This window comes from Bdellovibrio bacteriovorus (assembly GCF_048286975.1).
GTDB lineage: Bacteria > Bdellovibrionota > Bdellovibrionia > Bdellovibrionales > Bdellovibrionaceae > Bdellovibrio > Bdellovibrio bacteriovorus_H.
The window spans coordinates 1-115343 of the sequence record NZ_JBLVRT010000006.1 but is presented as its reverse complement, the minus strand read 5'-3'; the positions used below and the strand labels follow the sequence as shown (position 1 = coordinate 115343).

The 115343-nt window shown below is 50.5% G+C and carries 110 protein-coding genes, 1 tRNA gene and 1 rRNA gene (1 of these 112 running past the window's edge); 55 read left to right on the top strand and 57 right to left on the bottom strand.

Features of this window, described 5'->3' with window-relative positions:
• From ACNQKP_RS15910 to ACNQKP_RS15900, 3 genes are all read right to left on the bottom strand, one after another.
• Positions 1-164, bottom strand: partial view of an ABC transporter ATP-binding protein gene (locus ACNQKP_RS15910; RefSeq protein WP_417865942.1) — the 5' portion only. The gene continues 580 nt to the left of window position 1, outside the view; only the first 164 of its 744 coding nucleotides appear in the window; the start codon lies at positions 162-164; its stop codon lies off the left edge, out of view.
• Positions 164-898 (bottom strand): efflux RND transporter periplasmic adaptor subunit, encoded by a 735-nt coding sequence (locus ACNQKP_RS15905; protein WP_417865940.1) that lies wholly within the window; start codon positions 896-898, stop codon positions 164-166. Before ACNQKP_RS15905 ends, ACNQKP_RS15910 begins: the two co-directional genes overlap by 1 nt.
• A gap of 65 nt (positions 899-963) precedes the next feature.
• The gene (locus ACNQKP_RS15900; protein ID WP_417865938.1) at positions 964-1860 is read right to left on the bottom strand and encodes a hypothetical protein; all 897 of its coding nucleotides are present in this window, start codon (positions 1858-1860) and stop codon (positions 964-966) included.
• Positions 1861-2050: 190 nt separating this feature from the next.
• On the opposite strand from ACNQKP_RS15900, the gene ACNQKP_RS15895 reads away from it, so the two are divergent.
• From ACNQKP_RS15895 to ACNQKP_RS15875, 5 genes are read left to right on the top strand one after another with little or no spacing between them, the layout of a single operon-like run.
• Positions 2051-3703: a methyl-accepting chemotaxis protein gene (locus ACNQKP_RS15895; RefSeq protein ID WP_417865936.1), complete on the top strand. Its 1653-nt coding sequence runs from the start codon at positions 2051-2053 to the stop codon at positions 3701-3703.
• A gap of 41 nt (positions 3704-3744) precedes the next feature.
• Entirely contained in the window at positions 3745-4881 is a 1137-nt protein-coding gene (gene rffA, locus ACNQKP_RS15890) for a dTDP-4-amino-4,6-dideoxygalactose transaminase (protein WP_417865934.1), read from the top strand.
• Entirely contained in the window at positions 4882-5769 is an 888-nt protein-coding gene (rfbA, locus tag ACNQKP_RS15885) for a glucose-1-phosphate thymidylyltransferase RfbA (protein ID WP_417865932.1), read from the top strand.
• Between the two features lie 3 nt (positions 5770-5772).
• Positions 5773-6759, top strand: coding sequence for a dTDP-glucose 4,6-dehydratase (rfbB, locus tag ACNQKP_RS15880; protein ID WP_417865930.1), 987 nt, complete (start codon positions 5773-5775; stop codon positions 6757-6759).
• Positions 6747-7913, top strand: a complete 1167-nt coding sequence (locus ACNQKP_RS15875) for a glycosyltransferase family 4 protein (RefSeq protein WP_417865928.1) — start codon at positions 6747-6749, stop codon at positions 7911-7913. The genes rfbB and ACNQKP_RS15875 overlap by 13 nt, the downstream gene beginning before the upstream one ends.
• On the opposite strand, the gene feoB is transcribed toward ACNQKP_RS15875, so the two are convergent.
• Together feoB and ACNQKP_RS15865 are read right to left on the bottom strand one after the other, a co-directional pair.
• On the bottom strand, positions 7910-9826 hold the full coding sequence (gene feoB, locus ACNQKP_RS15870) for a ferrous iron transporter B (RefSeq protein ID WP_417865926.1): 1917 nt from the start codon (positions 9824-9826) through the stop codon (positions 7910-7912). The genes ACNQKP_RS15875 and feoB overlap by 4 nt on opposite strands.
• Positions 9802-10032 (bottom strand): FeoA family protein, encoded by a 231-nt coding sequence (locus ACNQKP_RS15865; RefSeq protein WP_417865923.1) that lies wholly within the window; start codon positions 10030-10032, stop codon positions 9802-9804. The genes feoB and ACNQKP_RS15865 overlap by 25 nt, the downstream gene beginning before the upstream one ends.
• Before the next feature lie 185 nt (positions 10033-10217).
• Between ACNQKP_RS15865 and ACNQKP_RS15860 the strand changes: the two genes are divergently transcribed.
• Positions 10218-11276 carry a hypothetical protein gene (locus ACNQKP_RS15860; RefSeq protein ID WP_417865921.1) on the top strand — a complete coding sequence of 353 codons (1059 nt, stop codon included), beginning with the start codon at positions 10218-10220 and terminating at the stop codon, positions 11274-11276.
• Here ACNQKP_RS15860 and ACNQKP_RS15855 read toward each other — a convergent pair.
• Positions 11266-11760 (bottom strand): 6-pyruvoyl trahydropterin synthase family protein, encoded by a 495-nt coding sequence (locus ACNQKP_RS15855; protein ID WP_417865919.1) that lies wholly within the window; start codon positions 11758-11760, stop codon positions 11266-11268. The two genes, ACNQKP_RS15860 and ACNQKP_RS15855, sit on opposite strands and share 11 nt — an antisense overlap.
• A 29-nt stretch (positions 11761-11789) precedes the next feature.
• On the opposite strand from ACNQKP_RS15855, the gene queD reads away from it, so the two are divergent.
• Positions 11790-12152 (top strand): 6-carboxytetrahydropterin synthase QueD, encoded by a 363-nt coding sequence (queD, locus tag ACNQKP_RS15850; protein WP_417865917.1) that lies wholly within the window; start codon positions 11790-11792, stop codon positions 12150-12152.
• Positions 12153-12327: 175 nt separating this feature from the next.
• Positions 12328-13146: a hypothetical protein gene (locus ACNQKP_RS15845; RefSeq protein ID WP_417865915.1), complete on the top strand. Its 819-nt coding sequence runs from the start codon at positions 12328-12330 to the stop codon at positions 13144-13146.
• Here the strand turns inward: ACNQKP_RS15845 and ACNQKP_RS15840 are convergent, their stop codons facing one another.
• A complete protein-coding gene (locus tag ACNQKP_RS15840) occupies positions 13147-13929 on the bottom strand; it encodes an alpha/beta fold hydrolase (RefSeq protein WP_417865913.1) in 783 nt (260 codons plus the stop codon).
• A 27-nt stretch (positions 13930-13956) separates the two neighbouring features.
• On the bottom strand, positions 13957-14790 hold the full coding sequence (gene asd, locus ACNQKP_RS15835; protein WP_417865911.1) for an archaetidylserine decarboxylase: 834 nt from the start codon (positions 14788-14790) through the stop codon (positions 13957-13959).
• 108 nt (positions 14791-14898) lie between these two features.
• On the opposite strand from asd, the gene ACNQKP_RS15830 reads away from it, so the two are divergent.
• The 4 genes from ACNQKP_RS15830 (at position 14899) to ACNQKP_RS15815 (ending at position 20322) form a co-directional block, all read left to right on the top strand.
• Positions 14899-16443 carry an NAD(P)/FAD-dependent oxidoreductase gene (locus tag ACNQKP_RS15830; protein WP_011164315.1) on the top strand — a complete coding sequence of 515 codons (1545 nt, stop codon included), beginning with the start codon at positions 14899-14901 and terminating at the stop codon, positions 16441-16443.
• Positions 16444-16616: 173 nt separating this feature from the next.
• A complete protein-coding gene (locus ACNQKP_RS15825; protein WP_417865909.1) occupies positions 16617-18230 on the top strand; it encodes a hypothetical protein in 1614 nt (537 codons plus the stop codon).
• Positions 18231-18376: 146 nt separating this feature from the next.
• Entirely contained in the window at positions 18377-18622 is a 246-nt protein-coding gene (locus ACNQKP_RS15820; protein WP_417865907.1) for a GlsB/YeaQ/YmgE family stress response membrane protein, read from the top strand.
• 155 nt (positions 18623-18777) lie between these two features.
• The gene (locus tag ACNQKP_RS15815) at positions 18778-20322 is read left to right on the top strand and encodes an ATP-binding protein (protein WP_417865905.1); all 1545 of its coding nucleotides are present in this window, start codon (positions 18778-18780) and stop codon (positions 20320-20322) included.
• Between the two features lie 146 nt (positions 20323-20468).
• Here ACNQKP_RS15815 and icmF read toward each other — a convergent pair whose 3' ends face one another.
• The 3 genes from icmF to ACNQKP_RS15800 are packed head-to-tail and all read right to left on the bottom strand — an operon-like array spanning position 20469 to position 25385.
• Complete coding sequence (gene icmF, locus ACNQKP_RS15810) at positions 20469-23708, bottom strand: fused isobutyryl-CoA mutase/GTPase IcmF (RefSeq protein WP_417865903.1); 3240 nt, start codon at positions 23706-23708, stop codon at positions 20469-20471.
• A gap of 5 nt (positions 23709-23713) precedes the next feature.
• Positions 23714-24511, bottom strand: a complete 798-nt coding sequence (locus ACNQKP_RS15805) for an enoyl-CoA hydratase/isomerase family protein (protein ID WP_417865901.1) — start codon at positions 24509-24511, stop codon at positions 23714-23716.
• A 13-nt stretch (positions 24512-24524) separates the two neighbouring features.
• Positions 24525-25385, bottom strand: a complete 861-nt coding sequence (locus ACNQKP_RS15800) for a 3-hydroxybutyryl-CoA dehydrogenase (RefSeq protein ID WP_011164308.1) — start codon at positions 25383-25385, stop codon at positions 24525-24527.
• 248 nt (positions 25386-25633) lie between these two features.
• Between ACNQKP_RS15800 and ACNQKP_RS15795 the strand changes: the two genes are divergently transcribed.
• Positions 25634-26878 carry an SH3 domain-containing protein gene (locus ACNQKP_RS15795; protein ID WP_417865899.1) on the top strand — a complete coding sequence of 415 codons (1245 nt, stop codon included), beginning with the start codon at positions 25634-25636 and terminating at the stop codon, positions 26876-26878.
• A 9-nt stretch (positions 26879-26887) separates the two neighbouring features.
• Here ACNQKP_RS15795 and ACNQKP_RS15790 read toward each other — a convergent pair whose 3' ends face one another.
• The 6 genes from ACNQKP_RS15790 to ACNQKP_RS15765 form a co-directional block, all read right to left on the bottom strand.
• Complete coding sequence (locus tag ACNQKP_RS15790; protein WP_417865897.1) at positions 26888-27271, bottom strand: hypothetical protein; 384 nt, start codon at positions 27269-27271, stop codon at positions 26888-26890.
• On the bottom strand, positions 27268-27561 hold the full coding sequence (locus ACNQKP_RS15785; protein ID WP_417865895.1) for an Mpo1-like protein: 294 nt from the start codon (positions 27559-27561) through the stop codon (positions 27268-27270). The genes ACNQKP_RS15790 and ACNQKP_RS15785 overlap by 4 nt, the downstream gene beginning before the upstream one ends.
• 40 nt (positions 27562-27601) lie before the next feature.
• On the bottom strand, positions 27602-28339 hold the full coding sequence (locus ACNQKP_RS15780) for a lysophospholipid acyltransferase family protein (protein ID WP_417865893.1): 738 nt from the start codon (positions 28337-28339) through the stop codon (positions 27602-27604).
• A gap of 2 nt (positions 28340-28341) precedes the next feature.
• A complete protein-coding gene (locus ACNQKP_RS15775) occupies positions 28342-29439 on the bottom strand; it encodes a TIGR04552 family protein (protein WP_417865892.1) in 1098 nt (365 codons plus the stop codon).
• Positions 29440-29484: 45 nt separating this feature from the next.
• A complete protein-coding gene (locus ACNQKP_RS15770) occupies positions 29485-30159 on the bottom strand; it encodes a hypothetical protein (RefSeq protein WP_417865890.1) in 675 nt (224 codons plus the stop codon).
• 231 nt (positions 30160-30390) lie between these two features.
• Positions 30391-33081, bottom strand: a complete 2691-nt coding sequence (locus ACNQKP_RS15765) for a zinc-dependent metalloprotease (RefSeq protein WP_417865888.1) — start codon at positions 33079-33081, stop codon at positions 30391-30393.
• 124 nt (positions 33082-33205) lie between these two features.
• Here ACNQKP_RS15765 and ACNQKP_RS15760 point away from each other — a divergent pair, with 124 nt between their 5' ends.
• The 4 genes from ACNQKP_RS15760 to ACNQKP_RS15745 all read left to right on the top strand — a co-directional run bounded on the left by ACNQKP_RS15760 (position 33206) and on the right by ACNQKP_RS15745 (position 36621).
• The gene (locus tag ACNQKP_RS15760; RefSeq protein WP_417865886.1) at positions 33206-34564 is read left to right on the top strand and encodes a peptide MFS transporter; all 1359 of its coding nucleotides are present in this window, start codon (positions 33206-33208) and stop codon (positions 34562-34564) included.
• Between the two features lie 72 nt (positions 34565-34636).
• On the top strand, positions 34637-34840 hold the full coding sequence (locus ACNQKP_RS15755) for a CPXCG motif-containing cysteine-rich protein (protein ID WP_011164299.1): 204 nt from the start codon (positions 34637-34639) through the stop codon (positions 34838-34840).
• Positions 34841-34876: 36 nt separating this feature from the next.
• Complete coding sequence (locus ACNQKP_RS15750) at positions 34877-35428, top strand: GNAT family N-acetyltransferase (RefSeq protein ID WP_417865884.1); 552 nt, start codon at positions 34877-34879, stop codon at positions 35426-35428.
• 8 nt (positions 35429-35436) lie between these two features.
• Entirely contained in the window at positions 35437-36621 is a 1185-nt protein-coding gene (locus ACNQKP_RS15745; protein ID WP_417865883.1) for an NAD(P)/FAD-dependent oxidoreductase, read from the top strand.
• A 33-nt stretch (positions 36622-36654) separates the two neighbouring features.
• Here ACNQKP_RS15745 and ACNQKP_RS15740 read toward each other — a convergent pair whose 3' ends face one another.
• Positions 36655-38808, bottom strand: a complete 2154-nt coding sequence (locus ACNQKP_RS15740) for a 3-hydroxyacyl-CoA dehydrogenase NAD-binding domain-containing protein (RefSeq protein WP_011164296.1) — start codon at positions 38806-38808, stop codon at positions 36655-36657.
• A gap of 237 nt (positions 38809-39045) precedes the next feature.
• Complete coding sequence (locus ACNQKP_RS15735) at positions 39046-40389, bottom strand: thiolase family protein (protein WP_417865880.1); 1344 nt, start codon at positions 40387-40389, stop codon at positions 39046-39048.
• Between the two features lie 376 nt (positions 40390-40765).
• Between ACNQKP_RS15735 and ACNQKP_RS15730 the strand changes: the two genes are divergently transcribed.
• From ACNQKP_RS15730 to ACNQKP_RS15710, 5 genes are all read left to right on the top strand, one after another.
• The gene (locus ACNQKP_RS15730) at positions 40766-43108 is read left to right on the top strand and encodes an NADP-dependent malic enzyme (RefSeq protein ID WP_417865878.1); all 2343 of its coding nucleotides are present in this window, start codon (positions 40766-40768) and stop codon (positions 43106-43108) included.
• Positions 43095-44219 carry a chromate efflux transporter gene (gene chrA, locus ACNQKP_RS15725; RefSeq protein ID WP_417865876.1) on the top strand — a complete coding sequence of 375 codons (1125 nt, stop codon included), beginning with the start codon at positions 43095-43097 and terminating at the stop codon, positions 44217-44219. The genes ACNQKP_RS15730 and chrA overlap by 14 nt, the downstream gene beginning before the upstream one ends.
• Before the next feature lie 55 nt (positions 44220-44274).
• Positions 44275-45540 (top strand): GTPase HflX, encoded by a 1266-nt coding sequence (gene hflX / locus ACNQKP_RS15720; protein WP_011164291.1) that lies wholly within the window; start codon positions 44275-44277, stop codon positions 45538-45540.
• A gap of 105 nt (positions 45541-45645) precedes the next feature.
• On the top strand, positions 45646-46797 hold the full coding sequence (locus ACNQKP_RS15715; RefSeq protein WP_417865874.1) for a hypothetical protein: 1152 nt from the start codon (positions 45646-45648) through the stop codon (positions 46795-46797).
• Positions 46785-47195: a hypothetical protein gene (locus ACNQKP_RS15710; protein ID WP_417865872.1), complete on the top strand. Its 411-nt coding sequence runs from the start codon at positions 46785-46787 to the stop codon at positions 47193-47195. The genes ACNQKP_RS15715 and ACNQKP_RS15710 overlap by 13 nt, the downstream gene beginning before the upstream one ends.
• A 10-nt stretch (positions 47196-47205) precedes the next feature.
• On the opposite strand, the gene ACNQKP_RS15705 is transcribed toward ACNQKP_RS15710, so the two are convergent.
• The 3 genes from ACNQKP_RS15705 to ACNQKP_RS15695 form a co-directional block, all read right to left on the bottom strand.
• Complete coding sequence (locus ACNQKP_RS15705) at positions 47206-49119, bottom strand: response regulator (protein WP_417865870.1); 1914 nt, start codon at positions 49117-49119, stop codon at positions 47206-47208.
• 264 nt (positions 49120-49383) lie between these two features.
• Positions 49384-49815 carry an acyl-CoA thioesterase gene (locus tag ACNQKP_RS15700; RefSeq protein ID WP_417865868.1) on the bottom strand — a complete coding sequence of 144 codons (432 nt, stop codon included), beginning with the start codon at positions 49813-49815 and terminating at the stop codon, positions 49384-49386.
• Positions 49816-49936: 121 nt separating this feature from the next.
• Positions 49937-50326 carry a helix-turn-helix domain-containing protein gene (locus ACNQKP_RS15695; protein ID WP_011164286.1) on the bottom strand — a complete coding sequence of 130 codons (390 nt, stop codon included), beginning with the start codon at positions 50324-50326 and terminating at the stop codon, positions 49937-49939.
• A 209-nt stretch (positions 50327-50535) separates the two neighbouring features.
• Between ACNQKP_RS15695 and ACNQKP_RS15690 the strand changes: the two genes are divergently transcribed.
• The 3 genes from ACNQKP_RS15690 to ACNQKP_RS15680 are packed head-to-tail and all read left to right on the top strand — an operon-like array spanning position 50536 to position 52871.
• Positions 50536-50961, top strand: a complete 426-nt coding sequence (locus ACNQKP_RS15690) for a response regulator (protein ID WP_038449096.1) — start codon at positions 50536-50538, stop codon at positions 50959-50961.
• A gap of 21 nt (positions 50962-50982) precedes the next feature.
• Positions 50983-51483 carry a chemotaxis protein CheX gene (locus ACNQKP_RS15685; RefSeq protein ID WP_417865865.1) on the top strand — a complete coding sequence of 167 codons (501 nt, stop codon included), beginning with the start codon at positions 50983-50985 and terminating at the stop codon, positions 51481-51483.
• A complete protein-coding gene (locus ACNQKP_RS15680; RefSeq protein WP_417865863.1) occupies positions 51480-52871 on the top strand; it encodes an HD domain-containing phosphohydrolase in 1392 nt (463 codons plus the stop codon). The genes ACNQKP_RS15685 and ACNQKP_RS15680 overlap by 4 nt, the downstream gene beginning before the upstream one ends.
• Here ACNQKP_RS15680 and ACNQKP_RS15675 read toward each other — a convergent pair.
• Together ACNQKP_RS15675 and ACNQKP_RS15670 are read right to left on the bottom strand one after the other, a co-directional pair.
• Entirely contained in the window at positions 52868-53473 is a 606-nt protein-coding gene (locus ACNQKP_RS15675; RefSeq protein ID WP_417865861.1) for an RDD family protein, read from the bottom strand. The two genes, ACNQKP_RS15680 and ACNQKP_RS15675, sit on opposite strands and share 4 nt — an antisense overlap.
• A complete protein-coding gene (locus ACNQKP_RS15670) occupies positions 53474-54628 on the bottom strand; it encodes a CCA tRNA nucleotidyltransferase (RefSeq protein WP_417865859.1) in 1155 nt (384 codons plus the stop codon). It lies immediately after the preceding gene.
• A 111-nt stretch (positions 54629-54739) separates the two neighbouring features.
• Here ACNQKP_RS15670 and queG point away from each other — a divergent pair, with 111 nt between their 5' ends.
• On the top strand, positions 54740-55774 hold the full coding sequence (gene queG / locus ACNQKP_RS15665; RefSeq protein WP_417865857.1) for a tRNA epoxyqueuosine(34) reductase QueG: 1035 nt from the start codon (positions 54740-54742) through the stop codon (positions 55772-55774).
• Here queG and ACNQKP_RS15660 read toward each other — a convergent pair.
• The gene (locus ACNQKP_RS15660; RefSeq protein WP_417865855.1) at positions 55771-56253 is read right to left on the bottom strand and encodes a hypothetical protein; all 483 of its coding nucleotides are present in this window, start codon (positions 56251-56253) and stop codon (positions 55771-55773) included. The two genes, queG and ACNQKP_RS15660, sit on opposite strands and share 4 nt — an antisense overlap.
• Positions 56254-56321: 68 nt before the next feature.
• Between ACNQKP_RS15660 and ACNQKP_RS15655 the strand changes: the two genes are divergently transcribed.
• Together ACNQKP_RS15655 and ACNQKP_RS15650 are read left to right on the top strand one after the other, a co-directional pair.
• Positions 56322-57248 (top strand): HD-GYP domain-containing protein, encoded by a 927-nt coding sequence (locus tag ACNQKP_RS15655; protein WP_417865853.1) that lies wholly within the window; start codon positions 56322-56324, stop codon positions 57246-57248.
• Positions 57249-57301: 53 nt separating this feature from the next.
• A complete protein-coding gene (locus ACNQKP_RS15650) occupies positions 57302-58648 on the top strand; it encodes a chloride channel protein (RefSeq protein ID WP_417865851.1) in 1347 nt (448 codons plus the stop codon).
• Between the two features lie 52 nt (positions 58649-58700).
• Here ACNQKP_RS15650 and ACNQKP_RS15645 read toward each other — a convergent pair whose 3' ends face one another.
• Together ACNQKP_RS15645 and ACNQKP_RS15640 are read right to left on the bottom strand one after the other, a co-directional pair.
• The gene (locus tag ACNQKP_RS15645; RefSeq protein ID WP_417865849.1) at positions 58701-59240 is read right to left on the bottom strand and encodes a hypothetical protein; all 540 of its coding nucleotides are present in this window, start codon (positions 59238-59240) and stop codon (positions 58701-58703) included.
• 21 nt (positions 59241-59261) lie between these two features.
• Positions 59262-60113, bottom strand: a complete 852-nt coding sequence (locus tag ACNQKP_RS15640) for a hypothetical protein (protein ID WP_417865847.1) — start codon at positions 60111-60113, stop codon at positions 59262-59264.
• Positions 60114-60289: 176 nt separating this feature from the next.
• Here ACNQKP_RS15640 and ACNQKP_RS15635 point away from each other — a divergent pair, with 176 nt between their 5' ends.
• From ACNQKP_RS15635 to ACNQKP_RS15620, 4 genes are read left to right on the top strand one after another with little or no spacing between them, the layout of a single operon-like run.
• Positions 60290-60874: a hypothetical protein gene (locus tag ACNQKP_RS15635; RefSeq protein WP_417865845.1), complete on the top strand. Its 585-nt coding sequence runs from the start codon at positions 60290-60292 to the stop codon at positions 60872-60874.
• Entirely contained in the window at positions 60874-61833 is a 960-nt protein-coding gene (locus ACNQKP_RS15630; protein ID WP_417865843.1) for a formimidoylglutamase, read from the top strand. Before ACNQKP_RS15635 ends, ACNQKP_RS15630 begins: the two co-directional genes overlap by 1 nt.
• Positions 61834-61836: 3 nt before the next feature.
• Positions 61837-62862: a threonine aldolase family protein gene (locus ACNQKP_RS15625; protein ID WP_417865841.1), complete on the top strand. Its 1026-nt coding sequence runs from the start codon at positions 61837-61839 to the stop codon at positions 62860-62862.
• Positions 62859-63938 (top strand): tryptophan 2,3-dioxygenase family protein, encoded by a 1080-nt coding sequence (locus ACNQKP_RS15620; RefSeq protein WP_417865839.1) that lies wholly within the window; start codon positions 62859-62861, stop codon positions 63936-63938. The genes ACNQKP_RS15625 and ACNQKP_RS15620 overlap by 4 nt, the downstream gene beginning before the upstream one ends.
• On the opposite strand, the gene ACNQKP_RS15615 is transcribed toward ACNQKP_RS15620, so the two are convergent.
• Both ACNQKP_RS15615 and thrS read right to left on the bottom strand, forming a co-directional pair.
• The gene (locus ACNQKP_RS15615) at positions 63935-65023 is read right to left on the bottom strand and encodes a DUF748 domain-containing protein (RefSeq protein ID WP_417865838.1); all 1089 of its coding nucleotides are present in this window, start codon (positions 65021-65023) and stop codon (positions 63935-63937) included. The two genes, ACNQKP_RS15620 and ACNQKP_RS15615, sit on opposite strands and share 4 nt — an antisense overlap.
• A gap of 95 nt (positions 65024-65118) precedes the next feature.
• Positions 65119-66369 (bottom strand): threonine--tRNA ligase, encoded by a 1251-nt coding sequence (thrS, locus tag ACNQKP_RS15610; RefSeq protein WP_417865836.1) that lies wholly within the window; start codon positions 66367-66369, stop codon positions 65119-65121.
• 293 nt (positions 66370-66662) lie between these two features.
• Here thrS and htpG point away from each other — a divergent pair, with 293 nt between their 5' ends.
• Entirely contained in the window at positions 66663-68540 is a 1878-nt protein-coding gene (htpG, locus tag ACNQKP_RS15605) for a molecular chaperone HtpG (protein WP_417865834.1), read from the top strand.
• Between the two features lie 35 nt (positions 68541-68575).
• Here htpG and ACNQKP_RS15600 read toward each other — a convergent pair whose 3' ends face one another.
• Both ACNQKP_RS15600 and ACNQKP_RS15595 read right to left on the bottom strand, forming a co-directional pair.
• The gene (locus ACNQKP_RS15600) at positions 68576-69046 is read right to left on the bottom strand and encodes a peroxiredoxin (RefSeq protein WP_015090920.1); all 471 of its coding nucleotides are present in this window, start codon (positions 69044-69046) and stop codon (positions 68576-68578) included.
• On the bottom strand, positions 69036-70208 hold the full coding sequence (locus ACNQKP_RS15595; RefSeq protein WP_417865832.1) for a hypothetical protein: 1173 nt from the start codon (positions 70206-70208) through the stop codon (positions 69036-69038). Before ACNQKP_RS15595 ends, ACNQKP_RS15600 begins: the two co-directional genes overlap by 11 nt.
• Positions 70209-70321: 113 nt before the next feature.
• On the opposite strand from ACNQKP_RS15595, the gene ACNQKP_RS15590 reads away from it, so the two are divergent.
• Complete coding sequence (locus ACNQKP_RS15590; RefSeq protein WP_417865830.1) at positions 70322-71986, top strand: AMP-binding protein; 1665 nt, start codon at positions 70322-70324, stop codon at positions 71984-71986.
• A 126-nt stretch (positions 71987-72112) separates the two neighbouring features.
• On the opposite strand, the gene ACNQKP_RS15585 is transcribed toward ACNQKP_RS15590, so the two are convergent.
• Both ACNQKP_RS15585 and ACNQKP_RS15580 read right to left on the bottom strand, forming a co-directional pair.
• Positions 72113-72496: a high-potential iron-sulfur protein gene (locus ACNQKP_RS15585; RefSeq protein ID WP_417865828.1), complete on the bottom strand. Its 384-nt coding sequence runs from the start codon at positions 72494-72496 to the stop codon at positions 72113-72115.
• Between the two features lie 193 nt (positions 72497-72689).
• Positions 72690-73166, bottom strand: coding sequence for a MerC domain-containing protein (locus ACNQKP_RS15580; protein ID WP_417865826.1), 477 nt, complete (start codon positions 73164-73166; stop codon positions 72690-72692).
• Between the two features lie 98 nt (positions 73167-73264).
• On the opposite strand from ACNQKP_RS15580, the gene ACNQKP_RS15575 reads away from it, so the two are divergent.
• Positions 73265-74677 (top strand): protein adenylyltransferase SelO, encoded by a 1413-nt coding sequence (locus tag ACNQKP_RS15575; RefSeq protein WP_417865824.1) that lies wholly within the window; start codon positions 73265-73267, stop codon positions 74675-74677.
• Here ACNQKP_RS15575 and ACNQKP_RS15570 read toward each other — a convergent pair.
• Together ACNQKP_RS15570 and ACNQKP_RS15565 are read right to left on the bottom strand one after the other, a co-directional pair.
• On the bottom strand, positions 74668-77769 hold the full coding sequence (locus ACNQKP_RS15570) for an efflux RND transporter permease subunit (RefSeq protein WP_417865821.1): 3102 nt from the start codon (positions 77767-77769) through the stop codon (positions 74668-74670). The genes ACNQKP_RS15575 and ACNQKP_RS15570 overlap by 10 nt on opposite strands.
• Position 77770: 1 nt before the next feature.
• Positions 77771-79216, bottom strand: coding sequence for a TolC family protein (locus ACNQKP_RS15565; RefSeq protein WP_417865819.1), 1446 nt, complete (start codon positions 79214-79216; stop codon positions 77771-77773).
• A 683-nt stretch (positions 79217-79899) separates the two neighbouring features.
• Here ACNQKP_RS15565 and ACNQKP_RS15560 point away from each other — a divergent pair.
• From ACNQKP_RS15560 to ACNQKP_RS15550, 3 genes are all read left to right on the top strand, one after another.
• Entirely contained in the window at positions 79900-80781 is an 882-nt protein-coding gene (locus ACNQKP_RS15560) for an HNH endonuclease family protein (RefSeq protein ID WP_417865817.1), read from the top strand.
• Complete coding sequence (locus ACNQKP_RS15555) at positions 80778-81473, top strand: RluA family pseudouridine synthase (RefSeq protein WP_417865815.1); 696 nt, start codon at positions 80778-80780, stop codon at positions 81471-81473. The genes ACNQKP_RS15560 and ACNQKP_RS15555 overlap by 4 nt, the downstream gene beginning before the upstream one ends.
• 12 nt (positions 81474-81485) lie before the next feature.
• A tRNA-Leu gene (locus ACNQKP_RS15550) sits at positions 81486-81577 on the top strand.
• A gap of 181 nt (positions 81578-81758) precedes the next feature.
• On the opposite strand, the gene ACNQKP_RS15545 is transcribed toward ACNQKP_RS15550, so the two are convergent.
• A complete protein-coding gene (locus ACNQKP_RS15545) occupies positions 81759-82067 on the bottom strand; it encodes a DUF2834 domain-containing protein (RefSeq protein ID WP_417865813.1) in 309 nt (102 codons plus the stop codon).
• A gap of 124 nt (positions 82068-82191) precedes the next feature.
• Here ACNQKP_RS15545 and ACNQKP_RS15540 point away from each other — a divergent pair, with 124 nt between their 5' ends.
• Positions 82192-82602, top strand: a complete 411-nt coding sequence (locus ACNQKP_RS15540) for a hypothetical protein (RefSeq protein WP_417865811.1) — start codon at positions 82192-82194, stop codon at positions 82600-82602.
• Here the strand turns inward: ACNQKP_RS15540 and ACNQKP_RS15535 are convergent.
• Both ACNQKP_RS15535 and ACNQKP_RS15530 read right to left on the bottom strand, forming a co-directional pair.
• Positions 82589-83059, bottom strand: coding sequence for a hypothetical protein (locus tag ACNQKP_RS15535; protein WP_417865809.1), 471 nt, complete (start codon positions 83057-83059; stop codon positions 82589-82591). The two genes, ACNQKP_RS15540 and ACNQKP_RS15535, sit on opposite strands and share 14 nt — an antisense overlap.
• Positions 83060-83069: 10 nt before the next feature.
• Positions 83070-83477 (bottom strand): GFA family protein, encoded by a 408-nt coding sequence (locus ACNQKP_RS15530; RefSeq protein ID WP_417865807.1) that lies wholly within the window; start codon positions 83475-83477, stop codon positions 83070-83072.
• 172 nt (positions 83478-83649) lie between these two features.
• Here ACNQKP_RS15530 and ACNQKP_RS15525 point away from each other — a divergent pair, with 172 nt between their 5' ends.
• The 8 genes from ACNQKP_RS15525 (at position 83650) to ACNQKP_RS15490 (ending at position 89429) form a co-directional block, all read left to right on the top strand.
• Positions 83650-84405 (top strand): hypothetical protein, encoded by a 756-nt coding sequence (locus ACNQKP_RS15525; protein WP_417865805.1) that lies wholly within the window; start codon positions 83650-83652, stop codon positions 84403-84405.
• Positions 84406-84655: 250 nt separating this feature from the next.
• Positions 84656-85456, top strand: coding sequence for a hypothetical protein (locus tag ACNQKP_RS15520; protein WP_417865803.1), 801 nt, complete (start codon positions 84656-84658; stop codon positions 85454-85456).
• A gap of 33 nt (positions 85457-85489) precedes the next feature.
• The gene (locus ACNQKP_RS15515; RefSeq protein WP_417865801.1) at positions 85490-86434 is read left to right on the top strand and encodes a hypothetical protein; all 945 of its coding nucleotides are present in this window, start codon (positions 85490-85492) and stop codon (positions 86432-86434) included.
• On the top strand, positions 86435-86773 hold the full coding sequence (locus ACNQKP_RS15510) for an ankyrin repeat domain-containing protein (protein WP_417865799.1): 339 nt from the start codon (positions 86435-86437) through the stop codon (positions 86771-86773).
• Positions 86774-86861: 88 nt separating this feature from the next.
• Positions 86862-87605 (top strand): substrate-binding periplasmic protein, encoded by a 744-nt coding sequence (locus ACNQKP_RS15505; protein WP_417865798.1) that lies wholly within the window; start codon positions 86862-86864, stop codon positions 87603-87605.
• Positions 87606-87661: 56 nt separating this feature from the next.
• On the top strand, positions 87662-88618 hold the full coding sequence (locus ACNQKP_RS15500; protein WP_417865796.1) for a hypothetical protein: 957 nt from the start codon (positions 87662-87664) through the stop codon (positions 88616-88618).
• A 9-nt stretch (positions 88619-88627) separates the two neighbouring features.
• Positions 88628-89056 (top strand): SRPBCC family protein, encoded by a 429-nt coding sequence (locus tag ACNQKP_RS15495; protein WP_417865794.1) that lies wholly within the window; start codon positions 88628-88630, stop codon positions 89054-89056.
• Positions 89057-89168: 112 nt separating this feature from the next.
• Complete coding sequence (locus tag ACNQKP_RS15490) at positions 89169-89429, top strand: hypothetical protein (RefSeq protein ID WP_015090897.1); 261 nt, start codon at positions 89169-89171, stop codon at positions 89427-89429.
• On the opposite strand, the gene ACNQKP_RS15485 is transcribed toward ACNQKP_RS15490, so the two are convergent.
• Positions 89421-90299 carry an SDR family oxidoreductase gene (locus tag ACNQKP_RS15485; RefSeq protein WP_417865792.1) on the bottom strand — a complete coding sequence of 293 codons (879 nt, stop codon included), beginning with the start codon at positions 90297-90299 and terminating at the stop codon, positions 89421-89423. The two genes, ACNQKP_RS15490 and ACNQKP_RS15485, sit on opposite strands and share 9 nt — an antisense overlap.
• A 213-nt stretch (positions 90300-90512) precedes the next feature.
• On the opposite strand from ACNQKP_RS15485, the gene ACNQKP_RS15480 reads away from it, so the two are divergent.
• From ACNQKP_RS15480 to murI, 3 genes are read left to right on the top strand one after another with little or no spacing between them, the layout of a single operon-like run.
• Entirely contained in the window at positions 90513-91088 is a 576-nt protein-coding gene (locus tag ACNQKP_RS15480; RefSeq protein WP_417865790.1) for a hypothetical protein, read from the top strand.
• Positions 91072-92121, top strand: a complete 1050-nt coding sequence (locus ACNQKP_RS15475) for a guanosine monophosphate reductase (RefSeq protein ID WP_226988114.1) — start codon at positions 91072-91074, stop codon at positions 92119-92121. Before ACNQKP_RS15480 ends, ACNQKP_RS15475 begins: the two co-directional genes overlap by 17 nt.
• A gap of 2 nt (positions 92122-92123) precedes the next feature.
• Positions 92124-92930 carry a glutamate racemase gene (murI, locus tag ACNQKP_RS15470; protein ID WP_015090893.1) on the top strand — a complete coding sequence of 269 codons (807 nt, stop codon included), beginning with the start codon at positions 92124-92126 and terminating at the stop codon, positions 92928-92930.
• Here murI and lysA read toward each other — a convergent pair.
• A complete protein-coding gene (lysA, locus tag ACNQKP_RS15465; RefSeq protein ID WP_417865786.1) occupies positions 92927-94102 on the bottom strand; it encodes a diaminopimelate decarboxylase in 1176 nt (391 codons plus the stop codon). The two genes, murI and lysA, sit on opposite strands and share 4 nt — an antisense overlap.
• A gap of 44 nt (positions 94103-94146) precedes the next feature.
• On the opposite strand from lysA, the gene ACNQKP_RS15460 reads away from it, so the two are divergent.
• Positions 94147-94794 (top strand): M14 family zinc carboxypeptidase, encoded by a 648-nt coding sequence (locus ACNQKP_RS15460; protein ID WP_011164240.1) that lies wholly within the window; start codon positions 94147-94149, stop codon positions 94792-94794.
• A gap of 12 nt (positions 94795-94806) precedes the next feature.
• Positions 94807-95628, top strand: a complete 822-nt coding sequence (locus ACNQKP_RS15455) for a 2,3,4,5-tetrahydropyridine-2,6-dicarboxylate N-succinyltransferase (RefSeq protein ID WP_417865784.1) — start codon at positions 94807-94809, stop codon at positions 95626-95628.
• A gap of 10 nt (positions 95629-95638) precedes the next feature.
• Here ACNQKP_RS15455 and ACNQKP_RS15450 read toward each other — a convergent pair whose 3' ends face one another.
• From ACNQKP_RS15450 to ACNQKP_RS15410, 9 genes are all read right to left on the bottom strand, one after another.
• Positions 95639-96889: an FtsX-like permease family protein gene (locus tag ACNQKP_RS15450; RefSeq protein WP_417865782.1), complete on the bottom strand. Its 1251-nt coding sequence runs from the start codon at positions 96887-96889 to the stop codon at positions 95639-95641.
• Between the two features lie 37 nt (positions 96890-96926).
• Positions 96927-97724 (bottom strand): substrate-binding periplasmic protein, encoded by a 798-nt coding sequence (locus ACNQKP_RS15445; protein WP_088565410.1) that lies wholly within the window; start codon positions 97722-97724, stop codon positions 96927-96929.
• A complete protein-coding gene (locus ACNQKP_RS15440; protein WP_417865780.1) occupies positions 97721-98506 on the bottom strand; it encodes a substrate-binding periplasmic protein in 786 nt (261 codons plus the stop codon). Before ACNQKP_RS15440 ends, ACNQKP_RS15445 begins: the two co-directional genes overlap by 4 nt.
• A gap of 134 nt (positions 98507-98640) precedes the next feature.
• The gene (locus tag ACNQKP_RS15435; protein ID WP_417865778.1) at positions 98641-99594 is read right to left on the bottom strand and encodes an MlaD family protein; all 954 of its coding nucleotides are present in this window, start codon (positions 99592-99594) and stop codon (positions 98641-98643) included.
• Entirely contained in the window at positions 99591-100301 is a 711-nt protein-coding gene (locus tag ACNQKP_RS15430) for a cell division ATP-binding protein FtsE (RefSeq protein ID WP_417865776.1), read from the bottom strand. Before ACNQKP_RS15430 ends, ACNQKP_RS15435 begins: the two co-directional genes overlap by 4 nt.
• A complete protein-coding gene (locus ACNQKP_RS15425) occupies positions 100301-101125 on the bottom strand; it encodes an MlaE family ABC transporter permease (RefSeq protein ID WP_041577479.1) in 825 nt (274 codons plus the stop codon). The genes ACNQKP_RS15430 and ACNQKP_RS15425 overlap by 1 nt, the downstream gene beginning before the upstream one ends.
• Before the next feature lie 71 nt (positions 101126-101196).
• A complete protein-coding gene (locus ACNQKP_RS15420) occupies positions 101197-101772 on the bottom strand; it encodes a YdcF family protein (protein WP_417865774.1) in 576 nt (191 codons plus the stop codon).
• Entirely contained in the window at positions 101759-102136 is a 378-nt protein-coding gene (locus ACNQKP_RS15415) for a RidA family protein (RefSeq protein WP_038449043.1), read from the bottom strand. The genes ACNQKP_RS15420 and ACNQKP_RS15415 overlap by 14 nt, the downstream gene beginning before the upstream one ends.
• Before the next feature lie 37 nt (positions 102137-102173).
• Entirely contained in the window at positions 102174-102662 is a 489-nt protein-coding gene (locus ACNQKP_RS15410; RefSeq protein ID WP_374028294.1) for an organic solvent tolerance protein, read from the bottom strand.
• A gap of 146 nt (positions 102663-102808) precedes the next feature.
• Between ACNQKP_RS15410 and ACNQKP_RS15405 the strand changes: the two genes are divergently transcribed.
• The gene (locus ACNQKP_RS15405; RefSeq protein ID WP_374035648.1) at positions 102809-103438 is read left to right on the top strand and encodes a L,D-transpeptidase family protein; all 630 of its coding nucleotides are present in this window, start codon (positions 102809-102811) and stop codon (positions 103436-103438) included.
• On the opposite strand, the gene ACNQKP_RS15400 is transcribed toward ACNQKP_RS15405, so the two are convergent.
• The gene (locus tag ACNQKP_RS15400; RefSeq protein ID WP_417865771.1) at positions 103435-104769 is read right to left on the bottom strand and encodes an HD domain-containing phosphohydrolase; all 1335 of its coding nucleotides are present in this window, start codon (positions 104767-104769) and stop codon (positions 103435-103437) included. The two genes, ACNQKP_RS15405 and ACNQKP_RS15400, sit on opposite strands and share 4 nt — an antisense overlap.
• A gap of 150 nt (positions 104770-104919) precedes the next feature.
• Here ACNQKP_RS15400 and ACNQKP_RS15395 point away from each other — a divergent pair, with 150 nt between their 5' ends.
• Positions 104920-105561: a chalcone isomerase family protein gene (locus tag ACNQKP_RS15395; protein ID WP_417865769.1), complete on the top strand. Its 642-nt coding sequence runs from the start codon at positions 104920-104922 to the stop codon at positions 105559-105561.
• Position 105562: 1 nt separating this feature from the next.
• Here ACNQKP_RS15395 and ACNQKP_RS15390 read toward each other — a convergent pair whose 3' ends face one another.
• The 5 genes from ACNQKP_RS15390 to kdpA are packed head-to-tail and all read right to left on the bottom strand — an operon-like array spanning position 105563 to position 113251.
• The gene (locus ACNQKP_RS15390; protein WP_417865767.1) at positions 105563-106255 is read right to left on the bottom strand and encodes a response regulator; all 693 of its coding nucleotides are present in this window, start codon (positions 106253-106255) and stop codon (positions 105563-105565) included.
• A complete protein-coding gene (locus ACNQKP_RS15385; RefSeq protein WP_417865765.1) occupies positions 106252-108933 on the bottom strand; it encodes an ATP-binding protein in 2682 nt (893 codons plus the stop codon). The genes ACNQKP_RS15390 and ACNQKP_RS15385 overlap by 4 nt, the downstream gene beginning before the upstream one ends.
• Positions 108930-109469 carry a K(+)-transporting ATPase subunit C gene (gene kdpC / locus ACNQKP_RS15380; protein WP_417865763.1) on the bottom strand — a complete coding sequence of 180 codons (540 nt, stop codon included), beginning with the start codon at positions 109467-109469 and terminating at the stop codon, positions 108930-108932. The genes ACNQKP_RS15385 and kdpC overlap by 4 nt, the downstream gene beginning before the upstream one ends.
• Positions 109466-111550 carry a potassium-transporting ATPase subunit KdpB gene (gene kdpB, locus ACNQKP_RS15375; RefSeq protein WP_417865760.1) on the bottom strand — a complete coding sequence of 695 codons (2085 nt, stop codon included), beginning with the start codon at positions 111548-111550 and terminating at the stop codon, positions 109466-109468. Before kdpB ends, kdpC begins: the two co-directional genes overlap by 4 nt.
• A gap of 9 nt (positions 111551-111559) precedes the next feature.
• Positions 111560-113251, bottom strand: coding sequence for a potassium-transporting ATPase subunit KdpA (kdpA, locus tag ACNQKP_RS15370; RefSeq protein ID WP_417865758.1), 1692 nt, complete (start codon positions 113249-113251; stop codon positions 111560-111562).
• Between the two features lie 173 nt (positions 113252-113424).
• On the opposite strand from kdpA, the gene ACNQKP_RS15365 reads away from it, so the two are divergent.
• Positions 113425-114036 (top strand): NADPH-dependent FMN reductase, encoded by a 612-nt coding sequence (locus ACNQKP_RS15365; RefSeq protein WP_417865756.1) that lies wholly within the window; start codon positions 113425-113427, stop codon positions 114034-114036.
• Positions 114037-114164: 128 nt separating this feature from the next.
• Here ACNQKP_RS15365 and ACNQKP_RS15360 read toward each other — a convergent pair whose 3' ends face one another.
• Positions 114165-114602: a DMT family transporter gene (locus tag ACNQKP_RS15360; RefSeq protein ID WP_417865753.1), complete on the bottom strand. Its 438-nt coding sequence runs from the start codon at positions 114600-114602 to the stop codon at positions 114165-114167.
• Between the two features lie 539 nt (positions 114603-115141).
• Positions 115142-115258: ribosomal RNA gene (rrf, locus tag ACNQKP_RS15355) — 5S ribosomal RNA — on the bottom strand.
• Positions 115259-115343 lie beyond the last annotated feature (85 nt).

The following is a 115343-nucleotide window of genomic DNA, read 5'->3' as shown; positions in this document are numbered from 1 at the left end:
AGCCCCATCAAATGGCGCAGGAAGGTGGTTTTTCCCGCGCCCTCAGGACCAATCACCCCGTGAATGATCCCGGGGGAAAAGCTCATCGTCAGGCCTTTGAGAGCCTCCGTCGTACGCATTTTCTTAGTTAAGCTTTCGACGGCGATGGCGACAGCTCCAGACATTATTCCTCCGCCATCCACTCCAGAGTCATTCCGGGTTTCAGAATGCCCTCAGAGTTTTCAAAGCGGATCTTCACGGCATAAACCAGTCTTGTTCGCTCATCCCGGGTCTGTACGTTCTTAGGTGTGAACTCGGCTTCCGGATTGATATAGGCAATCACACCGGAAAACTTTTTATCGTCCATTTCCGGCAGGCGTGCTGAAACCCTCTGGTCCATCTTCAAGGGCGATATCTGATCATGGGGCAGATAGAAATAGGCATAGACCTCGGAAAGATCCCCCAGGGTTAAAAGCTTCGCCCCGGGCAAAACCATTTCTCCAGGTTCGAAGTAAGTGGTCAAAACGGTGCCCTTGATAGGAGCTAAAACCTCGCACCACTTAAAGCGGGTTTCGATTTCATCTTTGCGATTTTTAATCTGGTCGTAGCTTTCCTGAGCGATACTGCCACCGCGGTAAAGCTTCACTGCCCGGTCAAAATTTTTATTGGCAAGCTCGTACCCCAGACGGATTTCTTCGCAATCCAGTTTGACCAACGATTGACCCTTTTCAACAATCTGCCCTTCCTTGACCGGAAACTCAGAAATGACGGAGGACAGCCTTGCAGGAATGTCCACCTTGGTCACTTCGACAGTGCCGGCATAGGAAAAATCAGATCGGAACAAGTAAGTTTTGGCGATATATGCCAGAAGCAAAATAAGAAGAACTGCTACAAGAGGAATCAGCTTTTTCTTAGACATACGAAAAAGCCTAAAATAAAAAAAGCCGGGGGTCACCCGGCTTTCATGACGAAATGTCGTAAGTCCTAGTTGGTTGGTGCGAACCAGCAACGAGGGCGAACACCCGCTGTATCACGAGGCGCATAGCAAGAACCGGATTTGTAATCGGAGTTGCTCAGCTTTTCGCTTTCTTTAGCCACACACAACATACCCGCGAAGTAAGTGTCCAAACGGCACTGAGTCGCCGGGTGTCTGTCGTCAGTACGGGAAACCACGTTCTTATCCGGAGTACCGAATGTTGGAGCCGAAGTTTCTTTACGCAAAGCCTGGAACAGGTTCGCTACAGATTGTCCAGCCAAAGAAGTTCTTAGGCAGATCAGACGATCTTGTTCATCCGGGAACTGAGCAGTACAAGCTGCCTCAGCAGTAGGATCCAATTGAAGATCCTTCAGGATGGCTGCATTGTCGTCTTCAGCAAAGAAACGACGCAAGCACTTCAAAGAAGCGTAGTAGTCAGAGCCACCTTCGTTGGTCGCCCAAGCGCCACCGAACCAGCTTTGCATTTTTGGAGCACCACCGTTGTGGTGACCGAACTCGTGGCACGCTACCAAAGCGAAACCTTCGATGTTCGTCGCCGGGTGACGAGCCAAACCACCATACATGTTCAACACTTGAGTGTTGCCGGATCTTTGTGCGGAAGCATTTACAGTACCATCATTCCAAAGACGGTTGATTTTCAAGCGATCCCCCATCGCTTCAACGTCCTTCGCAAACAATCTTTCAAGACGGTCCAAAACCATGTTGAATTGTTGTTCGGTGATACCACCCACGGTGAAAACACCAGCTGGGATGTACAAATTGTTCTCTGGAACGAATCCGGAGCACAGTGTCACAGATTCAGATGTCGCTGTTTGGTGTGTGAAGCCTACAGTTGCAACCAATGCAACAACGGCCAACGCACGACGTAGTGTCGTTTTTGTCATGACTTTCCCCTCCTTGAGTCTAGACGTTCAAAAAGCGTATCAACATGATGCGGACAAACTCAAACATTTAAATAAGTTATGAAGCGCTGCACCTTGGTCCAGCATTACAGCAAGTTCTTTTGATTAAAGAACTGCAATAAAATTGACGATCAGAATCCTGCAAAGTTTTTCCATATTTAAGGAGCCCCTCATGAATTCATCCTCTTCTTGGTTCCGCGGTTTGCGCGGGCGTTTGTTGTTCTCTGCAATCTTGCCAGTGATCGCATTCGCTGTCCTCACTACTATCTCTTGGCGTTCAATGAATAGCCTTGGAACCATGCTGACCGGAGCTTACACCGAAGTCGTTCCGAACATGGACGCCCTGGGTCAGTTGGGCATGCAGCGTGCACGTATTGGCTATTTCATCTGGGCTGCCTTGGCCAACGATGAAGACCAAAAATCCCGTGAAGGCTTTATCAAACGTGCCCGCAGCGCCTTTGACGAATTCAAGAAATTCGAAGAGGTTTACGCCAGCACCAAGTTCACTGAAGACGAAGCCAAGAACTGGGCAAAACCTCAGGCCATCAAAGACTCCTTCTATAAACTAACAGAACAGATGATCTATCTGCTTGATCAAAATAATGCTGTCGCCAACAAACAAGTTCACACCGCGATGAACGGTGGTGAATGGCACGTGATGGCCATCGCTTATCAGGATGCCATCGCCGCCAACATGAAGCTTTACCGCGAAATTTCTGCTGCCAATGACAAGTTACAACAAGACGAGCGCAAGTTTCAGGCGCAACTGCTGATTCTGATCTCTGCTCTTTGCGCGACTCTGGTGTTCGGTATTTTAATGTGGATCGCTTATCGCGTTTCCAACACTGTGAGCTCCATTGCCACCGGCCTTTCCGAGGCCGGCACTCAGGTTTCCGGCGCGATCACTCAGTTGACAGCCGCAGGTCAGACGCTTTCTCAGTCCTCTACTGAAGCGGCCGCTTCCCTGGAAGAAACTGTCGCGTCTTTGGAAGAAATGTCTTCCATGGTTAAAATGAATTCAGACAACGCGAAACAAGCCGCATCCCTGTCTCAATCCTCTAAAGATTCGGCTGAACAAGGCCAGAATGAAATCACCCTGCTGATTTCTTCCATGAACGATATTTCCCATTCCTCTAAAAAGATTGAGGAAATCATCAGCGTGATTGATGATATCGCCTTCCAGACCAACCTTCTGGCTCTGAATGCAGCGGTTGAGGCCGCTCGTGCTGGCGAACAAGGTAAAGGCTTTGCCGTTGTGGCAGAGGCCGTTCGCGCACTGGCGCAACGCTCCGCAGTTGCAGCAAAAGATATCAATGTTTTGATCAAAGACAGCGTTGAAAAAGTGGACCGTGGCTCACAAATCGCCGATCGCTCTGGCGAAGTTCTGCAGGCCATCGTGACTTCTGTAAAAAAGGTTGCAGACCTGAACAACGAAATTGCAGCGGCGAGCTCTGAACAAACCACCGGCATCCAGCAGATCAGCAAAGCCATGAACCAACTGGATCAGGGCTCTCAGGCAAATGCGGCGTCCTCTGAAGAAATTGCCGCCTCTTCTGAAGAAATCAGCGCCCAGGCCCAGCAGATGCAAAGCATGGTTGTCAGCCTGAATGAAGTCATCCAGGGTGCCGGCAAACACGAGCCGGTACCAGTCGCGGCAGCCCCTGTTCGCCCGTCTGCTGACAAAAAAGTCATCCCATTTGCAAAGAAAACAACCCGCTCCCCAAGCCCGACTCCACGCGTGGAGAAAAAGTCACAGAGCAGCTCCGTCATCCCGTTTGATGATGACGAGCCTCGCGGCAAAGTAGGCACCACCGACGGCTTTTAATTCTTTGCTCCCCTTTGGTGCTTGCGCTACTATGGGGGAGCATGAAAATTCCATTCAATTTACCTCCTAAAAGCTCGAACGAAGAGAAGTACATTTCTCAGGCCATCTCCAACAAAAAACTCAGCGGAGAAGGTCAGTTCAACAAAAAATGCACGGAATGGTTCAATAAGAATCTTCCGACCCTGATGACCGTCATCACCCCGTCTTGCACCTCCGCCCTTGAAATGGCCATGGTTTTGGCCGACATTGGCCCGGGCGATGAAGTCATCCTGCCCTCTTTCACCTTCACTTCCACTGCCAACGTTGTCGCCCTGTATGGCGCTATCCCGGTTTTTGTGGACGTGGACCCCAAGACCATGAACATCGATGTCGATGCCATTGCCAAAGCCATCACCGCCCGCACGCGCGTGATCATGCCGGTTCACTATGCTGGTGTGGGCTGCGAGATGGACAAAATCATGGACCTTGCGAACAAGAACAACATCTGGGTGGTCGAAGACGCGGCTCAAGGCATCTTTGCTTCCTACAAAGGCAAAGCCCTGGGAGCCTGGGGGCACATGGCTGCCTTCAGCTTCCACGAAACCAAGAACATCGTTTGCGGTGAAGGCGGCGCACTGACCATCAACGATCCCCGTCTGGTGGCTCGCGCAGAAATCGTGCGCGACAAAGGAACCAACCGTCAGCAGTTCCTGAACGGCCAAGTGGACAAATACACCTGGCAGGACAAGGGATCTTCCTATTTGCTTTCTGAACTTTCCGCAGCCTTCTTGTTGTCTCAACTGGAAGAAGGCGAAAAAATCACCGCGCGCCGTATGGCGATCTGGAAGCAGTATTACGACGGCATGGCGGATCTGGAAGCTGCTGGCAAAGTCCAGCGCATGACCGTGCCTGCGGAGGCCAAAGCCAACGCGCATATCTTCTATTTCCTGCTGCCGACTATGCAGACGCGCATTGAATTGTGGACCCACCTGAAAGAAGCCGGAATCCAGTCCACATTCCATTATGTGCCTTTGCATTCTGCTCCGGCGGGTTTGAAATACGGCAAAGTCAGCGGCAGCATGGCTGTCACTGATGATCACTCTGCCCGCTTGCTGAGACTGCCTTTGTGGGCGGACATGACTGCGGCGGATGCCCAATTCGTCCTGGACGAAGTTAATAAATTTTTTAAGGGGAAATAAATGAAGGGTATTATTCTTGCCGGCGGAGCCGGTTCTCGCCTTTACCCAATGACCCGGGTCATGACCAAACAGCTTCAGTCCATCTATGACAAGCCGATGATCTATTATCCGCTGAGCATTCTGATGCTGGGCGGAATCAAAGACATTCTGCTTATCACATCCCCGGACGATCAGCCTTTGTTTAAAAAACTTTTGGGTGATGGCTCCCAGTTCGGCATCAAACTTTCTTATGTGGTTCAGGAAAAACCCAACGGTCTGCCTGAAGCCTTCGTGCTGGGTGAAGACTTTATCGGGAACGACGATGTCTGCCTGATGCTGGGGGACAATCTGTTCTATGGCGACCTGACCTTCTTCCGTGAAGCAATCAAAGCTCAGAAAGAAAAAGCCGGTGGCCTGAATGGACGCGTGTTTGCCTACTATGTGGCGGATCCTTCTGCTTATGGCGTGGTTGAGTTCGACAAGAACACCAAGAAAGTTAAATCCATCGAAGAAAAGCCCAAAGCTCCAAAATCCCAGTACGCCATCCCGGGCCTGTACCTGTTTGACAAAACTGTGGCTGAACGTGCGAAAGCCCTGAAACCCTCCCCGCGTGGTGAAACCGAGATCGTGGACCTGATCCTGAGCTATCACAATGAAGACACCCTGGGTGTAGAAATGATGTATCGTGGCCTGGCATGGCTGGACACGGGCACTCCACGGTCACTTCTGGATGCGGCTTCATTCATTGGCGCCATCGAAGAACGTCAGGGCATGAAAGTGGCCTGTCTGGAAGAGGTCGCTTACCGCATGAAATTCATCACTCTGGATCAACTGCAAAAGATCACGGCTGATTTGCCGAAATGCTCTTACCGCAGCTATCTTGAAAAAATCATCTCTGAGGAAATCTAGTTCATGAAACAGACTGTTCTGCTGACCGGTTGCGCCGGCTTTATCGGATCCAACTTTATCAAGACCATCACCTGCCGCGACAGCATCAAGGCCCAGTATGACTTTGTCATTCTGGATGCTTTGACTTATGCCGGCCGCCTGGAAAACATTCAAGCCCACTTGGATGCGCACAAGCACCTGACTTTTGTTAAAGGCGACATCCGTGACACCAAGCTGGTTCACGAACTGTTCCAGAAATACAACTTCAGTGGTGTTCTGAATTTTGCAGCCGAATCCCATGTGGACCGCTCGATTGAAAACCCGAACATCTTCGTTGAAACGAATGTTCTGGGCACTTTGAATCTTCTTAAGGAAAGCTTGAATCTTTTTGAAAAGAATCCGGCCTTCAAATACCTGCAAGTTTCCACCGACGAAGTCTATGGCACTTTGCAAATGGAAGACCCGGCCTTCACGGAAGAAACTCCAATTTCCCCGAACAGCCCGTACAGCGCTTCCAAAGCCAGTGCGGATCTGATGTGCCGTGCGTTCTTTGAAACTTATAAAATGCCGGTGGTGATCACCCGTTGTTCCAACAACTATGGTCCTTATCAGGTTGAAGAAAAATTCATCCCGCTGATGATCAAACGTGCTTTGGCCAACGAAAAGTTGCCGATTTACGGTACAGGCATGAACATCCGTGACTGGATCTATGTGGACGACCACAATGAAGGCGTATGGCTGGCCTTCACCAAAGGCAAAGCCGGTGAAGTCTATAATCTGGGTGGAAACTCGGAACGCCAGAACCTGGATGTTGCCAAGATGATTCTAAAACACTTGGGCAAGCCAGAGTCTTTGTTGAGTTTTGTGACCGATCGCAAAGGGCATGATTTCCGCTATGCGATCAATTATTCCAAAGCACAAAAAGAATTGAACTGGCAGCCAACGGTTCGCTTTGAAGAAGAAGGCCTTGGCAAGACCATTGAGCACTTTAAATCCCTATGGGCGAAATAAAGGTCCTTCATTGCATCCAGTCCCTAAGCTGGGGCGGACTTGAAATTTACACCACCGAACTGATTCAGAAGCTGGCTGAAACCGGCCTGAATCAGCGCGTGCTGTGTTCGGCCCACTCGCGTGTGGCCGAAGAGCTAAAAAAAACCTCGGTGGAAGTCATCACCTTCCCCGAGAAAAAAATCTCCAAACTGCAGGAAGCCCGCTTAATTCGCAAGATTGTCCGTGAAAACGGAATCACGCACCTGCAGTCACACACCCGTCTGGATATGTGGGCTTGCGTACTGGCGCGCTGGAATTCATCCACACCCAAGCACGTATATAATCTGTATATGAATGCTCCGGCGAAGAATGACTTGTTCCACCGCTGGATGTTTTCCAAAGTGGATGCTTTGTGCTCATCGTCTGAGTTTGTATTGAGCGAAGCCCGCAAGAACTTCCCGATTGCCCCTTCCAAGCTGACCCTGATGCGCTATGGGCGAAAAACAGAAGAGTTTAATTCCAACCCGGAATCCCGCCTGGCTTTACGTGAAAAGCTGGGTCTAAAACCTGCCGAGCTGGCCTTTGGAACTTTGTGCCGCCTGGATGCCGGCAAAGGCGTGCGTGAACTGGTCGAAGCCTTGGATCACCTGACGGACGACGAAGTTCAAAAGATTCATATGGTGATCGTGGGTGACCCCACGATTGAAAGCCGCGACAGCAACGGTCAGGTGACCTATGAAGCGCAATCTTTGGAATTAAAAACTTGGATTGAACAAAAGCAGCAAGAGCCGCGCCTGAAGGGACATTTGCATCGCATTCCTTTCCAGCGCGACTACATCCCGTACATTGATGCTTTGGACGTGTTTATCCTGGCTTCCTACAACGAAACTTATTCGCTGAGTGTGCTGGACGCCATGCTGATGGAAAAGCCTGTGATTGGCACTGATGCCGGCGGAACGACTGAACAGGTCTGTAAAAACGAACGCGGCTATCTGGTTCAACCCAAAGATCCCAAGAGCCTTGCTCAGGCTTTGAAGTTTTATATCCAGAATCCAGAAATGGCCCGCGACCAGGGCAAAAAAGCCCGCGCTTGGACCCTGCACCAGCACCGCTGGCAAAGCACCCAAGAGCAGACACTTAAATTGTACAAAGATTTGATGAAGGGCGTCCGTTAAGGAACGCCCAGGAATCTCAGAGACTGTACGACCACCACAACCAAAACGTAGGCTGCGACGTTAAAGACCACCAATTGCATCATCGCAAACTTCCAGGAGCCGGATTCACGAATCTGCACACCCACCGTGGACATACACTGCAGGGCAATCAGGAAGAAGATCATAAGACCAATAACCGAACTGACCGTGAATATCTTTTCACCGGCGGCATTTGTGGCGGTACTCATCTGAGTCAACAACGCCTGCTGCTGGGAATCTTCATCAGTATCCGTAATATTGAAAGTCACCGCCATGGAAGAAACAAACACCTCACGCGCGGCAAAGGCTGAAATCAAACCCACACCCACACGCCAGTCCACACCCATGGGCTGCACAACCGGCTCGATGAACTTACCCGCGCGGCCCACATAGCTTTCTTCCAGCTTCTGGTGCGCATCTTCCGTTTGATAATTCGGGAAGGTTGTCCCCACCCAGATGATCACCGCGAAAGTGAAGATGATCGGACCGGCACGCTTCACGTAAGACAAAGTACGGGTCCATGCCTGGCGCAGAATCACGCGCAACTTGGGACGGCGATAAATCGGAAGCTCCATCATAAAGAAGGACGGCTCGGTGCGCGGGATGAACTTACTGATAATGCCCGCAGCAAAAGCGCCCACCACGATGGACCCCAGATAAAGTCCCGCCATCGCAAGACCGGCATACAACGCCGACTCACCATGGAACAAGAACGCAATAAACAAAGCATACACCGGCAAACGCGCCGAGCAGCTCATCAAAGGCACCACAAAGGCCGTGATCAGACGATCTTTAGTGGATGGGATATTACGAGTGGCGATGATCGCCGGCACCGCACAGGCAAATCCTGACAGCAACGGAACAAACGAGCGACCACTCATCCCCAGTGCCGAAAACGGACGATCAATCAAAGTTGCCGCACGCGCCAGATACCCCGTGCTTTCAAGCAGGCCGATGGCCACAAACAAAATAAAGATCTGCGGCACAAAGACCATGAATGCGGCAAAGCTGGTCACCACGCCGTTAGCCAGGAAATCCGCCCACAAAGTACCCGGGCCCCAACCCGCCACTGTTTCAGCAAAGCCCGTGAACCAGCCGTCGATCAAATCCATGAAAGGTGTTGCCAGCCAGAACACGCTGGCAAACAAGCCGCCCATGATCAGAATAAAGAATAAAATACCGAACCAAGGATGCAACAAGACGCGATCAAGCTTTTCTGTCGTGGCAACGATGCGATTCAGACGCTCTTGCGCATGATCGGTTTTATGCTGAAGAGCTTCCTGCGCAATGCGCTCGCACTCTTTCAGTTTTTCTTCCTGCTGAGCAAAGCCCCATGGCACCGGACGGGATGGTTTTTGGGAGGACCCCAGCTTCTTGGCTTCCGCCACGATCTCAAGCAGTCCACCTGCCAGCAAACCATCAAAGGTCAATACCGGACAACCGAAGGTACTTTCAAGATATGCCAAATCCAGCTCAACACCTTCACGGCGCAAAAGATCCGACATGGTCACAACCACCATCATCGGGAAGCCGGTTTCTTTCATCTGCATCACAAGCTGCAAGTGACGCGACAACTGAGTGCCGTCGACCACGACGATGATGCCGTCGATTTTATCGACCTTCGGATTTTCATAGATAGAACGAAGAGTCACCCACTCGTCCGCACTTTTCGGATGCAGACTGTAAGTGCCCGGTGTGTCCATGGCCTGCAGACCTTCACCCAAGTGAGACGCCAAATGCCCCAAAGAAAACTCAACCGTGGCGCCCGGATAGTTCACGGTTTTAAAACGAGAACCCGTCAGCCAGTTATAAAGAGTTGTTTTACCAGAATTGGGAGCCCCAACCAGCGCCACACATTTATTAGCCAAAGTTACTTCAGCGTCACCAGAGCGCATGCCGCCTCCTCTTTTCTTAAAGCCAGGAAACTGGTGTTAAAACGAATCAGCAAGGGACCTCCAAACGGAGCTTTACCCAAAATAGTGATGATAGAGCCGACTCTTAAACCCATTTCGTGCAGACGTTCACGCAGTATGTCCTCACCAGCAAAACCGGTGATTTCGACGGACTGGCCAGACTTATTTGTCATGTCGTGTAAATTCATGTTTTCCCCTGACGATATGCTTAGTTAAGGGGTCCCGAGCCTAAAGGGAAGTCCTTTGACCACCCCCTCAACCATTGAAAGCCAATTGAAAATAGCTCTTAAGAAGACTCACATTTATGAGGCTTAGGTCTGGTTTTTAGGACCTTTGGTTAAGTTCAAAACCAGCCTACCGATCCGAAGTCTATATGGATTTTGGTATTAAGACTTCAATCGGTATTGGCAGCTTGATCCTAATGACTTCCTTCGCGGCGGAAGCCTCGCAGGTTTTTTACAGCCCCTCGCGGTGTGCTCCGGAACACCTGACCTTGTTCGTCACCAACAAAACAAATGAACCACAGCGTGTGTGGACCCAAGTGCGCTATGGCGCCGAAATCGACGAGCGTCACCACGATCTGGAAGCCAAAGCTCAGATCAAAATTCGCGGCACCAGCTTCCTGCCGGAAGAACAGGCATTTTCCGTGAAAGCCTGGGACAAAAATGTCGTTCACGTCACCAGCTCTTGCGATGATTCTTTCAGTACTCCTTTAACTGATACGACATCACCGCAGGTCACGCACTGGCTGCCATCTTCGGTGCAAAGTGTGAAGCTTCACTTGTTGAACCTTTACTTGAAACCCAACACCGTTCACCTGAAAGCCTTCAACCGTATGGGCGCTGTGATTGGCGAAAAAGAACTCAAACTGGAAAAGTATTATGATACATCAACACTTAAGTGGAACTTGAACCAAACCGTGGCCCGTATTGAGGTTCAGGGTGCAGAACGTCTGCATTCGGTGCTTAGTTATGACAATGGCTCGGGCGAACAAGCAAGCCCCGCGGTGGCGCTGAAACCTGTGACGTTACCGGTGGATACCACCAAAACTTACTTCCTGGTTTCAACCAAAGACCCCCAGGCGGATGAAGCCTTTGTGATTGCTTTGGATAAGCCTGAAACCATCGCCACAGCTCGTGAGCAGATTCGCAACCCGAATTTGGAAAAAATCGTGGTGGCTGGAATTGAACTGGGAAATGGCGGATTCAACCGTGCGTTTCTTTCCCGCGACAAGGCCCCTTATTCATGGTCGGTGAACCGTGTGGATGCCTTTGCGGACTTTGCTCATATTGATTGCGATGGCAGTCCCGAACTGACTGAAGAGCGTCTGGAGCAAAAGCTGAATGAAGGCGGACGGATTTGTTTCTGGCGCTACCGTGTGGTGCGCGAACTGAGCGCCAGCGAAGTTTCCAGCGGCAAACTTAAGCCCTAGACGGCACCACCGTAGAGGCACCCTGCCCCGCGGTTTCAGCGACATAGACGCGCACGCTTTTCACACCATACTGCTTGAACTCCGCAAAGAATTCTTCAGCCAGCAGGCGGGACAGTTGTTCCACGCTGGTGTTGGTCACCGGCAGCAAAGAAACCTCTTTGACCGGGAACACATAAAAACGATCACGGAAAGTCACTTCCAGTGAGTTTCCATTTTTTTTGAATTTCATGTCTTTTTGCTTTTCTGGCAACAGCACCATTTCGTCCCATTGATCCAGGCGGGCCTTGATGTCTTTTTTAAACACATTGAAATCAAGGAAGTAACCGTCAGAATGCAGTTCTTCTTCGGAAGGCGTTTTGATGTCGACTTTCACCTGGTAGTTATGACCATGCAGGCGCTCTGCGTGTGTTTCATCAAAGATCAAAAAATGCGCGGCAGAGAACTTGAAATTTTGTTTTGCCAAATGCAATGTGGTCGTGGACATACTCACCTCGGAATGACTATAGTATTAGCATGAAATTCGAACTGAAACAGCATTTTCAAATTGAATCGGCGCGATTCCTGCCTCACCTTCCGGCAAGCCATCCGTGCTCTCGCATGCATGGGCACAGCTTTAAATTGATTCTGACTCTGGTGGGTGATCTTGATCCCAAAATTGGCTGGGTGATTGACTACAACGACATCCAGGCCCTGATGAAGCCTTTCTTGGACCAGATTGATCATCGCGTTTTGAACGAGGTTCCGGGCCTTGAAAACCCGACTTCCGAACTTTTGGCAAAATGGCTGTATGACAAGGCCCGCACAGTTCTGCCGACGCTGGTGAAAGTCACAGTGGCAGAAACCCCAGCCACTGAGTGCTCTTACCCTGTAATTTAAGCACCCCTCTGTCCCGGTGAAATCGCCCCATGAAATACTGGGGCCTATGCCGGGATTTCTGATTTTTATTTTATTCCTCTTCCCATTTCAAAGCTACGCGGATCATCTGGATCTGCTGATCTACCGCGCGCCCGAACCTTTAAACTGGCAGAGCCCAGGACGCCTGGTGCGCAGTATGACCAAAAATCTAACCGCCAAAGTCGACGGCAAAGATTATCCCCACCCGATTTCCCACGTGAATATCCGCCTGCAATGTGGCCGGGAAAAGCCTGTCTATCGAGGCATGACTTCGATCAAATCCAATGGCGCTTATCTGTGGGATTTTCTGGTGAAAGGCGTTTCGCTGGACACCATGCTGATTAATCAATCAGGGCGCAGTTATTCAGAACAAGAGATCCTGGCCTGGCTAAATCCTCTGGCTGAAAAAGGATATGTCCGCCAGTTGCGACTGCTTCTGAATTCAGACCAATGCGCGCGCCTGCGCCGTTATGTGGATCTTTATCAATCCACGGGTTTAATTAACATTTACGGCGGACTAAGATCCGATCCCTTGCTGGGGCAAGGCGCCGGATGTTCGGCCTTTGCCGTGAGCTTCCTGCGTGTTCTGGGACTGGAGTCAGCAGACCTGCGCAAAGCCTGGCAGCGAACCTTGCGCATGCCTTTAGAACTGTTAAGCGTAGAACACGACCGGGCCCGCATAAGCTTCCTGGGATACTTGCGCGGAAAAGACCGCCCCTGGGCCTCACCTCAGGAAGAACATATTGTCTTGAAGTTCTGGGATCCGGAAAAGATGTTTCACTGGGTGGGTGGCGCTTATCGTGAATGGGATGTTCGGGGCCACTCCTCCCCGACCAAACCCCTTTTGCCCTGGTCACGCGAGGTGTTTGAAAACACCGTGCAGTATCACTTCGACAATCGTCGAAGGCTTCTAACAAAAGAGGAGGTGCAAAACACCTCCTCTAAAACTTGTCGCAATTTCCAAAAGTGCCCGTGATTACTGGAACGACTGCAGGATGGCCTGCGCCACTTCCGTCGGCTTGGAAAGAGCCGGCAGATGGCCGCTGGCGATTTCGCCGGTCTTTGCCATATCCGTGCGTTTTACGTATTTTTTCTGAGAAACCAGACTGATGATTTTATCCTGAGTCGTCAGAATATAAAACTTTGGAATCTTCGCAAAAATCACTTCATCATAAGTCACAGGATTCGCACCCGCAGCGAAGGATTCAGAGTACAATTTCACCTGCGGCAAATTTTTCTGATCCAAAATGGCGTCCATGGCCTTAAAGAACTGCTTCGGACTTTTGGGAGTGATGCGGTCTTTACCGAAGGTCACCGCTTTCGCATAGACTTTTTCATCGACTTTTCCAAGGGCATCGAAAGGCTTTTCACCCTTCAACGGAACCAAAGCCGTCAGATAGATAATGCGCATGATTTTCTCGGGGCACACTCCCACCATCTGATTGATCACGGCTCCACCGAAGCTGTGTCCGACCACCACAGATTTTTCCGGGATCTTTGCACAGACATCCTGAGCCATTTCCATCAATGTCGCGGATTGGTTCGGGTCACGACCCAGCAGATCAGGGGTCAGAACCTTGTACTTATCCCCCAACTGCGCCTTGACCTGATCCCAACTGCTGCCATCAACGTGCGAGCCATGAATCAGTACAATCGTTGGAGTCACTTCAACCACTTCCGATTTTTTCGGAGTGTGAGAGCAGCCCGCAGAAACCGCCAGGGCCGCCAAAGAAATCAGAACGCTCAACTTTTTCATCATTACCATCCTTGATAATTTTGAGAGTTATTATGGGTTTTTGATCAGATCGGCATTCACGCGCACGGATGGCCCCAGATTCATGTGACCTTCAAACTTCTGACGGAAGCTCGGGGGATACAACATCACCACGGTGGAACCCATGCGGAACATACCCAGCTCAGATCCTTTGTGTACCGGGATCTCAGGGCTGTAGTGTTTGTGCTCAAAGATATGAGGGCCTTTTTGATTTCCGCGGATTTTTTCATCAAAGCTCAGCACAATGTGACCCACGTTGGTGGCGCCAACAAAGACCACACCCACAGGCCCCAGATCCGTTTCAATCTCCACCAGAACGCGTTCGTTCACGGAGAACAGGTCTTTTACGTTGGTGGTGCTCCACTCATTCACCGGCCACAATTCACCTGGCATATAACGAACATCGGTGATGTTTCCATCCACCGGAGAATGCACACGGTGATAGTCCGTCGGGCAAAGATAGTAGGTCATAAAGAAGCCGCCGGCCCATTTCTTATCGCTGTCCGGATCTTGGGTGAAGTCCTTCAGCTTGTAAGTCAGACCCTTGGCCTGAATTAAAGTGCCGTTATCAATGGCAGCGGCCTGCGTGATTTTACTGTCAGCCGGATGAACCGCCCAACCGGTGCCCACAGGGCGAATGCCGGGTTTTAAGCGGCGAACGAAGAATTCACCAATGGAGGGATATTGGTCATAGGACTTTTCCGCCTCGGCCAGATCGATGTTATAAAGCCACGCAAAGCCCCGGATAGACAGGCGTGCCCACAAAGAAGGGCCCTTCCAGTGCATAAAGTGACCGACCCAGCGGCTAAGACGACGTTTTGGTAGAATTCTGGTAATTGCTGACATAGAAATCTTTATATCTGCAATAGACCCCTTTGTCACCTAAAGGACTTTCTAGTACAGTGTATTGAAATCAGACCCTAATTTGGACCCTAAAAAGGTCCCGGAGGCAGAATGTCCAAGATTATTCAAAATCTTGAAATCCCTATTGATAACGACCTAGAAGAAAAATTGCAGTGGCTTGTCCCTGAACATGGTCCTTATCGCATTCTGCGCCAATCCGTGGATGCCCGCCGTTCCCACTCCCCGCATTTCGTTTATACCGTCGAGGTCGCCGAAAAAGGCGAAACTTTGGAACTGCCAGAGTTCAAGCTGGAAAAAATCGAAAACCCCAAAGAAAAACCCCTGATTGTCGGCACCGGCCCGGCGGGTCTGTTTGCGGCGTTGCGCTTTGTGGAAAGAGGCGTGCCTTGCGTGTTGTTTGAGCGCGGCTCTGACAGCGGCGAGCGGATCAAAGGGATCAATCAGTACTGGCGTTATGGCAAACTCGACCCGCGCAATAACGTTTGCTTTGGCGAAGGTGGTGCGGGTCTATATTCCGACGGCAAGCTGATCACCCGTATCAAGTCCCCGCACATTCCCTATGTGATGAATCGCCTGGTGCAGTTCGGTGCCCCTGAAGAAATCCAGTGGTTGTCAAATCCGCACGTGGGCTCAGACCGTATTCGCCGAGTCATTCCGAAACTGCGTGAATTCCTGCGCGCCAATGGTTGCGAAATTCATTTCAACACCCAGGTCACAGAGGTTCTGACCGAAGGCACACAAGTTGTCGGTGTTCGCACCGAACACGGCACTGAATTCAGATCCCCGCACGTTGTGATGGCCACCGGTCACTCGGCCGAAGACATGATCAATCACTTGCGTGACCTTGGCGTGAAATTGGATGGGAAGTCCTTCGCCATGGGGCTTCGCGTGGAGCACTCACAAGCTTCCATCAATAAAATTCAATATCGCCAGTTCTCTGAACACCCGAAACTGGGTGCGGCGAACTACAAACTGGCTCATCACGACAACAAAACCGGCATCGGGGTTTATTCCTTCTGTATGTGCCCGGGTGGTTACGTTCTTTCTTCTGGCACTGAAGCCGACGGCATCGTCTGCAACGGGATGAGCAACTACAACCGCAACTCTCCGTATGCGAATGCGGCGATCGTGATCAGCATTGATCACGACAAAAACTTTGGGGATGACGTTTTTGGTGGCATGAAGATGCGCCGTGAACTAGAAACCCGCGCTTTTAATTCCGTTGTGGCTGCCGGTGGTACACGCGAACTTCCTGCGCAGAACCTGATGGACTTCCTGCAAGGAACAAACTCCAAGACGGGTCCACGCGCCTTGCGCCCGGGGTCTTCCCCATCGGGAGCATTGAACATTCGTCTGGATGAACTGCTGCCAAAGCACATGGTGACTCGCCTGCGCGAAGGTTTTGAAAAATTCCAAGGCAGCATGAAGGGCTTCTTAACTGAAGAGGCTCAAGTGTACGGCATCGAGTCCCGCACCAGCTGCCCGGTTCGTGTGACCCGTGACGATGAAACCTTGGAGAGCGTATCTCACAAAGGTCTGTACCCTGCAGGTGAAGGCGCCGGTTACGCCGGAGGAATCACCTCAGCTGCCTGCGACGGCATCCGCATCGCCGAAAAGATCATCGCCCAACTATAAGAAATCCCCTCAAAAGCCTTCCTCCAAAAGGTGCCTGGTGACTTTTTCTTAAAGGTGCCTGGTGACTTTTTCTTATGCGCTGCTTCAGCAAAAGTAAGCAGGTACCTTTTGGGCCTTTTGGGTTGGCTTGATGATTGCAAACTCCTTCGATTGTCCAAATTGGAGGAGGAAACATGCACTTTAAACCACTAATCGGAGTCATTGTGACTCTGATGATCGGAGCTTCAGCCATCGCTGCTCCGACCGAGAAGACCCAAGACCTGCTGACCCGCACATCTGACACCGCACTGACTGTTCGCGGTGAACTTTCCAAAAACGTTTATCGACAGGAACCTTATCAGGATAATTACACCGAGAAAGTTCCCTATCAGGCTGAAGAAACCTATTATGTAGATGTTCCTTATCAGACCACTGAGACCTACTACGAACAGGTTCCTTACACCGAGCGCGTTTCCTACACCGACTATGAGGAATACTGGGACTCTGAATACCAGTGCCGTAACGTCACGAAATATCGCCAGGAATGCTCCAACGAAAGACTGTGTGAGCCCGGCGGCCGCACCTGCCAACCGATCACGGAGTGTGGCACCAACGCCCACGGCGAGCGCATCTGTAAAACTCGCAACGAGTGCACCGAAGGTCCTCGCGTTTGCCGTGATGTTCCCTCCTGCCGTCAGGTTCCCTACACCGACCGTGAATGCGGCTACGAGCGCGTTCGCAAAACCCGCACCGTAACCAAATGGCGTGATGAAGTTCGCTACCGTCAGGAACAGCGCACTCGCACTGTGACCAAGTACCGCTCTGAAGCCCGCACCCGCACTGTCACTAAATACCGTGACGAAGTTCGTTGCTGCGTGACTCGTTACCGTGATGTGTTTGATCATCAGTACACTCAACCAGTGGCTGTGATCTTCCCTCAGGAAGCAGCTTTGCTGGCTGGCGAAAAAGAAACCGTTCAGGTTGTTCTGCGTGGCACTGAAGCGGCTCCGGAAGTTCAGATTAAAGTGCACTCTTCGATCTTTGCCTACGAGATTGCTGAAGTTCGTCAGGATGGTCGTGAAAAAGTCTTCGTCCTGAAAACATCCCCGAAATGGAATGAAACCAACGCCGGAACAAAATCCGTAGTTGGCCTGAAATTGCAGTTCAATAAAGGTCAGGGTCAGATTCTGTTCACAGAAACCGTGGCCGCTCCTCGTGTGACTTCCGTGTATACTTTGGAAGTTCGTGATCAACAAAGCCAGGCCGTATTGTTCGAACAACGCCTGCAATCCACTGAAGCAAAAGCATTTGCAGTGGCAGCTCCGGGTCTGGCTCGTGAGGGCAAATACACGGTGCAATTGCATGTAGAACGCCACGGCGCCAATGTCGCTTCAGGTGCTTTGAGCTTTGACCAGACTGCCAGCTACGAGAAAAAAGAGCTGGATCAGGACGAGGTTCAGTCTTTGAAGAACTCTGCGATGGTTCAACTGGTTCGTATTGATGGTGCCGGCGCTGAACGCGTGGTGATCATCCGCGATCAGACCGCTGCTTTGGAAGAGGTTCAGTCCCAGTACAAACTGGTTGTCTGGAAAAAACTTTCCAATGGTAAAATCGAATGGCTGGCGGAAAAGAACTTCACTCGTGAGGCCATCACTTTGGCCAATGGCGAGCTGGGTATTGCCCTGAAAGCCATCCCGGTAAATCCGGCGACAGGCACGAAGCTTTACATGGACCTTGTGGTTCGTCGTGACAGCGCTCAGTACCTGGGTTCTCAAAAAGTTCAATTTATCGTGAATAAAACCTTCTAACGGTCCTGAAGGTTACGGCCCCGTTCCCCCACCTATGGGAACGGGGCCGTTTTTATTTAAGCCTTGTTCTTCCACAAAAGCGCAGAAGACTTTCTGACTTCCTCGAAGCCCACTTCTAAAATCAAACCTCCACCAAGGAGGACGCCATGGGCATCATCTGGACCATCATCATCGGTTTTATCGTGGGCTTAATTGCGAAATTCCTGATGCCGGGCAAAGATAGCGGCGGATTCATTATGACCACTCTTCTGGGAATCATCGGCTCGGTGGTGGGAACCTATGTTGGAAGTGCTCTGGGCTGGTACGAAGTGGGTGAAGGGGCTGGTTTTATCGCGTCGGTTCTGGGAGCGATGATTGTGCTGTTCCTGGCCCGCATGCTGACCAAACGCTAGACCTTTTTCATCCCAAAACAAGACAAAGACTCTGGTTCAGACCCGTCTTCGGCTGAAGTTGGGGGCTTTCCACAAACACTCAACAATTGTGGCTTTAAATTTATGATGAGTGGAATGAATTTTCATCCGATACTCTTCATGAAGGTGTCTCAGCCATGAACAAAAATGCTCTCATCAAAGTTTCGCTTTTCAGCATCACCATCGCGGTGGTTTTAAGTCTGATTTCTTTGTTGTTCATGAATCGTATCATGTCCATTCAAGGTGCCAGATTCCGTGATGAATTCCTGCGCTTTTATGCTTCATCTATCGAACAGAAACTTCAGAAGGTTCCCGCTGACCAGGTTTCGCAGCACAAAGACCTGCTGCGCATGGACCGTGATTTCCGCCCGCCGATGATGGGGCCCCCGCCGCCGCCTTTGGCTGGGATGATGCCACCACCACCTCCTCCACGCGAAGGCCGGCCTCCTCACCCGCCCTTTAAAGGACCCGGCGGCCCCGGATCGGATCATCGGGGGCCTCGACCTCCGCACATGGATATGGATTCCTGGGTCGTAAATGGTCAGGGTCAGGTGTTGATCTATAAGCATTCACCTGCTCTGGCGCAGGCTTGGGAAGACCTGCCGCACCCGACCTCCAGCAAAGAATTTGTCACCACGGAAAACTTCTTCCGCATTGGCAACCCTACAATTGTAATCCGCCTGAACACCGAGACCGAGCTTTACCTGATCATCAAAGAACCCCCGCGCCCGATGCTGGGGAATTTGATCATCACCCAAGCCATACTGACTTCCGCGATGATCGTGATTGCGCTGATTCTGGCGATCGCCTCGCTGTTTTTCTATATGCGCAGGAAGTCCCTGGAAGCCCGTTCGGTTCTTCATCGCCTGGAAGAAGGCGATCTTAAAGCGCGTTTTGAAATTCACCGCCTGGACGAATTCGGAGGTCTGATGCTGGACTTCAACCGGATGGCGGAAGAAATCGAAAAACTGGTGGGTCGTATCCACGCCACCGAAAGAACCCGCAAACAATTGTTGCAGGAAATGGGACATGATCTGCGCACCCCACTGACCAGCTTAAAAACTTCGTTTGAGACCCTGCAGATCCACCATGACAAACTGTCCGCGGAAAAACGCGGAGAACTGTTTGACGTCCTGATTCGCGAAATTGATTACTTCAAGGATCTAATCGAACAACTGATGACCATTGCCTCTTTGGACGAGCCTCACTTTAAGGCCAGCACCGAGCGCATTGATGTGATGAACCTTCTGACCCAGGAGGTGCGCCATCGCCAGCACAGCGACTCAAAAATCAAATGGAGCCTTGAAGGTGGCACCGTGCCACCGGTTTTGGGTGACAGCCACTTGATCCAGCGCCTGATCCGCAATGGACTTGAAAATGCCGAACGCTATGCCGAGTCCACCGTGGACGTGCGCATTCATGAAAGCTCTGATTCTTTGACCATCGAGATTTCCGACAACGGCCAGGGTCTGGATGCAGAAGCCTTGAAAACCTTCGGTCAGCGTCGGGAATTCCGCGGCAGAAAGATCACCAAGAACGGACATTTCTCGCTGGGCCTGGGTTCCGTGATCATGAAGGCCATCACCGACCTTCACAACGGCACACTGACCATCGAAAACCGTCTTAGCGGCAACGAAATCAAAGGCGCCACCCTGAAGATCACCCTGCCCACTTCCAAATAAAAAAATAAAGCCACCCGTTCAAGGTGGCTCAAAAAGGTCCAGATGCGAGGCGGAGGTGAGCCCTCGCAGCGCAGGCGTGCTTCAAGCACGTCGTAGCGAGAAGGCCCACCGACAACGAAGTCAGATGGGCCTTTTTCAGCCGCCGACTAGAGGTTACGGCGGTATTGGCCACCGACTTCGTACAGGGCTTGAGTCATCTGGTACAAGCTGCAATATCTTGCGGCGGTCATCAGGGCTGCGAAGATGTTGCCGCCGCTGAGGACGGTGTCTTTCAGATTCTGCAACGACTTGGCACCTTCGGAGGCATGATCTTCCTGGTACTTGTGGACGTTATCCAGCTGAGCGTTTTTCTCTTCGTAAGACGCGCGCGCCAGTTCAATCTTTGGTGGAACGTAGTCAGCCGCCATCGTTTTTGGATCGATGAAGGTGTTCACACCAATGATCGGCAAGGTGCCATCATGCTTCAGGCGCTCATAGTACAGGGACTCTTCCTGGATTTTGGAACGCTGGTACTGCGTTTCCATTGCACCCAGAACGCCACCGCGTTCGTTGATTTTCTTGAATTCATTCAAGACCGCTTCTTCAACCAGGTCCGTCAGCTCGTCGATGAAGAATGAACCCTGCATTGGGTTTTCATTCATGGTCATACCGAATTCACGGTTGATGATCAGCTGAATCGCCATTGCACGACGAACAGATTCTTCCGTCGGTGTGGTGATGGCTTCATCGTACGCGTTCGTGTGCAAGCTGTTGCAGTTGTCATAAAGAGCAATCAACGCCTGCAAAGTCGTGCGGATGTCATTGAAGTCAATTTCCTGCGCATGCAGGGAACGACCCGACGTCTGAATGTGGTACTTCAACTTCTGAGAACGATCGTTGCCCTTATAAAGGTCACGCATCGCCACAGCCCAGATACGACGAGCCACACGACCCAATACGGAATATTCCGGATCCAAACCGTTGGAGAAGAAGAAGGACAGGTTCGGAGCAAAGTCGTCCACCTTCAGACCGCGCGCCAGATAGTATTCAACAAACGTGAAACCATTGGACAACGTAAAGGCCAGCTGAGAAATCGGATTCGCACCCGCTTCCGCAATGTGGTAGCCGGAGATACTGACAGAGTAGAAGTTACGGATTTTACTGCGAACGAAGTACTCTTGAATGTCGCCCATCATCTTCAAGGCGAAATTGATAGAGAAGATGCAGGTGTTCTGCCCCTGATCTTCTTTCAGGATGTCAGCTTGAACCGTCCCACGAACCTGTTGCAGGGTCCAGATCGCCAGATCATTCCACTCGCTTTCAGTCAGCTTACGACCCAGTTCTTTTTCTTTCTTTTCAACCTGCTGATCAATCGCAGTATTGAAATAGAAGGCCAGAATCATTGGTGCAGGACCATTGATAGTCATGGACACGGACGTATTCGGGTTGATCAGATCAAAGCCCGCATACAGCTTTTTCATGTCGTTCAAAGTACAGATGCTAACACCAGACTCCCCGACTTTACCGAAGATATCCGGACGCTGATCTGGATCCTGACCGTACAAAGTCACGGAATCAAATGCCGTGGAAAGACGATGTGCCGTCTCGCCTTTTGTAAGGTAATGGAAACGACGATTCGTGCGCTCCGGAGTTCCTTCACCCGCAAACATACGCTTAGGGTCTTCATCGGCGCGTTTTAGCTGGAACACACCGGCCGTGAACGGGAATTCCCCCGGCACGTTTTCAAGTTTCAAATAACGGAAGCGATCGCCCCAGTCTTTGAACTTAGGAACCACCACACGACGGATTTTAGTGCCTGACAGGGATTCACGCACCATTGGCTGGCGCAGTTCTTTATCACGGACTTTGAACACCAGTTCATCACCGGAATAAGTCTTGATCAGACCCTCGAAGTTTTTCAGTTGATCCAGTTCTTCCGCAGTGAAGTCAGAGCTTAAGTCTGCTTCCACTTTTTTCACGGTCGCAGGATCTGCATTCAGCAAAGGCGCGACCTTTTGCAAACCACCCAACTGGGACGCTTTTTCCGCCAGAGTTTCAGTGCGCTTTTTGTATTTATGAATTGTCGAAGTGATTTCCGCCAAATAGTTCTGACGATCTGCCGGGATGATCACATGCTCTTCCGCAGACAGGATGTTGTTCTTGTACTGGGCATTGACAACCCATTTGCCTGGCTGCTTGCTTTCAAGGATATCAGCCAAACGGAAGAACAATTTATTCACGCCACCGTCATTGAACTGGGAGGCTTGAGTCAGGAAGACCGGAACCTCGACCTTTTCATCAAAAATCTTGCGAGAACGTTTGTATTGTTTGGTCACATCACGAAGAGCATCCAGCGCCCCACGACGGTCGGCTTTGTTCACCGCCACCAGGTCGGCGAAATCGATCATGTCAATCTTCTCTAACTGTGATTGCGCACCGAAATCAGAAGTCATCACATACATGGACATATCACTGACTTCCGTGATCGCCATATTCCCCTGACCGATACCAGAGGTTTCGGCGATAACGAAATCAAAGTCCAGTTGACGGATGAATTTCAGAATGTCCGGCAAAGAAGAAGCGATCTCGCGACCTGAACCACGGGACGCCACCGAGCGCATGAACACACGGTTGCGGGACAAGGAGTTCATACGAATACGGTCCCCCAGCAAGGAACCACCGGTTTTGCGCTTGGACGGATCCACGCACACCACGGCGATTTTCTTGTCTGGATATGCATTCAGGTATCTTTGCACCATTTCATCGATCAAAGAGGACTTACCCGCACCACCGGTCCCGGTGATACCCAGAACCAGAGGTTCTTTGTTGGCTTTGAAGGATTCCAGACCAAAGGCGTTCAAAGAGAAATCCTTGTGACCGTTTTCAATCGCGGTCAAAGCCACACCCAGTTCCACAGAAGGAACGGTGTCGCCGTTAAACACGTTCTTTTTGGTTTTGAATTCTTTTTGCTTTTCCAGCAGGTCGAAATCACAACCCTTGATGATCATTTCGATCATGCCCTCAAGACCCATGCGACGACCGTCTTCCGGGTGGAATATCTGGGCGATGCCATAGGCCTCAAGTTCTTTTTTCTCATCAAAGACAATCACACCGCCGCCGCCGCCGTAGATTTTCACGTAACCGGCACCGGATTCATCCAGAAGATCCTTCATGTACTTGAAGTACTCCATGTGGCCCCCTTGATAGGAGCTGATGCAGACGCCCTGGGCGCCTTCCTGCAACACGGCCTTCACCACATCACTCACCGAGCGGTTGTGCCCCAGGTGAATGACTTCCGCACCCATATCCTGAAGGATACGGCGCATGATATTGATGCTGGCGTCATGGCCGTCAAACAGAGCGGCTGCAGTGACAATTCGGATCGGATTCTTCGGTGTGTATGCCATATGTCTTATCGACCTTTAAATTCAGCTTTGCGTTTCTCGATGAAGGCACCCGTGCCTTCTTTAACATCTTCAGAATTGAAAAGTTCCGCAAAGATTCTTGCTTCATTTTTCTGAGCTTCTTCAACGTCCATGTCCCAAGCCTGATTGATGGAGAACTTCGCAGAACCCACGGCAATCGGCGCTTTGGCCAAAATAGCTTCAACAGTTTTCATCACAGTGTTCATCAGTTCCGCCTGGGGAACAACTTTGTTCACCAGACCTGCAGACAAAGCTTCTGCCGCGGTGATCATGCCACCGGTATAAGTCAACTCACGGGCACGACGTGAACCCACGGCGCGCGCCATACGAACCGTCCCACCGAAGCCCGGGATCAATCCCAAAGAAACTTCCGGCAAACCGAATTTCGCATTTTCAGCGGCATAGATGAAATCACAACCCAACGCCAGTTCACAGCCGCCACCCAGAGCAAAGCCGTTCACCGCTGCGATCACCGGGATTTTCAAAAGTGTCAGTTCATGGAAGATGCTCTGACCACGCTGAGCAAAGACCAGCGCCTTTTCTTCGTCCAGATCATGGATTTCCTTGATGTCGGCACCCGCCACGAAAGCTTTTTCACCAGCCCCCGTGATGATCAGTGCGCGCGCATCGGAATAGTCCATTTCACCGATCTGACGAAGGGCTTCACCCATTTCGTTCAGCACGGTGGAATTCAGGGCGTTCAAAGATTCTGGACGATTGATCGTCAGAACCCACACCCCGTGTGTTTTTTGTTCAAGTAGAATTGTTTTATAATTGCTTGCCATTATCAGACCTCAATTACTTTGCAGAGTAGTCGTAGAAACCACGACCTGTTTTACGACCCAACCAGCCGGCTTCAACGTATTTCACCAGCAATGGGCACGGACGGTACTTGGAATCACCCAGACCTTCATGCAGAACGTTCATGATCGCAAGGCAAGTATCCAGACCGATGAAGTCAGCCAAAGTCAAAGGACCCATGGGCTGATTCGTTCCCAATTTCATCGCGTTGTCGATAGCATCCACGGAAGCGATGCCCTCGTGCAGAGTGTAAACCGCTTCGTTGATCATCGGCATAAGAACGCGGTTCACGATGAAGCCTGGCATGTCTTTTACGGACTCAACGAAAACTTTGTCCATTTTTTCTGCCAGAGATTTAACAATGGCGAAAGTTTCATCGGAAGTCTGAAGACCACGGATGCCTTCCACAAGTTTCATCAACGGAACAGGATTCATGAAGTGCATGCCCGCCACTTTTGTTGGACGTTTGGTCACGCCGGCAATTTTAGTGATGGAGATGGAAGATGTATTGGACACCAACAATGCTTCCGGTTTTACGGTCGCGTCCAGGTCCTTGAAGATCTTGAGTTTCAGGTCGATGTTTTCAGTCGCGGCTTCGATCACGATGTCGCAATCTTTCAGACCCGCCGTTTCCTGAGCGGTCTTGATACGACCCAACAAAGTGGCCTTGTCAGCCTCAGTCATGCCGCCTTTTTTGATAATACGATCACAGCTGCCAGCGATAGTAGCGATCCCTTTTTCAAGAGCTGCACCGCTCACGTCCATCATGATGACGTTAAAACCAAAGTTTGCCGCCACTTGTGCGATGCCATTACCCATCTGTCCTGCGCCTACGACGCCGATCGTTTTGATATTCATTTATCACTCCGCGTTAATATGTATTTAAAACAGCCTGATTTAGATACTTTACTTTAGGCCAGAGGTCAAAACTTCTGGCCTTGAGAGCACCGGGCCTAAAGCCTCAAAATAGAACGATGCGGTCAGCCTTTTTTCTCTCGTTGTCGTTCATTTTCAGCTCTCCCAGCACTTTTGCGGCTTTAGCCACGGATGCATCGAAAGCCGTGTCGTTTTATCGCAGTAAAACCAGCGCTTTTCCCTCTGGCCAGGTGAGTCGAACATCTCTGGAAAACTCTCTTCGTCGCACCGAGATGGAGGCCTCATTCACCGTCTCTTGGGACCGTAAGAGCTATTCCCTCAGTGGCGACCGCCTGATCCGCGACATTCAAGTAGCCCGCTTCGTGGAAACCCGCAGCCCGGTGACCTTACTCAGCCTGAATCGCAGTGACTCTTCCCTGGTGAAATCCGTTCCCGGAGGTCATCAACTGGAACTTCTGGAGTGCGACGATTACTGGGCGCGAGTGAAAGAACGAAATACAACCACGCAAGGCTGGCTGCCTTTGCATCTGCTGACCACACGTCATGACGATCCCGGCGTGTACATGAATCTGATCGACACTTATGTGCGCACCGAGCCTTCCAGTTTCGGAAAAGTCCTGACCACTTTGCCACGTCTGAAACGTGTGATCCCGCTGGAAGTGACCACGAGCTTTTTGAAAATTCAGTACAACGGCAAGGTGGGCTTTGTCGACATCACGCACTTTGTGAACCGCGCCGACTTTGCAACGCTGGCGTATCACCCGAAAAAAAGCTGGCTGACCGTGGCTTTTAGAAACAACAACAAGATCCTGACCAAAAAAGGTGAAAACGTCGACATGTCCGAGGTGCTGGGGTACGTGACCAGCCCTTTGCGTGCGATTGTGATCCGCCCGGATTCCACCAGCTATGGCCCGCCCCTGCGCGCCCGCGTGGAGATTCAAAAACCCGAAGCCGTCATCTGGGGTATCAGCCGCGTCGATGGTCACGGCGAAGTCTGGTGGAAAAAAACAGATTTGCTGCTGCCGCAAAACCCCGTGGTGGAACCTTCAAAACAAATCCTGACCGACACGCTTTTAAAGCGCGAGATTTATTCCATCGCCTTTGAAAGCAAAACGTCTGTGCGTGGACTGGTGTCTTCGGAAGGTATTTATCGCACGGATGATGGCCTGACCTGGACCGCTATTCCGCAGTTTGGAAAACAGAATTATCCGGTGAGCATACATCCCAGTGGTGTGTGGTTTGTGGGATCTTTCAAATCCACGAATCAGGGTAAAAGCTTTGAGCCCTTCATTCGCTGGGACAAACTGGCCCAGGCCATTGAATCCGCCTATCACCGCAATCCAAAGATCCTGCGCCTGACGCAGATTGAAGCTCTGCCCAATTCCCAGATTCAAATTTCTGTGGACACCGGAAGCTCGCGCGTGAAACTGCGAAGCTCCCTGGAAGGCACGACCTGGAATGTGGTTCGCAACTAAAAAAAGCCCCTAACGATAATCCCACAAAAGGGATTCCGGGGCTTCTTTCACTTCGCCGGTCTTATTCAGCAAAAAGCCCTCAGCAAAGACCTTCCCGACCCCGCCTAAAGAAATAAAATTTGGAAACTTCCACGTGGAATAATACGCCTGAATCACCAGCAGGGATTCTTCCTTTGGCAGACGATCGTGAAACACAGTCATCAGGACTTCGCAGCCGTTGATTTCCATAATTTCGCTGTGATCCAGAGGGAAGCTTTTCAAGAACACGGGATCAGAGGATTTCAAGGCCTCCAGCTTTTCCAAAAGAATACGACAGACTTCCCGCACTTGCGGATCTTTGCTTTTGTTATCACGACAAGAGGCCGAACCCAGGGCCAGACGAAATTTACTCATGACCAAAGCTTTCCTGCACACATTTGATAGAACATTTTAAAATCCCCCCGCAGGGACCACAAAGGGTGTTTAAACGTCGCAGGACGGTTTTTCTCGACGATAAAGTGCCCAACCCAGGCAAAGCCATAGCCAATCACCGGAAGCCCCCACAGCAGACTCCATTGCTCTGTCAAAAGGGCTGCCACAATCAACAGATGCACCAGCAGTGTTCCAACGAAATGCAGACGACGATTGAGGGGGTTGGAATGCTCCTGCAGATAAAAAGGCCAGAACTCCTGAAAGCTTTTCACCCAAACCCCCGCTTGGAAATTGAAAATTCGAAATTGGACGTTAGAAGTTGTCCACTGCGAAATAAGGCTCCATCATTTTGCGAACCTTTTCCTGCAGTACGGGACGATCTTCAATACTGTATCCTTCGGTGCTGACCGGAGGAAGAACCTCCAGCGTGATTGTGCGACTCCACACGCCCCAGTTCGGAACAAGCTGCCCTTTGGACATGATCGCGGCCGCCCCCTTCACAACAACCGGCACGATTGGTGCTTTGGCGCTAATAGCGAAGATGAACGGACCGGACTTGAAGGGCCCCAGAGTTTCGGTTTTCTGACGGGTGCCTTCCGGCGCCAATGCAAAACGTTCTCCGGCTTTGATGCGCGCTTCGGCGGCCTGATAGACTTTAAAGACCTCGTCACGACGATTTCTGGCGATGGGCAAAATGCCAGCGCGTCTCATCCCGGCGCCAAATACCGGAATGCTGAAAAGCTCAATTTTCGCCCCGAAACGGAAAGATCCCAACCAGCCATTCATGGCAAAGATGTCGAAGAAACTGGTGTGATTAAAGACGTACAGGAAGCCGCCTTCGGGACGGTTTTCCAGGCCTTTGACTTCCACTTTGACGTTGAACATGCGACAGCAGTTGCGGGTCCAGAACTCGACGATGTGGTCTTCCAGCTTGCGGTTGTTGAACAGAATATTGCAGATGACCATCGCCGCAGAACACAGCACCGTGTGAATCGGCAGCAGAAGCGCACCCAGCAAAGAACGAGGATAAGAAAGAAGTTTTAAAAACATAATTAACCTGGATCCGGGAACAGACGCTTTCTGGCGGCCGTTCGTTGACGTTCCTTGTAAGCCTGATGTTCGCTGGGACCGGACAAAATACGGTCGTGAGCGGACTTGTCCATGATCTGAACCTCGAACGGATAGAAAAAGCTGAACGCCTCTTTGCCGCCCTGGGGTTTGATATGGATCAGCTTACGGGAAATGAATTTGATAAATTTATAATCCTGCCCCGAAAAGAAATTCTCTTTGCGCAGGAATTTGGCGTTGTCGCCTTCCTCGATCAGCTTCTGATCAAAGGCCTCTTGAATGCTCTTTTCATCCAGAGTGTCCAGACGATGGGAAAGATCATCACACACACTCATGAATAAATTCACCGGATAAAGATTGTTGGAGCTTTGATCCGGCATGATGTGCGGGAAGCTGATGATATCCTCTTTGATCAGGAAGCGCACGACCTGGAAGGAATCAAACAGATTGCGGGTCACAAAGCGCACACCCAGCTTGTCAAAGATCTTCATCGCCAAGGCATCGGGTTTCGCCAGAAGCTTGATCACGGTGCTGGAAGACGTTTTGAAGGGTTTTACTTCAAAACCCATCAGTTCGACCTGATCCAACTGGTCAGTCGGGCTTTTCATAAAGGTGCGATGGGTGTTTCCGTCATGCAAAATGCAGTTCTGGAACGGGGTCAGGATTTGGGACTGAATTTCTTCCGAGAACGAACTGAACAGATCATTTTCCGCATGTACAAAGACGTGCATACAGCGGATGATCGCACAAGCCCAGCGCTGCAGCTGTTGCTCTTGCGGATTCTGGGAGCTGGCAAAAATCAGAAGTTGGCGGATGTCGCCCAGTTTTTTGCGGTCACGGAATACCTCAGGAAGATCGGCGTCCTGAAAACCCAGTTTTTCCAGCATCAGCACCAAAGCACGGCGATGGAAGTACCACAACCTTTCCAGGTCGTCTTCGCGGGTGACATCAAAACCATAGCTTAAAAGGAAAGAACTGGCAGCCTCGAGGGAATGAATATTCAGCCTGGGGATATCGATGGCTGAATGTCCTCCGACAACGGAGTCTAAAATGGATGATTCGAAAATGAAACGTTGAGGCATTCCCCTATCTTCAAACTCGATAGGGGGTGAAGCAAGACGCAGCGCTTATTTGATCAAGGAGCAGGCATGCAAGCGGAAGGTGCCCAGGGTCCCGCTGGTTGGCTGGTAACCGGCAACCGCAGTGTAGTTCTGGTAGTAAACAGTGCCTTCGGCGATGCTGTTATCGTAAGCACCTTGGAAGATGATTTCACCATAACCGTCTCTGAACTTAACCTGGAATTGACGCGTGTTGCGATCAATCATGCCCTCAGAAGCCTGAGAGAAGGACACCGAGTAAGGCTGGATCACCTGACCGTTGTAGACCTGATTCGCATAAGAATCGAAGATCTTGATCAACATATTGGATTCAGCCGGAATCAGGCTGCCCGCGCTGTCAAACTTGAAGGTCGCAAACAGATCCACACCGGTTCTGTCGTTGATGTTACCGCTCACAGAGCCCAATGATTGTGGGTCCAAAGTAGCAGAAACAAAGTTCTTCACCTGTGTTTCAAATTGAGGGGAAGCATACTGATCAAAGATTTTACCGGCAGAGGAAGTACCGCAAGTACCACTTGTCGTAGTTCCACCCTGACTGACGCCACCACCGGAAGTTGTTCCCGTGCTGGTCGTGCGGCCTGCGACGCGAACAGAGCTGCTATCCTTTTTGGCACATGCACTGAGGRAAAGAACCGCCAGCAGCAGAACACCCAGCATTTTATTTTTAAAGATAGAGTTTGTCATAATCGCCTCCTACATATCCCTAAGGCAAGAGGCGGACCAGCCGTGCCAATGCTATATTGGATCTGGCGCCCCTTTTTCGTTTCGTGCTGATACGAAGATGCCAAGAGCGCCATTTCAGGGACGCAGGCGCAAAAACTTTCGACAGCCCCCGATTCCCGTCTCACTTTGAGACAAATAAAAAAGGCCGGTACAAAGCCGGCCTTTTCAACAAACTCACCCTCTATATAGATGCTATTGAATCTTGCTCAAAGCAGTCAGAACTTCGATTTCAGCCTTCAACCAAGCCGCCGCTGTGGCATCCACCAAACCGCCCGCCAAAAGACGCTGAGGCAAAGTGGTCAGATTCGGCTCGACCACTGGATCCAGGGATGGATCAATTTCAGACAGAAGCCCTGCGATCTTTTGCAGCTGCTCAGAGCGGGCTTTCGCCATACGCAAAGTCATATCAAAGCGCAGACCTTGAGAAGACAACAACTTCCCGAAGTAAGCCTTTTCATCCGCCTTCAACCAGGAGTATGGCAATGTCACTTCTTTGGTAAGACCCGGGCCCACTTTCACCACAACCGTACCCGTCGCAGCCTGAGCCAGATCCAGATACAAGGCCGTCAGGGATTCGGCTTCAACTTCATCCAACAAATTCTGGCCCAGCAAAGAGGTCACGATGGCTTTGGCGCCATTGGCTTCTTCCACGGCTTCGTTCAGCTTCGGCAACAAGGTCGCACCACCAACCAACAAAACCTTGTCATTCACTGGACGAATGCTGTCCATGAACTTCAGGATCTTTTTTTGTTGAGCATCGGTCAGAACATACTCACGACCACCCAAAGTTTTACCTTGAGCCAGGTACGGAGCAGATTTCAGCTCTTCAATCTGCTGATCCAGCCACTTCATGTTGATGTTGCCGTTTTTATCGCGCATCAAACCATTCAACATCGCCGCATAACCACCGACTTCTTTCAAGGAAGCCGCACGCTCTTTCATCAACTGTTCATCCAAGCCCAGACGTGCATACATGATTTTGCCGGTTTTTACTGCCGTCAAAGAAGCAAAACTCGCTGCTGGCTGCCCCGCCTTCGTACTGTCAAAAAGAACCTGAGAAACAAAAGACAGATCAATATTCGCACGACCCCACTTTACAGTGTCCGCCAAGACCGTATCCAGATTGCGAACCACACCCGGCTGATCGGCTGGATACAAGCGGCCAATAATGGAGGCAAAAAGAACCTTCACCAGATCATCACGCTCATCCACCGCATCCAGATATTTACGCAACAATGGGTTGTTACCCGCATCAAAACGCTCGCAACCATAGATCTGCAGACCTTGAGAATTCGCCACGGCGATATCATCATCGGTGCAATAACGGCTGATTTTTTCATCCAAAGCCGTGTTGTTGTCAGAATATGCCCAGTCCATCGCCATCTTGTCATAGGAAAGAGCTGCATACTTGATTCGACCTGACATCAGGATGTCATCAATGCCGCTGACATAGTCCATGATACTGGTGGATGTTTCCAGACCCTGATGATTTGGATCACGCAAATAAGTCTTGGCCGATTCGTAAATTTCCTGAGTTGAAACCTTCGCAGAAGAAGACCCGGCGAAGTTATGGCGCATACCCAGAGCATGCCCCAGTTCGTGCGCCACTGTGGCACGCACACTGTCCTGAGCCAGTCTTAGACGCTGAGAATCCCCCGCTTCACGGGCAATCTTATTCAAGGCCAGCAAAGACGGGGTCAAGTCACAGGCAATCGCGCCTGCAGCCACCACCGGCACGTCTCCGTTAAGTTTAACCAGATCAGCAGAACCCACAGACGTGAACACGGAAGGCATAAACACCTGAGCGCGCAAAAGCTCGCCCGTCAATGGATCCGACTGACCAATGGCATAGGCCGCACCGGAATCAAGCCAGGGAATCCAGCGCACGATGATGCTGCGATCTTCGGGCTTGGCATCCACAGGAACACCCGTCACCACTTGGATCACATCACGGCCAAAAACTTTATTCCAGTAAAGCGCCCCTTCGGTCACGGCTGTCAGATAGTCCTCTGGAACCGCTTCAGAAACACGCACCTTGATCGGGCCTTTTTCAGGTGAAATATCCCACTTGGTGATCAGATTCGTCATTTCCTTGCTGTAGCCCAGCTTACGGTATTTGGTAACGAAGAAACCCACACGGCGGGAACTGTCGTATTCTTTGGCCTTGAAGTTCTTGGAAAGATCATAGGCGCGAATCTGAATGTTCATGTTCAGAGTTTCTTCACGCGGCTCGTGATTCAGGGACTTGTCAGAGCCAACTTTGATATTGTCACTGCGGATCTTGGACAGCTGATTCAGCTCGATGTTCTTTTCATCAAACTTGATTCCGGTCACAAAAGAATCAATCACCGGCAAAGACGCCAATGAACTGTCGGTCAGGTCCACATTTCCGCGAGGAGCATCAACGTCATAGGAACGCTGAAGGACAAAACTCTTTAGCCCCTGTCCCCAGTCAAACGTGATGGATGTTGCGTCTTCAGAAATCACTTCGAAACTCTGGATCAGATTCACGGTGCGGATTTCAGAATAGATGCTGTTGTAGTTTTCGCCGATCAAAGCCAGGCGGTTGCCGGACTTTTCAAAGCTCACCACCAAAGGTTTCAAGTCGTACCACTGTGGCGTCATCCCGGAAGTGATACCAGAAGCCATCAACAGGAAGATCTTACCCAAAGAGCTTTTTTGAATGGTGACACAGGAAGCCTGTTTGCACGCGGCATGTGCCGGGATGTCGGCAGGGTTGCTGAAGGTACTCAGAGAGTTTGCCGGAGCCTGCTTGGCCTGGATGATTTGATCCAGAGGCTTTGCCTCGAACTGGGTGCACGCCGAAAGAAGCGTCGAAGAAAGCAATGCGCCCACAACCAGGATGTTCTTTTTTACTGCCATAAATGGCCCCCTCTGAAAATTCTGATGCATTTAATTTCAGTGCATTTATGCCAAAGTATTGCCAAGATCAAAAGAGTTCTGAAAAAAAGAAAATTGCAATGTTCATTACATTGACAGGAGTTTCATGGCCGCAGATTCCACAAATTTCATGGGGCATCCACGAGGACTTTTTACACTCTTCTTCACTGAGATGTGGGAGAGATTCTCATATTACGGCATGAGAGTGCTTCTGGTGCTTTACATGACTCAGTACCTGTTCCTGGAAGCTCAGCACGGCAAAGAAATTTGGGGCTTTGCGACCCTTAAATCAGTTCTGGGGTATTTCTATGGTGAAATCTCCGTTCAAGCGATGTCGTCCCAGATCTACGGACTGTACACAGGCCTTGTTTATTTTACACCCTTTTTCGGGGGAATTATCGCCGACCGCTTCATCGGCCAGCGCCGTTCGGTTTATATCGGCGGCTTTTTGATGGCTATTGGCCACTTCCTGATGGCCGCAGAAAGCCTGTTCTTCCCAGCTTTGCTGTTCCTGATTGTCGGAAACGGCTTCTTTAAACCGAACATCTCCACCCAAGTGGGCGGTCTTTATGCTCAAGGCGACAACCGCCGTGACGGGGCTTATACCATTTTCTATATGGGGATCAATCTGGGGGCGGTTTTATCACCGCTGATCTGCGGGACCCTGGGACAAAAAGTCGGCTGGCACTGGGGTTTTGGTGCCGCGGGTGTGGGCATGTTGCTATCTTTGGCGATCTATCACTTCGGCGGAAAGCATCTGCCTGAAACCGAACACAAAAAATCCATCAATGAAGTCGAAGCTGTCGCACACAAGCCGATGACCCGCGAGGAATGGACCCGCACTATCGCGTTGACCTTCCTGTGCATGGTGACGATTTTCTTCTGGGGTGTTTACGAACAGCAGGGTAACACCATGCAGTTGTGGGCGGATCAGCAGACGGACTGGAATTTCTTCGGCTGGGAAATCCCCTCCACCTGGTATCAGAGCTTCAATCCTCTGATCATTATCTTGTTTGCACCGCTTTTGGATCGCCTGTGGGCATGGCAGGCGAAGCACAGCAAAGCGCTGTCCACAGTAACGAAGATGGCTCTGGGTTGCGTGCTGGGCGCTGTCGCCCTTGTGGTGATGTACTTCGCGGCAAAAATCGTAGGCGGCGGTCAGGGCTCGGTGATGTGGCTGCTGGGGTCAACCTTCCTGCTGACGATGGCAGAACTTTATATTTCCCCGATTGGTCTGTCAGTAGTTACGAAAGTTTCTCCGGCCAAGATTGTGTCGATGATGATGGGTGTGTGGTTCCTGGCGGCGTTTTTTGGAAACTACGTCGCAGGTTATGTGGGTATGTTCTATGAGACCATGGGGAAAGATCAGTTCTGGCTGCTTCTGGCAGGCTTAAGTCTGATCCCGGGAATTATGTTCTTTGCCTGTCATAAATTCCTGACTCAAGCCCTGGGAAAAGAGATTTAACTGCTGTTTCTTAGCAGGCCTTCTAGGATATTCCCCGCACATTTCAGACAATGTGGGAAGAAAGAAGGCCCTATGGACTATAAAGTCATCTGCCCGCATTGCCGGGAAAAATTTGCGATGACCCTTTACCATGAAGACGGCGACGATCAAGAGTTTATCTATGACTGCGAGGTGTGCTGTCACCCTATCGCCATTCAGGCACACTGGGACTCTGCACACCACCGCTTTTCCCTGAACGTCGGGCGCGGCGAAGGCTATGACGAAATGCCCATATAACTTGACCCCGTTTTCGGGATATGAGTTTATGAGGGCATGAAACTGCGCCCGCTGGAACTGACCGATCTGCCTCTGGTGAAAGCTTTTACCGATTCCACAATCGGGCTGGGTTATTTTACCGAAAACGAACTGCAGGACTGTTACCGGAAATCCCAATCCCAAGGCATCATGTGTTCCTTTGTTCTGATCGATGATCAAAACCATATCAAAGGCTTCCGGCTGGCTTATCCACCCGGCGCCTGGAGCAAAGGCAAAGGTTCAAAACTGCACCCGGAACTATGGAATGTGCCACTGGAAAGTGCCGCTTATTTCCAAAGCCTTTTTATCGCACCGGAAGTTCAAGGTGGCGGCTGGGGTCCCAAACTATCTGATGCGGCATTGGAATGCTTCCGCAAACTGGGAGCCAAGGCCGTCATCACCCATGCGTGGAAAGAATCCCCGAACAACTCCTCGATTCGCTATCTGACCAAATATGGATTCACCAGTGTGGCGACACATCCGAATTATTGGATTGACGTCGACTACACCTGCATCCGCGATGGAAAACCCTGCCGTTGCACGGCGGAAGAAATGATCAAGTATCTTTAAGGACTTTTATGAGTATCTCGTTGTGGCTCGATCAATCTGCCTCCCAAAAACGAAAACAGTTTGATGTCGTCATCGTGGGTGCTGGCATTGCCGGACTGTCCACCGCCTACTGGCTGGAAAAAGAAAATCCGTCATTGAAAATTGCGATCCTTGAAAAGCACCGTGTGGCATTCGGGGCCTCGGGCCGCAATGCAGGCTTTGTGACCTGTGGATCGACGGAACATTTCATGAAGCTTCAAGAACAGTTCGGTCTGGAAAAAGCCTCCGAGATCTGGAAGTTTTCAGAGGAAAACCGCCGCCTGCTGCTGGATGAAATCATCGGCAAAGACCTGGATGCGGTGGACTTCCGCCACACCGGCTCCTGCACTGTCGCACCTAGTTCTGTACATTGGGAAAAGTACCAAAAGGCTGCGCTGACCATGCGCTCTGTGGGCATCGACGTGCTGGAGGTGGGTCCGGAAGATATGGAACGTGACTATGGCGTCACGGGCTTTGAAGGCGGTATTCAGTACACGGGGGATGGTTACGTCCATCCGGTGAAGCTGATTGAAAAACTGCGCGCCCGCCTGAAGGCCGAGATCTTTGAAAGCACGGAAGTGTTTTCAGTGGTTCACCAGACCCAAGGCCATGTGCTGCAAACCGATCGCGGTCTGTTCAGCGCACCGAAAGTGCTTCTGACTTTGAATGCGTATTTGCCCTTGGTGGCGCCCGAGTTTTCAGACCTGATTCGCCCCGGCCGCGGTCAGATTCTGGTCACAGAGCCATTGCCTGCGTTCGTCAAAGGGCCTTGTTATCTGACGAAGCATCTTTGTTATTTCCGCCAACTGCCGACGGGACATTTGCTGATTGGTGGATTCAGAAATCTTTCTGTCGAAACCGAAAACACCTGGACTGATGCGACCACACCATTGATTCAGCAGGCTTTGATTGATTTTGTGCGCAGTCACTTTAAACACGGCAAAGACGCACGCGTGGCCTATCAGTGGTCCGGCATCATGGGTTATTCCCCGGATGGCCAGATGATGATTGGCGAAATTCCAAATCGTCAGGGACTGCATGTGATGGCGGGTTGTTCTGGACACGGCATGGGGCTGAGCTTCCACGCCGCCCGCGTACTGGCGGAAAGCCTGTCGGGAAAAGAAATTCCGGAACATCTAAGACTTTCACGATTTTCCAACGAATTAAAGGCATAAAAAAAGCCCTCTTTTCAGAGGGCTTTTTTGTTTTTACTTGTAGAACTTGCTGTTGGATTTCGCCATGTTCGTCAGCGGAGTCGCCGGTTTCAGGCGGGCTGCCTTGCGGCTGGAAGCGTACATCGCCAGCTGGTCGGCCACATACTGAGTGCCGATGCTGTCCGTGTACTTCATCAGACCCCCACGGAACGGCGGGAAGCCAGTACCCATGATCATCGCCAGATCCACTTCGTGCGGAGTTTCAACGATACGATCTTCAACCAGCGCCAAAGAGCACTCATTGATCATCGCAAAGACACCACGCTCGATGCATTCTTTGGAATCATACGGATTGGTTGGCTGACCCAGGCCCAATGCCGCGTAAACTGTTTGGTCTACGGCACCACGTTTGCCATCTTCGCTGTAAGTATAGAAACCTTTGCCGTTCTTACGCCCCAGGCGACCGGAGTTACCCAGAGCTTCCATACAAGGCGCAAGCTCAATACGCTCGCCGAAGGCTTTTTTGAAGATTTTAAGAACCTTCAAACAAACATCCAAACCGACTTCGTCCATCAATTCAAATGGACCCATCGGCATACCGAATTCTTTCACGTAAACTTTATCCACAAATTCGATGCTCATGCCTTCCTGAAGCAAGAACGCCGCTTCACCCATGTAAGGAAGAAGCAAACGGTTCACCAGGAAACCCGGGCCGTCTTTCACAACCACCGGCATTTTGCCCATTTTTTTGGACAGCTCGTAGATGGTTGCAATGGTTTCATCGGAAGTCTTTTCACCACGGATAACCTCAATAAGAGGCATTTTATTCACCGGATTGAAGAAGTGCATGCCCGCGAAGTATTCTGGACGTGGATGACCTTTGGCCATTTCAGTCACAGAAAGGGAGCTTGTGTTGGTCGCAATAATTGCATCAGGACGCATTTGACCCGCACACTCGCCGATCACTTTTTGTTTGATGCCCATGTCTTCAACGATGGCTTCAACAACAACATCCAGATTTTTAAAACCTGCGTAATCCGTGGAAACAGACACCAGATCCATTTTTTGCTGGAACTGATACTTGTCGATGGATTTTCTTTTCACCAGTTTCATCCAAAGATCACTGGCGTGTTTCAAACCCTTACCCAGCGCATCTGTGTTCAAGTCCTTCATGCGAACCTGAATGCCCTTGTCGGCCGCCACGTAGGCGATACCGCCACCCATGGTACCAGCACCCAAAACGCCCAGACCTTTCACATCGCGTGGTTTCACATCCACACCCGGCACACCGTTTTGTTTTTTCACCATCTCGGTCAAATAGAAAACGTGGATCAGGTTTTTGGAAATATCCGTCACACCCAATTTACAGAAGCCTTCACGCTCAATGCGCAAAGCCGCATCACGATCAGACATGCCATAAGTTTTCTGAATCACTTCCAAAGCCTGAAGCGGCGCTGGATAATGACCTTTGGTCGCTTTCAGAACCCCCTCACGGGCTTTCTTAAAGACAATGCTGCGACCCAATGCGCTTTCCAAAATCACATTCACAGCGCCTTGTGGCTTGAATGTTTTACGGCGTTTTTTAGCGCCATCAGCGATGATTTCTTTCGCCCATTTCAAAGAGAAGGACTCCAGCAAGTTCGGATGAACGACTTTGTCCACCAACCCGATTTTAAGAGCCTTTTTGGAATTCACAGACTTACCAGCCAGGATAATATCCAAAGCCGCCTGCAAACCAATCACGCGAGGCATACGAATACAGCCACCAAACCCAGGCAAGATCCCCAGTTGAATCTCCGGCAGGCCAATTTTCGTGGAAGAATCCTCAGAAGCAATACGGTAATCACAAGCAAGGATGAATTCACAACCCCCACCCATACAAGCGCCATTCACAGCCGCAATGGTCGGCATCGGCAGGTCTTCAACCATGCTGATAACTTCCTGACCACCCTTCACGGCAGCTTCAAATTCCTCCGCCTTGGTCATGCTCTTGATTTCTTCAATATCCGCACCCGCAATAAAAATCTTGGGCTTGTTGGATTTAAAAATAACAGCCTTGTAAGAGGACTTCTTCAACTCCTCAACAACTTCCTTAAGGCGCATCATCACCGGCGTAGAGAACTTATTAACTTTCTCCCCGACCAGATCAAACTCAACAACAGCAACCTCACCCTGAGGAACAATTTTAATACTTTCCTGAATAGACATTCTGAAAACTCCTAAGTTGCAAATCTAAAAACATTCTAAATCTAAAACACCAACCATCAGTCCTTGCGAACAGAGAAGAAATCTCTTTCGCGGCCTCTGGGGCTGGAGCTTGGGTCCGAGCTCAGAGGCAAGTTCCGCAGCAGCTCATCCCAACGGGATGGCGTCCGCGAGGACTGTTCGCAGCCGCTGAGTTCGGAGCCGGGCTCCAGCCCCAGAGGCCGCGGGACCGAGAGTTTCTTAACCCTCGTTCTCAAGGATCATGGATCCGCCTTGGCCGCCACCGATACACAAAGTCGCCAGACCAAACTGGGTGTTTCTGCGTTTCATTTCTTTGGCCAAAGTCAGAACGATACGGGTGCCTGTTGCTCCCACTGGGTGCCCCAAAGCAATCGCGCCACCGTTGACATTCAAAATATCATCACGGATTTCACCGATCTTGGAAGACAATCCCAATTTTTCCTGACCGAATTTGTCAGAATCAAATGCCTTTTGGCAGGAAAGAACCTGAGCCGCGAAAGCTTCATTCAATTCCACCAGACCGATATCTTTCATGGAAAGCCCCGCACGCTTCAACGCCACCGGAGTGGAGTAAACCGGGCCCAAGCCCATGCGTTCAGGTTCAAGACCTGCAAAACCGTAAGAACGGATCGTTGCCAGTGGCTTGTAACCCAGAGCTTCAGCTTTTTCCCGGGACATCATCAACACCATCGCCGCACCATCGGTGATCGGACAGGAGTTCCCCGCCGTGATCGAGCCTGTGGCTTTATCAAAGAACGGCTTCAATTTTGCCAGCGCTTCCATCGTTTGTGTGTCACGGGGACCGATGTCATCGCTGATCACTTCCTTGTATTCAGGAGCCAGATAAACCGGAGCGATTTCTTCACGCATGCGGCCCTCTTTCATGGCCTTGGAAGCCAACTGGTGAGAGCGCAGGGCAAACTTATCTTGAGTCTCACGAGACAAACCCCACTCTTTTGCCAGGATCTCGGCTGTTTGACCCATGTTGATGCCGACGAAAGGATCCGTCAGACCCATCATCACGGAAATCACCGGGAAGTACTCGTCACGCATGTTGCCGGACAACAAAGCTTTGATCTGTTTCACGTCCGCTTTGAACAGAGACCACAACAGGGGCAATGCTTGTTTCGGGCCTTTCGCAGCGAAAAGTTTTTCGTAGATTTCCTGGAATTTTTTTGGAGGCAGCGTCGGCATCTGGGACATGTTTTCAGTCCCGCCCGCCAGGATCACATCCATTGTTCCGGATTTGATTTTCTCATAGCCGTTGGAGATGGATTCAAGTGCAGAAGCACAGTTTCTGTGAACTGTGTATGCAGAGGTTTTCAAAGGAATACCAGCGTTCAATGCCACCACGCGCGAGATGTTCACAGAGTCCGGAGGATTTCCGGTGTTCCCGATGATCACTTCATCCACAAGGTTCACATCCAGATTTGTCTGGGCGATAACTTGTTTCAAAGCGACTTTACCCAATTCTGCCGGGTGTACTTTTTTAAGTTTTGTTCCTGCTTTCGCGAAGGGAGTGCGAACACCTTCTACAAGAACAACATCACGTGGTGATTTCATGAACAGTCTCCTTAGTTGTATAAACCATTAAAATGATATGTCTTTTCGGCAGTTCCACCAAATAGTAAAAGGCCCTTCTGGATCTCCCCCCGAAGTATCGAACACTCGAGGATTTTGGTCTAGGAACAGCAAAGGCCCACAGATCGCGGATTTTCCGCAATTACTAGAAATATTGCTCTAAAAGTGAGCAGTTTTCGCTCGGAGAAATATTTTTTGCCTTAAAGGCTCAGCGCGCCAAGTTCCCCATTCATTGACCCACCCCACCCCCCTCGGTAGAGTAATGGCACTTGTAACTGGACTCCCTCTAACCCATTGAAATGGGTCGCAAAATCCCTGGCTTCGGGAGCCCAAAAACTGCAACACCAAAGGAGCATCCTTGGACAACAAAACTGAAACTAAAATTGAACCGAAAACCGGGACAACAAACTTCGACCAAGAAGCCCTGCTGTACCACCAGCAAGGAAAACCGGGCAAAATCGAAGTCATCTCTTCCAAACCCTGCGCCACCGAAAAAGATCTTTCACTGGCGTACTCTCCGGGAGTGGCAGCACCTTGTAAAGCCATCGCCAAGGATCCAGCAAAAGTTTACGATTACACTGCCAAAGGCAATCTGGTGGCGGTGATCTCTAACGGTACTGCGGTACTGGGTTTGGGAAACATCGGCCCTGCCGCCGGCAAGCCGGTGATGGAAGGTAAAGGCATCTTGTTCAAACAATTTGCCGGTATCGACGTCTTCGACATTGAAGTGGCAGCAACAGACGTCGACGTGTTCTGCAATGCGGTTCGCGTTCTGGAGCCCACTTTCGGCGGCATCAACCTTGAAGATATCAAAGCGCCCGAGTGCTTTGAAATCGAAGAGCGTCTGAAGAAAGAAATGAACATCCCGGTCTTCCACGATGACCAGCACGGAACCGCGATTGTTTCAGGTGCAGCCCTTTTGAATGCCTGCTCGATCACCAACCGCAAAATGGAAACAGTTCGCATCGTCGTGAACGGTGCGGGTGCGTCTGCAAACTCTTGCGCGAAGATCTTTATCGCGTTGGGTGCTCGCCGTGAAAACATCATCATGTGTGATTCTCAAGGTGTTATCTACAAAGGCCGCACTGCGGGCATGAACAAGTACAAAGAATACTTCGCTTCAGAAACTGAAGCCCGCACATTGACTGAAGCCCTGCGTGGCGCGGATGTCTTTGTCGGCCTTTCCGTGGCAGGCGCTCTGACCCCTGAAATGCTGAAGGACATGGCTAAAGATCCTATCATCTTTGCCATGGCAAATCCCGAGCCGGAAATCACTCCAGACAAGGCTCGCGCAGCTCGCCCGGATGCAATTATCGCCACCGGTCGCTCTGATTATCCAAACCAGGTGAATAACGTTCTGGGCTTCCCGTCCATCTTCCGCGGCGCCTTGGACACTCGTTCCACCCAGATCAACGAAGAAATGAAACTGGCAGCTGTTCACGCTTTGGCGAAACTGGCGCGCATGGATGTTCCCGACAAAGTTTCGGCAACCTACGGCGGCAAAAGCTTCAAATTCGGTCGCGATTACCTGATCCCGAAACCGTTCGACACCCGTGTGCTGTTGTGGGTGGCTCCGGAAGTGGCGAAAGCTGCGATGAAGTCCGGCGTAGCGACTCGTGCGATTGAAGACTGGGATCAATACCGTGAGTCTTTGGAAGCCCTACAGGGCCCGTCCAAAGTCTTCATCCGTTCGGCGATCAACCGCGTGCACCAGAACTCGGAGGCCAACGGCGGCGAATTGCCACGCATTGTATTCCCGGAAGGCACCAGCACCAAGGTTTTGAAAGCTTTGGCGACTTTGGTTGAAGAAAGAATCTGCCAGCCGATTCTGCTGGGTTACCCTGAACGCGTAAAAGAAAAGATCAAAGCTTTGGATATTCCATTGCTGAACGATGTCACTATCGTTCACCCGTCTTCTCATCCGAAGTATTTCAGCTTCGTTGAAAAGCTGTATTCTTTGCGCCAGCGCAAAGGCATCAACCTGGGTGAAGCCGAACGCCTGATGGCAGACCCTAATTACTTCGCAGCGATGATGGTCAACATGGGTGAAGCTGACGGCATGGTCAGCGGATCTTCCATCAACTATGCGGATGCCGTTCGTCCGATCCTGCAAACTATCGGCACTTACAAAGAAGGCATCCCAGCGGGTCTAAATTTTGTTCTATTGGAAGACAAGTTCCTGGTTTTGGCTGACACCACCGTGAACTTCAATCCAACAGCTGAGCAGTGCGCGCAAATCGCCCTGCAGGCGGCAAAGATTGTTGAGTACTTCGGTATCGAGCCTCGCGTGGCGATGCTGAGCTATTCCAATTTCAGCGGCGCTGAGGGCACTCCTCGCAAGATGAAAAAAGCCGCGGAAATCGCCCGCACGTTGCGCCCGGATCTGATGATCGAAGGCGATATGCAGGCAGACACGGCCGTGAATCCGGAAATCATGGAACGTCTGTTCCCGTTCTCGGGCCTTAAAGGCGGCGCGAACGTGCTGGTCTTCCCGAATCTGGAGTCGTCCAATATCGCTTACAAGCTGATTCAACAAATCGGCAAAGCAGAAGTGATCGGGCCCTTCCTGACCGGTGTTCGCCGTTCTGCCAACGTATTGCAAAGAACGACGACGGTTGATGGCATCGTGAATTCCGTAGTCTTCACGGCCCTGGAAGCACAGTTCATCAAGGATGCTTTGAAAGCCCGTGGCAAAAAGTAATCCGAAACGTTCTCAAGGGTCTCTTTGGGAGCTTGCCTGGGTTTTTCTTAAACTGGGAGCCACCTCTTTTGGTGGCCCCGCCGCACACATTTCGCTGATGGAGGACGAATTCGTCCATCGCCGTCTGTGGATTTCCCGTCCCGACTTTCTGGAACTTCTGGCTCTGTCCAACCTGATCCCCGGCCCTAATTCGACGGAACTTGCCATTCATATTGGCTATCGCCGTGCCGGCTGGAAAGGCCTGGGTGTGGCAGGGGTCTGCTTTATTCTGCCCGCATTCCTGATTGTCACCCTGATTGCCGCCTTTTACGTGCATTATGCAAAACTTCCGCAAATGGAAAGTTTCCTGATGGGAGTCAAAGCCGTGGTGCTGGCCGTGATTCTTCAGGCCGCCTCAAGATTTCTGCTGAGTCTTTTAAAAGTCAGCTCTATCAATGCGGAAAGTCTTCGTTCGTTAAGATCCCCTTCGAATCTGTTTGTGCTGTTACTGGTGATGATCTCAGCCTTCCTGCACTCCGCAGGCATGGCAGAAATTCCTTTGCTGCTGGCCGGGGGAATCCTGGCGCTGCCTCTTTTAAAAACCACGACCCGTCTTTGGAATGCTGGCGCCCTTTTCTGGGTGTTTTTCAAAGTGGGTTCTGTTCTGTTTGGCAGCGGGTATGTGCTGCTTAGTTTTCTGAAAACCGAGCTGATCGAAAAACGCAGCTGGCTTACCGAAGCCCAGTTGATGGATGCCATTGCCGTCGGCCAATTCACCCCGGGCCCCGTATTCACCACCGCCAGCTTTATTGGTTACCTGCTGCAAGGCCCCTCCGGAGCCCTGATTGCCACTGTCGGAATCTTCCTGCCCGCTTTCATCTTTGTCGCCCTCAGCATTCCGGCTTATCAATGGCTGAAGAACTCCGAAATTCTGAAGCAATTCCTGCAAGGGGTGGTGGCGGTATCTGTGGGGCTGCTTTTTTCAACTCTGGTGCAGTTGGGGCGGGATTCATTGAACTCCCCCCTGTCTTGGGGACTCTTTTTGGTTAGTCTGGTTTTGCTGCGCCAACGCTTTCCCAGTGCGCTTCTGATTCTTACTGGCGGAATCCTGACTTTGCTGCTGCAAATTTAACTTTGTGACCACCCCTGACCGTGCTAAAATTAAGACCAAGGGAGGGTTTTCCTGATTGAATAATCAAGCCCAAGTCAAAGACCAGGATAGAGCGATCGTCATTGGTGTCGGCCTCAAGACCGAGCCCCTTACTGAAATCAAAGAAAATCTGTTGGAACTTGAAGAGCTGGTTTCTGCCGCTGGCGGTGAAGTCGTGGGCTCTATCATTCAGGTTCTTCCGCAATGGAATCCGGCGACTTTAATTGGAACCGGAAAAGTTGAGGAAGTGGCTGAAATGGTTCGCGACAGCGGAGCCACGATTGTGGTGATGGACCACCAGCTTTCCGGAGTGCAGCAACGAAACTTGCAGCAGATCGTGAAAGCCCGCGTGATCGATCGCAATCAGCTGATTCTGGATATCTTTGCCCAGCGAGCGCAGACCTTTGAGGGAAAACTTCAAGTGGAACTTGCACAGCTTCTGGATCAAATGCCCCGCAACGTCGGTGCCTGGCTTGATTCCCTTTCCCGTCAGGGTGGTGGCATCGGAACCCGAGGCCCGGGTGAAACCGCTCTGGAAAACGACCGTCGTCGCATCCGTGAGCGCGTGGCACTTATTAAGAAAAAACTTGAAAGTGTGCGCCAAAACCGTGCGCAACACAGACAATCGCGTCGTCGTCACGAGATCCCCTCCTTTGCACTGGTGGGTTACACCAACTCTGGAAAAAGCTCGATCCTGAACCGCCTGACCGGCGCTCAGGTGATGACGAAAAATCAGGTCTTTGCGACGCTGGATCCAACAACCCGCAAAATCTTCCTGCCGGATGCACCCCCTGCTGTCGTCACTGACACCGTGGGATTCATCCGCAAACTGCCAACACAACTGATTGAGGCCTTTAAAGCAACGCTTGAAGAATCCTCGGAAGCCGACGTGCTCTTGCACGTGGTGGACCTGTCCTCGCCGAATATGGAAAGACAAATCGAGGTGGTTGAAGCTTTGATTAAAGAATTCAACTGGCAGGATAAAAAGATCATCCACGTCTTTAACAAATGTGATGTCGCACCTTTAGAGCGACAATTCCGAGTAAAGGCTTATCCTCGTGTATTCGTCAGTGCGCTGACCGGTCAGGGCATGGAACAGCTTAAAAAACTGATGGCCCAGACCGTGAGTGAAATGCAGCAGGATGTGCAGCTGTACTTCCCGCGCGCCGAAGAATACAAAATCTTTGATTTGGGCCGTGAAGCACAAATCCTGCGCAAAGAAACCGCGACCGAAGGCACGGTTTGCTACACTCAGCTGACTCCGACCCTGATTAACAGATGGAAGGACTATCTGGTAAAGTAAGCTCCGGAACACATATTTCAGAAAACTCAAGAAACCCCAGGACCTACGTCTTGGGGTTTTCTTTTTAAAGCTTATCCATTCCATAATCCCGCCGATAAGCCAGAAGTGAGACAGCTTAAACTTCATCTGCTTATTGCCGCACTTTCCAGCTTCGCCTCCTTCCAGGCCGCAGCCACCGCCCCCCAGTGCGTGAACGACAAGTCAGGCACTAAAGGCGTCTCCAATCAGGAAATCAATCAATCGCTGATTCAAGCCACCGATCCCCTGACTCAGGCTTTTGCCTATAGCAACTTTGAAGCCTCACAAAAAGCCGGCTATGTCGTGGCCTGCGAACTGGAAGACCGCTTCAAGTCCCTAAAGAAAGCCACCAAGGACATTGCCAAAGTCACCAAAGCACAAAGCAGCGTCAAAGCCATTCGCCGCGAATGCATCGAAGCATCCCTGCAGCGCGAAGTGGGCAACCAGGGTTACAGCTGCCTGAAAGACACTCCAAAGAAATTTGAAAATGCTGGGAAATCAGCACCTTGCCTGAACTCCTCCACGGTGGACTTTATCGAATACTCTCTGAATCAGGCCCTGAACTGCATGTCTTCAGATCGCACGCCGATTGATCCCCGCTTCATTCTTAAAAAAATCAACAATGAAACCGCCTTTAACTTTTACATCGCCTACAACGGCGGCGTGGGCATGGGACAGTTGACCTCCAATCCTGTAAAAGAACTGGCGGGCTGGAAAGAAGACGGAGAATTCATTGAAGGAAATGGTCGCAACATTCTGGAGACTCTGATGAAGAGCCAGAACCCGGCTTGCAAACCCTTCCGCGACATCATGAAGGATGATCTGGTCAATCCCCCGCCTCGCCCCGGCAGTCCGAAAAACTATTGCACCTGGGTCAGCCCCGGAAAAGGTGTCGCAAGAAATCTGATCTATTCCCTCGGCTATTACGTGCATGTGCGCGACAGTATTGTGAAACCAGCCCTTGCCGCCCGCGCCGGAAGACTGGCCGCCAATCAGGATGTCCTGAACTATCTGACCCTGGTGGCCTATGGACCCCAGGGACCGTCAGAGGCCAAATCCCTGATTCGCAGACTGCGCTTTTCCAACACAACCACTCCGGTCGACGCCGTTTCACGCATTATTAAAAATAACTCCTATGTCCGGCAGACCGAAGTCAAAATGAATGAGCTGCTGGATCAATACAAACCCGGCGTGCCTCACTCCCCGGCCGACAAGAAGGGCGACACATGCTTAAAATAGTATTCGCCCTGACATTGCTGAGTGCCCAGGCAGCACCGCTCAAAAATACAAATGACTTCTTTAAAGAGTCCCAGAGCTCTTTTGAAAAAGCCTCGAAGGAAACCACATTCGAGAAAAAAGGTTCTATCTTAAGGGCTTTGGAAAAATCCTTTGAAGTAACTTTAAATCTATATGAAAAATCCAACCCCACCGAAGGAGACGACAAAGAGCAGGACGTGGCCCGTCTGTTCTACGCTCTGGAACCGGCATTTGAGCTGGCGAAGCTAAAAGAAAAAACCAAAAAAGACTGCGCCCGAAAAAAGCAGGACGTCTTGACCAGCGACAATCAGCCAGACGATGCCCCCACCAGCCCCAACGCGAAGGAAGCCCTTCGCTGGATCGAACTTCTTTGTAAATAGTTTGTATGGTTTAAGCCAGTCGCAGATGCGACTGGATGGACTGAAGCAAAAGCTTTGAATTGATTGGCTTTGTCAGATGATCAGCAAATCCGGCTGCGAAAGCGCGGTCCCGATCCTCTCTCATGGCGTGCGCGGTTAATGCTATGATTGGCCCCTGGAATCCCTGTTTGCGAAGCCCTGAAAGGGTGCTGAACCCATCCAGCCCCGGCATCTGAATATCCATCAATACCAGATCATACTGTTCTTTGAAGGCGTGGTTCAAAGCCTCTTCGCCACTTTCAGCCTCCGTGACGTCAAGCCCCGCGCTGCTCAGAATTTTTGCGATGAGTTCGCGGTTGTCCGCCGAATCATCAACAGCAAGAACTCTGACGCCAGCCAACGGGTTTGAGATCTCCGCACTTGCTCCCTCCGGAATCACCGCCGCAAGCGGACTGACATCCTCGGCTGCAAACGAAAACTCAAAGGTGCTGCCCTGATGAGGCTCACAGCGGTCAATCCGCACATCACCACCCAAAGCTCTGGCCAGATTTCGCGAAAGCGCCAACCCCAACCCCGTTCCACCAAAGCGGCGGGTGGAGGTCGCATCTGCCTGAGTGAATGGCTGGAAGAGACGGTCCGCCTGCTCCTTTGTCATCCCAATGCCGGTGTCTTCAATAACGAACGTGATTTTTTTGTGCGTCCCATTGACCTGTTCAGCCCGGCAGGAAACTTTCACTGAACCTTTTAAAGTGAACTTGATCGCATTGCCAATCAGATTCACCAGAACCTGACGGATGCGAACAACATCCGACAGAACGACCAGATTGCCGATCTCTGCCAAATCATAGTTCAGGTAAATATTCTTGCGCGAAGCCTGATCAAAGAACATGATCAGAACTTCCTGCAGCAGCTTTTTAAGCCTTACTGGCGACTTATCAATTTCAAATTTACCCGCTTCGATTTTGGACAAATCCAGAATGTCATCAATAATACGAGTCAACGACGTTCCGTTGCGATGAATGATCTCGAAATACTTCTGTCGCTCTGACTCCCCCAGATCCTGGGTGCCAATGATTTCCGCGAAACCCAGAATAGCCCCCAGCGGAGTGCGGATTTCATGGGACATGTTTGCCAGAAAAGCGGACTTCGCCTGATTGGCATTTTCCGCCGCACTTTTTGCCGCCTGCAGGGCCCGCTCGGCCATCACCTGCTCGGTCACATTGTTAGCAGCAAGAACAAGGCCTTCAATTTCATCGTTAAAATCATAAATCGGCTGATAAACCACATCAACAAAGACCGAAAGCTCAACCCCATCCGCACGACGATCATTGACCTCATAGTTCTTGGCTTCGAAGACTTTTCCAGTGCGATAAACCTCATCCAACTGAGCAATCAACCCATTAGCCACCGTCTTGGGGAAAACATCTTTGACCCTCTGACCAGTGACATCACAATCCCCCAGGAAAAGATCCCGGTAAGAATCATTGGTCATCGAAAAACGGTGCTCCGGCCCATCAAGCACCGCCATCGCAATGGGAGCTTTTTCCAGAATAGAACGCAGCTTTCGGCGTTCAGCGCGAACTTCCTGATTGGAACGGGCCAGATTCTCTTCGGCCGCATGATTCCTTTTCACTGCGACTGTCGTATCAAGAATTGTACAAAGCATTCCCGAAATTTTTCCTTCGGAATTAAACAGCGGAGAATTTCCGTAAGTATAGTAATTCCCCTGAGGCTTGCCATCGACCTCGATGTCGAACTGCACATCAGATTCAAGAACCACGCCCCCGGATTCAATTTTGCTGGCAATAGCATCCACCTGATCCCACACCTCGGGCCAAACCTCACGCAGAGGCGAACCCAAAGCCCGCGGATGGCGATGTTTTAAGATAGGAATATAGGCGTCGTTGTAAAAGACCCGTCGCTCGGGTCCCCAAGTGCAGTACATCCCCACGGGACAACTGAATACAATGCGAAGTGAATTGATTAAACCGGAATCCCAATTTTGAATGGGGCCTAATTCTGTTTTGGACCAATCAAAGCCCAACGTGGCCTGAACCATGAGACTGGTGTTTGCGTATTCGCCAAATGGATTAACCGGATATTCTGACCCCACAGTATTTTCTACCGCAGGGTCCGGGCATTTGATAGCCTTTTTTGAATAGACATCCTCGCGTTCGTGACAACACACATAAGGATGTATTACAGCAAATTATCTGGTTTTATTCTGCAGACGAACTTCGCGGCGCTTTTTAGCCTGCTCAAAACGACGCTTGTCTTCCTCGGACTCCAACACCAAGCCAGGAACTTCAGTTGGTTTCCCCATAGAGCCCAATGCCACAAAAGTCAGATACGCCGAGGCTGTATGGAAAGTCTCGCCGGTTTTTGGATTTTCCGCATCAACACGAACGCCGACTTCCATCGAGGTTCTGGAAGTGTAGTTCACACTTGCTTTCAGGTTCACCACCCAGCCTTTATAAACTGGCGCGACGAAATCAAGACGGTCGATGCTGGCCGTGACGGTTTCTTTGTTACAATGTCGCTGGGAACAGATCGCGGCGCAGATATCGATCCAGGACATGATCGTTCCGCCGAAGACACTTCCCAAAGAGTTGGTATGGGAAGGAAGAACCAATTGAGTCATTACAACTTGAGATGATGAGACGGGTTTTGAAGCAGCCACAATGCAGCCCCTTTCTAAAAAAACAAAGCGCAGGTCTGTGTCTCCACATCCTGCGCCTTAGAACCAATCTAATCAATAAAGATTAGATGCCGCCCATACCAATATCGGAGTTACCGCCACGGTTCAAACCGCTACCTGGTAGAGTTGTAGTACCTGCAACAGTCGCAGATCCAGCTGGGATCGTTTGAGTTGCATTGTTATTGAATGCAGTCGCAGCAGCTGCCTGGTTGTTGTTCTCAGCGCGAACTTCAGTTTCAACGAAGCCCAGGTGAGGCAAGCACCATACTATCAACTGTGCACGAGACTTCACATTCATTTTTTTGTAGATGTTTGTGAGGTGAAATTTAACTGTTTTCTCAGTTACAAAAAGCTGGTTCGCAACTTCCTTGTTGGACAAGCCTTTAGACACAAGTTCAGCAACTTCTGCCTCTCTATTTGAAAGACCTTTTTGAATCAGGACATCTCTGAGCATCCTTGCTCCCTCCCGCTAATTGTTTTTGTTTTTAAATCCGTCTAAACCTTCAACGCCACCCAGGACTCATGTCCAAAAGTAGCCTCGACCACCTGTAATAAAGTCTGACAACAAAAACTGAAATTCGCAATAGCTTTGGACTCTAGTTTTAAAAAACTAGACCGATAAGCATGAGGATTTTACACAGTTTCCAACATTCAGGAGATATTATGTTTCCCACAAATACAAAGTTTTTGGTCGTTGATGACTTCGCAACTATGCGAAAAATCATTAAAAAAGTGCTAAATGAGCTTGGCTACACCAACGTAGAGGAAGCTGATGATGGTAAAACTGCCCTGCCGATGATCCAGGCCGCCCATGATGCAGGCCAGCCTTACGGCTTTGTCATTTCGGACTGGAATATGCCCGGAATGCAGGGTATCGACCTTTTGAAGGCCTGCAAGGCCGACCCCCGCACTAAGTCCGTGCCGTTTATGCTGGTGACTGCAGAGTCCGAACAAAAGCACATCCTGGAAGCCGCCAAAGCCGGTGTTTCTGACTATGTGGTTAAACCGTTCAATTCTGCCACTCTGAAAGGCAAGATGGAACGTGTTTGGGCCAAACACAACCCTGCAACACAAGCAAAAGCTTCCTAATACTTGGGTCTGGAGAAATAAATGTCTGCAGCACCAAAAGAAGCTATTAATCCCCTGTTTGACAAACGCTTGATCAATGCTTTCGTCGAAGGCGTTATCAAGACCCTGAAAACCATCGCTCAAACCGATGCAACACCTGGCAAACCCTTCATTGAGCCGCAATTCGTGCTTAAAGGGGAAATTGCAGGCATGGTCGGCATGGTGGCTCCGCCTCTGAAAGGCACTTTGCTGATCTCTTACGGCAAAGACAGCATCTTCCACATTCTTGAGAACATGCTGGGCGAAAAACACACCACCATCAATGGTGAGGTGTCCGACGCTGTCGGCGAAATGACCAATATGATTTACGGCTCTGCCAAGACGACACTGAATCAACTGGGATACAACTTCGAGATGGCAATTCCAACCGTGATTTCCGGTGATTTCAAGATCACTCACGCTGACAAAAGTGCCACGCTCGTCATCCCCTTCAACCTGACGAACGGATCCACTTTCTACGTGGAGATTTCGGTGCAGCAATGAGTTCCACTTCAGGAAAGACGGTTGATGTTCTCATCGGGAGTCCCCGCGACTCCTTCTGGGAAGCCATCACCTCTATCCTGAAGGGTTACTATCCGTACCAGCTCAAACACTTCAAATCCATCGACGAAGCCCTTGATCACGGCACTTCTGAAAATTTCAAACCGATTCTTGCGCTTGTCGACGGACAAGATGGCACCAATCTGACCAATGAATGGGTTCAGTCCACCAAAATGAATTATCCGGACTGCCCGGTCATCGTTCTGCACTCTTCCGCCGCCCCGCTGGATTTCAATATCGTCAAGAAAAACGGCGCCGATGAGATCATGCACATCAACTTCGACCGCGAATTCATTTCGGACATGGTTCTGCAACTGGCCCCTATTGAAATGGAGGGCGACCAGATTCCCATCACAGCCCTGATGCCAGTGGATCTGCGCGACATGGATGCTGACACCAATATCAACTTTGATGTTTTTGTCCACCTGCCCGCCAACCACCGCTCTGTGATGATGCGAAAATCCGGCGATGTGGTTGACCAGAAGCATCTGGACAAGTTCAATGCCTTAAAACAGCAGATGTACATCAAAAAAACCCAGATGAAACCGTTCTTCGAGTACGCCCGCACGGTGATGAGCATGCGCAATATGCCAATGCCCATCTCGATGACGGAAAAATTCCACCGCTCCAAAAAAGTCATCTATGAAATCATGGCGCAGTTCCTGAATGGCGCCTCCACGGACTATTCCGAAGGAAAAGTGATCCTCGACAAATGCAAATCCATCGTTGCCGACTTTGAGCTGACCAAAGATCTTCCCCCGCAGGAGATTTTTGATGAGGTCTTCCGTTTTTCTGGCAATGTGCGAACACTTTACCATGACTGCATCTGTCTGTCGGCCTATGCCGCCTATTTCGCTCAATTACTGGGGTGGAGCGCAGACAAGCGTGAAACCGCCGCCATCGCAGGCCTTCTGCACAATATTGGTTTGTCCCAGATGCCCGTCACCGTGGGCACCAAGCCTGTCAAAGACTACACCCCGGAAGAGATCAGCCAGTATCACCTGTATCCCGAGCGTTCGGTGGTCATGGTCAAAGCCAAAAAAGTCCCGCTGCCACAGGAAATTTCCGATGCCATTGGCCAGCACCGCGAAAACGGCTCCGGCACAGGCTTCCCCAAAAAGCTTGTTGGTGGGGATATTTCAGAGTTCGGAAAACTATTGGGATTTGCCTATCGCTTCCATGAAATGACCGCTTTGACCGAAGGCGGAAAACAAGCCCGCACAGCCACACAGGCCATTCAGGATCTGCGCGATGAAGCTCTGTCGGGATCCGGCAACGTGGATCTGCTGATGACCACGACCATCTTCAAAAAATGGAAACCGGCAGCCTAGTCCTGTTCGAACGTCACATCCATATAATCCTGAAGATCAAACACCTCGCGCAGGTTGGCCTGACGCTCGGACCAGTCAATCGACTTCAGAATCATTTTGGCCGAAACCAGTCCTTCATAGGAGTAAAGGAATACAAACACCAACCCCATGACCCAGCGCAGACGGGCCTGAGTGGCGCGGGGTTTATCCTGCACCACGCGGGTTTCCGCCGCCCAGTCACACAGATGCGTGCGATCATAACGGAAAAACGCAAGGGCATAAATCCCCCAGGAGAAAAAGAAACTCAAACGCCCCGTCAATGGGCGCAGCAGACACTGGGACCAATGCAGTTTTTCGGTGAAATTGCTGGCGGGCACCACTTTCAGGCCCATAAACCATTTACCTGGCGTGGCCTGCATCATCACCAAAAACACAAACTCATAAACCGCAGGAATCAAAAACAATAAAAACAACTGCAACAATGTCACAATGACATCGTCTTCAGTGAAAATCAGTTTTAAAAACACCCCGGCAAACGGCAGGTAAAATGGCAGACTGATGATCTGATCAATGCCATAGGCAAAAAAACGTCTCCAGGTGCTGGGAACAAATGCGGATTCCATCTAAGATGACTCTCTTTCCAGATATTTTTTCAGCCACAACAATGCTTCGTCACGGCTTTGCAACTGACGCTCCAGTTGCTGCTCAAAGGCCTTTTCAAGACAGACTCCGACAGCAGGCCCGGTCAGGCGTCCTTTAACATCCTCGCCGTTCAAAAACGGCCGGGGCAGAACCTCCTGCCAGCTTTTCCATTCAGCCAGCAGGATTTCAATGGCGGTCTTTTCAAGCGACTCGGACAGTAAAACTCTTAAAGCAAAAACCACGCCCTCTTTTGCCAGCATTTGCAGCTGTTTTCCCAAAGAGTTCTTCAGCACCAGTTGAGGATCGTGCCAGACTTTCCAGGCATCCTCAATCGCGCGACGATCCCGGGTGGAAAGCTTCAGCATATCCAAAGCCGGAATAAGCTCTGAACCTTGAGCACTTCGCACAAACAGCGCCAGACGCTGCCACGATTCGGTGGCCAGTAGGTTTTTAACCCAGTCATTTTTGCGCAGACGAAATGGAAACAACACACCCATCAGGCCCGAGTCTTTCATGACTTGCAAACCACGATCTGCGTGCTCGGTTTTCAAAAGCTTGGTCATTTCATCACGAATGCGTTCACCACTGACAGTTTTCACTTTGGCGGCCATTTTTTTTACGGCGGCAAAACTGACTGGCTCCAGTTCAAAATTCAGCTGGGCTGAAAAACGTGCGGCTCTTAACAGCCGCAGTTGATCTTCCTCAAAACGGCGCTCCGCCTCGCCCACCGTGCGCAAGATCCCGGCCTTAAGATCCTTTTGGCCCTCGACATAATCGAGCACCTCGGCCGTTGCCAGATCATAAAAAAGAGCATTCACGGTGAAATCCCGGCGCTGAGCATCCTCCTGGGGACTTGCGAAAACCACATTTTCCGGACGGCGTCCGTCCCTGTATGTTCCATCGTTACGGAAAGTGGCTACTTCGATATCCGCCCCTTCGACAAGCACCCGCATAACCCCGAAGCTTTTACCGACATTGACGGTTTTACTAAACAGAGACTCAACTTTTTCCGGGGTGGCGTCGGTCGCCAGATCCAAATCATTGGCAACTATGCCCAACAGGGCGTCACGCACACAGCCGCCGGCCAAAAAGGCCTTATAGCCATTGGCCTGCAGCCTGTGGTAGATTGACTCCACAGCCGGCCAATGGGGATGGGATTGAAGAAGATTTTGCACCTGATTCACACCCTAGAGTGTAGAAAAAGACAGGCCTGAAAGAAAGAGTTTGTTCGCGTGACGCCACAGGAGATGAAATCTCTTATCGATGGAACCTTGACCGATCTGGGATTTTCCCACTTCGGTTTTGCACCATTGAGCAAACCCCTGAGCTTTGATTTCTACCGGGAATGGATCGACCAGGGCCTGCACGGAGACATGACCTATCTGGCCGAACACGCCAAGATCAAAGAAAACCCCCAAAGTAAATGGCCCCGCGCCCAAAGCGCTTTGGTGTTTGCCATGCCTTACTTCCCGCATCCTGAGAAAAAGTCTGAATTTCCACTGAAACAAGCCCGCGTCAGTCTTTACGCACAAGGTATGGACTATCATTTCTGGTTCAAGGATCGCATGAAGTCTTTGTGCTCGGATCTGCAAAAGCTCTTTCCCGAAGAGGAGTTTTTGGCTTTCACCGACAGCAGCCCCGTGCTGGAACGCGATCTGGCCAAACAAGCCGGACTTGGCTGGGTGGGAAAAAACACCTGCCTGATCCACCCGAAGAAAGGCAGTTTGTTTTTCATTGGCGAAATCTACACTTCATTGAAGATACAGACCGAATTTGCACCTTTGCCGGATTTTTGTGGCACCTGCACCCGCTGCCTGGACATCTGCCCGACCGGCGCTTTGATTGAGCCCCGCAAGATGGATGCACGCAAGTGCATCTCGTATCTGACAATTGAATCCCGCCAGATCCCGGATGAAGAGTTGCGCCCGCAGATTGGGGATTGGTTCTTTGGCTGTGATCTTTGTCAGACCGTGTGTCCGTGGAATCAAAAGGCCTTTAAAGGTCAGCTTTCCATCGAAAAAAGTCTTTCCTTGAATGATTCTGAAGAAGCCCTTTTAGTGGAGGATCTGCGCTATATTCTGTCCGCCTCGGGCAAAAAGATCAGTCGCGACTTCCTGGGAACACCGCTGGCCCGGGCCGGATCCTTTGGTCTCAAACGCAATGCCATGATTGTGGCCGCCAACCGGGGTTTGAAAGAACTGCGCCCGGAAATCCAGGCGCTGACTGAACACGAAAAATTAGGCGAGCTGGCTTTGTGGAGTCTTGGAAAACTGGAGAACTAAAGACCCAGTTTTTTCAGCAGATCATCAATTTCAAACTGATTCATTTTAGACGGAGCCATGCCCGTGTCCACGCTGGCACTGTAGGATTCGTTGAACTGATTGGACACCCAACGAAGCCTGTCAATAAAGGCTTGAGGAATCGTTTCGCGCAGAAAGTTTGAATCTTTGTGAATGTTCTCCAGCAATGTTTCCAAAGTCTCTGTGGCGTCCAGCAAAAGACCGACACAGACATGAAAGAACTGTTCATTGCCTTTGATCTGAGAAGCCTTGTATCCGACAGCTTTACACAGGGCCGCATAATCCGAAATCATGTGCAATGCATGCTCTGGAGGCGCCATCAGAGCCAGACTCTTGGCACCGCCCATGATTCGATCGACGTTATTGCCATAATCCGCAAGTTTACGAACCTGAGTAAAGTCGCCTTCAATACCTTCGAGAAGGTCCAACAACTCTTCAATCAAGGACTTTGACTCGTTCACAAAATCTTCTACAATTTCTTTATCAATCGACATCCACTCAAAGATACCAATCGAAGGATACAGAGGCAATGGATTATGTTTCTATACGAGTAAGCACCCTGCGCGGCGATCAAAAGATCGAGTTCAACGCTTACGTTAAAATCAACGACAAGATGATTCTATACCTTCGTCGCGGCGACAGCTTTGAGGGGGAACGCCTCAAACGTCTTAAGGACAAAAAACTGCGTAAAATGTACATCCTCACCGACGAGGAAGTCAGTTACCGCACCTATCTGCAGAAGAATATCGAAACCGCCTATGACGACACCACCGGGAAAGACATCCAAACCCGCGCGGACATCATTCAAGGCTCTCAGCAAAACAATGCTGAAGAGGTTTTCGAAAATCCCGAGAATGTTGAAAGCTACAACTATTGCAAAGATGCCGCCGGCAAGTATGTGAACTTCATCATGAGCAACGCCCAGGCCATGTCTGCAGTGATGAACATCGAGAATACCGACAAAACGGTTTCCCACCACGGTGTGACTGTGGCGACGCTGTCGATTGCATTGGCGCAGAAGCTGGGGATCAACGATCCAAAGAAAACACAGCTTCTGACTCTGGGGGCTTTGCTGCATGATTACGGCCACCACCACACCACTTTGAACTTGTCACAACCCCTGGCCAGTATGAGTCCCGAAGATCTGGCCTTGTGGAAGAAGCATCCCATTGAAGGTGCGCAAAAAGTGCAGGATAAAAAGCACTTTGATCAGACCGTTATCAATATCATCGGCCAGCACGAAGAAACCATCAACGGCACCGGCCCCAAGGGAATGCGCGAAAAGGACATGGATCCTTTGGCCGTACTGGTCTCATCAGCCAATGCCATGGATCGACTGATCACCTTTGAAGGCGTTCCAAAAGCCGAAGCCGCGAAAAAGCTGATGATTGATCACGTTGGCAAGCATCCGCTTCAGCACATTCAGCTCCTGAATGACATTCTTAAAGGACTGTAGTTTTTATTCAAAAAAGGGTTTCCATCACCCCCCAACAGGAGTAAGGGTTATGTATGACCCTTACAGACTTACGCCGGAACTGGCGCCAAATTCTGCATAAGCTGGAATATCAGGACACCCTGCGTGTTATGCCCTATCTGCTGGCAAGCCTTGTCGCTGCCGGCACCTCGTTGTTGTATTCCCAGGCTTTTTTCTTCGGCGAGGAGGTCGCCCTGCATGTGGTGGAAAACTTCCACTGGGCCCTGTCTTTAAGTATCACTCTGACCATGATTTATCTGAGCTGGTATCTGCCGTACCGGTTTGCCAAACAAGCCGGTGGCAGCGGCATCCCACAGATGCTTATTGCCAATGAACTTGATCCTGCCTCGGACAAACCCCTGATTCGCTCTTTAATCGGCATTCGCACCATCACCATGAAAATCATCGCCTCCATAGCCTGTGTGCTGGGCGGTGGTGCCGTTGGCCAGGAAGGTCCGACCTTGCAGATTGCTTCGGGGTTGTTCTATCGTATCGGAGAAAAATCCACGAAATGGATTCACCAGCTGTCTATGCGCCCGTTCATTCTGGCAGGTGGCGCGTCCGGACTGGCCGCTGCATTCAACACTCCGCTGGGTGGCATCGCCTATGCGCTGGAAGAGCTTTCCAAAGACTACTTTAACAACTTTAAGACCTATGTGATCTGGTCGGTGATCGCCACCGGCCTGCTGGTACAGACTGTCCAAGGGAGCTATCTTTATATTGGTTTTCCCAGCCTGGAATCCATCAGCTGGGAGACCTATACATGGGTGATTGTGACCTCTGCCATCACAGGAATTCTGGGTGCAAGCTTTGGCTCAATTTTATTCTCGGTACATCAGAAAAGAAAAAGCATTCAATCTTTCACCCGCCTGAGCCTGCTGAATCTGGGCTGTGGTTTTTTATTCTGGCTGGGCATCACATTTATCAGCAGCCACGGCGTTGGTGGCGGAAAAATGCTGATTCTGGATTTGCTCTTCCGTGATGGATCTGCCACCGCGCAGGATATTTTGGTGCGTATTGGAGGCCCGCTGCTGATGGCTATTGCCGGAGCTGCTGGCGGCTTATTTGCGCCATCACTAACAATTGGCGCCGTGATGGGGTCTTTCATGGCTCAAATCGTATGGCCGCACAATCACCATCTGCTGATCATGACTTCGATGATTTCTTTTCTGTCCGGATTTATGCAGACACCCTTCACCGCATTCATCCTGATATTTGAAATGACGGATCGCCATTCCGCCCTGTTCCCGATGATGCTAAGTTCGGCCATCGCCGTGGGCACATCGCGAATCTTCCACAAAAAATCCTTCTACGATCTGGTGAAAGAGGATTTCCTGCACCAGCATCATAAAAACTCCGGACAAGGCAGTCCGCAACAATAAAAAAGGGCCTCCGGAATGGAAGCCCCTGGCATTTTGGTTTTATTTGAAGAACCTAGAAAATAAATCCGACCGTCAGCATTGGGAAGGTTTCAGTCACCTTCATGCTGTCCATGCCCGGACTGGCATCGTTTTTCTTATAATCGATACTTCTGTATGTCAGTTCAACTCCGACGAAAAAGGAACTGGTGACATTGGTCATATAACCAAAATCAGCCTGAATCCCGGTCCCCTCTTTCAACGTGTCGTATTCCGCCGACAGAAGGTAGTGACCCTTCACGTAGAAGCCACTGGCCCCCACATACCCGATGGACGCCCCCATCGCATTGCCATCCACAGATCCTGAATCTGTTTCAGTCTTGCGAAGAGTGTAAATACCCCCCAGATAAAGTCCGTTCCCGCCGACGTATCCAAGCTTGATGTCATAGATACTGCTGTTGGATTTGCTTTCTCCACCAGGCGTTGCTTCGGTGCTGTTGTTGTACATGAAGATATTTGCATTCACCAGCACTCCATTGGATGTCGCCGCCTGCGACTGCAAAGAAAACACACTTCCTGCCATGAAAACGGCCAAAGCCAGAATCATTTTACTCATTCAACACTCCTTGTTTTCGGTTTATGCCGGAACGTCTTTGATTATAGCGTCACTAAGCAGCGATAAAAACTTTTTTTCCAGTGTCTCGGATGATGGTTGGGGTGTGGCTTTAAAGCTGATGGCGGCCATTTCAAGCAGTTGTTTTTTTGAATACTTCCTATCTTCCTGTAACAAGTCGATGAATAGCGAATCAATCACGTCCAGTGGTCTTTCCACCACAGTATTCTTCGTACCACTATAAACAAAAGCATAGATACCTTTGTCTCGATTCAAGACGAGATTGTCTCGCGATAGAATCACCACCTGCAGACTGGGATTCAGAGAAAGCACACCGGCCTCATCAGCGCTTTCACCATCAAAGGGCTGAACTTCAATCCACGCCTGCACCCACTCCCAGTGTGCAAGCTCCAGAATATCCGCCTGCCCTGGAAATTTCTGGCGCAAGTATCCGACGAAGTAACGCCAGTGATCCTGCAGCAGCCAGCTGCTCCACTCCATGTTTTCCAGATACTCATCGCGCAATCGATTCACTGCCACACCCAGATGTTCGCGCGTGCGCGGGAACAGACTCTCAAACAGACGCTCTTGTTCGGTGCGCAGATTCAGGCGCTCACCCTCTTCAACGCGGAAGGGACGAAGCCACTCCAGTGTGCGCAAAAGCTCTGCCTGGTAAATGGCGCTGACTTGTTCAGGAATCTGCATGCCGTGAGTTTGCACGATCAGATTTTTGCTCTTCGACAGAATTTCAAGCTGGTGTCGCCGGAAGGCCCCCACCCCCACAATATCGATATCGCGCAATACGATTGCGTCCGCATCGGGAAGGGTTCCGTTCCATGGAAAAACAAGCTGAGGGGTTCTGGTAGTATCGGACATTTCATTCCATCCTACGGGTGGTGTTTAAAGCGAGCAAGCCTGGTGGCCATAAATCCCGAGCATTACTCTGGAGATAGCCTTAAATTGCTGATTTCTATGGCAATTGACTCGCGCAGTCAGAAAATGGAGTCGGAATACTATTGACCGGGATTTCACCTCATGAAAAAAGGTGGGGCATGAGAATTCTGCTTTTCGTCCTCATTCTGATTTCAGGCTTTGCCGCGCATTCTGCTCGTCCGATTTCCGGCACTGTAGAACGTGATGCTTCTGGCGTGTACCTGAGAGCTGATTCCTCTTGTGTGAGATATTTGATCGACACCAAATCCACAGACGCTGACATCAGCGTGCGCAAACTTTCCACGGGCGACACTTTGACGGCTTCCGGGGTGCTTGATTCCAGCACCTGCACGGCCGTTATCGAAAGTGTTGATTACGTGGGTTTGAGAAAAATGCTGGGTTACTGGCACAGCGCTGATGGCCTGATCACTGTTCGTGATTTCAATTCACTGAGTTTCTACCCGATCACTTTGAATGACTTCCAAAACGGTCAGTCTTACAGTGAAGTGGATCCCATCGTTTACCGTTACAGCATGACTCCTTCTGATGGCAAAGACTGGGTGCTTTTCCTGTCTGATTCCACCAGCACGACGTTCGCGACGATTCGTTTTAACAAATCCCGCGCAACCATGAAGATCTATGATTCTGACACGGGCAACGTGACTCGCACTCTTTACCTTAATAAGTGGGGCAACCTGAAATAATGAGCTGGCTTCATTCCATCGACAAACATCTTCTTTTCACCAAAAACGACAAAGAAGATCCGCGTCTTGGGGAATGCGTCCAGCTCCTTCATAAAGGTGACCTGAACACTCTTTCTGATCACACTTACGATTTTGCAGTTCTGGGTTTCCCGGATGATGAAGGCATTGGCCTGAACGGCGGCCGTGTGGGCGCCCAGGTCGCTCCGCGCGAGATTCGCACGTACCTTTACAAAATGACTCCGCACCTGCAAAGCACCCGCCTGCCAAAAATTCTGGATTTGGGTGATCTGGTTGATAAAGAAAAGCCTTTGTCTGAACGCCACGAAAAGGCCCGTCAGACAACCCGCACCCTTGCCTCCAGTGGAAAACACTGGATCTCTTTGGGGGGCGGTCACGACTATGGTTATTGCGATGGCGCAGGATTCCTGGATGTTTTTAAAAACGATGCCGTGCTGATCAACTTTGATGCTCATATGGACGTGCGCCCGACTGACAAGGGCTTTAATTCCGGCACTCCTTTCCACCGTGTTTTGTCAGAGTTCAAAGGCCAGGTGGATTTTGCTGAAGTCGGCATTCAAAACCAGTGCAACAGTAAAGCCCACATTCAATGGGCGAAAGACCACGGCGCCGATGTTTTCACTTTGGATGACGTCAACGAGCGGGGCCTTCAGTCGGTCCTTGCCGGCTATCTTAAAGGCAAAGAAAAGAAAAAGATTTTCCTCAGCATCGACATTGACGCCTTCACTTCCAGCGAAGCACCAGGCTGCAGTCAGTCCTGGACGACAGGACTGTTCACGAAAGAGTTCCTAACAAGCCTCCTGTGGATGATTGAACAATTTGATGTTCGCGGGATCGGAATCTACGAAGTTTCCCCGCCACTGGATCAGGACAATCGCACCAGCAAACTGGCGGCTTTGATCTGTCACAACTTTATTTTCGCCACTCTTAAAAAAGGCTAAAGCATGAAACGCGGTTTTGGCAGCGACAATCATGCCGGTGTCCACCCACGGATTCTGCAATCTATTTTGGACGCCAACACCGAACACGCCCCCGCCTACGGAACCGATGAATGGACCGAACGCGCGGTGGGGGAATTCAAAAACCAATTCGGCAAAGACGCCCACGTGTTCTTCGTCTTCAATGGCACTGCCGCCAACGTCACGGCCTTAAGAGCCATGGCCCGCCCCTGGCAATCGGTGTTCTGTTCAGACGTCGCGCACATCAATGTGGATGAATGCGGCTCGCCGGAATTTTTAAGTGGTTGCAAACTGCTGCCACTGCCTTCCCACAACGGAAAACTGTCTGTGGAAGAACTTGAAAAGGCCTTCATCCGCCGGGGGGATCAGCATTTTTCGCAGACTCAGGTGCTCAGCCTGACTCAGCCCACAGAACTGGGAACAACTTATTCTGTGGAAGAACTAAAATCCCTGATCGCCTGGGCCAAGAGCAAAAAACTGCTGGTGCACATTGACGGCGCAAGACTTAGCAACGCGGCCGTGTACTTGAAAAAGACCTTGAAAGAAATCACCACCGACCTGGGTGTGGATGTGGTTTCTTTCGGTGGCACCAAAAATGGTTTGATGATGGGGGAAGCCGTTGTGATCCTGAATAAGGATCTGGCGCAGGATTTTAAATACATCCGCAAACAAAGCGCGCAGCTGCCTTCCAAGACCCGCTTTATCGCCTGTCAATTTGAAGCTTACTTCAAAGACGGTCTATGGCAGCAGATTGCTGAACATTCCCACCAGATGGCCCTGTATCTGTATGAACAGTGCAAAGGCCTTGCTGGGGTGACCGTGCGCGAGGTCCCGCAAAGCAATGCGGTCTTTGCGACAATTCCCAGCCACTGGGTGAAACCCTTGCGGGAACATTATTTTTTCTATGTCTGGGACGAAAACACATTTGAATGTCGCTGGATGACCTCCTGGGACACGCAAAAATCGGATATCGATGGTTTCGTCGCACTTCTAAAGGAGCAACGTCTATGAAATACCCTCCGGTCCACTATCACGACTATCTGGGCTTAAATCCCCTGCTGAATGCCCAGCACCCGAAAAGCACCGAGTACGGAAAACCGGCGCATGACGAATTGCTGTTCATTATCGTGCACCAGACTTACGAGTTGTGGTTCAAGCAGATCCTTTTTGAATTGGATTCGGTGCTTTCCACTTTCCAAAAACCCACTGTGGCGGAATCCGAAATGGGTATCGCCAGTGCGCGACTGGAAAGAATTGTCAGCATTCTGAAACTGATCATCGGTCAGGTGGACGTGCTTGAGACCATGACTCCGCTGGATTTCCTGGATTTCCGCGACATGCTTTACCCGGCTTCCGGCTTTCAGAGTTACCAATGGCGTTTGATTGAGACCAAACTGGGTCTTCGCATCGGCGATCGTCTGGCTTACAATCAGTCCCCGTTTTATAAGTCTTTAAGCGAATCCCAACAGGGCGAAATGCTGAACATAATGAACCAGCCGTCTTTACATGATTCCGTTGAAAAATGGCTGGAGCGCACGCCGTTCCTTCAGGGTGAAAACTTCAACTTCTGGGATTCCTACAAAGAAGCTGTGAACAAAATGTTCCAGGATGACATCACAACTGTGAAAAACAACCCGCGCCTGCCGGATGAAGAAAAAGCAAAAACAGTCGCTGGTCTTGAGCAGACCCTGAAAAGCTTTGATGCTTTGTTTAATGAAGATGCCTTCAACAAACTGCGCGCGGAAGGTCAGTTCCGTTTAAGCTACAAAGCGATGCACGCGGCCTTGTTGATTCAATTGCACCGTGATCAGCCGATTTTGCAGACTCCATTCCGTATCATCCGTGCACTTTTGGATATCGACGAAACCATGACAACCTGGCGTTACCGTCACGCCTTGATGGCGATGCGCATGCTGGGTCAAAAGATCGGCACCGGCGGATCCAGCGGCCACAAGTATCTGGCTGACGCGACAGCGAAGCACAAGATCTTTGGCGACTTCTTCAATCTGACGACGTTCTTCATCCCGCGTTCTCAGGTGCCGCCACTGCCGAAGGCTATTGCCGACCGCATGAGCTTCCACTATTAGGGAGTCTTTTCCCTCTTCAGATCTTTCGGGGAAATAGAGTGTTCGAGGCTTTGCTTGATCGCTCCGAAGAAGCCGTTTTGTACTGAGGACCAAAAAGCACCCCATTTATCAATGCTGGGTGCCTTGGATGCTCCTTCAAATTCAATTCTGGCGCCCAGGGTCTTGCTGTCCCCGTCTCGCAGAATCAGATTCACCAAAGCCAGTCCCACTTCGTTAAACGCCTGGCCCATGCTTTTAAAAGACTCTTTTTCGTCGATTACATCCAGGTCTTTGATAAACGGTTTGGCGTAGCCCTTGATGCGCCCGTCCCGACTGACGCTTTCCACGTACAAACTGAATTGCCCCTTGGTGAATGTGAAAGGTCCATAAGCCATAAAGAATTCATTCAGTGTCTGCAGTTTCAAATTCTGCAACTGTGCATCGGTATCAAAGGTGGGTACTTTCGAAAGCAGATTCAACCGAGCCTTGCCCTTTACATCGGCATGCCCTTGCATCCGCGCAACCACAGAAGCCCGGGTGGGCAACGGATCTTTGTTGTCATCTGTATTGCGAATATTATCAATACGACCTTCGATACGATCCAGGCGCACGTCCACTGGCACTTTAAAATCCCGATTTACAAAATTAAACGAACTGTCAGCCACCTTCACGGATTCAAGCCTCAATGGAATCAGTTTCTTAAAAACTGTGCGCCAATCCGGCCCCTGCCCCAGATCCTCTTTCTTTTCATCCTTGCTGTCGCTTAAAACGACTCGGGCCCCCTGAACTGAAAGATCTCCCAGAAATTCTCTTTTCAGCAATCCTCTCCACGCAATTGCAAGATCCAATTGTTCTGCCGAGACCAGGGGCTGCTCGGGGTTGACACCTTTTTTCCAGATCTTCAGACCTTCGATCTGATAGGCCCCGCGATACAAGGCCAGATCAAAATCATCAATGCGGCCTTCATAATTCTCCATTTTATTACCAAGATACCAGTTGATGGCATACTTCATCCCGGTGGGCAGAAAGATCCGCACCACCACCAGCAGCAACACCACACCCAAAATCACTTTGCCCGTTGTTCCGAGCTTGTGGAAATACTTCATTGCAAACCTCCAATCACGGGACCAGATCCAAAACCCTATTATGACGTTACCCCTAACAATGAAAAAGGATCTGTCCCCGTATTTGAGCAATGACACTACTTTCGATCGCGTATTTCACTCAGAAGCAAGGACAGCAGCGCATCTGCCGACAAGCTTTGCGCGGAAGCTCCTCTTCTTTGCAGACTGAATTTCCCGGACTGCAATTCTTTGTCGCCGATCACCACCACCGAATGCACTTTCGCCTGCCAGCATTCCGCCACTTTGCGCGACAGGGATTCTGCGCGATCATCGACACTGACTCGCACAAAAGAATTATGTAACAGCAATCGCAGGTTTTCCGCCGCCTCTTGATGCCGGTCCGCCAAAGGCACAATTCGCACTTGTTCAGGTGACAACCACAACGGGAAGGCCGCTTGATATTGCTCAATCAGCAAAGCCACCATGCGTTCATGCGAGCCCAGCGGTGCCCGGTGCAAAATCACCGGACGCTCTTTCTGTCCTTCTTCGTTTACGAAGGACAAATCAAAGCGCTCAGCACTGATGAAATCCACTTGCACAGTGGAGGCACTTTCCTCTTTGCCATGCACGGACATGATCTGCACATCAATCTTCGGACCATAAAAGGCCGCTTCCCCCGGAGCTTCGAAAAACGGCAGACCACTTTCAACCAGAACCTCGCGCAAGATGCCCTCGGCCCAGTCCCACAGCGGATCAGCCACGTACTTTTGCGAAGCTTCTCCTGCCTCCACTCCGCGGGACAGGCGTAGACGGTAATTGGATATCCCCAAGATCCGGTAAGCCTTCTGGTACATTTCAAGCACCTTGTGAATTTCGGCTTTCACCTGATTTTGCCGCACGTAAAGATGTGCATCGTTCTGACAAAGACCGCGCACCCGCATCAACCCGGAAAGTGCGCCGGAGCCCTCGTAACGATAAACCTGACCGTATTCCGCCAACCGCAACGGCAGCTCGCGATAGCTGCGCAGTTTGGCTGAAAATATTTTGTGATGATGCGGACAGCACATGGGCCGTAAACGATAGCGTACGTTTTCAAGATCCATGGATGGATACATGGAATCTTCGTAGTAAGGCAGATGCCCGGACTGATGATAAAGATCCTCTTTCGCCAGATGCGGACTGACCACCCGCTGGTAACCGGCCAGGAATTCCATTTCCCGTGCCAGCTTTTCAAGCTCATCACGAATCACCACCCCGGCAGGAAGCCACAATGGCAGTCCTGCGCCGATGGATTCATCACTGTGAAAATACGAAAGATCCTGATTCAACTCACGATGATCTTTTTGCACATGACAGGCCCCGGCCTGTCCTTTTTTAAAGGAAGACATAAATAAATCTCTCTCCGCTTCAGCGGACTTTAAAATTTTATAAAAAATAAGGAAAAATGCGTCGGGGCCGCAAGTTGGGCGGCCAATAGAATATAGACCCCTACGGGGTGGTCACCGGGGTGGCAAAAGCGGGAATGAGGTTGAAAGGCAGCTCAAAGCTCATAAAAACGACAATAACACAAAGCTTCCTACCCGGACCAATCGAAATTTTTTAGATTTCCCATAAGAAACACCCGCACCGACCTTGCCAAACCCGCATCCCGGCCCCAAATTGAGTGCATTAAGGAGAAACCATGGCCAAGCAGGTTCAAAACTTTAACGCAGAAATCAAACAACTTCTGGATATCGTGATCCACTCCCTTTATTCGCACAAAGAGATCTTTTTGCGCGAACTTTTGTCCAACGCGTCTGATGCGATCGACAAACTGAAATTCAACTCTTTGACTCACCCGTCTTTGCTTCCGGAAAACTGGCAGCCCGCAATCCGCCTGGAGCCAAACACTGAAACCAAAACCCTGAAGATCATCGATAACGGTATCGGCATGACTCAGGAAGAAGTTGTCGAGTTCATCGGCACCATCGCCCGTTCCGGCGCCAAAGCCTTCATGCAGATGAATGCGGAAATGAAAACCAAACCGGAACTGATCGGTCAGTTCGGTGTGGGCTTCTATTCTGCTTTTATGGTCGCGGACCGCGTGACCCTGCACACACAAAAAGCTGGCAGCAATGACGGCACCGTGTGGGAATCCATGGGTGATGGCACTTATTCTTTGGACAACGTGCCTCGCCCTGAAGGCACTGGCACCACCATCACTTTGCACATGAAGGACTTCAAGGAAGAAGACGAAGTCCAAAATTTCACTGACAAGTGGGTTCTGAAATCCCTGGTGAAAAAATATTCTGACTTTATCGCTCACCCGATAAAGATGATGGGCGAAACGGAAGAAGAAACCCTGAATTCACAAAAAGCTCTGTGGTTGAAATCCCCGTCCGACGTCACCAAAGAAGAATACAAAGACTTCTATCAGCACCTGACACAGGACTGGAACGAGCCTCTTCGCACCGTTCACTATCGCGCGGAAGGCACGATGGAGTTCAATGCTTTGCTTTATGTTCCCGGCAAAAAGCCATGGAACTACAATATGCGCGACATGGAATACGGCCTGAGCCTTTACATCAAGCGTGTGTTTATCATGGCTGACTGCAAAGACCTTCTGCCGCCTTACCTGCGCTTTGTAAAAGGCCTGGTGGACAGCAGTGACTTGTCTTTGAACGTATCCCGCGAATTGCTTCAGCAGGACCGTCAGGTCACGCAGATCCGCAAGAACGTGACCAATAAGGCTCTTTCCACTTTGAAAGATCTTTTGACCAAAGAGCGCTCAGCCTATGAAGACTTCTGGACTGAATTTGGTGCGACTTTGAAAGAAGGTCTGCCATCTGATGCTTCGAACAAGGAAAAGCTTCAGGATCTGTTGTTGTTCCATTCCACGTCCTCTGACAAGATGACGACTTTGGATGAATACGTTTCTCGCATGAAAGAAGCGCAGAAAGACATTTACTACATCACGGGGGATTCCCTGTCTCAGGTTTCAAACAGCCCGTACCTTGAAAAGCTGAAAGAAAAAGGCTTTGAGGTTCTGTTGCTGGTGGATCCGGTGGATGAGTGGGTTGTGGATGCTCTGAGCGAATTCAAAGGCAAGAAATTGCACTCCATCATGCGTGAAGGTCTGGACCTGGACACAGCTGAAGAAAAACAGCAAAAAGAACAGGAAAAGAAACAGGCCGAAGTCACCCTGAAACCTGTTTTGGAATCCATGAAAAAGACCTTGGAAAGCGACGTGAAAGACGTGGTTCTGTCTGACCGTCTGACCAACACCCCGGCGTGTCTGGTGGCTTCTTCTGCGGACCCTTCCGCGCACATGCAAAAGCTGATGGCGCAAATGGGTAAAGAATATGCAGGTCAGCAAGTCAAACGCATCATGGAGATCAATCCGAATCACCCGGTGTTTGAAAAGATGCTGAAAGCCTCTCCGGAACAACAAACCAAATGGGCGGAAATTCTTTATGCCCAGGCTTTGCTGACCGAAGGCTCCAACCTTCCAGACCCTGTGAAGTTCTCTCAGCAGATCGCGGAACTGATGGTACAGGCCGCAGACAGTACCAAGCACTGAAACTAAAAAGGGCTCCGTCAGGAGCCCTTTTTCATTTACAAATCTTTGATGAACTTCAGCATCTCGGCCGCGTGGCCCTGTGCTTTGATTTTACGAAACTCCCCGACAAGCTTTTGATCCTCGTCGATCACAAAAGTGCTGCGTTCAATGCCCATCACTTTTTTTCCATACATGTTCTTTTCTTTGATCACATCAAACAGCTGGCAAAGCTCTTCTTCTTCGTCGGACAAAAGCTCAAACTTAAAGTCATACTTGCAGATGAATTTGTCATGGGACTTCAAACTGTCGCGAGAGACACCAAAGACCACGGCATTTTGCTTTTTAAACTGCGCCAGCAGGTCATTAAACTCAATGCCCTCGGTGGTGCAGCCTGGAGTGCTGTCTTTCGGGTAGAAGTAAAGCACGACCTTTTTTCCCTTCAACGAAGAAAGACTCAGGGTCTCTCCGCTGGAAGATGGAATTTTGAAGTTAGGGACTTTTTTACCAAGTTCAATTTTAGCGGCCATTTGGAATTCCTTGTGGTGGTTCTTGAGGGGGCAATTGCTGTTGCTGAGTTTCGTCTTGCGGTTCCGGCACCGGCGGATTGTTCGGATCATAGCCTTCCGGGAAACCTTCATTCGAAGGGTCCGCGTTTTCAGGAGCCTGACCCTGCTCGTTTTGCTCAGGCATTTCAATCATGTCCATTCCCGGGTTCTGACTGCGCTGACGCTGCAACAACACGTCCGGATCCACGTCACGTCCCGCGGGCAATCCAAGCTCTGGATTCCCTGGGTGCAGCGGTTCACTGCTGGCAGGAGCCTGACCTGACGGCATCGGAACAGGACCACCCGCCTTCGGTGCGCCCGGCGCAGGCGTTGCCCCTGGAGCCGGTGCCGGAGCCACAGCGGGTTCTTCCGGTGCATACAGTTCCGTTTCGGTGACAGTGATCTTTCCTTCCATCGGAACATCAGCTTCGATTTTGCGGATGTCCGTCAGATTCTCATAAACTTTTCCGCGCAATTTGATCAGATTTTTACCGGATTTTTGATAATCATAGACATCCAGGCGGATCATTTGCTCTTTGGTGCGATCCTGCGCCCAGTCCTTGCAATTCAAGCTTTCAAGCTTTTCCTTCCCCTTCAGAGAACAGTGAATCTGGCGGTTCAAAATGCCGGCTCCCAGACCCAGGACCTCCTGCAGATTTTCGGGATAGAAAACCAGATTCAGCTCGCCCTCTTTCGGAACATCGAAACTGGCAATGCGCTTGGCGTCCGCTTTATCACTGCATTTTTCAAAGACCTCGCCTTTTTGCGGGTATCCCAATAGCCCCAGCACGTCGCGTTTCACAAGATAACGATCACAGCGAAACATCGACTTGTTGGTTAATTTGATGTTTTGTGAGGCCAACAAAGCTCTTTGAACTTTTCCGAATGGTGATTTACTGATCGGCGGGCGCGCTGCGGTCAAAACCCACCATGCTTCACGTTGAATACCGTCGGCCTCAGCCAGATAGCGCACCAGTAGATCCAGACTTTTATCTCTGTGCGAGGTGTCTTCTGCCTTCGGAGTAAGCACTTTGGCGGCTTGTTCTTTTACGACGGGCGCTTCTTCTTTCTTCCAAAAACAGGAGGAAAGCCCCAGTGCGGCAATTAGCGCGGCAAAAAGAATAATCAGGCGGCAAAGCTTCATATCTAGAGTCTTGCAAATAGGCCCTGTGAAAACAAGAATTTACTTTACCTCGTTTGAATCTTTACTCTAAACTTTCTAAGAATCAAATTGAAGCACTTTTGCAGGAGGTTCTCATGGAAAGAATTTGGCTTAAGAATTACCCGAAAGGCGTTCCCCACGAGGTGGATCTTTCCAAATATGGATCACTGGTAGATGTCTACGAGGAGGCCATCGGTAAATTCCAGTCCAAAAAAGCTTTCACCAGCATGGGAGTCAGTCTCACCTTCAGCGAGCTGGATCGCAAAGTGGATCAGTTTGCTTCATTCCTGCAAAACGAACTGAAACTGAAGAAAGGCGATCGCATCGCCATTCAGATGCCGAACCTTCTGCAATTCCCGATCGTGGCTTTTGCAGCTTTGCGTTCCGGCCTGACCATCGTGAACACCAATCCGCTGTACACCGCAAAAGAAATGCGTCACCAGTTCAAGGACTCAGGCGCAAAAGCCATCGTGATTCTGGCAAACTATGCTCACCTGCTTCAGGAAATTCTGAAAGAGACAGACATTGAAAGCGTTGTGATCACAGAAGTGGCCGACCTGTTCCCGACTCCGAAAAGAATCCTGGTGAACTCGGTTGTGAAATACATCAAAAAAATGGTTCCGGCTTACCACCTGCCACAAGCCTACACGTTCCGTCAGGCTTTGGAGCTGGGTGCAATGAAACCTTCCTCGAAAGTTCCAACCAACCTTGAAGACATCGCTTTCCTGCAATACACCGGTGGCACCACAGGTGTAGCCAAAGGCGCGATGCTGACTCACAGAAACGTGGCTGCAAACATGCTGCAGATCTGCGACTGGATGAAACCAAAACTTCGCGAAGGCGAAGAGGTCGCGATTGCGGCTTTGCCGATGTACCACATCTTTGCTTTGACTCTGAACTGCCTGGGTCTTTTGCGCTATGGAAGCGAAAACGTGCTGATTTTGAATCCGCGCGACATCCCGGGCTTCATCAAAGAACTTAAAAACACTCCGTTCACAGTGATGGCCGGCGTGAACACTTTGTTCAATGCTTTGATGAACAATCCAGCCTTCACCACGATTGATTTCACTCGCGTGAAAGTCAGCGTCGCTGGCGCAATGACCCTGCAAAAACCGGTGGCTGAAAAATGGATGGAACTGACCAAGTCCGTGATCGTGGAAGGTTACGGTTTGACGGAAGCTTCCCCGGTTGTGTGCTGCAACCCGATTGACGGTACAGACCGCGTGGGCACTATCGGCCTGCCATTCCCAAGCACTGACATCATGCTGATTGATGACGATGGCAAAGAAGTCGCCATGGGCGAACCTGGGGAACTGGTTTGTCGCGGCCCTCAAGTGATGGCAGGTTACTGGAACCGTCCGGATGAAACAGCACAAGTATTGAACGATGGCTGGTTGAAAACCGGTGACGTGGCTGTCGCTGACAACGATGGGTTCTTCAAAATCGTGGATCGCAAAAAAGACATGATCCTGGTTTCAGGCTTCAACGTTTATCCAAACGAAGTGGAAGAGGCGATCGCGTCCCATCCTGGCGTTCTGGAAGTGGCGGCAATTGGTGTGGTTGACCAGCACTCCGGCGAAATCGTCAAAGCGGTGGTGGTTAAAAAAGATCCAAACCTGACAGCGGAAGATGTTATCGCTCACGCCCGCAAGAGTTTGACGAACTATAAAGTTCCGCGTCTGGTGGAGTTCCGCACGGAGCTTCCGAAAACGAATGTCGGAAAAATCCTGCGTCGTGCTTTGCGCGATAATGCAAAATAGATTTTAGTGAAGTTGAAAAAGAAAAAGCCTGATAAGGAAACTTATCAGGCTTTTTTTATTTTAATAACTTGGGCTGCTCCAGCTTGCGCGCCTGGCGGCGCTCCAGCACTGCCCGGCAGGGCCGGATTACGCCTTTTTATTCCAGGATGCACACCAAGCGTCGCCTAGAACAAGTTTGCCAGCGAAGATTGTGCAAGTGCCGACTTCTTTGCCGTTACGAACTTCTTTTTTCGCGTAGAAACCGCAAGTCACACAGTGATTGCCTTTGGCTTCTGGAGATTTTTTGTAGTCTTCGATGTACTTTACTGCTTTTGCTACAGAATCATTGGGATCAACCAAAGCCATGCCACCAGCGGCCGCGCCACCTGCAGCAGGAGCTCCACGTTTTTTCTGAGCTTCAGCAGAAGAAGAGAAAATAGCGTTCAACATAGTTGGTGCAACTACCGCCACACCGGTGATTTTCGCAAGGGTCGTGAAGAAACCACGGCGATTCATATTCGTCTCAGTCATTGATGCCTCCATCATTTGGTTTTCAACTAGACACTACCCGAAATCACTTGGTTTTCAATTGGAAAGAGGGCAAATAACGGCCCTGCAGCGAAAAAATAAGACCTAAGTTATGAAAATCGCAACGAAATGCTGCATGTGGCGCCGCAAAAAGCGGCATTGACAGGGGCGACTTTAGACTGTCACCCCGAAGACTCTAGGAATGCTTGTGACAAAGGCACGCGCGACGATTCAGAACATGGGCAGTGATCAGAATGAAGCTTCCAAGGATGGTCACCACATCGTGCTCCATCACTTCCACCCACTCATGCGGCAGCACTGACGCCGCACAGATCATACCGAGCCCCAACACTCCCATGGACAACACTTTCACCTGACGGTGATGTTTGTAACCACTCCAGAACGCAAACAGACCCACTGGCAAAATCACCACCGCCATCAGGATGTGCACCCATTCGGCATGGAACACTTCACCCATGACTGGCAGAAGCAAAATCAACAACGGCGTCGCCAGACAGTGAATCGCACACAACGAAGAAAGCACAATCCCGATACGATCCCAGGTCAGCGTTTTTTCTTCAAAAACCTCGTGCTGAGTGTGATCCACCTCGCAGCAGGAATCATGTGATTTGCCGGAGTTTACAGAACTTGGATTCAGGATTGTTTCGTCCACGGATACCGCCTTTGGAAATCCAGTTGTCTCCTAAATGCAAGTTACTGTCAACTAGATTACCTTTTGCGTTTCCCCTTGGAAAAGAAGATAAGGAACAAGTGAGCACTCCATTCATTCCACCTATTTATGAACTGGGGCCTGATTTCTACGACGAAGTCCGCCCTGCCCAATTCCCCAAGGCCCTGTTGCGATATCGCAACCAAGACGCTGCAGAGAGCGTTGGATTGGGTTTACTGACCCCACAAGAATGGCAAAATCACTTCTGGGCCTTTGAGAGCCTTCCTCAGAATATCAAAACACCGCTGGCTTTGCGTTACCATGGCCATCAGTTCCGCAGCTACAATCCAGACCTAGGCGACGGCCGAGGCTTTTTGTTCGCGCAAGTCCGCGACCACAGCCGTCTGTTGGACCTGGGCACCAAGGGCAGCGGAACCACTCCCTATTCCCGCCGCGGTGACGGACGCCTGACATTGAAAGGCGCCTTCCGCGAAATCCTGGCAACTGAACTTTTGGAATCTTACGGCGTCAACACCAGCAAAACATTCTCGGTGTTTGAAACCGGAGAAAGCCTTGAGCGCCACGATGAACCATCCCCCACCCGCGCCGGAGTTCTGGTTCGCCTCAGCCACAGCCATATTCGCTTTGGAACATTCCAGCGACTGGCGTTTTTCAATCAGACAGACAATATCAAAAAGTTAATTCAATATTGCGTGCGCCATTACTACCCAAGCCTTGCAGGCTTCAGCGAAGCTGAGCTGGCTGCCGAATTTCTGCGTGCCGTGGCTCAGAAAAAAGCCGAGACAGTCGCCGCATGGATGATGGCCGGTTTTGTTCACGGGGTTCTAAACACCGACAACATGAACATCACGGGTGAAAGTTTTGATTACGGACCCTACCGCTTCCTGCCGGTTTACGATCCGGCCTTTACGGCGGCGTACTTTGATCAGTCAGGCCTTTACTGCTTTGGCCGTCAGCCATCAGCAGTACTGTGGAATCTGCACCAACTGGGTGGCGCGCTGAAGGTCGCCTATCCGGAACTTCCGGTACCGGAGCTTCTGGAAGAGTTCGGTGACGTCTTCAATTTGGAAGTGCAAAACCGTCTGTTAAAACGACTGAATCTGAAAAATCCATTGCAGGAAATCGGCGCGATTCATGATCTGAACGCCGAGCTGGTATCTGGTATCTTCCAGTTCATGGACACAGAAAAGTGCGCCTTTGAACAAACCCTGTATGATCTGCACTCGGGCGCATTACCAGAACGCCTGCAAAGATCCGTTCAAAAAGACCTTTACCAAAAAGAGTCCTTCAAAAAATTAAGCGAGACCCTGTCTTGTTTTGAAATTGATGATGAAGAAAAAGCCCGCCACAGCTATCTGCAAACCGGCAAGGCCTGTGCTCTGGTTATTGATGAACTGGAAGCACTGTGGGCCCCCATCGCCGAACAAGACGACTGGGGACCCTTTGAACGGAAGCTGGTTGAAATTCGCAGCTTCCGGGGACTTTACGGCTGATAGCCGGCAAGTTTCGCAAGTTTGGCGCGGAACCATGCTTTGAAATCTTCCACAAAGCCAAAGGCTGCCGGAACGATCAAAAGCGTCAGCAAAGTCGAGCTGATCAGGCCACCGATGATGGCAACACCCATGGATGTTCTCATCGCCGAAGCCTCATTCAGACCGATCGCAATTGGAATCATACCCGCGATCAACGCCAACGAAGTCATCAAAATCGGACGAAGACGCGTGCGGCAGGCCTTAATAATTGCCGCATTACGCTCGACACCTTCGTGGATCAGGTGATTGGTGTAATCCACAAGCAAGATCGAGTTCTTCGCCACAACCCCCAGCAGTAACACAATCCCGATAAGCGAGAAGATGTCGATGGTCTTGCCAAAGATCAACAGCGCCAGGAACGCCCCGGTCATCGCCAGAGGCAAGGCCAGCAGGATCGTGAATGGCGTGATGAAGCTTTCATACAAGCTCGCCAAAACCAGATAGATGAAAATCACACCCAGAATAACCGCCAGAAGCATGTTCTCGATCAGCTCTTTAAAGTCATCCGCCTGACCTTTGAAGGCAAAATCCACACCCGGAGGTGGCGGCATTTCCTTCTTGATGATTCTTTCAACTTCGGCAGAAACGTTCCCCAAAGCCCCGCCCTTGGCAAGGTTTCCGGAAATCTGAATGTAACGGCCTTTGTTCATGCGGTTGATCTGAGAGAAACCTGAAGCGTTTTCCCCTTGAGCAATGCGTGAAAGCGGAATCATGTTGTAATTCGCGTTCGGCACCAGTGTTGTGTTGAACTGACTGCGCAGATCGCGGAACATTTCTTCAAAGCGCACACGGATTTTATAGTCGATACCGTTTTCACGATAAATCGCCTGCTCGTTGCCTTCGGTGCGGTTGCGTAATTCCGCCCCCGCTGTCACGGTGGAAACCCCCAGCGCCTCGGATTTCTTACGGTCAAACACGACATGGAATTCTGGTTTTCCGGAGCGGAAGTTCGTATCCACATCCACCAGACCCGGAATCTTTTTCATACGCTCCACCAGTTTGGTGGCATAGACGTTCAACTGATCCAGATCCTCACCCTGAATATTCACATTCAGTGGTTTTTCACCCGAGTTCACCGCATCGATATCACCAATGGAAACATTGGCGTCTTTTTCAAACTGCGGGAATTTCTTACGCAAAGATTCTTTGTAATCGGTGGTGTTCATGCTGCGGTGTTTGCGTTCCACCAGGCGGATGAACAACATGGATTTATTCGATTCATTATTGGAGTTACCAACAATCGTCATCACCATGTCCACGGCGGAATCGTTTTCAAAGATCTTTTCAACTTTTTCCGTGAACTTGCTTGTCGCCATCAGGGAGCTCCCCACCGGAAGCTCAACGTTCACCACGAACTCACCGTTATCCGCCGCCGGCAGGAAGGTCGCCGGAATAAAGGCCAACGTGCCCAAAGAAGACACGAAGATCAAAACCCCTCCGGCCAGAATCTTTTTCGGATTCCCCAGGGTGTATTTCAGGGCCTTTTCATACCAGTCTTCAAGCCATGTCTGGAAATTATCAAACGCCGTCAGCATGCGACCGACAATGCCGGTGCCTTTGACGTGCTCATTCGGGTGCGCCATATAAGCCGACAGCATCGGCGCCACCGTGAAGGCGTCAAACAGGGAAATCAGCATCGTAAACACGACCGTCAGACCAAACTGCTTGAAGAACTGCCCGACAATCCCCTGCAGGAAGGAAATCGGACCAAACACCGCAATCACCACAAGTGTCGTGGCAATAACGGCCATCGCCACCTCTTTGGTTCCATCCAAAGCGGCGTCTTTGGGTTTTTTGCCCATTTCCAGATGTCGGAAGATGTTTTCCCGCACGACGATGGCATCATCGATCAAAAGCCCCACCGCCAAAGAAAGCGCCAGCAAGGTCATCAAGTTGATGGAAAAGCCCATGGCCCACATAATAACAAAACCACCCAACAGGGAGTTTGGCAAAGCCATGGCCGTAATGAAGGTCGACCGCGCCGAACCCAGGAAGAAGAACACCACAATCACGCAAAGGATGATACCGATGATGATGGATTCCTTCACGTCATACACGTTCATCTGAATCGGACGAGATGTATCTCGCACCATCGTCACGGTGCCCTTCAGGCCCTTTTCCTTCAGCATTGCATTGACGGTCTCAATGTTCTTTTTAACCGCCTCGGCCACGGCGACGGTGTTGGCACCACGCTGCTTGTAAACGTTCATCAAAAGAGCGCGCTTGCCTTTCACGCGACCCATGGTTTTCTGGTCTTCCAGACTTTTCACGACACGGCCCACATCCTTCACCAGGATGGCTTTGTCGGAACCCACGAAGTTGACGTTTACTTCCTCGATCTGCTTCAGGGATTCAAACTCCCCGTTGGTTCTTAAGGTCGTTTCATCAATCGGGTTTTCAATTTTACCAATTGGGATGTCTTTAGAGGTGTCAATCACACGCTGAGACACTTGCAACATCGAGATCTTACGATCCTGCAGCTTGTTCTTGTCGACCAGAACGTGAATTTCCTGTTTGCGACCACCGAAGATGTCCACCTGGCCCACGTCTTTGATACGCTCAAAGCGCGGTTTAATCACTTCGTTCGCAAGATCATACGCGGCCCCCTCGTCCATTTCTGTCGTCACGGCCAGGGTCACAATCGGCTGATCGGCCGGGTCAAAACGGCGGATCACCGGTTCATAAATCTCGGAAGGCAGGTCGCGGCGGATGTTGCCGATGCGGTTGCGCACCTCCTGCTCGACCTCTTTGATGTCCGTCCCCAACTGGAATTCCAGAATGACGATTGCCACGCTGTCCAGATTGTTCGATCTTAAGTTCTTCAGACCCGAAATACTGCCGACTTCATCTTCAATAAGCTTTGAAACCTGTTTTTCCAGATCCAAAGGCGAAGCCCCCGGATAAGTGACCTGCACAAACAAAATCGGAAAGGTCACATCCGGAAACATGTCCACGGGCATTTTTCTCAAAGAAAAAGCACCCAGAATCAGCATCAGAATCACGATACAGGAAATAAAAATAGGTCGTTTAATCGATAGACCAGGCAAATTCATACTATTTCTCCTCCCGTTTGTTTTCATCCAAAGTGACGAACAAGCGGGCCTGAGCTTCCATTTTTCTCTGCTCAGATTTCAGTTTGGTCAAAGTGAGTTCCGCATCCGCAGCATCTTCTTCGGCATTGATCACATTGGCCGTGATAGAACGGCCTTTGTTGAACAATTCAGCCTGGGCCTTAGCGGCACCTGACTGCAGGCGGGCAATTTCGCCGGCGGACTCAATACGTTTGTTCATTTCAGAATAACGGCGATTCAGCTCGATCCAGGCACTTTCACTGTCCAGGATCTTTCTTTCACTTTGCAACTGGGCCGCCAGTGCATCTTTGCGCGCAGCCGACTTTGCAGAACCCTTCACATCGGTGTCGAACATATAAATCAGATTCAACCCCACCTTCCAGGTCGGAAGTTTGTTGTCGGTCCATTTCGACGTCGCATCCGGAATGCTTTTGTCCGGCTGGAAGTTATTGGTATTATAAGACCCGCCCAAAACCAGATCCGGGCGATAGACGTCCTCGGTTTCTTTAGCCACCAAAGACATGGCCTTGGCATTCAGCGAAGACAAATAAGCCTCCAACGCCACGACCTTGCCGCCGTTGCCATCCACCATCGAATTCAAAGTGCGGGAACGGGAAATATCCCCGGAAATATCCGGCAGGGCTTCATCATCCCGAAGCTCCAGATAATCACGAATCTGGCGTTTCGCCGCAGCCAGATCATCTTCGGCAGAAACCAACTGAAGCTGACGAGCCGCCACCAGCGCCTGCGCTGACAGCAAATCAGCACGCTCACTGATACCATCGTTCACACGACGACTGGTCCAGGCTTCGATACGACGGGCGCGCTCCAAGGAGGCACGGCCAATGCGCAGGTTTTCAGTTTGATAGACATAATCCCAGTACGCAGCTTCCGCACTGACCAGCAGGGCTTTTTTCTGCAGGTCAAACTTACCAACTTCCGCAGAGGCCACAGCTTCCTGACGATCCTGACGAAGACGAGTCGCATGACCGAAGGAGTTCTTCCACAAAGACTGACTCAATCCCAGCCCCAGTGTTCCGTAAGAGAACTTTTGGAAATTGGGATTTAACAGCGCTCCTTCATTCTCGACTTCCGTGGCGTTGGCCGTCAAAGACACATCCGTACCAGAGGAGAATCTTTTCGCCAGCCCCAGCTTCAGATCTGTTGCCGTTGTCTGAGTCCCCCCCAGCTGAGCGAACTGCCCCAGCGGGCTCTTGTCATTCAGATAACTCACGCCAGCGGTAAAGACTGGTACCAGCTCCACGTCGCCGGAGATACGGCGGTCCTCCGCGGCCTCTTTTGAGATATCCAAAGATTGAATGGATTTGTTTTTATTTACGACAGCCTGAAGATAATCCTGAAGATTCATCGCCAGCGCATGCGGTTGCCACAGTCCGAGCAGAAGTCCTACGAGGGCGCCCTTTTTCATTTTTCAACTTCCTTCCGAAATACAAACTTCGGAAGAAAACCTAATTTAGCGGCTTATCCAAATCAAAACATTTCATGATTTGATTTTAATACGACGGGGGTGCGTAAATTCATGCGCCAGAAATGAAAAACCCCGCGACTGGCGGGGTTTTGAAAGCAAACTGAGATCAGGGCATTCACTGCACTATTTTGCTGCAGCAGCCTCTTCTTTTTTCGCACAATCAGCGCATCCACCTTTTTTCGTAGCGCACTCAGTGCCGGAGCAAGCAGACTTTTCAGCCTTCGCAGCTCCACAGCCACAATTCTCGTGGTTGTGTGACTTGTGTGCACAAGAAGCCAAACCCAAAACCAAAACAGATGATAGCAAAAGCATTTTCATGGAACCGATCCTCCAAAATAGTGAGCTTTAAGCTTAGCGACTGCCCTCATCCGCGGGCAAGCAAACAGCCCGGCTTCTGGTCCTCAAACTTCAAATTTGGTGACAATTTGCGCCAAGCCCCTGCTTTTTTACCGGCTATTCAGGCGAAAATTCCCTTAAAAATGCGCAAACTTACGGCATTTAAACGTCCCATCGGGAACTTAATGCAAGGTGGCTAAATTGAACCAAATCCTGACAAAATGAATTCTTGAAACTGCCTCCGATCTGGGGCTTAATGGGTCCGATTCGCGGAGGGGGAACCGAGAATGAAACACTTACAACTGAAGACAGCCAGCTTGCAGTTTGTGATCATGTTAATGATCGCAATGTCCGCAGTTCCTGTTTATGCAGCCCCCGCAACCGCCGCTCCCGCCCACGAATTCTTCACTGTGGACGAGGACAATCTGGAATCAGACACCACCCGCAGAAATGAATACTCTTTCATGGAGTATACTCCTGAATTTGGACCTCAACAGTTCATCCAGGGTCTGAAAAAAGTGGTGATCAACCTTCTGAAATGGACTCTTCACGAAGAAGCGCCTCCCACGCCAGAAGAAAAATACATGCGCAAACTTCACTTCGGCCGCTGGATCAATGATCCCACGGACGACACTTGCATGAACACCCGTGCAAAAGTTCTGGTTCGTGACTCCAATCAGGAAGTCACTTACCGCGGCAACAGACAGTGCGTGGTGGATGCCGGTCACTGGAATGATCCTTACGCAGGCAAAGAAGTTGTCGTTGCCAAAGAAATTCAGATCGATCACATGGTTCCTTTGAAAAATGCTTATGTGTCCGGCGCTTGGCAATGGGATTACAAAACCCGCTGCCTGTATGCAAACTACATGGGCTACAAAAACCACCTGGTTGCGGCAGATGCCAGCGCCAACATGTCCAAGGGCGACCGTGCCCCTGACAAATACCTTCCATCCAATCTGGGTTACCGCTGTCAGTACGTTCGCGACTGGCTGGCTGTAAAACTGATCTGGAAACTGAATATGACCATGGATGAAGTTCAGGCGATCCACGATGTGGTGACCAACTATGGCTGCAAAGCCTCTGACTTCAAATTCAGCAAAGCCGAACTTGAGAGCCAGCGTGAATACATCAACGCCAATCTTGATTTCTGCATGATCAACAAAAGATGATCGAGATTCTTTTCGAAGATGACTACTTCCTTGCCGCAGCCAAGCCGGCCGGCATGCCATCCCAGGCCACAGTTGATAAAAGCCGCCAGGACTTCTTCACCGCCCTTAAAAACCAACTGCGCAATGAACGGGGCAATGACTTCTATCTGGCCCTGCACCACCGCCTGGATCGCGACACCTCCGGCGTGATGATCTTTGCAAAAACCAAAGAGGCCAACGAACCTCTGGCGGATCTGTTCAAAACTCACAAGATTCAAAAAACCTATCTGTGCCTGACCAAACGAACCCAGAAAGCGGCCGATGCCTGGGAAGTCGACAACCATCTGGTGGAGATGAAGGACAACAAACTTAAAAAAACCAAGATGGTTCGCACCCAGTCCGGGGGCGATCGCGCCTACACCAAGTTCCGCAAGCTGGAAGTATTCCCCGAAGCTTTGCTGATCGAGGCACAACCTTTAACTGGACGCATGCACCAGATCCGAGTGCATCTCGCGGATCGCGGCATGGGTATCTATGGTGACGACATCTATCAGGCTCCAAAAAATCCCGTGGCTCCGCGCCTGATGTTACATGCCCATGCGCTGGAGTTCACTCACCCGTTCACCCATGAATTTGTGCGTATAGAATGTGCAGTTCCTGCAGACATGGCGCAATTCATGAAGACATTGACGTTTCATTCTAAAAATGATTGAGTTGACCCTTGTGCCCCGGTGGCGAAATCGGTAGACGCACAGGACTTAAAATCCTGAGCTTCGTTTAAACGGGCGTGCCGGTTCAAGTCCGGCCCGGGGCACCATTCCCTCTCCAAATTTCTTCGGACAGTCCTCGTTCTTTTTGTTTTCCGTTTCATTCTGTTGATTGATGGGTTCAATGATTTTTCGTTGGCTTCGTGTTGGCTACAAAGGCCTGCGGAACTTGAAATTTGGAGAGGGAATGGTGCTTCCGCTCAAGTAGTGAGTGGAAGGCGTGATGCTTGGCTACTTTGGGGAAGAACTGCGCTTATAGAAATACAGAGGCAGAGCTAGTGACAGGCCTACCATTAAATTGGCTGCCAGAATCATCCACCAGCCGTTGATACTGTTTTTCTTGGAATCAAAGAATGACCATAGCAGGAATGCTGCTGACGAGATGACCAGGTCTACTGCGAAAAATCTGGATACGCTGTTTGCAAATAGTTGTTCTAGGAAAAGAGAAACGCTTGCTCCCGGCTCCATAAAGAACGGAACCAGATAGTAAAATGGAAGTACAGTCCCTAACACAGCAAAGAAAATCCATATTTTGCGCATAGCTCATGCTATGAGGTTAACAATTCACAAACAAGGTCAAAATCCGACATCACAGGCCAGACGTAATTTTAAACTCAACAAACTAAAGAATCGCATACATCATAAGTTCTTAAAGAGGTCCTTAGTGAATCTTAGATTTTTGAATGCTCAAAATGTTTTCTTGATGGATGCTATGGGAGCTTTATTAAGCCTGACTCTAACGGCGGGAGTTTTGCCGCTCCTGTCGACCTGGACAGGGCTTCAGCCGAATATTCTTTACTTCTTAGCGACGTTCCCGTTTGTTTACTGTGTTTATTCGTTTGTCTGTTACAAACTGCGAAACAGAAAACCGTGGATGCTTTTGACCATCCTCTTTGCCAATGCTCTTTATGTTCTTGTCTCAGGGGCTGTGATGATGACGGTTCCGGGAATCACCGCGTGGGGTTATTCATTCCTGTTGGCAGAAATTCTGGTCCTGCTTGCCGTTATCCTGATCGAGTGGTCGGTGTACCGCAGCTCCTTTAGAAAAACTGCGGACTCGTCTAAGGCATTTTAAAAATCATAAAATTCAAACTCTGCCCCTGACTGCTTACAAAACCCAGACTGTAGCTTCCGGTTTTGGCGAATTCAAAGCGCAGGGCTTTGCTGACAGTTCCGCAGTCGCGGATCTTGCCAAAATCTACCGGATTAAAAGAAGTCCCTGAAGCAAGTTCAGTCACATCCATGCGTGGATAGGCATCCGATACAATCACGTAGGAACCGGGTGTTGCGACGTCGAACTTCACAAACCCATTCGAACTGGATTCGCCCGACACTAACAACAACTCGATCCTCTGGCCCGTGGCAACGACGGGTCCCCGTGCCTGCTCGACACTTGCGGACGCCTTTGCTCCATTAGCAATCCAGATTTTATAAGCTTCGGCGGAAAAATTGCGGGAAGATGTGCAACCTGCGGGAACATCAGCGGCAAAAGCACCACCACCCAACAATAAAGAAAAAATCAAAGAAAGCATACTTGCCACCTTACGACGGAAGTTTATCAAATTTTCGAACCTTGTCCAAATCCACGGTCCAACTGGCCTGACTGGAACAAAAGATATGTGCCGTGGGCTTGATCAAAACCTCTGTATTCAGACTTCCCGCGGGCACCACCAGCAGTTTGCCTTCCATTTGCAAATTTGGAACGGCCGCCCCACATTGCTTACAAAAACTCTTTATGTGTCTTGTCGACGGCAGATTGTAGGTGGTGATCTTATCTTCACCTGAAAGCCAGTTTAGCTTGGCACTGGAAGAAAACAAGTTTGCCGCATGGGCAGAACCTGTGTCCTTCTGGCAGTGCTTACAATGACACAGAAAGAAACTTTCAAAGGCGCCTGTCACTTCAAAGGTCACACTTTGACAAAGACAGGAACCCGAAGACAGATCGTTCACAGACCACCCCTACTCTTTTCGCGATACTCACACCCGCAACCGAGGCCATAGCCGGAACTGCAAATTTCTTTGAAGCTCCTTATTACAACAAGCTTATTCCCTGCTTTTTCCTGACACAAGTAGTTGCTCAATGCCCCATCCTTTGCCTATAGTTTTAGACAGGGAGAACAACATGAAGACACAACACCTGCTGCTGATCGCGGCTTTGACACTTACTGGTTGCACCAAGGCTGAAGAAGAAGTCCCGTCCATCAAAGCTGAATTCCAGCAAAAGTATGAATTTGTCATGGCCTCATTTGATTCCACCATTCGCACCCACGACCGCGAAAGCACTTTGGCCCCAACCCAGCAGGAGTTCCTAAACCGCCAGCTGAACGAACTTAAAGCCATCATCCCTTTGCGTGGCATGACCGAAGCTCACCGTTATGACTCCTTAACAGAAAACCAAACCTTACGCGTCGACAGCTCGCAGGTGGGACTGGTCATCAACCGTGTGAACGTGTGGCAACTGTGCAGCCAGATGAGTTCCCTGGGCATCGGCACCTTGCAAATGGGCGGCTATTCCCTGGCCGTGAACGCCAGCCCCAGCTCTGCTTATACTGTGAACTCCGATTACTTTAACTACGATGCTTACACACCCCAGTATCAGGCCGCACCTCAAAAAACCATCGCGGCTCCAGCCGTTATGATGTGGGAAAACACGGTCAGCAACCCCGGCCAGTGTTACCGTGCCCGGGTCTTGGTGGAATACGGCCTGCCTCATGAAACCGTAAAAAAGTCCCTGATCGAATGGCGTCAGAACATTGCAAGCATTCAAGGGCGCCTGGAACAACTGACTCGCGAAAGATCTCCGGCGAATTATCCACTCAGCCATCAATTGATGGTGGAATCCCAGAAGCTGAAAGAAGCCTTCGAGAAATTGCCTTAATAATAAAAGCCGCCTCAACAGCGGCTTTTTCTTTTTCAACCCTGCCAACAACTCTCATTACAACAATCGCTGGAAAGCAAGTTTTCAGCCCGTTGCACTTTTTGTCCTTCAAGCAAGAAGCCCCCTCTCCAGATGTTACTGAATGCAAAGCAGCTGGCCCAGAGCTTGAATCTTTATCACATTGGCAGAGAGAGCCCTCGTAAGTCTCATTTTGAGACAGAGAATAAGAACATAAAAAGGAGAGAAACCCATGAAGAGAACGATCACACTGTCCGTTGCTGCAGTTATGATTTCCCAAAGCGTTGCCTTAGCACAAGTAGACCGCACTGCCGAAGTCACCGGACAGGCCATCAATCAGGCCCAGCAAAATATTTCCACGTTGCGAGTCAACCTGCAAAGCCTGGACAACGCTCTGGCTGAAACTGCTGCCACAATTGAAGCTCGTGACAACTCTGGCGGGATCACCAACGGAATTACCATCGCAGGCGCGGCGGTAGGCCTTGGCCTGTCTGTGCTGACTTACTTTACTGCTCATACCGGCCGGGAAGGGTCCGGGATTGGAGCGATGGTGGGACTTGCAACTTCGCTAGTGGCGACAATCACTTCGATCGTTACCGGCACCGGAAGCGCCGTGCTGAAAGAGGACATTGATACCGCCGCTATCGACAAACAACTCGAAGCCCTTGAAAAAGAAATCGCCGCCAACAGCCAGGGGCAATCCAAAGAGACCTCGGCGCTGTTGATCCAGCTTTCCGCCTCGGTCTCCGGCATGCGCAGCTCTCTGCAGGCCTATCAAAAAGATGAAAATGGAACCGACCGCACCAAGTTGATGGCACATATTTCACAAGGTCTTGGGACCGCGCTGCTCTTTTATTCTGCGACACAAAGAAATGCCAGCAACAAGACCATTTTGGTGGGCGGACTGCTACTCAGTGCCGGCAATCTGACTCGCATCGTGGCCGGCATGAGTGACTCTCAAGCCGAGATGGTTTTAAAAGAGATCAAATCCACACGCACCAGTCTGCGCACAGCTGCCATGATCCTGGAGTAACCCCGGATGCTGAAACGGACTCTTTGCTTTTTAATGGCATTAACCCTGGGGCTTCCGCTGAAGACCCAGGGCTCTGCTTTGCGCTGCGAGTCCGTTTTCATTCCAAGCCTGAAAGAAGTTCTGCAGACCATTGACCGCGAAAACTCGCAGTATCTTTTCAATGGTAAAACAGTGCAGGAACACACTTCCTCCCTGTCCTGGAATCGCAAAAGAAAAATCCGCAAAATTCTGAATCAACTGCAAGTCGAAAATGTCCCTTCCCAAGTCACCCTTGAAAGACAGGCCGTGGAATTGGGCACCCTGCTGTTTGGCGCGAAAGACGCCCCCACCCGCTGGATCAAAAAGAATGGTCAGGAACGAATGGAAGAATCCGCCGTTCTGATCGTCAAAGAACAGCTTCTGAAAGAAGGCCTGGTTAAAACCTGGGGGCAGACTCACGACGCTGCCACAGTAAGTACTCTTTCCAAAGTCATGGACCGTGTCTGGCGCTTTCAGCACAGCCGCATTATGGAATTTGCCGGCATTCCCTACTGGCTGCCGAAAATGCCCGACAAAGCCATCAGCAAAGAGCTGATGTTCAAGGTCATCCGTGATGGCTACACCACTCATCAAAAAGAGGTCGCCATCGCCCTCAAGTCCCAGAACTACCGGGACGCTTACAACACCTTCGCCAAGATCTACAAACCCGTGGTCTTTGCCTTGATTTTTATTTTTATCATTGAACGCTCTTACGACCAGTATCAGGACGAAATCAATAAAGCTGTCGACAGCATGATCAAGGATCTGCAACAGCAGCGCGATTCTCTGGATGAGGCTCTGCCCCAGGTAAAACTGGAAGAAGGAAAAAATGCCTTCCGCCAGGCTCTGGAAGGATTTAAGATGAAGTGGGGTGAAGAGCCCACACCTGCCGAGCGCGCCGTGATGCAAACCCGTATCGAAAGCGCTCTGGGCCTTCCACAAGGCAGTATTGGAGAATAAATGTCAGCTGGGGACTGGAAAGAAATGTACAACGCCGCCGCCACCGGCAATATGGAGCTGGTTCAGTACCACATCAAAAACGGTGTGGATCCCAACTATCAACATCCCGAAATCCTTTCCACGGCCCTGGTTGCCAGCATCACTTATGGACATGTGGAAATAGCCAAGTTCCTGCTTGAGCATGGGGCCAACCCGAATTTACTTTCTGAATTCGACAATATGACACCGCTACAAGCCGCCAAGACCTTCAAGAGGCAGGAAATTATCGATATTCTTGTGAAATTCACGCCGCCGCCTCCTTTGCTGGAACGCTTTCTTCGTTTTTTTCACCTCCGTTAACGAAGTAGTCCTAAATTTCTAAATCGTAATAGTCTCTCCCCCGAAAAAGGCAGTGACAACAGTCAGGGCCCTGTATGACCTTATTTCCATGAACGCATTGATGGCTTTGGCCTTCATTCTCACTCCTTTATGTTCTTTGGCAAAACCTTCAGAGCCAAAGGCGATCCGCTATGGTATCAACTCCAACTACGCCATGCCTTTGATAAATGTGGAGCGCGTTCAGAACACCCCTAAACTTGAGGGCGGGTTGTTACGAGATCTGGGGCAAGCGCTGTTTAAAGAACTCAACCTCACCCCCACGTGGCTCCTATTACCCAAAAGCCGGGTTGCCTCCAACCTCACCTCGGGCAACGTGCACTTGGTCTGTCACTTAAATGAAGTCTGGCAACCAGCCATCCGCGAGGCGGTTTTCTGGAGCCACGATCTTTATCGCAGTTCAAATCTGATTGTGTACATTGGCGGAAAGCCCATTCTGAAAGCCAAAGATCTTTATGGTAAACGTGTCGGTGGGGTCTTAAATTTCATCTATCAGTACATGGATGACTATTTCAAAAAAGGCCTGATCCAGCGTGAAGACGGTCCCAACAACGAAAGCAACATCCAGAAGCTGCTCAATGGGCGCATCGACTATATCATCATGTCGAACCTTGAATTTGAGTACTACAAGAAAGTCTATCCCAGCCTTGAATCCTCCGACCTGGGAATGGACGAGGTTATCACCAAGTGCGCCCTTTCCCGCAAAGCCCCGATCACCCTGGAAGAGCTGAACCGGGCCATCGACACCATCAAGAAAAACGGAACCTTGGAAAAAATCCTCAAATCCTACAATTAGGCCCGCTCACTCCAGCCTTTCTTGACTCACAGAGGCCTTCCTGCGATCTAGGTCCCATGAAAGCCCTTTTACTCCTGACAGCCCTAGTTTTAACCATCGCCGGCTCTGCCCGCGCCGAGGGGCTGACTTGGTGGTCCGCCACCGCCGAAGACGTGGAAAAGGCGCCATGCAAAACACAAAGCGCCCCTTCATTGGCGACTATGGAATCCACCCTGCTGGCTTTGCCGGGTACCAGGGCTTCCAAAGTCCTTAACGGCATCAGCTTCAAAAACGAAAACCCCCGTCTGCTGGAGCTTTTCTCGGATCTGCACAAGCTTGATATCAGCCTGCGTGGCCGCCCGGAATTGAACTTCACCCTTCCTTGCGACAAAGTCCTGTGCTCCGTTAAAAAAATCTATGGCGACACCGAAGGTGTGCAGCTGTTATATCTGCTAAAGACCTTCGGCTTCAATGGTTCGCACCTGCGTACGAACCTCGCTTCCGCGTGGCGCGCCGATGAACTGAATGAGATTCTACAGGCCCTGGCGGACTATCCTTTGCATCTGTACCCTGTGGATTATAACAAACGCCTGATCCACTTCCTGCGAGGGGCGCGCTATGGTTTCGGCCAGGACATCGTGGCCAACGCCAGTATGGAAATCTTTGACCTGTGGAATGAACTTTCTGCCCCGGAACGCCAGCAGACCTTCCTGCACGAACTGGGACACACCCTGGCTTACCGTGGAAAACTTGATACTTCGGCCGAGTGGCTGCGCTTGGGCGGCTGGCAGGAAACCCGCCGCACGGTCAATGGCGTTCTTTACCGTGAATACACGCTGGCGGATCCCTCCAAAGCCGTTTCTGAATACGGCAAGCTGAACCCCTCTGAAGACTTTGCCGAATCCGTGGTGGCCTATCGCTTCACCGGGCAACGCCTGAAGGAACAGCAGCCGCAAAAATACGAGTTCCTGAAAAAACAGGTGTTTGCCTCTCAGGAATATTTGTCGCAAGATCAATGCAGTTCCTCACCTTAGGAGTTCCCGATGAAAGACAGCATTGAATTATCCATTAAGCTTAAAGCCAGCAGCGGCTGGATCTGGAATGCCCTGACTGATCGCGGGGAACTTGAAAACTGGTGGAGTGAATCTGTTGTCCTTGAGCCCAAAGTCGGCGGCTCTTTTAAAGAGCCGTGGCTGGATGACGAAGGCGACAAACAAATGGCCTCCGGCAAAGTTGTTAAACTCAAAAAAGAGCAGTTCATCACTTTCACCTGGAAAGAAAAAAGCTGGCCAAAAACCGCTGTCACCGAATGCACCTTCACCATTGAAGACAATGGCAAAGAACGTGTTCTGTCACTGGAACACACCGGCTGGGACACCCTGCCCGCAGAAATCCGCGCCAAAACAATCAAGGACTTCAAAGTAGGCTGGGGTTATCACCTGAAAGAGCTTAAATCCTATCTGGATGATTGAAGAAAATTTTGAAACGTTTTCCAAACAGAATCCTAACTGGTAAATGGCCGCAAGGCCTCTTATAAAAGCCCCGAAACCAAGTCACTTCTAAACAAGTAATAAGGGGCTTTCCATGAAGACATTCGCAGTTATCGCAACTCTTTTGCTGTCCTCTGTATCATTCGCAAAAAGCAAATCATGCTCCTGGCAGATTGAAACTCACTTCCGTCAGCAGGGTTATCAAGTTCGTCTGGTGCAGTTCCAAAAAGAACTCGAGACCGGCGACAAAGTATACCATGTGCGCACGAACTATCATGGTGGCGATGCTGCTTCTGAAGTAACCACCAGCCCACGTTGTGAAATTCTGGATGTTCGCGAACTTTGGTCAGAGTAAGCCCTCCTGAGGCTCGGGCAAAACCCAGGCCTTTTTCATATCCTCGCAGAACTCTTCAAAGCTGCGAGGATCCCGGCTTAGTATCTTTCCAAGTACTCCCGACACTTCGGCCGCCGCCCCTTCCCGGGCCGCTCGGTGCAGACTCATCTGCGCTTCCATCATCCACGGCGACTGTTCCCGATTGAACGTCTTTCGGGCCGCATCCTCGGTCACGGGCACATACGAAACCCTTCTGCGGGCATAATGAGAAATGATCGATACAGCCTCGGCATTGGACAGGGCTCTTTCCCCCGTTAGCACCAATTCCCGCTTTTGATAGCGCCAGGGATCTTGCAGCAGCAGAGCGGCGACATCGGCCACGTCCCGGGCATCCACATAGGACGTGCGACCTTCCCCTTGAGGCAAATACAACGTACCTGCCATCAGGGACTCATAGTGCGACTTTAAGAAGCATTGCATGTAAATATTGGGTTTTAGCAGGCAATAGCGCAGACCACTTTGCATCAGGATGTCATCAGCCTCGCCCTGGATTCGTTGATATAAATAGCGGGACACCGGCGATGCCCCCAAACCTGAGACTTTTAAGACAAACTGCACCCCCGAAGCTCGGGCGGCGCCTATCACATTTTCGGCCTGCTGAATCATATTTTCACAAAGAGGCTGGATAAAGACCAGGACATCAACATCCCGGAAGGCCTGCTCCAAAAGATAGCGGTTCTCAAGTGGGACCTGCATCCCCTTGATATCCTTTGGCAAGCGCTCCAGATCCCGGCTGACAGCGACGACGTCCGCACCATTTGAATGCAGTTGACGAACCAACTCCGACCCCATGGTCCCGGTGGCCCCCGTCACCATAATTCGCAGTTCCATAAAGCCTCCCAGAGCCTTTATTATGACAAATTCTTCCCTCGAACCGTCATCTGTTTCTTAGCAAGAGTCCGCTTGACTCAAACAGGCTTTAGGGATGTAAATACTTAAGTGAATTTTTTTGCCGAGAACCTGAAGGTCTTTAAAAAAGTTTTCTTGCCCCTGTTCGCGCTGGTCGTTCTGTCGAGCAACATAGACCAGTACCTAAATCTTAAAATGGAAACCGCCCTTCGGGACCCCTTGGGAGTTCAAACCCAGGTGATTTATTATGGCTTCTTCTCTATTTTAAGCAGCGTTCTGTTCCCCGTCCTGCTGGTCAGCATTGCCTTGTATGCTCTGAACAACTTGGATTCCACGACGCGAACTCTTCAGGATTTCTGGGATAAATATCTGAATCAAATGTACATCGAGACCCTGCGCGCCTGGGGAAAAACCCTGCAGTGGACTTTGCTGCTTATCATCCCGGGAATCTGGAAGTACGTGGAGCTTTCCATGGTGCCTTTCGTAGTCACCTCAAGCCAGGCCTACGATGAAGGCAGGATCGATGCACTGAAAGGTTCCGCGCAAGTCGTGCGCCGCCGCTGGTTTGTGATTTTGGCGATACTGGTTTTATTCCACCTTTTCATTCCAGGCGTCCTGACCACCGTCTTTGATGCCTATCGCCTGATCTGGAAAACACCGGCGCAAAGCCTGCTGCTTTCCGCCCTGGACACCTATTTGCTTTTGGTTTCAACTCACATTCTGTTCAATATTTTTAGAAGCGAGGTAAGACGTCATGACGCTCATGTTTAACTGGAAAGATATCAAGAATCGCGGCAAAGGCCTGACCTTCGATGACGTCCTGATCATCCCGGCAAGATCTGATGTGCGCTCCCGCCGCGACCCGCGTCTGACTTCCAAAGTGACCAAGAACTTCACCATCGAAACTCCGATCGTCAGTGCGAACATGGACATGGTCACTGAATACGACATGGCGTTTGCGATGAATCAACTGGGTGGCATGGGGATTCTTCACCGCTTCCTGGATATTGAAGAACAAGCCGCTCAGGCACGTCGCCTGAAAGAAAATGGCGTGAAAGTGATTTCCGGCAGCGTCGGCGTGGGTGAAGAATTCAAGACCCGCGCAAAAGCCCTGGTTGAAGCCGGCGTGAACATCATCACGATCGACATTGCTCACGGTCACTCTGTGCAAATGATGGAAACCATGAAATGGCTGAAAGACCAGTACCCGCAAGTGGATCTGATTGCCGGCAACCTGGCGACTCCGGATGCGGCTCGTGATCTGATCGAAGCTGGCGCTGATGCGATTAAAGTGGGCATCGGGCCTGGCTCTATGTGCACCACGCGCATCATCACCGGCTGCGGGGTTCCGCAACTGACTGCGATCGGCCTTTGCGCCGAGATCGGTGAATCCTACGGCGTTCCAGTGATCGCTGATGGTGGCATCCGTACTTCTGGTGATATGGTGAAAGCATTTGCCGCAGGCGCAAGCACCGTGATGCTTGGAAGCATGCTGTCTGGCACGATTGAAACTCCCGGGGAAATCAAAAACGGTAAAAAACAATACCGCGGTATGGCCTCCAGATCCGCTCAGGATTCTTGGCGCGGTGGCGTGCCTGAGGGCATGGCTCCTGAAGGGGAATCCACTCAAGTGACCGTCAAAGGCCACGTTAAAGACGTGATCCTGGAAGTCACCGGTGGCATCCGCAGCGGCATGAGCTACATCAATGCGACAAGCATTGCTGAAATTAAAGACAAAGCCCTCTTTATGGAAATGTCTTCCAATGGTATTGCTGAGTCTCGCGCACACGGAGTGAAAAACTAAGAATGGCAGACCAGGATTCCCGTCCCATAGGTGTCTTTGATTCAGGTATCGGCGGATTGACAGTTCTAAAAGAGCTGGCGCTGCAGTTTCCTCATGAAAGCTTTTTATATGTAGGCGATACGGCTCGCCTTCCCTATGGTTCGAAATCACCGCAAACCATTCGCAAGTACTCTGAACAGATCATTCAGTTCCTGGAAAAACAAAACGTCAAAGCCATCGTGATTGCGTGCAACACAGCTTCAAGCCAGGTGTCCGAACGCGAGATCGATGGACTGCCGATTTACAACGTGATTGAGCCTGGTTCCCAGCGCGCGCTGGAGCTTTCCTCCGGCAAACGCATCGGGGTGCTTGCCACGCGCGCCACGGTTAACAGCCAGGCTTACACTCACAAAATTCATGCCCTGGATCCGCAGGCTCAAGTTTTTGATCAAGCCTGCCCGTTGTTTGTTCCACTGGCGGAAGAGGGCTGGGATGCAGATCCCGTCACCAATCTGATTGTGTTCCGTTATTTAAGCCCGCTGTTGCAAAACCATATCGACACTTTGATTTTGGGTTGCACTCATTATCCGATTTTGAAAAACTCCATTGCGCGAGTGACTGGAAGCTCGATTGAGCTGGTGGATTCCGGCGAAGCGATTGCGCAGTGGTTGTCGCGCGACTTCAAGAGCGGCCGACTGGGCCCAAATAAGAGCAATGAACCCCGTCGCATCGATATTATGACGACGGATTCTTCCGCGCACTTCACTGAAATGGCTCAGCGGATTTTAAAACCCGCCAAAGCCGATCAGTACGCGGTCGTCGACGTTTAGATGCAAATCTCCAAAGGCAGTTCCTGCAGGTTATAGACGCTGGCCATGGAATACCCATAGGCCCCGGAATCCATGATCGCCACAAAGTCGCCTTCTTGCACCTTCGTCAGAGAGATCTCTTTCGCGAAGAAATCCGAAGACTCACAGATCGGCCCCACAACATCCACCACAAAGGCCGTGTCTTTTCTTTTCAGCGGTTCAATGCGATGAGTGGCTTCATACAATGACGGACGAATCAGGTGATTCATTCCCGCATCGACGATCACAAAAGTTTTCGCACTGGTTTCTTTGATGTACTGCACTTGCGTGATCAAAGCCCCACAATGAGCCACCAGCCAGCGGCCGGGTTCTGCCTGCAGTTCACAGTTTAGATCCGACAGATTTTCCAAAGTGATTTGCGCATATTTCTGCAACAGGGATTCTTCCAATTGAAGGTCAACACGATCATAGAAAATCCCCAAGCCGCCACCGAAATCAAACTTCTTCAGAGTGGGGAATTCTGCCTGTAACTCAAGATACACAGATTTCAACCTTTTCAATGCTTCGTCGTATCCAGAGAACTCCAGCATTTGGGATCCCAGATGCAGACTGACACCCACCAGATCGATGGAATCAGAATAGTTCTTAAGACATTTCACCAAAGCCGGAACCATGGAACGCTCCATGCCGAATTTATTGTCTTTCAAACCCGTGGCAATATAGGGATGCGTATTAATATCCACATCCGGGTTCAGGCGCAAAGCCACCTGGGCTTTCTTTTTCAATTCACGTCCCAGCATGCCGATGCGCTCCAGCTCTGGCAGACTTTCCACGTTTATTTGATAGATTCCGAGCTTCAGGGCCTCAGTCACTTCGAATTTGGTTTTACCCACACCGCTATAGACGATGTCCTGCGGAGAAAAGCCGCATTCCAAGGCGCGTTTGATTTCGCCCAAAGAAACCACGTCCGCTCCGGCACCGAGGCTTTTAAGTTTTTGCAGAACACCAGGATTGGGATTGGATTTCACCGCAAAGAAAAGACGAGTCCCCTTCAAAGCCTGAGACATCGCCTGATACCTTTGGGCGACAGAATCAAGGTCATAGACATAAATGGGGCGCATGTAATTGGCCACCAGGGGCAAAAGTGGTTTTTTTAACGGACCAAGACACAATTCATTATTGATGTATTCCACGAAAACCTCGTGCTAGTATGATGGCCCATGAAGGATGATTTGTCATGAAAACTTCTATTTTTACTTACACTTCCAAAGGTTTGCCGGTACCGGCCTGGCACTTCAACAACAACGGCCCTGAAGTTCTTATTCTGGGCGGCGTTCATGGCGACGAGGTCGAAGGCGTTATTGCCGCGCAAGAGCTGCTGAAACACTTCATGAATTCCAATCCCTACAAACTGAACATCACCCTGGTTCCGCAATTCAATCTTGAAGGTGTGATTTTCAAAACCCGCGGTAACGGCAACGGTGTGGATCTGAACCGCAACCTGCCAACCAAGGACTGGTCTCCGGAAGTCAAAACCCCGCGCTATCACCCGGGACCGTTTGCCGGCAGCGAAAAAGAAAACCACGGCCTGATGACTTATCTGGATGAAAAAAAACCGGTGTATGTTTTGTCACTGCACTCCTGGCATCCGGTTTTGAATGTCAATGGCGACTGCCGTCCGGTGGCGGAAGTGTTGTCCCGCCTGACGGGTTACAAAATTGACGACGACATCGGCTACCCAACTCCGGGCTGCCTGGGCACCTATGCGGGCCTTGAAAGAAACTGCCCGACCCTGACTTACGAAATCGAACGCGGTCTTTCGGCTGAAAAAATCATCGAAATCCACGTCCCGGCAATCCTCGAATCTTTGAAAGTACTGGAATAAGGAAGGAACACCATGCAAGAACAAGTCTCAAAACTTTGGACCGAAATTCAAGGCGGAAAAACGATCGATCAACTTTCAACTGCCGAGTTGAAAGCCGTTTTTGAAACCATCGAAGGCCTGGATTCCGGCACTTTGCGTGTTTGCCAAAAGCAAGACGGCAAATGGATCACCAACGAATGGATCAAAAAAGCCATCCTGCTTTATTTCCGTATTCAAAAAATGGAACCAATGAATGCAGGCGACATCGCCTTCTTCGACAAGATCCCATTGAAGCGCTGGTCTGAAGAAGACGGCGTGCGCGTCGTTCCTCCGGCAGTGGCCCGCAAAGGCTGCTTCATTGAAAAAGGCGCGATCCTGATGCCATCTTATGTGAACATCGGAGCTTACGTGGGTTCCGGCACCATGGTGGACACTTGGGCCACGGTGGGATCTTGCGCTCAGATCGGTAAAAACGTGCACCTGTCTGGTGGCGTGGGTATCGGTGGAGTTCTGGAGCCGATTCAAGCCTCCCCGGTGATCGTGGAAGACAATGCCTTCATCGGCAGCCGCTGCATCGTGGTTGAAGGTGCCGTTATTGAAGAAGGTGCCGTTCTGGGTGCGGGCGTGACGATCACGGCCAGCACTAAAATCATTGATGTGACGGGCTCATCGCCTGTGGAATACAAAGGCCGTGTGCCTGCCAATTCCGTGGTGATACCAGGCACACAGATGAAAGACTTCGCTGCAGGCTCTTATGGAGTTCCTTGCGCGCTGATCATCGGTAAACGCAAAGCCAGCACGGACCTGAAAACTTCCCTGACAGACGCACTTCGCGACCATCAGGTGAGCGTTTAATTTTTAAGTATTATTTCATTCTTAAAGCATCGGACGGCTGCACTTCTGCAGCCGTTCTTGCTGGAATATAAGAGCCCAGCAAAGCAATCAATCCACTGACAATCAAGACACCAAAGACCAGGCCATAGTTGACCAAAGCCGGGATGGAAGAATCATAGTAAACATCCGACGGCAAAAACTGAATCGGATTGGCTTGAATGTAAAGACTCAAACCTGTTCCCAGAACCACGCCGCCCACAACACCAATGCCGGCCAGGAAAAATCCGATTTGGGTGAACGTACGAACTGTCTGACGGGAAGAAAAGCCAATCGTGCGCAAGATCGCGATATCGCGTTTTTTCTGCGACAACAGCAGTGCCAACACCGTCAGGATAGAACTTCCCGCAATCATACCGGCAAGTCCCAGAAAAATCCCGATGGTCAGCTTTTCAAGTTTTAGCGCATACAATAACGCTGAATTACGATCCATCCAGGTCTCAACACTGACGCCTTCAAACTTCAACAGATCTTCTTTAACGGATTCAATACGCCCCTCATCCGGCAGCCACACTTCAATTCCGTTTTTGCGCAAACCCTCATTCGCCAGAGCGTTCAAGGCCTCCCCGCGCTGATAGAAAATGTACTGCCCATCCAGGTCCGGCAAACTGGTGGTGACGATGCGCTTGATACGCACGCGTTCAAACTTTGGAGTCTCCCCCGGAGGCAGCAACAAACCTGAGGGCGACACGACAGTCAGGAAGTCCCCTTCAAAAACACCCAGGGACTGAGCCAGATCCACACCCATCACCACTTCACCACGCCCGGGAACATCCTGCGGGTCCCAGAAATAAGCCTGGGAATCACGATCCGTGGCTTTGCGATCAATGCGCTGAAGTTGTTCAATGAAGTGCTCAAGGCTTTCGCGGGTCACACCGCGCGCGATGCCTCCACGGAACTGTCCATCCTGACTGCGGATGATGATATCCATGGTTTCATAAACATAGGCACGATGGGCCGGATCTTCCTGCAGACGTTGAAACGCAGGACTGGATTCAAGGCTTTGTGCGGTGTCGGCTCCCGCGACCTGCACATACAGATGCGGCTCCAGCCCCAGAATGCGTTTGTGAATACTGGCATTCATGCCGTTCATGACAAACAAAACCACCAGGAACGCCGTCACGCTGATTGTGATTCCAACCATGGACAACCAGGCGATGCGTTTCACCAAAGAACCCGCTCGCGGAGAAAATATAAAATGACGGAAAAGGTGGCCTACCAACATCCCCTCATAATAGAGCCTGGGGACCCGGATTCAAGCCTCAATGGGGCTTCGGACCACTTTTAAGCATGGCGGCAAGGCGCTCACCCACGTAAATTCGCACGATACTGTCGTATTCGCCGCTTTGGCGCAGACGCTCGAGCTCTTTATCGAAAGCCGATCGTAATTTAGCATCCCGAAAGGCCACATAGCTGTGATTTACCACCGGGAACAGATCAAAGACATCCACGTCCACCCCGGTGTTCACCTGGGAAGCCATGGTCATTCTAAACCAGCCAAAAATATATCGATCCATCACCAGGGCCTCAACCTCACCGGCCCACAGGGCTCGCACCTGGTCCTCCTGGCGAACAAACTCGCGATAATTGTCTGGCAGGCGCCCGTTGGCTTTAGGTGAAAACACCCGGCCAAACTCCTTCCCCAGATCCTTCCAGGCATTGTGCCACGCCCCCACCCGCACCCCTGAAAGATCCGATATCTTCTTCGCTCCAAGCTTGCGGGATCTTAAAGCGATCAGGTAATTTTCGTAAGCCACAAAAGGTTTGGAATAATAGTGGCCGGAACCATCACTGTTATGAGGAACACCGACCACAACATCGAAAGTGTTTCCGTGCTTGGCCTCCGCCTCAATACGATAAGGCGACATCACCTGCTGCCGGACTTTGTAACCCAGACGCTTCAGAATCTCCATTGCCAGATCCACTTCAATACCACGGGTATTGCCGCGCTCTGAAAAGGAATAAGGCGGACGGCCTTTACCAAAGGCCACAAACAAGGATTTAGCCTCTTGAGCTTGAACACCTGAACAGAAAAACAGCAGCGCAAGAATCAGCTTCATTTTTTACCCAATCCGGCCAAACGCTCACCCGTATAGGCCTTCACCATGCGGGCATAGTCCCCGCTGTCGCGCAAGCGTTTCAGTTGACGGTTGAAGGCATCCCGGGTCTTTTCATCACGGAAGGAAACATAGGCCGGAGTGTTTTCCGGGAAGATTTCATGCACTTTCACGTCCTGCGTAAAGTGACTCCCCTCCTGCGGCATCAAGCGATACCATTCAAAGATAAAACGATCCATGACCAACACATCCACTTCGCCATTATACAAACTGGCAAAACGGTCCTTGGTCTGCGGATACTCGATCAGGTTTCCCGGAACTTTGCCGTTGAATCCAGGCTCGAAGATTCTTTTAAAGTCCGCTCCCAGGTCTTTCCAGGCTCCGCGCCAAACGGCTACTTTCAAGGACTGCAGATCTCTGGCACTTTTGATAGAAATCTTTCGCGATTTCAAACTGAAGGCGCAGACCTCGTGGTCCATGAAGGGCTGAGAATAATAGCGCCCCCCTTCACGATTGCGCACGCCAACGATCATGTCGAAGGTGTCGCCGTGATTGGCTTCAGTTTCAAGACGCAGATAAGAAAGACTTTGGAAGTCATGGGGTGCCTTCAGGGATTTTAAAATCTCCCGCACCAGATCCACTTCAATTCCATGCACGACACCATTTTCCTCATAAATATAAGGCGGCTTGCTTCTTCCAAAAGCAACCTTCAAGGTTTTGGCGTCCAATTGTACCGGCAAGACGTTCAGAAGTAAGATTGTCAGGAAGCGAAAAACATTTCGCATGATCAACCATCCCATGCTCAACATTGTGAGCAAAGGTATTATCGTGCGAATTGGAATATTACTGAAGAGTAATAAAGAATTTTTGATATGTTGTAATGTGCCTCAAAGTGAGACACATCACAACCCTGCGGAAACTACTTGCTGGCAGGAAGTCGATCTTGAGTTTCCTCGTCTTTGACTTCTTTAACACTGCTTCTCATAAAGAAGCTTTTTTGCATGGCCTTTAAGACAACAACTGTTTCGTCCAATGCCTGTACCAAACGCACACTGGCTCCGGGAAGCTCGCCTTCGACTTGCTTCACTGCAGGCCCCAGCGCCTTGGTCATCACGGCCAGGTTCTGAGTCATAACAGCAAGGTCTTTGGCCATTTCCGGATTCTGTTCGTTCAACTCCGGAAGAATCTTGTTGATCTCACGCGTGGTCACGGCAAGATTGCCCACCAGTTTTTGCACGCCATCATCATGCGTGGCCTGCTTGGAAAGTTTGATCACTTCCACAGACATTGTGTTCAGGTTTTTCACCAAAGGATCCAAACGGTCAATCACACGAACAAGGCTTTCCGCGCGGCTCTTATCTGCAAACGCATCCACCAGAACCTGCACGCTTTCCAGAATCCCGCCCAGCTTGCTCAAATAGGAATTCAGATGTTTCCCGCTCATCAGCGTCATCAAGTCCACGGTTTCAACGGACTTCACGGCACTGTGATCCGGGATCATCTCAAATTCCTCGTTCCCCACAGTCAGCTCCAGCACCCGCTCACCGATGATGAAAGGACGAATCAACTGCACCGTGCTGTTTTCACGAATGCGGTTCTGGAATTTTCCCAGGACATAGAAGCCAACACGAATGCGGTTGTCACTTTCCAGCTCCACGGTCTCAACCGCTCCGGCACGAAGACCCGCCATCTGCACCAGCGTTCCCTGATGAATACCGTCGGCATTCTCAAAGGTCGTGGTAAAGCGCACCTTCGGCTCAAACCAGCCTTGTTTTACTGCCGCACTGATAGCTGTGACAATCACACCCACAATGGCCAGGACCACAAACAGGCCGGCAATTCTTTCAAATTTATTGAACTTCACTTTCATCATAGATGAACAACTCTTTTCTCGGGATCCACAGCCTGGAAGTAAATTTGTCCGTCATCCAGATGAATGATCTGATAATTGAAAAGGTTCATGAACTTTTCATCATAGGAACTGATAAAGATGTGTTTCAGGTGCCCCTCTTTGCGCAGGCGGTGAATGTGATCGGCAAAAATGTAAACGCTGTCCTGCCCCAGACCGACGCTTGGATCATCCAACAAAAGCATTTCCGGCTGCATCACCACCGCACGCATCAGACAGGTCAGTTTGCGGATGCGACCCGGAACATGGGCCGGTCTTTCATGCGCAAACTTCTCGATGCCAAATTCCTTGATCATCGCTTCCACGCGGGCTTTACACTCGTCCGGCGTCAAAACCTTATGATACAAAAGCGGCAGCATCAGATTGTCATACAAAGTACGATTGTTGATCAGACCGCCGTAATCGAAGGAATATCCGATCTTCAGACGAAAAGGCAAAAACTCTTCAAAGGACATATCCACCACATTTTCACCGTTGATCAGATATTTCCCGGACTGGGGGATCTGCAGGCCCGCCAGAATCTGCAACAGGGAGCTCTTCCCCGCGCCTTCATCGGCTTTCACCCACAGGATTTCGTTCATGGGAAAATCAAACTCCACATTCTGAACAATTGGCTCCTGCCCTTCATGAGTGAAAGACACGCCTTCAAATTTTAGATTTTCGATTTTCATCACACCACCCCTAAACTGCGAAGTTGATTTAGATAAAACAAAGCTGTCACAATCAAATTAAACACGACCACAAAAATGATACTGTTCACCACGGCCTGGGTCGTGACCTGTGGAACCTCATGCGGACTGCGCTTCACGGAAAGCCCCTGATAGCAGCACACCACGAAAATAATCATCCCGCTGAAACCGTTCTTCAGCAGGAAGATCAGCACGTCCTCTTTGGCAAAGGCGCGCATCAATGAATCCGTATAAAAAGCCAGGGGCAGATCCTGCACGAATTTCGTGACCAGGAATCCGCCAATCAAAGCGATGAAATTGAAATAAAAGGCCAGTCCCAGCACGCTGATGATTCCACCCAGCACACGCGGGAACACAATAAAGCTCAGGGGGTTGATACCCATGCTTTCCAGCGCTTCGATCTCGCGATTGGCGCGCATGTTCCCGACTTCGGAAGCCACCGCCGTACCCGAGCGCGCGATCACCACCAAAGCCACCAGCAACGGACCCGCCTCACGCACGATCATGACAATCAGGAAGTTCCCGATCATCTGGGTGCCGCCCAGAAGTGACAGATTGGACAGGGACTGAAGCAAAATGATGGATCCGGTTCCCAAAGCCAGAACCGAAATCAGTGGCAGAGCCTGCCAGCCGGTGAAATAGATTTGCGCAGAAATAACGCCGACGATCTGGCGGAAGCCCTGAGCACGATCCAAAACCGTAGCACGCAGAGAAAGATAAACCATCAGGAGAACACGTGCCGTGTACTCCACATTCTTTGTTACTGATCTTCCTAGCGAGTCGATTTGCGCCAGTAAAGAAGTCATGATTCACCCTCGATTTCTCAAGGATTTATCGGTTCATTTCGATAAAAGATGTCTTGGTCAAAAGTCTGGTTTTAATAGGCCCAGAGAGAGTAAAACAGCGATTTCAAGGCCTCAAACCCCGACTCCCAGACGGAAGACTCAAAGCGGCCGCCAATAATCGCATGCTTTTCGATGTAGATGTTTTCAGGAAACGTGGCCCTGAAGGTCCGGTAAGAACGGTACATATGCAGACGTGAGGTCACCAGCAGGATGTCCCGGCACTTCAATGCCTCCACAATCGGAAGGCTTTGCTGGGCATTTCCATAGGTGGTTTCTGAACGGCGGTCCAAGACCACATCGTTCTCACTCAGGTTCCCGTAAAAGGGCCACACCGGCATGATCTCGCGCAGACGCGCATTGGAATACACACCCGAAATAACGAGCTTTTTGACATTCTGGTTGGCCAGAAGGTCAAACCCCTCCCGCACCCTGCCTGCGCCGCCCGTCAGGACAACCGCGCAGTCAGCGGAAGGAGTCTTCGTCCAGGATTGAATCCGCTCACCCTGCACCTTCTGATACTGGTCGACGAAGCGGTAAAGCACCACCGCGCTCAGGAATACCAGAGCCCAGAATGAACGGGATTTCAACAGGGACTTAGCGATGCGCAATGACTTCGATCTCCACGTTCACGCCTTTCGGCAAGCCTGCAACCGCCACGGTGGAACGCGCTGGAGGAGCGTCAGTGAAGGCTTTGGCGTAGATCTCATTCACAGTTGCAAAGTCCGACATGCTGGTCAGGAAGATCGTGGTTTTCACGATGTTGCTGTATTTCATGTTGGCAGCTGCCAGGACCGCTTCGATGTTTTTCAAAACCATTTCAGTCTGAGTTTTGATATCGCCTGTGAAAACTTCGTTTGTTTTTGGATCGATGGAAATCTGACCGGAGCAGAACAACATGTCGCCGATCTGAATTGCCTGAGAATAAGGACCAACTGCTTTGGGTGCGTTGTCTGTGTGAATAACTTTTTTCATAAACATCCTTTTTCGAGATTGGAAAATTGGTTGAGGACTAGAAGTAGAAAATGATTCCGGCGCTGAACGGACCATCACCGATGGTTCTGAAGCGCACGTTGTCGCCAGAGATCACACCCACGCCACCTTCAAAGGTGAATGCCAGGGAATCAAGGCCGGTGAAGAAAAACTCACCGCCAAACAAAGCATTCAGTTCAAAACCGGATTCTTTATCCCCGGCCACTTCATTGTTCAGGATGCCCAAAGTACCACCCATGTAGAAGTTCATGTTGTCTTCTTTGAAAACGATGCGACGAATGCCTGCGTTGAATGCAAACTTGGAATAGTCTTCCTGAGTATCAATACCCAAACCGCCCGCGATGGAAACATCCGGAGCAATATAATAAACAGCAGCCAACTGCGCCAGATCCAGAGCAGAGTGACTTTTAACACCCACACCCAAACGATTGGTCAATTCCTTGGCTTCACCTTGAGCTGCAAAAATAACTGTTACCAAGCATAGCGCCAACGCCACTTTTTTAAGCACTTTGATCTCCTTGTGATCGATTTTTTAAGCCCTCTTATTAAAGGCAAAAGCCGGGAATGGGGCAAAGGATTTTCCTTCTTACGGACAGTGTCAAAACTGCCAAAAGGCCCCTTGCGCAAAGCCTGCCATCATGGGAAATCAGGGACATGAAATTCCTCTGGCTCGTACTTGTGATTCTTGCCCCCATGACTTCTTTTGCCATCATCAAGGGCGATGGCTTTGAAATGCTCAGCCCTGAAGAAAGCCGCATGCTGGAAGTGGGCTTGGAATCTTCAGAACTTCCCAGCCTGTGCCCTCGCGCCAAAGAGTTCGCTGAAAACGCCCGCTGGGAACACGCCCCTATTTCTCAAAAATTGGATTTCGTGCTGGTGGATAAAAAACGCCGTATGCTGCATGTGATGCGCCACGGTCAAGTACTGGCAACTTATACCGTCGCCCTGGGCGGAAACCCCCAAGGCCACAAGAAAAATGAAGGCGATCAGCGCACTCCGGAAGGGCGATATTTTTTTGATCTGAAAAAAGAAAAAAGCGAATACCACCTGGGTCTTCGTATCAATTATCCCAATGCCAAAGATCTTGCGGAAGCCAAAAAGAACGGCATCAAAAATCCTGGTGACAGTATTTTGATTCACGGTCTTCCCAACAGTTGGGTGAAACGCAAAGTCATCCGCCATCCCCGTGATTGGACCAAGGGATGCATGGCTGTTCGTGATTATGAAATTGAAGAAATTTACGCCAACATGGATCTGGGCGGAATGATCGAGATCTGCCCTTAAAGCAAAGACTCGGCAATGGCTGCGAGGAACGCTGGCGAAAATGTTGTGCCGGCGTTGTTTTCAGCCTCCCAGATTTTTTCCTTCAAGAAGCGAAAACCCACACCATTCTTTTTCATCGTCGTCAGCACACCCTGGTCAATCTTTTCCGCAAACTGCAGAACCAAAGCCTCCACCGGAATCTTGTCCGCCGGGACCTGATTCGGAAAGCCTTTTTCATCAAAGCGCTCATGCGTGCAAACCATCACAGCCTTGATTTCTTCTGACAACGGAAGCCCTTTGATCAGGCAGCGGTTCAAGGACAGGATCGGATGATTGCAGAATTCGCGCTGCTGCTCGTCCAAAACAGTCCTGCTTTCGGAGGTTAAAAACTCGCGGCTGATCTGATCGTCGATATCAAACAGCCCCACGTCCGTCAGCAGCCCCGCCATTAACACCGTCAGAGGATCCCCCTGCCCGCTTTTCTTCGCAATCATGGCCCCGTAAACAGCAACCCAAGGGGCGCGCCACAAATCGTAGAACTCGCCCTTTAAGACCTCACGGAAGAGATCCCACAGATCCTCTTCGGTTGCCAAAAGATGCAACAGATCTGTTGCCGTTTTCTGAAGCGCCTCATAACGGAAGCGGAAAGCCTCAGGCCCCGGAGATTTAAAATCAAACAGCAGAATTTCATTCAAATGCAAAGCCCCATGGCACAGGGATAAAAACAGCGCACGCGCGCGTTTTTTCAGACCATGCCCGGAGGTGTCGTAATAAGTCGTGATGTAATCCAGATACTTTTCACTGTCGCGATTTTGAATAAAAGTGCTTTCAGCTTTTCCCACCCGCTGGAAGCGCTCATCACTCAGAACTGAGTTGCTATACACGACCGCAAGATAACGCTGATTCAGAGGCATGCGCACAAACACCGGGAAGGTCATGGTGGTCATTGGGAACAAATCACCGATCTGAATCTCAAAGTACTGCGCCCGACAACGATACAGGCAGATATACTCAAACTTCAGGGTGCGGTTGAATTCACTTTGTGAAAGTGGTGTGACACGCGGATTCTGGGTCCCTTCCAGATTCTCGCGCGACAACGAAGCCGCCATAACCGTCACAATTCTGGACCGCGGGAACAGATTCAAAACCTGATCCACTCGCGCCGCAAATGCGGACAGATCCTCACTCTCCTCCTGCACCATCAAAACCATCTGCGCGCGCATCAGCTCCGAGCGCGAACTTGAATCCAGTTCAGAGTAAGGCATTTGTTTGAAAGTCAGATAGTGACGGGAAATAACTTCCTTGGCGCGGTTTAAAATCGCCTCATCCCCGGACAGGATCAGAAGTTCCAATTTTTGTCTGAATAAGGTCTGCGTCCGGGTGTCAGTCATTGCTTTAAAAATTCTAAACTTCCGCAAGGAGGCTGCCAACAAAACTTTTCCGGGTTGACAATTAATCCCCCTCAACCAATCCTATCTGGACCAATTCGAGAAAGGACCTGTATGAAACACCTTATCGCAGCCCTTGCGACCGTTCTTTTGTCTGTAAACTCCATGGCAGCCCTATTGACCCCGGAGGGAACCGGCGAAAAAGTGGAAAAAGTGACCCTGTCCACTTCCGCGACCGCCAACGTTGAAAACGAATCCCTGAAACTGACTTCTGTGGGCGCAGGCCTTCGTGCCAAGAAAGTGGTTTTCGTGAACGTGAAAGTTTACGTGGGCCAGCTTTTTGTCAGCTCCCCTGAAACCTTCAAGAAAACGGATGCTGAAGCCCTGACTTCGCTGAAGGACCAACAAGCCGTTGCCATCCAGATGCACTTCCTGCGTGGCGTGGATGCAGATAACGTGCAGAAATCCTTCAAAGAAGCTCTTAAAGCCAATGGCGTGAGCTCTGATGAAGCGTCCGTGAAACAATTCCTGGACTCTGTCGCCAAAGGCGGCGAAGCCAAAGAAGGCAAAGCGCTGACTATACTGGGTGCAAAATTGAAAGATGGCAGCGAAGTGGTTCTTTACGAAACTACTTCCGGCAACGTGTCTGAAATCAAAGGCCCGGCGGGATTCATCGAAAAGATCTTCTCCATCTGGCTGGGTAAACCATCCGATGATGGCGTAGCCACTTTGAAAAAATCCATCCTGAAAAAGTAATCTAAAGATCCAGAAGCCGGTATCCAACACCGGCTTCGGTGACGATAATCTCGGCCAACTCCTCTCGGATGTGAAGCTTCTTTCGCAAACCGCCGACATACACCCTCAGATAATGAGTGTGCTCCACAGAGTTGGGGCCCCAGACCTCATTCAAAAGCATGCGATGGGTGACAACTTTACCCTTGTTCTTGATCAGTACTTTTAAAATATTGAACTCGGTCGCGGTCAGTTTAACGAGCTCCCCCTCCACCGTGACAGTGTGCCCGGGAACATCCACTTTCAATGGACCACTGACCATCTCGGTTTTTTCAGCGGCGTTTTGTGGTGAATGCCTTAAAGCCACACGCATGCGCACCAACAGCTCCGGCACACTAAAAGGTTTGGTGATGTAATCATCCGCGCCGCCATCCAAAGCGGCGATCTTGTCATTGTCGGAATCCTGAACGGTCAAAACAATCACCGGAACCTGAGACCAGCTGCGCAGCTCAGAAAGCACATGAAGTCCCGGGATGTCCGGCAGGCCCAGGTCCAAAAGAACCAAATCCGGTCGCAGCGAAGCGGCAGCAGTCAAACCGTCTCGTCCGCTGGGTGCCTCCTCCACTTGATAGGAGTTGGCTTCCAGACTCACCCGCAAAAGCTTACGGATGGAAGCTTCATCATCAATCACCAAAACTTTCTTCAAGTTCTCTTTCATCTTCCGTCCTCTAACGCCGCGGGAGGAGTCTCGTAGGGAAGCTCCAAGACGAACTCCGCTCCGGACATATCCTTACGATTCTGAGCATAGACCCTGCCGCCATGAGCTTCAACCAAAGCTTTTACAATAGCCAAACCCAAACCAACGCCACCCGTGGCACTGCCTGGCACCCGATAGAAGGCTTCAAAGATATGCTTCAGGTTGTCCTGTGGAATCCCCGGACCCTGATCCAAAATCCGCAAAAGAATGCGACGATTTTCCATTTCAAGGCGCAATGTGATTTCAGTGCCTTCGGCCGCATAACGAACAGCATTGCTAATAAGATTCAACAGCACATGTTCAAACAGCTTTTCATCAATCTGGGCATAACAAGACCCCAGATAGTTCACCACCGACAGCTTGTGGTGTGCCACCAGACGACCCAGCTTACCCGGCAGGCCGGAAAGAACATCCTCCAGATCAACCCATTCTTTTTTCAAGCGCAAAGCCCCGGAATTCAGGCGGGACATGTCCAAAAGATTCTCCACAACCTGATTCAGGCGCAACGATGAATCCATAATATCCTGAGCCAGTTGCTCGCGGGTCTCTTTATTGGCCGAAACCTTTTCATCCATCACCGCTGAAGCCGAGCCAATGATGGCCGTCAGCGGAGTTCGCAGCTCATGCGACACTGAGTTCAATAGCGCCTGATGCAGATTCTCTGATACTTCCAAAACCTTCATCTGCTCGGACTGCTGCTGCAATCTCAAACGATCCAGGGCCATGCCTGTTTGCGCGCAGACGTTTTCCAAAAGATTCTGCTGATCCAAACTCAAGATGGCTTTTTCACGGGGATAGAACAAAAGAACCCCCATTGTCTTGTCTTTGGCCTTCAATGGCAGACTCAGACAGCGAGATTCTGAAAGTGTCTCTGTCTTCCATCCCGCATTGCGACCATTTTCAAAGGACCACACGGCCAGTGCAAAATCTTTTTCATCCAACTTGGACTCATTAAATGATTTTTTCTGTAAATGCCCCTCAGAATCCGTCAGCAGAACCTTCACTTTTCCATTCAGCAAACCTTCAAGACTTTGCGAAGTCGCCAGACAGATGTCCATTGGATTCAAGGACGAGGAAAACTCTCTTACCAAATCATACAAAGTCCGGGTTCGCTCCTCCCGTCCCTCAAGATCCCGATCACGGGCCCGAATTCTTGCAGCCAGCACCCCGCTCAGCAAGGCCACCAACAGGTAAGCCACACACATCATCACATCTTCGGGGGCATTGATCGCAAAAGTCATTATGGGTGGAATAAAGAAAAAGTTCCAGATCAGCGCACTTAGAACCGCTGCGAACAGAATCGGCCCTTGTGTTGTAACCAGACCAATCATCATCATCGCAATCAGAAAAACAAAGCCGACCGCCCGGTAGCCAATTAATGGCAAAAGCAAACGACTTACGAAACTGACACCCATCACGAACCAAAAAGCATTCCAGTAAGCCGCTCCGGCCGCATCAAACCCCGGAGGCGTCCATTTCCAGACCTTTTTACGTGGCACTTCTTCCTGACGGATGATGTGAACATCAACGGCGCTGCTTTTGCGAACCAACTGATCCAACAAGGACCCTTGTCCTCCCAGCATCTCCCACCAACGTCGTTGCGGGCGTCCCATGATGATCTGGGTGATATTTCTTTCGTGAGACACCTGATGAATGGCGCCGGCGATATTTGAACTTCGAAGGGAAACCACCTCCGCACCGAGTTCTCGCGCCAAAGCCAGATTTCGCACCAGCATCGTTTGATCTTCTTCCGAAAGACGTTCGCCTGTATCAATATGCAATGCCAGCCATGGAGCCTCCAGCCCATAGGCCATGCGGCGGGTGGCCCGAATCAAGCGCCCCGAAAAAGGACTGTGACTGACAGCAACCAACAGTCTTTCCTGGGTATTCCACGGGCCCATGATCTGTTGAACCACCATCTGATCCTGCAGATCCTGATCCACTCGTTCGGCCGTGTATCGCAAAGCCAGCTCACGCAAGGCCATCAAATGGGTTTCACGGAAGAAGTTTTCCTCCGCGCGCACGGCGCGATCCCCCTGATAGACTTTGCCTTCCTTCATCCGCTTCAAAAGTCCCTGAGCCGTGATATCGATAAGCTCCATCTGGTTGGCCAAATCCAAAATGGAGTCTGGAATACGCTCCTGGATTTTTATCCCGGTGATCTGTTGAACCAGATCCGCGCGGCTTTCCAGGTGCTGAACATTCACGGTGGAATAGACACTGATCCCCGCTTCCAAGAGCTCGATGACATCCTGATAACGTTTGGGATGACGGGAGCCCGGCGCATTGGTGTGCGCCAATTCATCGACCAAAACGATCTGGGGTTTCAGCTTTAAAATGGCATCAAGATCCATTTCTTCAAGCACAGTGTCTTTGTATTGAATTTTCTTTTTTGAAATGACCTTCAGGTCTGCAAGCAGTTCTTCCGTTTCGCGACGTCCGTGAGTTTCAACAACACCAACGACAAGGTCCGCCCCCTGGCGGACCTGTTCCACTGCAGCTTTTAACATGGCATAGGTTTTCCCTACACCCGGACACATCCCAAAGAAAACACGGAAATGACCGCGCTCCCTTTTTTCTTCTTCCTTCTTAATTCCCTCAAGAATTCGATCCGGATCGGGACGATACTCATCACTCATAGCGTTTCATCCAGGGCAAGATTGAGCTTCAGGATATTGACCCGTTTCTCACCCAAGAGGCCTCCTTGACGACCCTCAGTGTACTCCTCAATCAGCCGTTCAACCAGCACAGTCTGCTCCGCTGACAGGGTGCGAGCCTGCACAATGCGTTGCATCTGTGATTTAACGGCCGCTGGAGACACATGCGGATCCAAACCACTGCCCGAGGTAAAGAGCATCTCGCGGGTCAACCCTTGAGCCTGCCTCTCAGCGACGGCTTTCTTCAGGCTCTCACTGGTTGGCCCCGCATTCGAAGCTCCGGAGGCCACCGTCGCATAATCCCCGGCCGAGGGCCGTGGCCAGAAGTACCGGGGGCTGACAAATTTCTGAGCGATCAGTTCGGATCCGACAACCTGACCGTCTTTTTCCAACAAAGACCCCTTGGCCTGATACGGAAACAACATCTGCCCCAGCCCTGTCACCGCCAGTGGGTACAAAATCCCGGTCAACAAACTTAAAATCACAAACATTTTTAAGGCTACAATTAAGTTCTTCATACCAACCCCAGTCCGACCACAATCACATCAATCAGCTTAATCCCCACAAACGGAACCAGCACGCCGCCCAATCCATAGAGCAGCAGATTTCTTTGCAGGATTTTATTTGCACCCATCGCCCGGTAAGGCACGCCCCGCAACGCCATAGGAACCAATGCGATAATAATCAGTGCATTAAAAATAACAGCACTCAAGACCGCACTTTGAGCCGAAGAAAGACCCATCACATTCAGAGCACTCAACGGACCGTCTGCTCCCTTCACCGCATACAGGCCGGCAAACATCGCGGGAATTATGGCAAAATATTTAGCGATGTCATTTGAGATACTGAAGGTGGTTAAAGCCCCGCGGGTCATCAGCAATTGCTTACCGGTTTCAACAATCTCAATCAGCTTCGTGGGATTGGAATCCAGATCCACCATATTCCCCGCTTCACGCGCAGCCTGGGTGCCTGTGTTCATCGCCACCCCGACGTCAGCCTGAGCCAATGCCGGCGCATCGTTAGTTCCGTCGCCCGTCATCGCAACCAGATGCCCTTTGCTTTGCTCCTCACGAATACGCAGAAGTTTCATCTCGGGTGTAGCCTGCGCCATGTAATCATCAACTCCGGCTTCCGCCGCAATCGCCGCAGCGGTCAGTGGATTGTCCCCGGTCACCATCACCGTGCGAATACCCATGCGACGAAGCTCCGCAAAGCGTTCGCGGATACCGCCTTTTACGATGTCCTTCAGGTAAATGACACCCAGAACCTGATTGCCATCAGCCACCACCAACGGAGTTCCCCCTTGTTTGGCGATCGCTTCCACGGACCTTTTCACCTCAGAAGGATAAACGCCCCCTTGGGACTCAATATGCTTTTGCAGCGAATCCGCCGCCCCTTTGCGCAAACTTCGCAAAGCTCCATTTTCAGTCACGATATCCACACCACTCATTCTTGTCTGTGCCGTGAACGGAACAAAGTGCGCCTGATGCGGATCCAGTTTTTCGGCCCGCAAAGAAAACTTTTGTTTTGCCAGAACCACAATAGAACGGCCCTCCGGGGTTTCGTCACTCAGTGACGCCAACTGCGAAGCCTCGGCCAGGCGTTCAACCGCCACTCCGGGTGCAGCCACAAATTCACTGGCCATGCGGTTTCCCAGGGTTATGGTGCCGGTTTTATCCAGCATCAGCACGTCGATATCGCCCGCTGCTTCCACCGCACGTCCGCTTTTGGCAATGACGTTCTTACGAATCAGACGATCCATCCCGCTGATCCCGATGGCGCTTAACAGCCCGCCAATCGTCGTTGGAATCAGGCAAACCACCAGCGCAATCAACACCGGCATATTCACAATATCGGAAAGATCCTGCCCGGCACTGCGCGCGGAATAATCCGCAAAGAATTTCAGTGTGATCACAGCCAGAATGAAAACCACCGTCAAAGACACCAGCAAAATCCCCAGGGCCACTTCATTCGGAGTTTTCTGGCGTTTGGCCCCCTCAACCAGACTGATCATGCGATCCAGGAAGCTGTTGCTCGGATCCGTGGTGATACGAATCAAAATACGGTCACTGATAACCCGGGTTCCTCCAGTCACAGCACTGCGGTCACCACCAGCTTCACGAACCACTGGAGCCGATTCACCCGTGATCGCGGATTCATCGACCGTCGCGATTCCCTCAATGATTTCACCATCACCAGGAATCACGTCCCCCGTTTCGCAAACCACGATATCGCCTTTACGCAAAGCCAGGGACACAACCCCTTCTTCACGTCCGTTCATTATTTTGCGGGCCATGGTGTGGGAACGGTTTTTTTTCATGGACTCGGCCTGAGCTTTTCCCCGGCCTTCTGCCAACGCTTCGGAAAAATTGGCAAATAAAACCGTAAACCACAGCCACAAGGCCAGTTGAAACTCAAAACCAAACCCCAAGCCCGTGCTCATGCGGTGAAGCGTGACCACCGTCACAACCACCGCGCCCAGCCAAGTGATAAACATGACCGGATTCTTGAATTGCACTCGTGGATCCAGCTTCGTAAAGCTGTCCAGCAAAGCTTGTTTTAAAATTTTCTTGTCTGTAAATGTCGATGCGGAACTCATACAAAACTCCTACTGACCACGCATCATCAAAAGATGCTCTAGAATCGGGCCCAAAGATAATGCCGGGAAGAAGGTCAAAGACCCCACAATGAAAATAACGGCGATAAGGATCACAACAAACAAAATGCTGTCAGTGCGGAACGTCCCCAACCCTGTCGGGGAAGTCTTTTTACCCGCAAGACTTCCTGCAATCACCAACACCGGAAGAATGATGGCAAAGCGTCCGATCAACATCGCAGTTCCGATCAGAACATTATAAAACGGCGTGTTCACGGTCAGACTTCCGAAGGCGCTGCCATTGTTTGCCGCAGCCGACGTGAACGCATAAAGAACTTCACTCAATCCATGGGGGCCCTGATGTCCCAGTCCCGCAAGCCCCATAGGATGGGCAACAGCGACGGCGCTAAAAATCAAAATGGTCACACAAGGAGCCAGGACCCCCACCACGACCCAAATGATTTCTTTGGCTTCAATTTTCTTACCAAGGTACTCAGGCGTTCGTCCCACCATCAGGCCGGAAATAAACACCGTCAGAATCACAAAAAGCAGCATGCCGTACATGCCCGCGCCGACACCGCCGAAGATCACCTCGCCAAGCATCATGTTAACCATGGCAATCCCGCCGCTCAGAGGCGACAATGAACTGTGCATGGCGTTCACAGAACCGTTAGAGGCCGACGTTGTCAGTACCGACCACAGCACACTGTTGGTCACTCCGAATCGAGTCTCTTTACCCTCCATCAAAGCTGTCTGGCCAATGGTGGCATTCGGAGTGTATTCCGACCACAACGACAGAGAGAGCATAACCACCATCATGGACATCATGGCAGCAAACAGGACCCAGCCCTGTCTTTTTGATCCCACCATCGCACCAAACACATACGTGCAGGCGGATGCCAGAAGAATCAAAGAGATCATCTCCAGGAAGTTACTCCAGGGAGTCGGATTTTCATAAGGATGAGCACTGTTCAGCCCAAAGAAGCCACCACCATTGGAACCCAGTTGCTTGATCGCGATCTGGGAAGCCGCAGGGCCTTGAGGAAGAAGCTGTTCAGCTCCCTCGATGGTCTTGGCAGGAACATAGGCGGAAAAGTTTTGCACGACACCTTCGCCCACCAGGAACAAGGCCAGCACCAGAGAAAACGGCAAAAGCACATGCACCGTGGAACGAGTCAAGTCGACCCAAAAATTCCCAAGGCCCGTCACCTGCTTGCGCGCAATCCCGCGCGTAAACGCCAGAAACACCGCAAACCCCGTTGCCGCACTGACAAAGTTCTGCACACACAACCCCAGCATCTGAGTCAGATAACTCAAGGTGCTTTCGCCGGAATAAGCCTGCCAGTTGGTATTTGTGACAAAGCTCGCTGCGGTATTAAATGCCAGGTGCCAGCTTGTATTCGGCAGGCCTTGGGGATTCAGAGGCAACGCCGCTTGTAACATCTGCAGCAACATCACCACGACGATACCGATCAGGTTGAAAAACATCAGAGACAGGAAATACTCTTTCCAATCCATCTCGTCATTTTCCCGAACCCCGGTCAGGCGGTAAGTCCCTGACTCCAGAGGGCGAAGTAAAGAAGATAGCCAAGTCTTTTCGCCTTGAAAGACCCTGGCCATATAGCTGCCCAAGATGGGAGTCGCGACTGCAACCACGCCCAACGTCAAAATGATCTGAATAAGATCTGCAGAGTTAAAACCCATAATCACTGTCCTTTGTATGACAACAATCTAAAGTTTCTCTCCTCAAGGCCGCGTAAATTCGACCCCGGATTGCATAAAGAAAAAGTAAAAATCTGTATTTTGGAACATTCTTCGCAATTTCATCGGTCCGCCTGCGACACAATGAGACACTACCTTGGTCAACGAGGTGCCAAATGAAAGTCTTTATGTTTGCAGCGTCCCTGCGCCATGGTTCCTACAATAAAAAACTCATCCGCATTGCCGCCGAAAGTGTTATGGGCCTGCCCTTTTGCGAGGTGGAGCTTCATGAGTTCAACGAATTCCCGCTTCCCATGTATGATGCGGATCTGGAAAACACCGAAGGCATCCCCGCCGGGGCCCTGGCCCTGGGAAAAATGATCGACGAAGCGGATGCCGTGATCATCTCAAGCCCTGAGTACAACGGCAGTATTCCCGGGACTTTCAAAAATGCGATCGACTGGTTGTCCCGTATCAAGCCCGTTCCACTCAGCAAAAAGCAGATTCTTTTGATTGGCGCTTCACCCGGTCACCTGGGAGGTGTGCGCGGCAACCTGCACGCAAGGGTGCCATTGCATGTCCTGGGTTCTTATGTGTATCCGGAATATTTTGGCCTGGCCAAGGCAGACCAGGCCTTTGATCAGAACGATCAGATAAAGGACGAAAAACAGTTTGAAAAGCTGCAGACCCTGCTAACAGACTTTATTCACTATGCCTCCCGCAAAGAGACACCTTTTGAAAAACTCACTGAATTTGTGGATGAAAAACTCCACGAACGACACAACTGAAAGAGATTGCTACAAGCAAATCTCCTGTGGGGTGAATAGAACTATCGCCCGGGAGATAACAAAAGAGAGTGGTGACAGACCACTCTCTTTTGAAAAAAAATTTAAAATGTAATTGTGGAAGCCGGACCTTACCCCGCATTCCGCGGGGCCGCAGAGACAACGGGAGCAGCTGGAACCGGCACAACCACTGCCGATGGAATCGGCTCAATGTGTGTGGTTTCAACTTTCGCCACTTGTTCTTCGGCTTTTTTGCCCTCACCCAGATTCAGAATGACCACGCCGACAATAATCAATGTTGTCGCGACCACCTTTTGAAGTGGCAGCGGCTCATTGAAAATAACCAGTCCCAGGAAAGCCATCAAAGCTGTTCCAACTCCCGCCCAGATCGCATAGACGTTACTGATCGGAAGATATTTAAGCGCCACAGTGAGGCTTATAAAGCAGATTCCATGACATGCTACAGTGAGCACGGATGGGAGCACCTTTGTAAACCCCTCTGAGTACTTCATCGTGATCGTACCGAAAACTTCGAAAATAATTGCTGCTGCAAGATACACGTATGCCATAAGACACCCTGTCGCATCTCGACCCTTTCTATCGTATTAAATTGTGTTTACCCCGTGTCTCGGATGAAACTCCGAGAGATCTTTTTTTGAACCAGTCGACAAAAAAGACTTAAAAAGCGAACAGGAGAAAGCTCCTGTATTTGATATAACTAGAATACCACAGCCCTTTAAAAAAAGCTCTCATGACTCGACTTCAATGAGATAACGCAGTAATTTCATAGCTTTAATGGTGAGACACAGCGAATATTTTTAGTCCAAACTTTGTTTGATTACACATCTATTTGTTTATAGATATTCCCCTTTTGAAACAAAAAGGGACCTTCAAAGGGCAAGTTCGACGTCTCTGAATGATGTGAAAATGAAAGAAAAGATCCGAGCTGCCCCGCCAGTGAGCGCACTCAGCAACCCAAGCAAGAACCCTCGTTGAAGAACTCCTGCTTCTGATTGAGGCGATAAAGCCGAATTCGAGGCGTTTCCGGCAGGCTTTTGGATACAAAAAAACCCGGATTACTTTCGTAACCCGGGTTCAAGTAAAATAGAGCTGGCGTCGTGCTACTCTCCCACATGGTCGCCCATGCAATACCATCGCCGCAAGAGGACTTAACTTCTGAGTTCGGAATGGGATCAGGTGTGGCCCCTCTGCTATAAACACCAGCAAAGCGTTTATTAATCAAAGTGGTTAGCTTCTTACACTAACCTTTTCGTTCTTTGCAACTTACTTCCAATCCAAATGGAGAAGTT

Excerpts from the sequence above, each read along its gene's own strand:
- ACNQKP_RS15760 (WP_417865886.1), top strand. The coding sequence starts at position 33,206 with ATGGCCGCAGATTCCACAAATTTCATGGGGCATCCACGAGGACTTTTT.
- ACNQKP_RS15360 (WP_417865753.1), bottom strand. The coding sequence starts at position 114,602 with ATGGCATACGTGTATCTTGCAGCAGCAATTATTTTCGAAGTTTTCGGT.
- ACNQKP_RS15500 (WP_417865796.1), top strand. The coding sequence starts at position 87,662 with ATGAAAGCCCTTTTACTCCTGACAGCCCTAGTTTTAACCATCGCCGGC.
- ACNQKP_RS15615 (WP_417865838.1), bottom strand. The coding sequence starts at position 65,023 with ATGAAGTATTTCCACAAGCTCGGAACAACGGGCAAAGTGATTTTGGGT.
- ACNQKP_RS15655 (WP_417865853.1), top strand. The coding sequence starts at position 56,322 with ATGGATTATGTTTCTATACGAGTAAGCACCCTGCGCGGCGATCAAAAG.
- ACNQKP_RS15440 (WP_417865780.1), bottom strand. The coding sequence starts at position 98,506 with ATGCGAAATGTTTTTCGCTTCCTGACAATCTTACTTCTGAACGTCTTG.
- ACNQKP_RS15735 (WP_417865880.1), bottom strand. The coding sequence starts at position 40,389 with ATGAAATCACCACGTGATGTTGTTCTTGTAGAAGGTGTTCGCACTCCC.
- feoB (WP_417865926.1), bottom strand. The coding sequence starts at position 9,826 with ATGCGCTCTGGTGACGCTGAAGTAACTTTGGCTAATAAATGTGTGGCG.
- ACNQKP_RS15525 (WP_417865805.1), top strand. The coding sequence starts at position 83,650 with ATGAAGACACAACACCTGCTGCTGATCGCGGCTTTGACACTTACTGGT.
- ACNQKP_RS15690 (WP_038449096.1), top strand. The coding sequence starts at position 50,536 with ATGTTTCCCACAAATACAAAGTTTTTGGTCGTTGATGACTTCGCAACT.
- ACNQKP_RS15695 (WP_011164286.1), bottom strand. The coding sequence starts at position 50,326 with ATGCTCAGAGATGTCCTGATTCAAAAAGGTCTTTCAAATAGAGAGGCA.
- ACNQKP_RS15445 (WP_088565410.1), bottom strand. The coding sequence starts at position 97,724 with ATGAAGCTGATTCTTGCGCTGCTGTTTTTCTGTTCAGGTGTTCAAGCT.
- thrS (WP_417865836.1), bottom strand. The coding sequence starts at position 66,369 with ATGTCTTCCTTTAAAAAAGGACAGGCCGGGGCCTGTCATGTGCAAAAA.
- ACNQKP_RS15590 (WP_417865830.1), top strand. The coding sequence starts at position 70,322 with ATGGAAAGAATTTGGCTTAAGAATTACCCGAAAGGCGTTCCCCACGAG.
- ACNQKP_RS15545 (WP_417865813.1), bottom strand. The coding sequence starts at position 82,067 with ATGCGCAAAATATGGATTTTCTTTGCTGTGTTAGGGACTGTACTTCCA.
- ACNQKP_RS15390 (WP_417865767.1), bottom strand. The coding sequence starts at position 106,255 with ATGAAAGAGAACTTGAAGAAAGTTTTGGTGATTGATGATGAAGCTTCC.
- ACNQKP_RS15645 (WP_417865849.1), bottom strand. The coding sequence starts at position 59,240 with ATGAGTAAAATGATTCTGGCTTTGGCCGTTTTCATGGCAGGAAGTGTG.
- ACNQKP_RS15650 (WP_417865851.1), top strand. The coding sequence starts at position 57,302 with ATGACCCTTACAGACTTACGCCGGAACTGGCGCCAAATTCTGCATAAG.
- ACNQKP_RS15845 (WP_417865915.1), top strand. The coding sequence starts at position 12,328 with ATGACCAAAAATCTAACCGCCAAAGTCGACGGCAAAGATTATCCCCAC.
- ACNQKP_RS15775 (WP_417865892.1), bottom strand. The coding sequence starts at position 29,439 with ATGCCTCAACGTTTCATTTTCGAATCATCCATTTTAGACTCCGTTGTC.
- htpG (WP_417865834.1), top strand. The coding sequence starts at position 66,663 with ATGGCCAAGCAGGTTCAAAACTTTAACGCAGAAATCAAACAACTTCTG.
- ACNQKP_RS15585 (WP_417865828.1), bottom strand. The coding sequence starts at position 72,496 with ATGACTGAGACGAATATGAATCGCCGTGGTTTCTTCACGACCCTTGCG.
- ACNQKP_RS15780 (WP_417865893.1), bottom strand. The coding sequence starts at position 28,339 with ATGTTTTTAAAACTTCTTTCTTATCCTCGTTCTTTGCTGGGTGCGCTT.
- ACNQKP_RS15895 (WP_417865936.1), top strand. The coding sequence starts at position 2,051 with ATGAATTCATCCTCTTCTTGGTTCCGCGGTTTGCGCGGGCGTTTGTTG.
- icmF (WP_417865903.1), bottom strand. The coding sequence starts at position 23,708 with ATGGCATACACACCGAAGAATCCGATCCGAATTGTCACTGCAGCCGCT.
- ACNQKP_RS15815 (WP_417865905.1), top strand. The coding sequence starts at position 18,778 with ATGAACAAAAATGCTCTCATCAAAGTTTCGCTTTTCAGCATCACCATC.
- ACNQKP_RS15565 (WP_417865819.1), bottom strand. The coding sequence starts at position 79,216 with ATGAAAAAGGGCGCCCTCGTAGGACTTCTGCTCGGACTGTGGCAACCG.
- asd (WP_417865911.1), bottom strand. The coding sequence starts at position 14,790 with ATGTCAGCAATTACCAGAATTCTACCAAAACGTCGTCTTAGCCGCTGG.
- ACNQKP_RS15640 (WP_417865847.1), bottom strand. The coding sequence starts at position 60,113 with ATGTCCGATACTACCAGAACCCCTCAGCTTGTTTTTCCATGGAACGGA.
- ACNQKP_RS15630 (WP_417865843.1), top strand. The coding sequence starts at position 60,874 with ATGAGCTGGCTTCATTCCATCGACAAACATCTTCTTTTCACCAAAAAC.
- ACNQKP_RS15765 (WP_417865888.1), bottom strand. The coding sequence starts at position 33,081 with ATGGCAGTAAAAAAGAACATCCTGGTTGTGGGCGCATTGCTTTCTTCG.
- ACNQKP_RS15385 (WP_417865765.1), bottom strand. The coding sequence starts at position 108,933 with ATGAGTGATGAGTATCGTCCCGATCCGGATCGAATTCTTGAGGGAATT.
- ACNQKP_RS15710 (WP_417865872.1), top strand. The coding sequence starts at position 46,785 with ATGCTTAAAATAGTATTCGCCCTGACATTGCTGAGTGCCCAGGCAGCA.
- ACNQKP_RS15480 (WP_417865790.1), top strand. The coding sequence starts at position 90,513 with ATGGAAACCGCCCTTCGGGACCCCTTGGGAGTTCAAACCCAGGTGATT.
- ACNQKP_RS15800 (WP_011164308.1), bottom strand. The coding sequence starts at position 25,385 with ATGAATATCAAAACGATCGGCGTCGTAGGCGCAGGACAGATGGGTAAT.
- ACNQKP_RS15505 (WP_417865798.1), top strand. The coding sequence starts at position 86,862 with ATGAACGCATTGATGGCTTTGGCCTTCATTCTCACTCCTTTATGTTCT.
- ACNQKP_RS15520 (WP_417865803.1), top strand. The coding sequence starts at position 84,656 with ATGAAGAGAACGATCACACTGTCCGTTGCTGCAGTTATGATTTCCCAA.
- ACNQKP_RS15485 (WP_417865792.1), bottom strand. The coding sequence starts at position 90,299 with ATGGAACTGCGAATTATGGTGACGGGGGCCACCGGGACCATGGGGTCG.
- ACNQKP_RS15750 (WP_417865884.1), top strand. The coding sequence starts at position 34,877 with ATGAAACTGCGCCCGCTGGAACTGACCGATCTGCCTCTGGTGAAAGCT.
- ACNQKP_RS15430 (WP_417865776.1), bottom strand. The coding sequence starts at position 100,301 with ATGAAAATCGAAAATCTAAAATTTGAAGGCGTGTCTTTCACTCATGAA.
- ACNQKP_RS15860 (WP_417865921.1), top strand. The coding sequence starts at position 10,218 with ATGGATTTTGGTATTAAGACTTCAATCGGTATTGGCAGCTTGATCCTA.
- ACNQKP_RS15425 (WP_041577479.1), bottom strand. The coding sequence starts at position 101,125 with ATGACTTCTTTACTGGCGCAAATCGACTCGCTAGGAAGATCAGTAACA.
- ACNQKP_RS15460 (WP_011164240.1), top strand. The coding sequence starts at position 94,147 with ATGAAAACTTCTATTTTTACTTACACTTCCAAAGGTTTGCCGGTACCG.
- ACNQKP_RS15675 (WP_417865861.1), bottom strand. The coding sequence starts at position 53,473 with ATGGAATCCGCATTTGTTCCCAGCACCTGGAGACGTTTTTTTGCCTAT.
- rfbB (WP_417865930.1), top strand. The coding sequence starts at position 5,773 with ATGAAACAGACTGTTCTGCTGACCGGTTGCGCCGGCTTTATCGGATCC.
- ACNQKP_RS15535 (WP_417865809.1), bottom strand. The coding sequence starts at position 83,059 with ATGCTTTCTTTGATTTTTTCTTTATTGTTGGGTGGTGGTGCTTTTGCC.
- ACNQKP_RS15865 (WP_417865923.1), bottom strand. The coding sequence starts at position 10,032 with ATGAATTTACACGACATGACAAATAAGTCTGGCCAGTCCGTCGAAATC.
- ACNQKP_RS15805 (WP_417865901.1), bottom strand. The coding sequence starts at position 24,511 with ATGGCAAGCAATTATAAAACAATTCTACTTGAACAAAAAACACACGGG.
- ACNQKP_RS15705 (WP_417865870.1), bottom strand. The coding sequence starts at position 49,119 with ATGTACTGCACTTGGGGACCCGAGCGACGGGTCTTTTACAACGACGCC.
- ACNQKP_RS15620 (WP_417865839.1), top strand. The coding sequence starts at position 62,859 with ATGAAATACCCTCCGGTCCACTATCACGACTATCTGGGCTTAAATCCC.
- ACNQKP_RS15435 (WP_417865778.1), bottom strand. The coding sequence starts at position 99,594 with ATGATGAAAGTGAAGTTCAATAAATTTGAAAGAATTGCCGGCCTGTTT.
- ACNQKP_RS15840 (WP_417865913.1), bottom strand. The coding sequence starts at position 13,929 with ATGATGAAAAAGTTGAGCGTTCTGATTTCTTTGGCGGCCCTGGCGGTT.
- ACNQKP_RS15595 (WP_417865832.1), bottom strand. The coding sequence starts at position 70,208 with ATGAAGCTTTGCCGCCTGATTATTCTTTTTGCCGCGCTAATTGCCGCA.
- queG (WP_417865857.1), top strand. The coding sequence starts at position 54,740 with ATGAAATCTCTTATCGATGGAACCTTGACCGATCTGGGATTTTCCCAC.
- ACNQKP_RS15490 (WP_015090897.1), top strand. The coding sequence starts at position 89,169 with ATGAAGACATTCGCAGTTATCGCAACTCTTTTGCTGTCCTCTGTATCA.
- ACNQKP_RS15755 (WP_011164299.1), top strand. The coding sequence starts at position 34,637 with ATGGACTATAAAGTCATCTGCCCGCATTGCCGGGAAAAATTTGCGATG.
- ACNQKP_RS15820 (WP_417865907.1), top strand. The coding sequence starts at position 18,377 with ATGGGCATCATCTGGACCATCATCATCGGTTTTATCGTGGGCTTAATT.
- ACNQKP_RS15680 (WP_417865863.1), top strand. The coding sequence starts at position 51,480 with ATGAGTTCCACTTCAGGAAAGACGGTTGATGTTCTCATCGGGAGTCCC.
- ACNQKP_RS15700 (WP_417865868.1), bottom strand. The coding sequence starts at position 49,815 with ATGACTCAATTGGTTCTTCCTTCCCATACCAACTCTTTGGGAAGTGTC.
- ACNQKP_RS15830 (WP_011164315.1), top strand. The coding sequence starts at position 14,899 with ATGTCCAAGATTATTCAAAATCTTGAAATCCCTATTGATAACGACCTA.
- ACNQKP_RS15415 (WP_038449043.1), bottom strand. The coding sequence starts at position 102,136 with ATGAAAAAAGTTATTCACACAGACAACGCACCCAAAGCAGTTGGTCCT.
- ACNQKP_RS15555 (WP_417865815.1), top strand. The coding sequence starts at position 80,778 with ATGATCGAGATTCTTTTCGAAGATGACTACTTCCTTGCCGCAGCCAAG.
- kdpC (WP_417865763.1), bottom strand. The coding sequence starts at position 109,469 with ATGAAGAACTTAATTGTAGCCTTAAAAATGTTTGTGATTTTAAGTTTG.
- ACNQKP_RS15495 (WP_417865794.1), top strand. The coding sequence starts at position 88,628 with ATGAAAGACAGCATTGAATTATCCATTAAGCTTAAAGCCAGCAGCGGC.
- ACNQKP_RS15745 (WP_417865883.1), top strand. The coding sequence starts at position 35,437 with ATGAGTATCTCGTTGTGGCTCGATCAATCTGCCTCCCAAAAACGAAAA.
- ACNQKP_RS15900 (WP_417865938.1), bottom strand. The coding sequence starts at position 1,860 with ATGACAAAAACGACACTACGTCGTGCGTTGGCCGTTGTTGCATTGGTT.
- ACNQKP_RS15855 (WP_417865919.1), bottom strand. The coding sequence starts at position 11,760 with ATGTCCACGACCACATTGCATTTGGCAAAACAAAATTTCAAGTTCTCT.
- ACNQKP_RS15685 (WP_417865865.1), top strand. The coding sequence starts at position 50,983 with ATGTCTGCAGCACCAAAAGAAGCTATTAATCCCCTGTTTGACAAACGC.
- ACNQKP_RS15740 (WP_011164296.1), bottom strand. The coding sequence starts at position 38,808 with ATGTCTATTCAGGAAAGTATTAAAATTGTTCCTCAGGGTGAGGTTGCT.
- kdpA (WP_417865758.1), bottom strand. The coding sequence starts at position 113,251 with ATGGGTTTTAACTCTGCAGATCTTATTCAGATCATTTTGACGTTGGGC.
- ACNQKP_RS15635 (WP_417865845.1), top strand. The coding sequence starts at position 60,290 with ATGAGAATTCTGCTTTTCGTCCTCATTCTGATTTCAGGCTTTGCCGCG.
- ACNQKP_RS15365 (WP_417865756.1), top strand. The coding sequence starts at position 113,425 with ATGAAAGTCTTTATGTTTGCAGCGTCCCTGCGCCATGGTTCCTACAAT.
- ACNQKP_RS15475 (WP_226988114.1), top strand. The coding sequence starts at position 91,072 with ATGACGCTCATGTTTAACTGGAAAGATATCAAGAATCGCGGCAAAGGC.
- ACNQKP_RS15825 (WP_417865909.1), top strand. The coding sequence starts at position 16,617 with ATGCACTTTAAACCACTAATCGGAGTCATTGTGACTCTGATGATCGGA.
- ACNQKP_RS15905 (WP_417865940.1), bottom strand. The coding sequence starts at position 898 with ATGTCTAAGAAAAAGCTGATTCCTCTTGTAGCAGTTCTTCTTATTTTG.
- ACNQKP_RS15455 (WP_417865784.1), top strand. The coding sequence starts at position 94,807 with ATGCAAGAACAAGTCTCAAAACTTTGGACCGAAATTCAAGGCGGAAAA.
- kdpB (WP_417865760.1), bottom strand. The coding sequence starts at position 111,550 with ATGAGTTCCGCATCGACATTTACAGACAAGAAAATTTTAAAACAAGCT.
- ACNQKP_RS15600 (WP_015090920.1), bottom strand. The coding sequence starts at position 69,046 with ATGGCCGCTAAAATTGAACTTGGTAAAAAAGTCCCTAACTTCAAAATT.
- queD (WP_417865917.1), top strand. The coding sequence starts at position 11,790 with ATGAAATTCGAACTGAAACAGCATTTTCAAATTGAATCGGCGCGATTC.
- ACNQKP_RS15875 (WP_417865928.1), top strand. The coding sequence starts at position 6,747 with ATGGGCGAAATAAAGGTCCTTCATTGCATCCAGTCCCTAAGCTGGGGC.
- ACNQKP_RS15625 (WP_417865841.1), top strand. The coding sequence starts at position 61,837 with ATGAAACGCGGTTTTGGCAGCGACAATCATGCCGGTGTCCACCCACGG.
- rffA (WP_417865934.1), top strand. The coding sequence starts at position 3,745 with ATGAAAATTCCATTCAATTTACCTCCTAAAAGCTCGAACGAAGAGAAG.
- ACNQKP_RS15395 (WP_417865769.1), top strand. The coding sequence starts at position 104,920 with ATGAAACACCTTATCGCAGCCCTTGCGACCGTTCTTTTGTCTGTAAAC.
- ACNQKP_RS15790 (WP_417865897.1), bottom strand. The coding sequence starts at position 27,271 with ATGAGTAAATTTCGTCTGGCCCTGGGTTCGGCCTCTTGTCGTGATAAC.
- ACNQKP_RS15510 (WP_417865799.1), top strand. The coding sequence starts at position 86,435 with ATGTCAGCTGGGGACTGGAAAGAAATGTACAACGCCGCCGCCACCGGC.
- ACNQKP_RS15515 (WP_417865801.1), top strand. The coding sequence starts at position 85,490 with ATGGCATTAACCCTGGGGCTTCCGCTGAAGACCCAGGGCTCTGCTTTG.
- ACNQKP_RS15405 (WP_374035648.1), top strand. The coding sequence starts at position 102,809 with ATGAAATTCCTCTGGCTCGTACTTGTGATTCTTGCCCCCATGACTTCT.
- murI (WP_015090893.1), top strand. The coding sequence starts at position 92,124 with ATGGCAGACCAGGATTCCCGTCCCATAGGTGTCTTTGATTCAGGTATC.
- ACNQKP_RS15450 (WP_417865782.1), bottom strand. The coding sequence starts at position 96,889 with ATGTTGGTAGGCCACCTTTTCCGTCATTTTATATTTTCTCCGCGAGCG.
- rfbA (WP_417865932.1), top strand. The coding sequence starts at position 4,882 with ATGAAGGGTATTATTCTTGCCGGCGGAGCCGGTTCTCGCCTTTACCCA.
- ACNQKP_RS15560 (WP_417865817.1), top strand. The coding sequence starts at position 79,900 with ATGAAACACTTACAACTGAAGACAGCCAGCTTGCAGTTTGTGATCATG.
- ACNQKP_RS15570 (WP_417865821.1), bottom strand. The coding sequence starts at position 77,769 with ATGAATTTGCCTGGTCTATCGATTAAACGACCTATTTTTATTTCCTGT.